This is a genomic window from Pseudomonas sp. MWU318 (assembly GCF_016756945.1).
GTDB lineage: Bacteria > Pseudomonadota > Gammaproteobacteria > Pseudomonadales > Pseudomonadaceae > Aquipseudomonas > Aquipseudomonas putida_A.
The window spans coordinates 57,672-170,761 of record NZ_JAESJL010000004.1; the positions used below are offsets into that span (position 1 = coordinate 57,672).

The 113,090-nt window shown below is 60.1% G+C and carries 113 protein-coding genes and 1 tRNA gene (2 of these 114 cut by a window edge); 54 read left to right on the plus strand and 60 right to left on the minus strand.

All coding sequences use genetic code 11. The features are described 5' to 3' along the window. Positions 1-821, minus strand: partial view of a retention module-containing protein gene (locus tag JN524_RS11190; RefSeq protein WP_202369371.1) — the 5' portion only. Its footprint begins 7,789 nt before the window's first position; only the first 821 of its 8,610 coding nucleotides appear in the window; the start codon lies at positions 819-821; its stop codon lies off the left edge, out of view. 532 nt (positions 822-1,353) lie between these two features. Between JN524_RS11190 and JN524_RS11195 the strand changes: the two genes are divergently transcribed. The 3 genes from JN524_RS11195 (at position 1,354) to JN524_RS11205 (ending at position 6,573) form a co-directional block, all read left to right on the plus strand. Then, positions 1,354-2,712 (plus strand): TolC family outer membrane protein, encoded by a 1,359-nt coding sequence (locus tag JN524_RS11195; protein ID WP_027614579.1) that lies wholly within the window; start codon positions 1,354-1,356, stop codon positions 2,710-2,712. A 141-nt stretch (positions 2,713-2,853) separates the two neighbouring features. Continuing rightward, entirely contained in the window at positions 2,854-5,016 is a 2,163-nt protein-coding gene (locus JN524_RS11200) for a type I secretion system permease/ATPase (protein WP_202369372.1), read from the plus strand. 195 nt (positions 5,017-5,211) lie between these two features. Next, a complete protein-coding gene (locus JN524_RS11205; protein WP_007962568.1) occupies positions 5,212-6,573 on the plus strand; it encodes an HlyD family type I secretion periplasmic adaptor subunit in 1,362 nt (453 codons plus the stop codon). 144 nt (positions 6,574-6,717) lie between these two features. Here the strand turns inward: JN524_RS11205 and JN524_RS11210 are convergent, their stop codons facing one another. Further along, positions 6,718-7,314 (minus strand): tRNA-uridine aminocarboxypropyltransferase, encoded by a 597-nt coding sequence (locus JN524_RS11210; RefSeq protein ID WP_202369373.1) that lies wholly within the window; start codon positions 7,312-7,314, stop codon positions 6,718-6,720. Between the two features lie 5 nt (positions 7,315-7,319). After that, entirely contained in the window at positions 7,320-8,213 is an 894-nt protein-coding gene (locus tag JN524_RS11215) for a LysR family transcriptional regulator (protein ID WP_202369374.1), read from the minus strand. Positions 8,214-8,536: 323 nt separating this feature from the next. Between JN524_RS11215 and speB the strand changes: the two genes are divergently transcribed. From speB to JN524_RS11240, 5 genes are all read left to right on the plus strand, one after another. Further along, a complete protein-coding gene (gene speB / locus JN524_RS11220; RefSeq protein WP_003222717.1) occupies positions 8,537-9,487 on the plus strand; it encodes an agmatinase in 951 nt (316 codons plus the stop codon). Between the two features lie 10 nt (positions 9,488-9,497). Beyond that, the gene (locus JN524_RS11225) at positions 9,498-9,920 is read left to right on the plus strand and encodes a YybH family protein (protein ID WP_027614575.1); all 423 of its coding nucleotides are present in this window, start codon (positions 9,498-9,500) and stop codon (positions 9,918-9,920) included. 56 nt (positions 9,921-9,976) lie between these two features. Beyond that, positions 9,977-11,479, plus strand: a complete 1,503-nt coding sequence (locus JN524_RS11230) for a purine-cytosine permease family protein (protein WP_202369375.1) — start codon at positions 9,977-9,979, stop codon at positions 11,477-11,479. A gap of 162 nt (positions 11,480-11,641) precedes the next feature. After that, entirely contained in the window at positions 11,642-13,021 is a 1,380-nt protein-coding gene (locus JN524_RS11235; RefSeq protein ID WP_047598203.1) for a sodium:solute symporter, read from the plus strand. Positions 13,022-13,105: 84 nt separating this feature from the next. Further along, positions 13,106-13,831 (plus strand): MBL fold metallo-hydrolase, encoded by a 726-nt coding sequence (locus JN524_RS11240; RefSeq protein WP_202369376.1) that lies wholly within the window; start codon positions 13,106-13,108, stop codon positions 13,829-13,831. A 122-nt stretch (positions 13,832-13,953) separates the two neighbouring features. Here JN524_RS11240 and JN524_RS27330 read toward each other — a convergent pair whose 3' ends face one another. Then, entirely contained in the window at positions 13,954-14,082 is a 129-nt protein-coding gene (locus JN524_RS27330) for a PA1414 family protein (RefSeq protein WP_003184145.1), read from the minus strand. A 142-nt stretch (positions 14,083-14,224) separates the two neighbouring features. Then, a complete protein-coding gene (gene ptrR, locus JN524_RS11245; RefSeq protein WP_027614570.1) occupies positions 14,225-15,118 on the minus strand; it encodes a putrescine utilization regulator PtrR in 894 nt (297 codons plus the stop codon). A gap of 104 nt (positions 15,119-15,222) precedes the next feature. Between ptrR and JN524_RS11250 the strand changes: the two genes are divergently transcribed. Next, positions 15,223-16,404 carry an MFS transporter gene (locus tag JN524_RS11250; protein WP_202369377.1) on the plus strand — a complete coding sequence of 394 codons (1,182 nt, stop codon included), beginning with the start codon at positions 15,223-15,225 and terminating at the stop codon, positions 16,402-16,404. Here the strand turns inward: JN524_RS11250 and JN524_RS11255 are convergent. The 3 genes from JN524_RS11255 to JN524_RS11265 form a co-directional block, all read right to left on the minus strand. Continuing rightward, a complete protein-coding gene (locus JN524_RS11255; RefSeq protein ID WP_202369378.1) occupies positions 16,349-17,281 on the minus strand; it encodes an EamA family transporter in 933 nt (310 codons plus the stop codon). The genes JN524_RS11250 and JN524_RS11255 overlap by 56 nt on opposite strands. A 241-nt stretch (positions 17,282-17,522) precedes the next feature. Beyond that, positions 17,523-17,927 carry a DUF2177 family protein gene (locus JN524_RS11260; protein ID WP_202369379.1) on the minus strand — a complete coding sequence of 135 codons (405 nt, stop codon included), beginning with the start codon at positions 17,925-17,927 and terminating at the stop codon, positions 17,523-17,525. Between the two features lie 102 nt (positions 17,928-18,029). Next, entirely contained in the window at positions 18,030-18,866 is an 837-nt protein-coding gene (locus tag JN524_RS11265) for a CvfB family protein (RefSeq protein ID WP_202369380.1), read from the minus strand. 351 nt (positions 18,867-19,217) lie between these two features. On the opposite strand from JN524_RS11265, the gene JN524_RS11270 reads away from it, so the two are divergent. The 3 genes from JN524_RS11270 (at position 19,218) to JN524_RS11280 (ending at position 21,270) form a co-directional block, all read left to right on the plus strand. After that, the gene (locus tag JN524_RS11270; RefSeq protein WP_016985943.1) at positions 19,218-19,406 is read left to right on the plus strand and encodes a hypothetical protein; all 189 of its coding nucleotides are present in this window, start codon (positions 19,218-19,220) and stop codon (positions 19,404-19,406) included. Positions 19,407-19,612: 206 nt separating this feature from the next. After that, positions 19,613-20,329, plus strand: coding sequence for a TorF family putative porin (locus JN524_RS11275; RefSeq protein ID WP_202369381.1), 717 nt, complete (start codon positions 19,613-19,615; stop codon positions 20,327-20,329). A 71-nt stretch (positions 20,330-20,400) separates the two neighbouring features. Beyond that, positions 20,401-21,270, plus strand: a complete 870-nt coding sequence (locus tag JN524_RS11280; protein WP_202369382.1) for a DUF6279 family lipoprotein — start codon at positions 20,401-20,403, stop codon at positions 21,268-21,270. A 78-nt stretch (positions 21,271-21,348) separates the two neighbouring features. Here JN524_RS11280 and JN524_RS11285 read toward each other — a convergent pair whose 3' ends face one another. Then, positions 21,349-21,741, minus strand: a complete 393-nt coding sequence (locus tag JN524_RS11285; RefSeq protein ID WP_123586851.1) for a transcriptional regulator — start codon at positions 21,739-21,741, stop codon at positions 21,349-21,351. A 176-nt stretch (positions 21,742-21,917) separates the two neighbouring features. Between JN524_RS11285 and JN524_RS11290 the strand changes: the two genes are divergently transcribed. The 4 genes from JN524_RS11290 (at position 21,918) to JN524_RS11305 (ending at position 24,491) form a co-directional block, all read left to right on the plus strand. Next, positions 21,918-22,652, plus strand: a complete 735-nt coding sequence (locus tag JN524_RS11290; RefSeq protein WP_202369383.1) for a DUF899 domain-containing protein — start codon at positions 21,918-21,920, stop codon at positions 22,650-22,652. Positions 22,653-22,758: 106 nt separating this feature from the next. Further along, positions 22,759-23,034, plus strand: a complete 276-nt coding sequence (locus JN524_RS11295; protein WP_202369384.1) for a hypothetical protein — start codon at positions 22,759-22,761, stop codon at positions 23,032-23,034. Positions 23,035-23,294: 260 nt separating this feature from the next. After that, positions 23,295-23,879 carry a papain-like cysteine protease family protein gene (locus JN524_RS11300; RefSeq protein WP_202369385.1) on the plus strand — a complete coding sequence of 195 codons (585 nt, stop codon included), beginning with the start codon at positions 23,295-23,297 and terminating at the stop codon, positions 23,877-23,879. A 12-nt stretch (positions 23,880-23,891) separates the two neighbouring features. Beyond that, on the plus strand, positions 23,892-24,491 hold the full coding sequence (locus tag JN524_RS11305) for a hypothetical protein (protein WP_202369386.1): 600 nt from the start codon (positions 23,892-23,894) through the stop codon (positions 24,489-24,491). A 63-nt stretch (positions 24,492-24,554) separates the two neighbouring features. Here the strand turns inward: JN524_RS11305 and JN524_RS11310 are convergent, their stop codons facing one another. Further along, positions 24,555-25,895, minus strand: a complete 1,341-nt coding sequence (locus JN524_RS11310; protein ID WP_041070247.1) for a DEAD/DEAH box helicase — start codon at positions 25,893-25,895, stop codon at positions 24,555-24,557. Between the two features lie 191 nt (positions 25,896-26,086). Here JN524_RS11310 and JN524_RS11315 point away from each other — a divergent pair, with 191 nt between their 5' ends. Then, entirely contained in the window at positions 26,087-27,385 is a 1,299-nt protein-coding gene (locus JN524_RS11315) for a mechanosensitive ion channel family protein (protein WP_095138585.1), read from the plus strand. A 96-nt stretch (positions 27,386-27,481) separates the two neighbouring features. Here JN524_RS11315 and JN524_RS11320 read toward each other — a convergent pair whose 3' ends face one another. From JN524_RS11320 to JN524_RS11330, 3 genes are all read right to left on the minus strand, one after another. Next, positions 27,482-28,339, minus strand: coding sequence for a carboxylate/amino acid/amine transporter (locus tag JN524_RS11320; RefSeq protein ID WP_202369387.1), 858 nt, complete (start codon positions 28,337-28,339; stop codon positions 27,482-27,484). Between the two features lie 325 nt (positions 28,340-28,664). Further along, the gene (locus JN524_RS11325; RefSeq protein WP_096796629.1) at positions 28,665-29,264 is read right to left on the minus strand and encodes an FMN-dependent NADH-azoreductase; all 600 of its coding nucleotides are present in this window, start codon (positions 29,262-29,264) and stop codon (positions 28,665-28,667) included. A 232-nt stretch (positions 29,265-29,496) separates the two neighbouring features. Next, positions 29,497-29,811 (minus strand): 3-phosphoglycerate kinase, encoded by a 315-nt coding sequence (locus tag JN524_RS11330; RefSeq protein WP_202369388.1) that lies wholly within the window; start codon positions 29,809-29,811, stop codon positions 29,497-29,499. 49 nt (positions 29,812-29,860) lie between these two features. Between JN524_RS11330 and JN524_RS11335 the strand changes: the two genes are divergently transcribed. The 7 genes from JN524_RS11335 to JN524_RS11365 all read left to right on the plus strand — a co-directional run bounded on the left by JN524_RS11335 (position 29,861) and on the right by JN524_RS11365 (position 36,095). Then, complete coding sequence (locus JN524_RS11335; protein ID WP_027614550.1) at positions 29,861-30,784, plus strand: LysR family transcriptional regulator; 924 nt, start codon at positions 29,861-29,863, stop codon at positions 30,782-30,784. Positions 30,785-30,798: 14 nt separating this feature from the next. Next, positions 30,799-31,602 carry an alpha/beta fold hydrolase gene (locus tag JN524_RS11340; protein ID WP_202369389.1) on the plus strand — a complete coding sequence of 268 codons (804 nt, stop codon included), beginning with the start codon at positions 30,799-30,801 and terminating at the stop codon, positions 31,600-31,602. Between the two features lie 3 nt (positions 31,603-31,605). Further along, the gene (locus JN524_RS11345; RefSeq protein WP_095138580.1) at positions 31,606-32,169 is read left to right on the plus strand and encodes a peptidylprolyl isomerase; all 564 of its coding nucleotides are present in this window, start codon (positions 31,606-31,608) and stop codon (positions 32,167-32,169) included. 88 nt (positions 32,170-32,257) lie between these two features. Continuing rightward, a complete protein-coding gene (locus JN524_RS11350) occupies positions 32,258-34,090 on the plus strand; it encodes an ABC transporter ATP-binding protein (protein ID WP_202369390.1) in 1,833 nt (610 codons plus the stop codon). Between the two features lie 347 nt (positions 34,091-34,437). Then, positions 34,438-35,133 carry an aquaporin Z gene (aqpZ, locus tag JN524_RS11355; protein WP_202369391.1) on the plus strand — a complete coding sequence of 232 codons (696 nt, stop codon included), beginning with the start codon at positions 34,438-34,440 and terminating at the stop codon, positions 35,131-35,133. A 188-nt stretch (positions 35,134-35,321) separates the two neighbouring features. Continuing rightward, entirely contained in the window at positions 35,322-35,594 is a 273-nt protein-coding gene (locus tag JN524_RS11360) for a hypothetical protein (RefSeq protein ID WP_202369392.1), read from the plus strand. Positions 35,595-35,756: 162 nt separating this feature from the next. Next, a complete protein-coding gene (locus tag JN524_RS11365; protein WP_202369393.1) occupies positions 35,757-36,095 on the plus strand; it encodes a hypothetical protein in 339 nt (112 codons plus the stop codon). A gap of 119 nt (positions 36,096-36,214) precedes the next feature. Here the strand turns inward: JN524_RS11365 and JN524_RS11370 are convergent, their stop codons facing one another. Further along, entirely contained in the window at positions 36,215-37,339 is a 1,125-nt protein-coding gene (locus JN524_RS11370) for a GNAT family N-acetyltransferase (protein ID WP_202369394.1), read from the minus strand. A 279-nt stretch (positions 37,340-37,618) separates the two neighbouring features. Between JN524_RS11370 and JN524_RS11375 the strand changes: the two genes are divergently transcribed. Next, the gene (locus JN524_RS11375) at positions 37,619-38,941 is read left to right on the plus strand and encodes a putative porin (protein ID WP_123586864.1); all 1,323 of its coding nucleotides are present in this window, start codon (positions 37,619-37,621) and stop codon (positions 38,939-38,941) included. A gap of 182 nt (positions 38,942-39,123) precedes the next feature. Here the strand turns inward: JN524_RS11375 and JN524_RS11380 are convergent, their stop codons facing one another. The 5 genes from JN524_RS11380 to aceK form a co-directional block, all read right to left on the minus strand. Next, positions 39,124-39,357, minus strand: a complete 234-nt coding sequence (locus JN524_RS11380; protein WP_202369395.1) for an anti-sigma factor family protein — start codon at positions 39,355-39,357, stop codon at positions 39,124-39,126. Then, complete coding sequence (locus JN524_RS11385) at positions 39,351-39,965, minus strand: RNA polymerase sigma factor (RefSeq protein WP_183781704.1); 615 nt, start codon at positions 39,963-39,965, stop codon at positions 39,351-39,353. Before JN524_RS11385 ends, JN524_RS11380 begins: the two co-directional genes overlap by 7 nt. A 106-nt stretch (positions 39,966-40,071) precedes the next feature. After that, entirely contained in the window at positions 40,072-41,193 is a 1,122-nt protein-coding gene (locus JN524_RS11390) for a beta-ketoacyl-ACP synthase III (RefSeq protein WP_202369396.1), read from the minus strand. 333 nt (positions 41,194-41,526) lie between these two features. Further along, positions 41,527-45,438, minus strand: coding sequence for an ATP-dependent RNA helicase HrpA (hrpA, locus tag JN524_RS11395; protein WP_202369397.1), 3,912 nt, complete (start codon positions 45,436-45,438; stop codon positions 41,527-41,529). Positions 45,439-45,600: 162 nt separating this feature from the next. After that, a complete protein-coding gene (gene aceK, locus JN524_RS11400; protein WP_202369398.1) occupies positions 45,601-47,322 on the minus strand; it encodes a bifunctional isocitrate dehydrogenase kinase/phosphatase in 1,722 nt (573 codons plus the stop codon). A gap of 409 nt (positions 47,323-47,731) precedes the next feature. Between aceK and JN524_RS11405 the strand changes: the two genes are divergently transcribed. Continuing rightward, the gene (locus JN524_RS11405; RefSeq protein ID WP_202369399.1) at positions 47,732-49,357 is read left to right on the plus strand and encodes a methyl-accepting chemotaxis protein; all 1,626 of its coding nucleotides are present in this window, start codon (positions 47,732-47,734) and stop codon (positions 49,355-49,357) included. Between the two features lie 85 nt (positions 49,358-49,442). Next, positions 49,443-50,351 (plus strand): EamA family transporter, encoded by a 909-nt coding sequence (locus JN524_RS11410; RefSeq protein WP_202369400.1) that lies wholly within the window; start codon positions 49,443-49,445, stop codon positions 50,349-50,351. A 120-nt stretch (positions 50,352-50,471) separates the two neighbouring features. Here the strand turns inward: JN524_RS11410 and JN524_RS11415 are convergent, their stop codons facing one another. Next, positions 50,472-51,335 carry a DMT family transporter gene (locus JN524_RS11415; protein WP_202369401.1) on the minus strand — a complete coding sequence of 288 codons (864 nt, stop codon included), beginning with the start codon at positions 51,333-51,335 and terminating at the stop codon, positions 50,472-50,474. 472 nt (positions 51,336-51,807) lie between these two features. On the opposite strand from JN524_RS11415, the gene JN524_RS11420 reads away from it, so the two are divergent. Continuing rightward, positions 51,808-52,332 carry a hypothetical protein gene (locus JN524_RS11420; RefSeq protein ID WP_337248651.1) on the plus strand — a complete coding sequence of 175 codons (525 nt, stop codon included), beginning with the start codon at positions 51,808-51,810 and terminating at the stop codon, positions 52,330-52,332. 260 nt (positions 52,333-52,592) lie between these two features. Here JN524_RS11420 and JN524_RS11425 read toward each other — a convergent pair whose 3' ends face one another. Together JN524_RS11425 and cysK are read right to left on the minus strand one after the other, a co-directional pair. After that, positions 52,593-53,531 carry an aspartyl/asparaginyl beta-hydroxylase domain-containing protein gene (locus JN524_RS11425; RefSeq protein WP_027614536.1) on the minus strand — a complete coding sequence of 313 codons (939 nt, stop codon included), beginning with the start codon at positions 53,529-53,531 and terminating at the stop codon, positions 52,593-52,595. 184 nt (positions 53,532-53,715) lie between these two features. Beyond that, positions 53,716-54,690, minus strand: coding sequence for a cysteine synthase A (gene cysK, locus JN524_RS11430; protein WP_202369403.1), 975 nt, complete (start codon positions 54,688-54,690; stop codon positions 53,716-53,718). 127 nt (positions 54,691-54,817) lie between these two features. Here cysK and JN524_RS11435 point away from each other — a divergent pair, with 127 nt between their 5' ends. From JN524_RS11435 to JN524_RS11445, 3 genes are all read left to right on the plus strand, one after another. Continuing rightward, positions 54,818-55,894: a DUF748 domain-containing protein gene (locus JN524_RS11435; protein ID WP_202369404.1), complete on the plus strand. Its 1,077-nt coding sequence runs from the start codon at positions 54,818-54,820 to the stop codon at positions 55,892-55,894. Between the two features lie 229 nt (positions 55,895-56,123). After that, positions 56,124-56,969: an AAA family ATPase gene (locus tag JN524_RS11440; protein ID WP_098967703.1), complete on the plus strand. Its 846-nt coding sequence runs from the start codon at positions 56,124-56,126 to the stop codon at positions 56,967-56,969. Between the two features lie 12 nt (positions 56,970-56,981). Continuing rightward, positions 56,982-58,160 (plus strand): vWA domain-containing protein, encoded by a 1,179-nt coding sequence (locus tag JN524_RS11445; RefSeq protein ID WP_202369405.1) that lies wholly within the window; start codon positions 56,982-56,984, stop codon positions 58,158-58,160. An 87-nt stretch (positions 58,161-58,247) separates the two neighbouring features. On the opposite strand, the gene JN524_RS11450 is transcribed toward JN524_RS11445, so the two are convergent. The 4 genes from JN524_RS11450 to JN524_RS11465 all read right to left on the minus strand — a co-directional run bounded on the left by JN524_RS11450 (position 58,248) and on the right by JN524_RS11465 (position 61,965). After that, entirely contained in the window at positions 58,248-59,165 is a 918-nt protein-coding gene (locus tag JN524_RS11450; protein ID WP_202369406.1) for a biotin-dependent carboxyltransferase family protein, read from the minus strand. Then, the gene (locus tag JN524_RS11455) at positions 59,162-59,866 is read right to left on the minus strand and encodes a 5-oxoprolinase subunit B family protein (RefSeq protein WP_202369407.1); all 705 of its coding nucleotides are present in this window, start codon (positions 59,864-59,866) and stop codon (positions 59,162-59,164) included. Before JN524_RS11455 ends, JN524_RS11450 begins: the two co-directional genes overlap by 4 nt. Continuing rightward, the gene (locus JN524_RS11460) at positions 59,863-60,615 is read right to left on the minus strand and encodes a 5-oxoprolinase subunit PxpA (RefSeq protein WP_202369408.1); all 753 of its coding nucleotides are present in this window, start codon (positions 60,613-60,615) and stop codon (positions 59,863-59,865) included. The genes JN524_RS11455 and JN524_RS11460 overlap by 4 nt, the downstream gene beginning before the upstream one ends. A 63-nt stretch (positions 60,616-60,678) precedes the next feature. Further along, on the minus strand, positions 60,679-61,965 hold the full coding sequence (locus JN524_RS11465) for an MFS transporter (protein WP_202369409.1): 1,287 nt from the start codon (positions 61,963-61,965) through the stop codon (positions 60,679-60,681). A 158-nt stretch (positions 61,966-62,123) separates the two neighbouring features. Here JN524_RS11465 and JN524_RS11470 point away from each other — a divergent pair, with 158 nt between their 5' ends. Next, positions 62,124-63,038, plus strand: a complete 915-nt coding sequence (locus tag JN524_RS11470) for a LysR family transcriptional regulator (protein ID WP_202369410.1) — start codon at positions 62,124-62,126, stop codon at positions 63,036-63,038. A 95-nt stretch (positions 63,039-63,133) separates the two neighbouring features. Here JN524_RS11470 and JN524_RS11475 read toward each other — a convergent pair whose 3' ends face one another. The 3 genes from JN524_RS11475 to JN524_RS11485 are packed head-to-tail and all read right to left on the minus strand — an operon-like array spanning position 63,134 to position 64,981. Further along, positions 63,134-63,676 (minus strand): DUF2937 family protein, encoded by a 543-nt coding sequence (locus JN524_RS11475; protein WP_007969600.1) that lies wholly within the window; start codon positions 63,674-63,676, stop codon positions 63,134-63,136. 14 nt (positions 63,677-63,690) lie between these two features. Beyond that, positions 63,691-64,467 carry a class II glutamine amidotransferase gene (locus JN524_RS11480; protein ID WP_202369411.1) on the minus strand — a complete coding sequence of 259 codons (777 nt, stop codon included), beginning with the start codon at positions 64,465-64,467 and terminating at the stop codon, positions 63,691-63,693. 16 nt (positions 64,468-64,483) lie between these two features. Next, a complete protein-coding gene (locus JN524_RS11485; protein WP_064586450.1) occupies positions 64,484-64,981 on the minus strand; it encodes a hypothetical protein in 498 nt (165 codons plus the stop codon). 236 nt (positions 64,982-65,217) lie between these two features. Here JN524_RS11485 and JN524_RS11490 point away from each other — a divergent pair, with 236 nt between their 5' ends. Both JN524_RS11490 and JN524_RS11495 read left to right on the plus strand, forming a co-directional pair. Beyond that, positions 65,218-67,272: a S9 family peptidase gene (locus JN524_RS11490; protein WP_202369412.1), complete on the plus strand. Its 2,055-nt coding sequence runs from the start codon at positions 65,218-65,220 to the stop codon at positions 67,270-67,272. Positions 67,273-67,463: 191 nt separating this feature from the next. Next, positions 67,464-67,937 carry a cyclic nucleotide-binding domain-containing protein gene (locus JN524_RS11495; RefSeq protein WP_007969596.1) on the plus strand — a complete coding sequence of 158 codons (474 nt, stop codon included), beginning with the start codon at positions 67,464-67,466 and terminating at the stop codon, positions 67,935-67,937. Here JN524_RS11495 and JN524_RS11500 read toward each other — a convergent pair. Next, positions 67,934-68,218, minus strand: a complete 285-nt coding sequence (locus tag JN524_RS11500; protein WP_003222617.1) for a hypothetical protein — start codon at positions 68,216-68,218, stop codon at positions 67,934-67,936. The genes JN524_RS11495 and JN524_RS11500 overlap by 4 nt on opposite strands. An 80-nt stretch (positions 68,219-68,298) precedes the next feature. Between JN524_RS11500 and JN524_RS11505 the strand changes: the two genes are divergently transcribed. The 4 genes from JN524_RS11505 (at position 68,299) to JN524_RS11520 (ending at position 70,468) form a co-directional block, all read left to right on the plus strand. Next, positions 68,299-68,985 carry a spermidine synthase gene (locus tag JN524_RS11505; protein ID WP_202369413.1) on the plus strand — a complete coding sequence of 229 codons (687 nt, stop codon included), beginning with the start codon at positions 68,299-68,301 and terminating at the stop codon, positions 68,983-68,985. A 49-nt stretch (positions 68,986-69,034) separates the two neighbouring features. Further along, positions 69,035-69,406: a YajD family HNH nuclease gene (locus JN524_RS11510; protein WP_003222612.1), complete on the plus strand. Its 372-nt coding sequence runs from the start codon at positions 69,035-69,037 to the stop codon at positions 69,404-69,406. Positions 69,407-69,537: 131 nt separating this feature from the next. Continuing rightward, positions 69,538-70,008: an RNA methyltransferase gene (locus JN524_RS11515; protein WP_007911337.1), complete on the plus strand. Its 471-nt coding sequence runs from the start codon at positions 69,538-69,540 to the stop codon at positions 70,006-70,008. An 82-nt stretch (positions 70,009-70,090) separates the two neighbouring features. Then, positions 70,091-70,468 (plus strand): YgaP family membrane protein, encoded by a 378-nt coding sequence (locus tag JN524_RS11520; RefSeq protein WP_047598116.1) that lies wholly within the window; start codon positions 70,091-70,093, stop codon positions 70,466-70,468. An 87-nt stretch (positions 70,469-70,555) separates the two neighbouring features. Here JN524_RS11520 and JN524_RS11525 read toward each other — a convergent pair whose 3' ends face one another. Both JN524_RS11525 and JN524_RS11530 read right to left on the minus strand, forming a co-directional pair. Next, positions 70,556-71,785 carry a hypothetical protein gene (locus JN524_RS11525; RefSeq protein WP_202369414.1) on the minus strand — a complete coding sequence of 410 codons (1,230 nt, stop codon included), beginning with the start codon at positions 71,783-71,785 and terminating at the stop codon, positions 70,556-70,558. Positions 71,786-71,821: 36 nt separating this feature from the next. Beyond that, positions 71,822-72,271, minus strand: a complete 450-nt coding sequence (locus JN524_RS11530) for a YcgN family cysteine cluster protein (protein WP_098967686.1) — start codon at positions 72,269-72,271, stop codon at positions 71,822-71,824. Positions 72,272-72,436: 165 nt separating this feature from the next. Between JN524_RS11530 and JN524_RS11535 the strand changes: the two genes are divergently transcribed. After that, positions 72,437-73,030 (plus strand): nitroreductase family protein, encoded by a 594-nt coding sequence (locus JN524_RS11535; RefSeq protein ID WP_202369415.1) that lies wholly within the window; start codon positions 72,437-72,439, stop codon positions 73,028-73,030. A 124-nt stretch (positions 73,031-73,154) separates the two neighbouring features. On the opposite strand, the gene JN524_RS11540 is transcribed toward JN524_RS11535, so the two are convergent. The 3 genes from JN524_RS11540 to rnd all read right to left on the minus strand — a co-directional run bounded on the left by JN524_RS11540 (position 73,155) and on the right by rnd (position 75,629). Then, positions 73,155-74,087: a D-2-hydroxyacid dehydrogenase gene (locus JN524_RS11540; protein ID WP_202369416.1), complete on the minus strand. Its 933-nt coding sequence runs from the start codon at positions 74,085-74,087 to the stop codon at positions 73,155-73,157. Between the two features lie 118 nt (positions 74,088-74,205). Beyond that, positions 74,206-74,499 (minus strand): YcgL domain-containing protein, encoded by a 294-nt coding sequence (locus tag JN524_RS11545; protein WP_097086697.1) that lies wholly within the window; start codon positions 74,497-74,499, stop codon positions 74,206-74,208. Then, positions 74,496-75,629: a ribonuclease D gene (gene rnd, locus JN524_RS11550; protein ID WP_123586883.1), complete on the minus strand. Its 1,134-nt coding sequence runs from the start codon at positions 75,627-75,629 to the stop codon at positions 74,496-74,498. The genes JN524_RS11545 and rnd overlap by 4 nt, the downstream gene beginning before the upstream one ends. 338 nt (positions 75,630-75,967) lie before the next feature. Here rnd and JN524_RS11555 point away from each other — a divergent pair, with 338 nt between their 5' ends. Together JN524_RS11555 and JN524_RS11560 are read left to right on the plus strand one after the other, a co-directional pair. Continuing rightward, complete coding sequence (locus tag JN524_RS11555; protein WP_202369417.1) at positions 75,968-77,149, plus strand: cyanate transporter; 1,182 nt, start codon at positions 75,968-75,970, stop codon at positions 77,147-77,149. A 200-nt stretch (positions 77,150-77,349) separates the two neighbouring features. Further along, positions 77,350-78,285 (plus strand): LysR family transcriptional regulator, encoded by a 936-nt coding sequence (locus tag JN524_RS11560; protein ID WP_202369418.1) that lies wholly within the window; start codon positions 77,350-77,352, stop codon positions 78,283-78,285. 3 nt (positions 78,286-78,288) lie between these two features. On the opposite strand, the gene JN524_RS11565 is transcribed toward JN524_RS11560, so the two are convergent. The 7 genes from JN524_RS11565 to JN524_RS11595 all read right to left on the minus strand — a co-directional run bounded on the left by JN524_RS11565 (position 78,289) and on the right by JN524_RS11595 (position 85,244). Next, a complete protein-coding gene (locus tag JN524_RS11565) occupies positions 78,289-78,654 on the minus strand; it encodes a 5-carboxymethyl-2-hydroxymuconate Delta-isomerase (RefSeq protein ID WP_202369419.1) in 366 nt (121 codons plus the stop codon). A 52-nt stretch (positions 78,655-78,706) separates the two neighbouring features. After that, the gene (locus tag JN524_RS11570; RefSeq protein WP_202369420.1) at positions 78,707-79,915 is read right to left on the minus strand and encodes a low temperature requirement protein A; all 1,209 of its coding nucleotides are present in this window, start codon (positions 79,913-79,915) and stop codon (positions 78,707-78,709) included. 176 nt (positions 79,916-80,091) lie between these two features. Continuing rightward, positions 80,092-81,012: a LysR substrate-binding domain-containing protein gene (locus JN524_RS11575; RefSeq protein WP_027614510.1), complete on the minus strand. Its 921-nt coding sequence runs from the start codon at positions 81,010-81,012 to the stop codon at positions 80,092-80,094. An 88-nt stretch (positions 81,013-81,100) separates the two neighbouring features. Further along, a complete protein-coding gene (locus tag JN524_RS11580; protein WP_202369421.1) occupies positions 81,101-83,185 on the minus strand; it encodes a DUF6311 domain-containing protein in 2,085 nt (694 codons plus the stop codon). Beyond that, positions 83,182-83,568, minus strand: coding sequence for a GtrA family protein (locus JN524_RS11585; protein ID WP_202369422.1), 387 nt, complete (start codon positions 83,566-83,568; stop codon positions 83,182-83,184). The genes JN524_RS11580 and JN524_RS11585 overlap by 4 nt, the downstream gene beginning before the upstream one ends. Then, the gene (locus JN524_RS11590) at positions 83,565-84,275 is read right to left on the minus strand and encodes a class I SAM-dependent methyltransferase (protein WP_047598095.1); all 711 of its coding nucleotides are present in this window, start codon (positions 84,273-84,275) and stop codon (positions 83,565-83,567) included. Before JN524_RS11590 ends, JN524_RS11585 begins: the two co-directional genes overlap by 4 nt. A 3-nt stretch (positions 84,276-84,278) precedes the next feature. After that, the gene (locus JN524_RS11595; RefSeq protein WP_202369423.1) at positions 84,279-85,244 is read right to left on the minus strand and encodes a glycosyltransferase family 2 protein; all 966 of its coding nucleotides are present in this window, start codon (positions 85,242-85,244) and stop codon (positions 84,279-84,281) included. A gap of 276 nt (positions 85,245-85,520) precedes the next feature. Here JN524_RS11595 and JN524_RS11600 point away from each other — a divergent pair, with 276 nt between their 5' ends. Next, positions 85,521-85,712, plus strand: coding sequence for a YegP family protein (locus JN524_RS11600; protein WP_007963291.1), 192 nt, complete (start codon positions 85,521-85,523; stop codon positions 85,710-85,712). 132 nt (positions 85,713-85,844) lie between these two features. Here the strand turns inward: JN524_RS11600 and JN524_RS11605 are convergent, their stop codons facing one another. From JN524_RS11605 to dapA, 7 genes are all read right to left on the minus strand, one after another. Continuing rightward, positions 85,845-86,027, minus strand: a complete 183-nt coding sequence (locus JN524_RS11605; protein WP_007963290.1) for a hypothetical protein — start codon at positions 86,025-86,027, stop codon at positions 85,845-85,847. Continuing rightward, positions 86,024-86,755: a zeta toxin family protein gene (locus tag JN524_RS11610; RefSeq protein ID WP_202369424.1), complete on the minus strand. Its 732-nt coding sequence runs from the start codon at positions 86,753-86,755 to the stop codon at positions 86,024-86,026. The genes JN524_RS11605 and JN524_RS11610 overlap by 4 nt, the downstream gene beginning before the upstream one ends. Positions 86,756-86,958: 203 nt before the next feature. After that, positions 86,959-87,048 (minus strand) — tRNA-Ser (locus JN524_RS11615). Between the two features lie 83 nt (positions 87,049-87,131). Further along, positions 87,132-87,845: a phosphoribosylaminoimidazolesuccinocarboxamide synthase gene (gene purC / locus JN524_RS11620; protein ID WP_007963288.1), complete on the minus strand. Its 714-nt coding sequence runs from the start codon at positions 87,843-87,845 to the stop codon at positions 87,132-87,134. Between the two features lie 28 nt (positions 87,846-87,873). Continuing rightward, complete coding sequence (locus JN524_RS11625; RefSeq protein ID WP_047598088.1) at positions 87,874-88,635, minus strand: MBL fold metallo-hydrolase; 762 nt, start codon at positions 88,633-88,635, stop codon at positions 87,874-87,876. A 4-nt stretch (positions 88,636-88,639) separates the two neighbouring features. Then, positions 88,640-89,755 carry an outer membrane protein assembly factor BamC gene (gene bamC / locus JN524_RS11630; RefSeq protein ID WP_027614466.1) on the minus strand — a complete coding sequence of 372 codons (1,116 nt, stop codon included), beginning with the start codon at positions 89,753-89,755 and terminating at the stop codon, positions 88,640-88,642. A 17-nt stretch (positions 89,756-89,772) separates the two neighbouring features. Next, positions 89,773-90,651 (minus strand): 4-hydroxy-tetrahydrodipicolinate synthase, encoded by an 879-nt coding sequence (gene dapA, locus JN524_RS11635; RefSeq protein WP_202369425.1) that lies wholly within the window; start codon positions 90,649-90,651, stop codon positions 89,773-89,775. 325 nt (positions 90,652-90,976) lie between these two features. Here dapA and JN524_RS11640 point away from each other — a divergent pair, with 325 nt between their 5' ends. Continuing rightward, entirely contained in the window at positions 90,977-91,537 is a 561-nt protein-coding gene (locus tag JN524_RS11640; RefSeq protein ID WP_007963284.1) for a glycine cleavage system protein R, read from the plus strand. A gap of 10 nt (positions 91,538-91,547) precedes the next feature. Continuing rightward, a complete protein-coding gene (locus JN524_RS11645) occupies positions 91,548-92,021 on the plus strand; it encodes a peroxiredoxin (protein WP_202369426.1) in 474 nt (157 codons plus the stop codon). A gap of 103 nt (positions 92,022-92,124) precedes the next feature. On the opposite strand, the gene JN524_RS11650 is transcribed toward JN524_RS11645, so the two are convergent. Both JN524_RS11650 and JN524_RS11655 read right to left on the minus strand, forming a co-directional pair. Next, a complete protein-coding gene (locus JN524_RS11650) occupies positions 92,125-93,195 on the minus strand; it encodes an AI-2E family transporter (protein ID WP_027614463.1) in 1,071 nt (356 codons plus the stop codon). Between the two features lie 32 nt (positions 93,196-93,227). Beyond that, on the minus strand, positions 93,228-93,467 hold the full coding sequence (locus JN524_RS11655) for a sulfurtransferase TusA family protein (protein WP_007963279.1): 240 nt from the start codon (positions 93,465-93,467) through the stop codon (positions 93,228-93,230). Positions 93,468-93,565: 98 nt separating this feature from the next. Between JN524_RS11655 and JN524_RS11660 the strand changes: the two genes are divergently transcribed. Beyond that, positions 93,566-94,999, plus strand: a complete 1,434-nt coding sequence (locus JN524_RS11660; RefSeq protein WP_202369427.1) for a M48 family metalloprotease — start codon at positions 93,566-93,568, stop codon at positions 94,997-94,999. 79 nt (positions 95,000-95,078) lie between these two features. On the opposite strand, the gene JN524_RS11665 is transcribed toward JN524_RS11660, so the two are convergent. The 4 genes from JN524_RS11665 to rpoE form a co-directional block, all read right to left on the minus strand. Continuing rightward, on the minus strand, positions 95,079-96,509 hold the full coding sequence (locus JN524_RS11665; RefSeq protein WP_202369428.1) for a DegQ family serine endoprotease: 1,431 nt from the start codon (positions 96,507-96,509) through the stop codon (positions 95,079-95,081). 210 nt (positions 96,510-96,719) lie between these two features. After that, positions 96,720-97,682, minus strand: a complete 963-nt coding sequence (locus tag JN524_RS11670; protein ID WP_202369429.1) for a MucB/RseB C-terminal domain-containing protein — start codon at positions 97,680-97,682, stop codon at positions 96,720-96,722. Between the two features lie 8 nt (positions 97,683-97,690). Beyond that, complete coding sequence (locus JN524_RS11675) at positions 97,691-98,278, minus strand: sigma-E factor negative regulatory protein (RefSeq protein ID WP_003222558.1); 588 nt, start codon at positions 98,276-98,278, stop codon at positions 97,691-97,693. Positions 98,279-98,308: 30 nt separating this feature from the next. Beyond that, positions 98,309-98,890 (minus strand): RNA polymerase sigma factor RpoE, encoded by a 582-nt coding sequence (rpoE, locus tag JN524_RS11680; protein ID WP_003172477.1) that lies wholly within the window; start codon positions 98,888-98,890, stop codon positions 98,309-98,311. Between the two features lie 558 nt (positions 98,891-99,448). Here rpoE and nadB point away from each other — a divergent pair. After that, positions 99,449-101,065 (plus strand): L-aspartate oxidase, encoded by a 1,617-nt coding sequence (gene nadB / locus JN524_RS11685; protein WP_202369430.1) that lies wholly within the window; start codon positions 99,449-99,451, stop codon positions 101,063-101,065. Here the strand turns inward: nadB and JN524_RS11690 are convergent. Continuing rightward, positions 101,034-101,486 (minus strand): protein YgfX, encoded by a 453-nt coding sequence (locus JN524_RS11690; RefSeq protein WP_202369431.1) that lies wholly within the window; start codon positions 101,484-101,486, stop codon positions 101,034-101,036. The genes nadB and JN524_RS11690 overlap by 32 nt on opposite strands. Then, a complete protein-coding gene (locus tag JN524_RS11695) occupies positions 101,470-101,724 on the minus strand; it encodes an FAD assembly factor SdhE (RefSeq protein ID WP_003222550.1) in 255 nt (84 codons plus the stop codon). Before JN524_RS11695 ends, JN524_RS11690 begins: the two co-directional genes overlap by 17 nt. Before the next feature lie 150 nt (positions 101,725-101,874). Here JN524_RS11695 and ygfZ point away from each other — a divergent pair, with 150 nt between their 5' ends. Together ygfZ and JN524_RS11705 are read left to right on the plus strand one after the other, a co-directional pair. Further along, positions 101,875-102,816 carry a CAF17-like 4Fe-4S cluster assembly/insertion protein YgfZ gene (ygfZ, locus tag JN524_RS11700; RefSeq protein ID WP_202369432.1) on the plus strand — a complete coding sequence of 314 codons (942 nt, stop codon included), beginning with the start codon at positions 101,875-101,877 and terminating at the stop codon, positions 102,814-102,816. Between the two features lie 35 nt (positions 102,817-102,851). Next, positions 102,852-103,673, plus strand: a complete 822-nt coding sequence (locus JN524_RS11705; RefSeq protein ID WP_202369433.1) for an HDOD domain-containing protein — start codon at positions 102,852-102,854, stop codon at positions 103,671-103,673. A gap of 152 nt (positions 103,674-103,825) precedes the next feature. Here the strand turns inward: JN524_RS11705 and JN524_RS11710 are convergent, their stop codons facing one another. Together JN524_RS11710 and JN524_RS11715 are read right to left on the minus strand one after the other, a co-directional pair. Then, on the minus strand, positions 103,826-105,211 hold the full coding sequence (locus JN524_RS11710) for a sensor histidine kinase (protein WP_202369434.1): 1,386 nt from the start codon (positions 105,209-105,211) through the stop codon (positions 103,826-103,828). Further along, complete coding sequence (locus JN524_RS11715) at positions 105,204-105,875, minus strand: response regulator (protein WP_003222545.1); 672 nt, start codon at positions 105,873-105,875, stop codon at positions 105,204-105,206. Before JN524_RS11715 ends, JN524_RS11710 begins: the two co-directional genes overlap by 8 nt. A gap of 236 nt (positions 105,876-106,111) precedes the next feature. On the opposite strand from JN524_RS11715, the gene JN524_RS11720 reads away from it, so the two are divergent. The 5 genes from JN524_RS11720 (at position 106,112) to JN524_RS11740 (ending at position 111,536) form a co-directional block, all read left to right on the plus strand. Then, positions 106,112-107,404: an OprD family porin gene (locus JN524_RS11720; RefSeq protein ID WP_202369435.1), complete on the plus strand. Its 1,293-nt coding sequence runs from the start codon at positions 106,112-106,114 to the stop codon at positions 107,402-107,404. 94 nt (positions 107,405-107,498) lie between these two features. After that, positions 107,499-108,476, plus strand: coding sequence for a Bug family tripartite tricarboxylate transporter substrate binding protein (locus JN524_RS11725; protein ID WP_007963261.1), 978 nt, complete (start codon positions 107,499-107,501; stop codon positions 108,474-108,476). A gap of 58 nt (positions 108,477-108,534) precedes the next feature. Beyond that, a complete protein-coding gene (locus JN524_RS11730) occupies positions 108,535-108,993 on the plus strand; it encodes a tripartite tricarboxylate transporter TctB family protein (RefSeq protein ID WP_027614453.1) in 459 nt (152 codons plus the stop codon). Between the two features lies 1 nt (position 108,994). Then, entirely contained in the window at positions 108,995-110,509 is a 1,515-nt protein-coding gene (locus tag JN524_RS11735; protein ID WP_202369436.1) for a tripartite tricarboxylate transporter permease, read from the plus strand. Then, positions 110,502-111,536, plus strand: a complete 1,035-nt coding sequence (locus tag JN524_RS11740) for an AbrB family transcriptional regulator (RefSeq protein ID WP_202369437.1) — start codon at positions 110,502-110,504, stop codon at positions 111,534-111,536. The genes JN524_RS11735 and JN524_RS11740 overlap by 8 nt, the downstream gene beginning before the upstream one ends. Before the next feature lie 125 nt (positions 111,537-111,661). Here JN524_RS11740 and ung read toward each other — a convergent pair whose 3' ends face one another. Further along, positions 111,662-112,354 carry a uracil-DNA glycosylase gene (ung, locus tag JN524_RS11745; protein WP_202369438.1) on the minus strand — a complete coding sequence of 231 codons (693 nt, stop codon included), beginning with the start codon at positions 112,352-112,354 and terminating at the stop codon, positions 111,662-111,664. Between the two features lie 132 nt (positions 112,355-112,486). Between ung and JN524_RS11750 the strand changes: the two genes are divergently transcribed. Continuing rightward, positions 112,487-113,090: the 5' portion of an enoyl-CoA hydratase/isomerase family protein gene (locus JN524_RS11750; RefSeq protein WP_202369439.1), read on the plus strand. Its footprint extends 509 nt past the window's final position; the window shows 604 of its 1,113 coding nt (coding positions 1-604); its start codon is at positions 112,487-112,489; the stop codon falls past the right edge of the window.

Sequence of the window (113,090 nt, forward strand, 5' to 3'; positions counted from 1 at the left end):
ACGCCGGTGCTGGCGTTATACCCGGTGATGGTCAGGGTGTTGCCCAGTTGTGTGGTGATCGACTGCGGAAAACCCGCCGCCACGCCACCGCTGATCACGTTGATGCCGCCGATGTTCAGGCTGCTCAGGCCATCCGGCGCCGACACCGTAAAGCTGCCGCTCTGGGTCAGCGCGCCGGGGTTGGCCGAGGAGCCGGCAGGCAGGTTGGCTTCATTGAGGGTCAGCTCACCGCCAGGCACGGCGAGGCCACTGAGGGTTACCAGGTTGTTGACCGGCGGCGGCACGATCGGCGTGTTATCGCCATTGTCGATGACTGCGTTATGCCGCTCTTCGGGAAACTCGGGAATGCCATTGAACCCGGCGGTCGGGAAGCCGATCACCGGATCCACGCGCCCACCGACTTCCGTCAGCAGCACAAAACTGTGGCCGCCACCCAACTCACCTGGCGCGCCGCCCGGTGCATTCGGGCCGGCGGCGGTGGCCTCTGCCGCTTTGGTCGGGTCTTCGCCGGCGGCGATGGCTTTCTGAATCTGCTCGACATCGGTCAGTTGCGCTTCGCTCGGCGTCAGCGCTTCAGGGGAATCAATGTGCACCGCCTGATTGGCCAGCAGCTGCCCGGACATGGTCATGCTGCTGTCGCGGCCCAGGGTCAACTCGTGGCCATTTTGCAGATGAATGGCGACGGCACCTTCTGCGCCGGTGATCACTTGATCGCCGGCAAACAAGCGGTCGCCCTCGACCAGGGCGCGGCGCGTGCCGTCGGTGCCCTGCGCAAAAACCTGACCAATGACTTTAGTGACGATCCCGATGAGCGTTGCCATGTGAAATTCCTCCGCTGCCGACCACCGTCGGCACTGGTTCGCGAAGCAGCCCATGGCTCAATCGGGTTGTCGGGGCGACGCTCGCACCTCGACAGTTCGTTTCGCAGGTTGCGCAAACGAGGAAACTTCAGTGCTTTCAAGCACTTCAGAATCCTGATCAATGCAGCGAACCCACTAACGCTACGTAACGGTGGTGAATCACCCGAGTGACAAAAATCTGTCGCTCATCTGCCGCTACGCGTCCCTCCCCTTCAGCAGTACTTCGCCGTATGTCGCAAAGTGAATGGAACTTTCCTCAAGCCTTTTTGTGCTCCCTAAAGCGCATGAAACAAAGGCTTTCGATCTGAACAATGTGCTGGTTTTCGCCTAGCGCATAAGTTTTTTTCGGCATAAGCCTTATGAAAATTTTTTCTTAGCTACGCTTCAGGATGTTCTTAGCTCTGTTGTTACAAGAGTGAAACGCTTACACCTCAAATTATCGTCAAATATTTGGCGACAGTAACGCACCATCAGGACCAGGGAGATGCACCCCATGCGCGTTTTAACCCCCCTCTGCAGCGCGGTTTTGCTGGCCATGGCTTGCACTTCCCAAGCCCAGGCCATGAATCTGACCGAAGCGATTCAAAGCACCATCGCCACCCACCCGGACCTCGCCTCGCGCGTGGACGCCAAACTGTCCGCCGATGAACAGGTGAAAGTGGCCAAGGGTGGCTTCTATCCGTCCGTCGATTTGAATGCCGCCTACGGGCGCGGTTACAGCGACAACACCAATACCCGGGCTTTCGGTAATCACCACACCGAAATTCTCAACTACACCCAGTCAGAGCTACGGCTGCGGCAAATGATCTTCGACGGCTTCAACACCGCCAACGAGGTCGAGCGCACCAAGGGCGTTTCCAACTCGCGCGCTTACTACGCGCAAGGCACCGCTCAGGATCTGGCGCTGCGTACCATCGAGGTCTACCTCGAAGTGCTCAAGCGCCGTGAACTGGTGACGCTGGCCAGGAACAACCTGCAAGCGCACTTGCGCGTCAACGATCAGATCGGCCTGCGCACCCAGCGCGGCATCGGCAGCACCGCCGACTCCGATCAGTCGGTCGCCCGTAAGGCGCTGGCGCAGAACAACCTCGACACCGCCGAAGTCGATCTGGCCGACGCCGAATCGAATTTCTACGCCGTGGTCGGGCGCATGCCCGATGAACTGGAAGCGCCACCGTCGACCCGCGGCGAGGTTCCTGCCAGCCTGCCGGAAGCCCAGCAGAGCATGGTCGAGAACAACCCGTATCTGAAATCCGCGCAGGCGGACGTGCAGTCGGCCGAGAGCCAGTACGAAGTTGCCAAGTCGCCGTTTTACCCACGCTTCGATGCTGAGGCCGCAGTGGGCGCGAATAACAACGTGCAGGGCGATGAAGGCCACGACAACGAATGGCGCGTCGGCGTGATCATGAATTACAACCTGTTCCGTGGCGGCAGCGACAAGGCCCGTCTGGCGTCCGATGCGCATCAGATCAATCAGGCGATGGACATCCGCAACAACGCCCTGCGCCAGTTGAACGAGAACATCCACCTGGCGTGGAACGCCATGGTCAACGCGAACAAACAGACCCCGACCGCCCGCGAATACGCCGAGACCACCAAGCGTGTGCGCGCGGCATATCAGGATCAGTTCGGCCTCGGCCAACGCACTCTGCTCGACTTGCTCGACAGTGAAAACGAGCTCTACAACGCCAACCGTCGCTACACCGAAATTCGCTACACCGAGGAATATTCGATGTACCGCGTGCTGGCGAACATGGGCCAGTTGCTGAGCAAGCAAAGGGTGGTGTTGCCGGCGGATGCCATTGCCGCGACCGAGGTCAAAAACGAGGCGCGCCTGCCCGAACTGAAATGAGGTAACCCCGTGTAGGAGCTGCCGAAGGCTGCGATCTGTTGATCTTGATCTGCAAAAACAAGATCAAAAGATCGCAGCCTTCGGCAGCTCCTACAGGGGAGATGTGTCGAAAGTCGAGTCCGTTCAACAGGGGCGATCAATATGACCAGCATGGCCGAAGGCGGACACACCGGGATCGATCCGCGGCTGAGCTTCGATGACCCGTTACTCGACGGTCTGTTGATCCTCTGCAAACTGCATGGCGCGACGGTAAGCCGCGCCAGCCTGAGTGCCGGGCTGCCCCTGAACAAGCAACGTCTGAGCCTGGATTTGCTGCCCCGTGCAGCGGCCCGGGCCGGTTTGCAGGCGCGCTTGTTACGCCGCGAACTGAAGGATATTTCTGCGCTGAATCTGCCGATCCTGTTGCTGCTCAAGGACGGCCGCACTGCCGTACTGCGGCGTTTCGCCGACGACGGCAAGGCGCTGATCCTGCCCAGCGAAGCCGATGGCGGCGAGCAATGGGTCGAGCGCGAAGAACTTACCGAACACTACAGCGGCCAGGCCTTGTTCGCCCGTCCCCGCCACGAACTCGAAGACTTGCGTTCACCGCTGGTGCCGCGCGTGCATGCCTGGTTTCGCGACACCCTGAAGCTGTCGAAATGGCTGTACAGCGACGCGATCCTCGCCAGTTTCCTGATCAACCTGCTGGGCCTGATGGTGCCGCTGTTCGTCATGCAGACCTACGACCGCGTGGTGCCGAATCAGGCCACGTCGACCCTGTGGGTGTTGGCGATCGGCCTGCTGATCGGTACCGGTTTCGAACTGGTGCTGCGGGTGGTGCGCGCGCACTTGCTCGATACTGCCGGGAAGAAAACCGATGTGATCCTTTCTGCGACTTTATTTGAACGCATCACCGGTATGGCGATGAAGGCGCGGCCGGCGACCATCGGTGGCTTCGCCCAGAGCATTCATGACTTTCAGGGCCTGCGCGAATTCCTCACCGCCGTGACCCTGACCAGCCTGATCGACCTGCCCTTCGTGGTGTTGATGCTGGTAGTAATCGGCCTGCTTGGCGGCTGGCTGGTGGTGATTCCGCTGCTGGCGTTTCCAATCACGATCATTTTTGCCCTGGCGATTCAGGTGCGCCTGCGTGACACCGTGCAGAAAAGCCTGAGCCTGGGTGCCGAACGACAGGCGTTGCTGATCGAAACCCTCGGTGGCCTGGAAACCCTCAAGGCCTGCAGCGCCGAAAGCGAGCGCCAACACAAATGGGAAAGCACCCACGGCGCCCTCACTCGCCTCGACAGCCACGCGCGCAACCTCTCGGCGCTGGCGACCAACGGCACGCTATTCATTCAGCAGTTTTCCGGGATGGCGACGATCGTCGCCGGGGTCTACAGCATCATCGCCGGCAACCTCAGCGTCGGTGCGCTGGTGGCCAGCTACATGCTCGGCAGCCGGGTGCTCGCGCCGCTGGGGCAGATCGCCGGGCTGATCACCCGCTACCAGCAAGCGCAACTGACCATGAAAAGCACCGACGCACTCATGGGCCTGCCCCAGGAACGCGACGGCAAACAGCGACCGCTGGAACGCACGCAACTGCAAGGTGCGCTGGACGTCAGCGGCGTGACCTTTCACTACAACGGCCAGAACGCGCCGGCGCTGAGCAACGTCAGCTTCAGCATGAAACCCGGCGAGCGGATCGGCATCATCGGCCGCAGCGGCTCGGGCAAAAGCACCCTGGCGCGGCTGGTGATGGGCTTCTATGAACCCGAGGAAGGCCAGTTGCTGCTCGACGGTCTCGACCTGCGGCAACTGGATGTCGCCGACCTGCGCCAGCAGATCGGTTACGTCGCGCACGACCTGCCGCTGCTGGCCGGCAGCCTGCGCGACAACCTGACCCTCGGCGCGCGCTACATCAGCGATTCACGCATGCTCGAAGTCGCCGAACTGACCGGCGTCACCGAGCTGGCCCGTCAGCATCCGCAAGGTTTCGACCGCCCCGTGGGCGAACGCGGGCAACTGCTTTCCGGTGGTCAACGCCAGGCCGTATTGCTGGCCCGGGCATTGCTACTCGACCCACCGATCATGCTGCTCGACGAACCCACCAGCGCCATGGACAACAGCAGCGAAGACCTGCTGCGCCAGAAGCTGCACGGTTGGGTGCAAGGCAAGACCCTGCTGCTGGTCACCCACCGCACCTCGATGCTGAGTCTGGTGGACCGGTTGCTGGTACTGGACAACGGCCGGGTCGTCGCCGACGGCCCGAAAGAAGCGGTTATCGATGCACTGCGCAAAGGCCGCGTCGGCTCGGCGCCGGTTTAGATGCGTGCACATAACTTATGGCTCTCACAAAACCTGTGGCGAGGGGATTTATCCCCGATGGGCTGCGCAGCAGCCCCAAAGACTCTGAGGGCGCTTCGCACCCTATCGGGGATAAATCCCCTCACCACAAGTAAGTGTTCCGGGCGACGCATGGGTTGTGCGGTTTGATGTTTCCTAACTGAGGGGTATCGCCCCATGTCTGCATCTTCAGATAGCAAATCACGCGGCTACTTCGACAGTTTCGGCAAAAGCGCCGAAGCCGAGTTCATGCCGGAAACCGCCGGCGCTGCGTTGCAGGATTCGCCGCGCTGGTCGCGGATCACCGTGTGGCTGGCGGCAGCGCTGTTGATCAGTGCGCTGGTCTGGGCCAAGTTCGCCGTGCTGGAAGAAGTGACCATGGGCGAAGGCAAGGCGATTCCGTCGAGCAAGGTTCAGGTGATCCAGAACCTGGAAGGCGGGATCGTCACCGAGATTTTTGTCCGTGAAGGACAAATGGTGAACAAGGGCGACAAGCTGCTGCGCCTGGATGACACACGCTTCCTGTCGAACAAGGGTGAGAGCGAGGCCGATCGTTATGCCCTGACCGCGCAAGTCGAACGCCTTTCCGCCGAAGCCGAGGGCCGTCCGTTCAAGCTGTCTGACGAGGTGATCGCCAAGGCGCCACAGGTCGCCGAAGACGAACGCGCGCTGTACGACCAGCGCCAACGGCGTCTGGCCAGTGAGCAACGCACCCTCACCGAACAGCTGCGACAGAAGACTCAGGAGCTGGCGGAGTTCCGCTCCAAGCAAGGCCAGTACAGCTCCAGCCTGGCGCTGCTGCAGCAAGAGATGAACATGTCGGCGCCGCTGGTCGGCACCGGTGCAGTGTCGCCGGTGGAGATCCTGCGACTGAAACGCAGCGCCGTGGAAATTCGCGGTTCACTGAACGCAACGACCCTCGCCATCCCAAGGGCGGAATCGGCAATCAACGAGATCAAGAGCAAGATCGACGAATCGGAACAGACTTTCCGTTCCGACGCCGCCAAGGACCTCAATCAGAAGCGCACCGATCTGTCGAAAATCACCGCGTCGAGCATCGCCATCGACGACCGGGTCAGCCGTACCACCGTGACTTCGCCGGTGCACGGAGTGATCAAGCAACTCAAGGTCAACACCATCGGCGGCGTGGTCCAGCCGGGCAGCGACATGGTGGAAATCGTGCCGCTGGAAGACAACCTGCTGATCGAAGCCAAGGTCCGTCCGCAAGACGTCGCGTTCCTCCATCCGGGCCAGAAAGCCATGGTCAAGTTCAGTGCCTATGACTACACGATCTACGGCGGGCTGAGCGCAAAACTGGAACTGATCGGCGCCGACACCATCACCGATGACAAGGGCAACAGCTTCTACCTGATTCAGGTGCGCACCGATAAAAACCATTTGGGCGGCGATGTGAAACCGCTGCTGATCATCCCGGGGATGGTGGCGACGGTGGACATTATTACCGGGGAGAAAAGTGTGCTGGATTATCTGCTTAAACCAGTGCTCAAAGCCCGGACCGAGGCGATGCGGGAGCGGTGAAAATGTCTGGATTTTGTGGTGAATTGGCTGGCCTCATCGCTGGCAAGCCAGCTCCCACAGGTTCTGAGGTGTTCACAGATTTTGTGTTCGACACGGACACTGTGGGAGCTGGCTTGCCAGCGATGGGGCCAGGCCAGACAACAACTATTTTTCTCCATGATTGCGCTGAAAAACCTCCGCCCCCATCGCCGCAATCTGCCCCTCGATCAACGCCTCAAACGGCTTCAACAACGGCGCAAACGTCATCGGCGCTTCGAGGGTTTCCAGCGCCTGCACAATCGCCTCGATGGTCGACAACGCCCCCGGCCCCGGGGCCTTGCGCAACCGATAGCGCGACACCCCGCCCTGCGCCAGCGTCACCCGTGGCAACGCCGCCAGCAGCGGATTGAGATGGAGCATCTTGCGCGCCTTGCGCCAAGTGCCGTCCGGCACCACCAGCAACAACGGTTGATCGGATTCGCGGTAAGCCTGCAGCGGCTGCGCATCGTCAGCGGGAAACAGCAACCGCGCCTGATACCCCGGCCGATTGAGCAGCGCCGGCAGATCCTCGAATATCTCACCGACAATCAACTCGGCATTGGCCAAACCCAGCGCCGCCAACCGCGCAGTATTCAACGCATGGTTAACCTCGCTCGGATGCTGCAACAGCAGAACGCGGGTGCGGCTGTCGAGGCTCGGGATCAGCGGGCACAGGCAGTGGCTTTGTGGGCGCAGGCAGCGCGGACATTGGGGTCTGGACATGGTTCTTATGCCTGATTGAGCTGTGCTTTGAGCAAATCACGGAAGGTCTGAATCAACGGTTCGCGGCTGCGACCGCGGCGCATGATCATCGAGAACGGCGCCTGATAACCAAAGGTCGCCGGGAGCAATACGCGCAAGTCGCCCTTGTCGGCCCAGGCCTGGGCATAGTGCTCTGGCAAGTAACCGACGTAGGCGCCGGACAGCACCAGAATCAGCTGCGCCTCCATACTTTCCACGGTCGCCGCGCTGTGCTTGAAACCGTGGCGGGCCAGCTCTGCCTGGCTCCAGTAACCACGGCCGACCATGCGTTGCTGGGTGATGACCTGCTCGGGGATCCGCCGCTCGTTGAACAGCGGATGCCGGCTGCTGCAATACAACCAGTGCTGCTCGCGGTACAGCGGCATGTACACCAGACCGCTCATGCGCGTGGAAAACGCACCGATGGCCAGATCGAGGCGGTTATCCTGCACGCCGAGTTGCAGTTCGTAGGGGCTCATCACCGACAGGTGCAAATGCACCGCCGGGTGTTCCTGACTGTAGGCACCGATGGCTTCGGCGAACGGCAAAGCCTTGTCGCTGACGGTGGAGTCGATCACCCCGAGGTTGAGCGTGCCGCGCAGTTCGCCCTTCAGCGCCGCGGCGTATTGCTCGAAACCTTCGAGTTCGGCGAGCAGGCGCAGGGTTTCCTGATGGAACAGCTCGCCCTTGCTGGTCAGGCTGAACCCACCGCGCCCGCGATGGCACAGCACCAGGCCGAGCGCCGCTTCAAGCTGGCTCATGTAAGTGCTGATCGCCGAGGTCGACAGGTTGAGTTCCTGCTGCGCATTGGCAAAACCCTGATGGCGAACCACGCTGACGAAGATGCGCAATAGTTTCAGGTCGGGTAAAGCGTTGGCCATCAGGTACTCCACAAACCATTTGAACTCACCGATCCCTGTAGGAGCTGCCGCAGGCTGCGATCTTTTGATCTTGATTTCTGGCAGCCTTGAAGGCGCCGAAAATCAAAAGATCGCAGCCTTCGGCAGCTCCTACAGGGGTGTTTCACTTGGCAAGAAGTCTATCCCGGGCCTGACCATTAGTTTAGAAAAATCTGAACTAAGTTTTTGCCCGTAGCGATTCTTCCCCACCACTACATTTCGCAGAATCGGCCCCACAGCGGCGTCCGAACCTGTGCTCAACGGTGCGCCGACATAAATAAAACAAAGACGATGAGGCCCTACCCGTGGACAAGATTCTTCACCAACCACTGGGCGGCAACGAAATGCCGCGCTTCGGCGGCATCGCCACCATGCTCCGACTCCCCCATGTACCGACCGCTGCCGGCCTGGACGCTGCCTTCGTTGGCGTGCCCCTGGACATCGGTACTTCGCTGCGCCCCGGCACTCGCTTCGGGCCGCGCGACATCCGCACCGAATCGGTGATGATCCGCCCGTACAACATGGCCACCGGCGCCGCGCCGTTCGACTCGCTGTCGGTCGCCGACATCGGTGACGTGGCGATCAACACCTTCAACCTGCTCGACGCCGTGCGCATCATCGAAGAAGCCTACGACAACATCCTCGAGCACAACGTGATCCCGATGACCCTGGGTGGCGACCACACCATCACCCTGCCGATCCTGCGTGCCATCCATAAAAAGCACGGCAAGGTCGGTCTGGTGCACATCGATGCCCACGCTGACGTCAACGATCACATGTTCGGCGAGAAAATCGCCCACGGCACGACCTTCCGTCGTGCCGTCGAAGAGGGTCTTCTGGACTGCGACCGCGTGGTGCAGATTGGTCTGCGCGCGCAGGGTTACACCGCTGACGACTTCAACTGGAGCCGCGATCAGGGCTTCCGCGTCGTACAAGCCGAAGAGTGCTGGCACAAGTCGCTGGCGCCGCTGATGGCCGAAGTGCGCGAGAAAGTCGGTGGCGGCCCGGTGTACCTGAGCTTTGACATCGACGGTATCGACCCGGCCTGGGCGCCAGGTACCGGCACCCCGGAAATCGGTGGTCTGACGACCATTCAGGCGATTGAAATCGTTCGCGGCTGCCAGGGCCTCGACCTGATCGGCTGCGATCTGGTAGAAGTCTCGCCGGCCTACGACACCACCGGCAACACCTCGCTGCTGGCCGCCAACCTGCTGTACGAAATGCTCTGCGTACTGCCTGGCGTGGTCCACCGCTGAGGGTTCGGCCATGAACGAACGTGATCAAGTGTTGAAAGCGGCTGCCGATCTGGTGTCCGCCTTTGCTCGTAACGATCGCGAGGCTTATTTCGGCGCGTTCAGCGCCGATGCAAGTTTCGTGTTTTACACCCTCGAACAGCCGCTGCTGTCGCGCGATGCCTATCAGGCCTTGTGGGACAGCTGGCGTGCCGAGGATGGCTTTGAAGTGCTGTCGTGCACTTCGAGCAACGCCTTCGTCAGCCTGCAAGGTGACGTGGCGGTGTTTATCCATGACGTGGCCACCGAGCTGCGCATGCAAGGGGAGCAACATTTCAGCCAGGAGCGCGAGACGATTGTTTTCAAGAAACAAGCGTCGAGCCTAGAACAACAAGGCCATTGGCTGGCCTGCCACGAACATTTGTCCGCAATGCCGGAAGGGCTGCCATCCCCTTAGCCAAACAGGTGACGCCTCACACACGATGAGGCGCGCCTTTATGATCGGAGCAGATCATGAATAACAACAACAACGACCAAAGCCTTACGCAAATTGAAACCCACGGGGTCGAACAGATCCCGGACCACGAACGCACCGCAGGCCCGACGGACTTGTTCCGGATGATCTTCGGTGGTTCCAATACCTTTGCCACCGCCGTGCTCGGCAGTTTCCCGGTGCTGTTCGGTCTGTCGTTTCAGGCTGGTGTCTGGGCGATTGTGTCGGGCGTGCTGCTCGGCTCGCTGATCCTCGCACCGATGGGCCTGTTCGGCCCGCTCAACGGCACCAACAATGCCGTGTCCTCCGGGGCGCACTTCGGCGTGCACGGGCGGATCGTCGGTTCGTTCCTGTCACTGTTGACCGCCATCGCGTTTTTCTCGCTCTCGGTGTGGAGTTCGGGGGATGCGTTGATCGGCGGAGCGAAACGCCTGATCGGTCTGCCGGAAACTGACCTGACCCTGGGTCTGGCCTACGGTCTGTTCGCGATTCTGGTGCTGACCGTGTGCATCTACGGCTTCCGCTTTCTGCTGTGGGTGAACAAGATCGCGGTATGGAGCGCCAGCCTGTTGTTCCTGCTGGGCATCTTCGCCTTCGCCGGTCCTTTCGACGTCAACTACGCCGGCACGGTGAACCTCGGGCAACCGGGCTTCTGGGCGGCGTTCATCGGCGCGGCGCTGGTCGCGATGAGCAACCCGATTTCCTTCGGTGCATTCCTCGGCGACTGGTCGCGCTACATCCCGCGTGACACCTCCAAGCAGCGCATCATGGCCGCTGTGGTGCTGTCGCAGATCGCCACGTTCATCCCGTTCCTGTTCGGCCTGAGTACCGCGACCATCGTCGCGATCAAGGCGCCGGACTACATCGCGGCGAACAACTATGTGGGCGGCCTGCTGGCGGTATCGCCGAGCTGGTTCTTCCTGCCGGTGTGCCTGATTGCGGTGATCGGCGGCATGTCCACCGGCACCACCTCGCTGTATGGCACCGGGCTGGACATGTCCAGCGTGTTCCCGCGAGTGCTGTCACGGGTCAAGGCGACGCTGCTGATCGGCGTGCTGTCGATTGCCTTCATCTTCATCGGGCGCTTTGCGGCGAACCTGGTGCAGAGCGTGTCGACCTTCGCCGTGCTGATCATCACCTGCACCACCCCGTGGATGGTGATCATGATCATCGGCCTCTTGGTGCGCCGCGGCTTCTACTGCCCGGATGACCTGCAGGTGTTCACTCGCGGCGAGCAAGGCGGACGCTACTGGTTCAGCCACGGCTGGAACTGGCGTGGCCTGGGTGCATGGATCCCGAGCGCGGCAGTCGGCCTGTGCTTCGTCAACCTGCCGGGGCAGTTCGTCGGCCCGCTGGGTGAAATGGCCGGTGGTATCGACATCAGCCTGCCGGTGACCCTGGGCCTGGCGTCGGTGGTGTATCTGACGCTGCTGAGCCTGTTCCCGGAACCGCGGGAGGTGTTCGGGCCGCAGGATGCACGCCGCAAAGCTGCAGAAACGCCTGAACTGCGCCAGGCCGCCTGACGCAAATCCCCTGTGGGAGCGAGCCTGCTCGCGAAAGCAATCTGTCAGTCACTTCTTTGTTGAATGTGCCGACGCCTTCGCGAGCAGGCTCGCTCCCACAGTGAGCAGCACCCCGAACCAAATTTGTTTCACCATAAAAAAGACAATCGGAGACACGCCATCATGGCTTTGGATTTATTCGTCGTCCTCATCTACGCCGCCGGCATGCTGTTACTCGGCTACTACGGCATGCGCAAGGCCAAGACCAACGAGGACTTTCTGGTCGCCGGGCGGAACCTGGGCCCAAGCCTGTACATGGGCACCATGGCCGCGACCGTGCTCGGTGGCGCGTCCACCGTCGGCACCGTGCGTCTGGGTTACGTGCATGGCATCTCCGGTTTCTGGCTGTGTGCGGCGCTGGGTTGCGGCATCGTCGCGCTGAACCTGTTCCTCGCCAAACCGCTGCTGAAACTGAAGATCTACACCGTTACCCAGGTTCTGGAAAAACGCTATAACCCGATGGCCCGCTCGGCGAGCGCGGCGATCATGCTGGCCTACGCATTGATGATCGGCGTGACCTCGATCCTCGCCATCGGCACCGTGCTGCAAGTGCTGTTCGGCCTGCCATTCTGGATCTCGGTACTGCTCGGCGGTGGCGTGGTGGTGATCTACTCGGCGATCGGCGGCATGTGGTCGCTGACCCTGACCGACATCGTCCAGTTCATCATCAAGACCGTGGGCCTGATGTTCATCCTGTTGCCGATCTGCCTGTACCGCGTCGGCGGCTGGGACGAACTGGTGCTGAAGCTGCCGGCAGCGGCGTTCAACTTCACCACCATCGGCTGGGACACGATCATCACCTACTTCATGATCTACTTCTTCGGCATCCTGATCGGTCAGGACATCTGGCAACGGGTGTTCACCGTCAAGACCGCCAAAGTCGCCCAGTACGCCGGCAGCATCGCCGGTATCTACTGCATCCTCTACGGCCTGGCCTGCGCGCTGATCGGCATGGCCGCGCACGTACTGATCCCGGATCTGGACAACGTCAACAACGCCTTCGCCGCCATCGTCAAACTGTCGCTGCCGGACGGCATCCGTGGTCTGGTGATCGCTGCTGCTCTGGCGGCGATGATGTCCACCGCCAGCGCCGGCCTGCTGGCTGCTGCCACCACGCTGACTGAAGACCTGCTGCCGAAACTGCGTGGTGGCAAACAGTCGAGCCTGGCGATCAACCGCCTGTTCACCCTGCTCACCGGTGTCGTGGTACTCGGCATCGCGCTGGTGGTGAACGACGTGATCAGCGCCCTGACTCTGGCGTACAACCTGCTGGTGGGCGGCATGCTGATCCCGCTGATCGGTGCGATCTTCTGGAAGCGCGCGACCACTGCCGGCGCCATCGCCAGCATGGGGCTGGGTTTCGCCACCGCGCTGCTGTTCATGTTCAAGGACGGTCTGGATGCGAACACGCCGATCTACTACAGCCTGGCTGTGGGTCTGGTGAGTTTTGTGGTGGTCAGCCTGGTCTCCCCTCGCCCGGCGACGGTGGCAAGTGCGATCTAAGCTTTACGTAACGACTTGATGCTTTCTTCGACGGGTGTGGCGTCGGTTGCCACACCCGTTTTTTTACGTCTGGAGAAATGGTTTATGGAGATCGTTTCGCGCGATCAGTGGTTCGAAGTTCTGAATTTGAGCGATGGCATTCGCCTGATTCACGAGCCGTATATTCGCCCGTTCTACCGCTGCAACCTCTGGCACATCCAGGGCCGCGACAGGGATCTGCTGCTCGACAGCGGTTCGGGACTGGTCAGCCTGCGCGAACAGTTGCCCTGGCTGACTGAACGGCCGCTGGTGGCCGTCGCCAGCCACTGCCATTTCGACCACATCGCCGGGCATCACGAATTCGCCGAGCGCCTGGTGCATCGCGCCGAAGCTGACATCCTCGCCGCGCCGGACGGCGAGAACGATTTGAGCCGGGCCTTCGTCGGCGACGACATGTTCGACGCGCATCCGGACTGCCCGCTGTGTTACGCCGAATACCGGGTCAAGGCTGCGCCTGCCACCGGGTTTGTCGAGGATGGCGACGTGCTGGATCTGGGCAATCGCACCTTGCAGGTGCTGCACACGCCGGGACATTCGCCGGGCGGGATCAGCCTGTATGAGGCCGCCACCGAAACCCTGTTCAGCGGCGACATCATCTATAACGGGCCGTTGATCGAGGACGCCTACCACTCCAATCTGCACGATTACGCCGCCAGCCTGCGGCGCTTGCAGGCGCTACCGATCCGCACGGTGCATGGCGGACATTTCGGCAGTTTTTCCGGCGAGCATCTGCGCTCGATGATTGACGAATGGCTGCGCGGGCACGCTTGAGGCCTGATGTTTGAGCTCCACCACAAAAGCAAAAGATCGCAGCCTTCGGCAACTCCTGCAGGAAACACATTCCCTTGTAGGAGTTGCCAAAGGCTGCGATCTTTTGATCTTTAAATAGAGCACTACCGCCGGCGAGGCTGACGCCGGCGCTGTTCGTCATCGGTGCGGATCGGTACGGGTTGCAGAGGCGGTTCGATCAAGCCGAGGGCAACACCCAAATCGTGCAGCCAGTTCTGAATTTTCTCTTTCATCGTCATGCCCCCTTCAGGGTAGTGCTGAGCGGCCGGAATTCTGAGGCCGCTTCGCACTGATAATAGTCCGAAGTCCTACGCAATGCTCGGCCAAATCCGCAATGATCTGTTACTGAATTGAACAGAATTACGATTGGTTGGTTCACGCCGTCTGCCGGGTTTCACTCGATGCCACGGGATAGAGCGCTTGCTGCTGTTCAATCCAGGCATTGAGGTTGGCCCCGACCATGCCCTTGCGCCACATGAGCCATGTTGTCGCACTGGCAAACGGTTCGGCCAACGGATGCACTGCAACGCTTTCGCGCCCCGGCAGACTGGCCAGCATCGATTCCGACATCAATGCCACACCGCTGCCGGCAATCACGCAGGCCAGCATGCCCTGATAGGACTCGATCTCCATCGCCCGGCCCATCGCCGCCTGATAGTGAACGAACCACGCCTCCAGCCGCGCGCGGTAGGCGCAACCATGACGAAAGGTGAATACCGCCCTGCCCTCGACCTCCTTGGCGCTGCGGATCGGCGGGTGGTCGGCTTCGCTGATCAGCACCAGACGCTCGTCGCACAACGGCACGCCGTCGATCCCGGCGAGTTGCGGTGGGCCGTCCACCAGCGCCGCATCGAGGCGCCCGGAGACCAAGCCTTCGAGCAATTCGCCGCTGGGTCCGGACTGCACTTGCAGGTTCACCGCCGGGTATTGCTTGTGATAGCGCGCCAACAGCGCCGGCAAATGGATCGCCGCCGTGCTGTACAGCGTGCCGAGGACAAAATCCCCGGCCGGTTGCCCGCCCATCACCGCCGCACTGGCCTGATCGCGCAGGGCGAACAGCTTGCCGGTGTAGTCCAGCAGGACTTTTCCCGCAGGTGACAACTGCAAACGCTGACGCTCACGAACGAAAAGTTCGACGCCCAATTGCTCTTCCAGTTGCTTGAGTCGGGTCGACAGGTTGGACGGCACTCGGTGCAGGCGTTCTGCTGCGCGGGTGATCGAACCTTCCTCGGCGACTGCCTGAAAGATCCGCAATTGGCTGAACTCCACGACCCTTCTCCATAACAGAACAAGTTACTCACTATTATTCAATTTTAAAGAAAGTCAATCGCTTCTAGCCTGACGGTCATTGCTCCTTCAAAGGAATCCTGACCATGTCGCCACTGATTCGCTTATCTGCCTGTTTCGTCGCCCTGATGATGGCCATGGGCATCGGGCGCTTCGCCCTCACCCCGCAACTGCCGCACCTGCTCAGCGAAGGTCAGGTCGACCTGACGGCCGCCGGTCTGATTGCTGCGGCCAACTACCTCGGCTACCTGCTGGGCGCGGTGGACGCGATGTTCGCCCACCGTCCGCAGCAAGTGCAGCGCCGGTTGCATGGCGGTTTGTGGCTGTGCGTGCTGCTGACCCTGGCATCGTTCTGGGCCAACGGCTTCTGGGCGCATTTGCTGCTGCGCTTCGGCACCGGAGTGGCGAGTGCCTGGGTGCTGGTGATGATTACGGCGCTGAGTCAACCACTGGCAGCGGCGGCAGGCCGGCCACGGCTGGGGGCACTGGTATTTGCCGGTCCCGGACTGGGAATTTTTCTGACCGGTCTGCTGGCACTGTTCTCACATCTGCTGAACCAGACATCTGCCACCTTGTGGCTGATCTATGCCGCCGTGGCGCTGGTGATGTTGCTGGGGATCGTGCGGATCCTGCCGCAACCGGGCGTGCACACACCGGTCGCCACCCTCAACGTCAGCCATTCGAATCGCGGCATTCCGCGTCTGGCACTGGTCTATGCGTTATATGGCGTGGGTTACATCATTCCGGCCACGTTTCTCTCGCAAATGGCCAACGCGCAGTTTCACGGGCAATGGCAGGCCGACCTGTTCTGGCCGTGCTTCGGTCTTGGTGCGGCGATCGGCGTGCTGTTGGTGAGCCTGCGTCGCCACGATCCGAACACCACGCGGCACTGGCTGACCGCCACGCTGTGGTTGCAGGCGCTCGGGGTGTTCGCCTGTCTGTTGGGCAGTACTTATGGCTTGGCGCTGGGGGTGATGTTGTGCGGCATGCCGTTTCTCGCTTGCATGCAACTGGTGATGCAACGCTCGCGAGAACTGGCGCCGCACGCAACTCAGCGCAACGCCGGGCTACTGACCGCATGCTTCGCCGTCGGCCAGCTCAGCGGGCCGTTGCTGGCGGCGCTGAGCAGCCATTTCAGCGGTGGTCTGCAACCGGCGCTGATCATTGCCGGCAGCGGTCTGCTGATTGCCGGCGGGCTTGCGCTGCAATCGGTCAGCGTTGGCCGAGGGCTTTGCGCAAACGCCGACGCACCCACTGTTCAGCGCTGACAAAGGTGATGCCGAGCAACACCAGCACCGCGCCGATGACGAAGTTCACGCTCAATTCTTCACCGAGCAGCACCACGCCGAACGTGACGCCGAACAACGGCGTCATGAACGAAAACACCGCAAGGTTAGCCGCCAGATAGCGGCGCAGCAGCCAGAACCAGGTCAGGTAACTGAAGAACGACACCACCAGGCCCTGGAACAGCACACTGGCCACCGCCACGGTGGTCAGGCTGACGTGGCTGATCTGGCCGCTGAACAGTGCGATCAACAGCAGACCGACGAAGCCGACGATCAGTTGATAGAACAGGGTCAACGTCACCGGTGCTTCCGACAGCCGTGACGCACGCACCACCACAGTGGTCGCGCCCCAGCAGGCACCGGCAATAACCCCGAACGCATCGCCCAGCAGCATGCGCCGGTCGAGGTTGTCCCACGACACGCCGCCAGCGAAGGCAATGGCGATACCGCCGAATGCGAGCAGAATCCCCAGCCATTGCAAAGGCCGCAGGCGTTCACTGGCCAACAGAAAATGCACGCCGAGCGCGGTGAAAATCGGCGCGGTGTAGAGGAACACCGACATGTGCGCGGCGGTGGTCAGTTGCAGGCCTTCGGCGATGAAGAAGAACTCCAGGCCAAACAGCGCACCGGCCAGCAGGCCGCCGCGCCAGGTGTTGCCCACCTGATCCCAGCCGCCCTTCCAGCACAGCAGCAAACCCACCAGTAACGCGGAAATCCCCGAACGCCCAGCCGCCTGCATCACTGGCGCGATGTCGGGCGCGGCCCACTTGATCATCACTTGCTGCACGCCCCAGATCAGACAGAGGCCGATCATTACCCGCAAGGCAAACCCGTCGGCATTGCGCCGCTCGACACTCACCGCAACACCTCGAACACACACAACATGGCAGCCGTCCAATGGTCAAAAATCTGTGTCGGGGATTATCAATCAGTCAGGCAGAAAAAGCCGTCTGAAAAAGACTTTGGATGCGTCAGTAACGTCACAGGCGAATGGTTGTCGGCTGCGCCGCCATTCGCGAGCAAGCTCGCTCCCACAGTCGACCGCACTTCCCCTGTGGGAGCGAGCTTGCTCGCGAAGGCGTCTGCCCAGACAACCAGGATTATGCAGCTGACCTCACAACTCGCTTCGCAACCAGGAAACCGACCGAGCAGGCAACAGCCGTGGCAAACGTCCCCCACGCCCAATCCAGCAAACTCACCTGCACCGACCACCCGCGCAATGTCGCCCAGTTGGTCAGGTCGTACGTGCCGTACGCCACCAGCCCCAGCAGCGCGCCCATCTTTGCCGCCCACTGCAAACTGGCCGCCGGTAACACCACAAACAGCACACAGCCGAAAACATACAGGCAATAAAAAACCGCTGCCGGAACCAGCAGCGGTTTTTCGAGCATCAGCGAACCGAGCAGTTCGCGATAAATTGGCGCCATCAGCACGCCGAGCCAGATACCGTCGAGCAACAGAAACACCAGCAGTGTGGCGCCATAGGCAATCAACGCTTTCTTCATCTGCAAACCCTCATGTAGGAGCTGCCGCAGGCTGCGATCTTTTGCCTTTGAAGATCAAAAGATCGCAGCCTGCGGCAGCTCCTACATGGGGCCGATGGTGGCTCAGGTTAGTTCAATGCGATCGGCATGAATGACGATCTTGCCTTCCTTGTACAGCGAACCAATGGCTTTCTTGAAGTTGCCCTTGCTGACACCGAACATGCTGCTGATCAGCGCCGGATCGCTCTTGTCACTGATGGCCAGCGTGCCGTTGCTTTCACGCAATTTGGCAAGAATCTTCGAACTCAGGCTGCTTGCCGCTTCCTGGCCAACCGGCTGCAGGCTAAGGCTGATCTTGCCGTCGGCGCGCACTTCCTTGATGAAGCCCTTCTCGCGCATGCCGGAACGCATGAACTTGAAGATCTCATTCTTGTGGATCAAGCCCCAGTGCTTGTTGTTGATGATCGCCTTGAAGCCCATGTCAGTGGCTTCGGCAACCAGCAAATCAACTTCCTGCCCGGCGCTGTAGTTGGCCGGGGTCTTGTCGAGGTAGCGATCCAGACGTGCGGTGGCGGTGATGCGGCGGGTGTGTTTGTCGAGATAGACGTGCACCACGCAGTACTCGCCAGCGGTCATCTGCCGCTTTTCTTCGGAATACGGCAGTAACAGATCTTTCGGCAGCCCCCAATCGAGGAACACGCCAATGCTGTTGACTTCAACTACTTTCAGGCTGGCAAATTCACCCACCTGAACTTTTGGTTTTTCAGTGGTAGCGAGAAGTTTGTCTTCACTGTCCAGATAAATAAAAACGTTGAGCCAGTCTTCATCTTCGCTGGGAATATCTTTAGGGATATAACGGTTGGGCAAAAGAATTTCGCCGTCGGCACCGCCGTCCAGATATAAACCGAAGTTAGTGTGTTTAACCACTTGCAAACTGTTGTAACGCCCGACTAAAGCCATTTTCCAGAACCCTCATTGCGTGGGCGGCATTCTACCCGGTTTTGCCCGTCTCGTTCGCTGGCTGAACGGGCGCCCCGGAAAAATCGGCGGAACGCCTTGATTTTGCTGATTCCGGAGCGACCGGGGCGCCACTCGTCAGACCATCGCAGGCACTGCCACGCCTTTTCACCGCAAACAATTTCACTCGTGGCGAATAAATGTTCGTATTTAAAACAGTAGCTTAGGGGGATATTTCGAATAATTAATCGAGAATAATCCACCCGCGCGCTCAGTTATTCCGGGGGATATTTATCAAGCAATTGTCAAGTTATTCCTGTACGATGCCTGGCCGAGTTACTTTTCTACAGGTTAATGGCCGCCATGCGTGTAAAAGCATCCACCAGCAAAGCAAAGCCAGCTCCAGCCGTTGAAACCAGCGAATCGATCAACGATCAGATCGCAGCGTTCCTCAAGTCCGGCGGCGAAATCCAGCAAATTGCCAAAGGCGTCAGCGGCCAGACGTTCGGTCCGTCCAAGCAGATCAGCCTGGGCAAGAAGTAACACCCGGTAATACACCCGTCCTGAGACGCTTTGAGCTTCGAAGCGTCTGGACTGGCACCCGCGCAATTCCCTCCAATCTGTTTAATCAATCTTTGAAAATCGACGAACGGCCATCATTGCCGCGCATTCGCCGGTATCCTTGCACGCGTCTGGATCAAGCGTTTCAGCAGGCTCAAGCCCTGCCCTCGCTGTTCATGGAGTGACGCATGCTCAAATCTTCCCGTTTATTGCTTGTAGGCCTGCTGGTTTGCTCGTCCGCGCACGCGCAGATTTTCCAGCGTGAACTCGGCGACTTCGACCTCAAACTCGGCACCACGCCCAGCCGCAGCATGGCTCAAGGGCTGGTCAAGCCGGCGGCAGTCGGCTCGTTCCACGGCGGCCTCGATCTGAGCCACGACAGCGGCCTGTATGTCGGCCAGTACGCACCGAGCATGGGCCTCACACCTGGCAAGAACCTCGAAATCGACTCCTACGTCGGCTTCAAACAACCTTTCGATCAGACCCTCGGCTACGAAGTCGGGATGATCCATTACAGCTATCCCAAAGTAGACACCCTCGACAGCCAGGAGCTGTTCGGCGGCCTGACCCTGCTCGGCAGCCGCTTCGGTGTGGCCGTCAGCAACGACCCGGACAAACAGAACAACACGCTGTTCGCCGACCTCGGCGGCAATCAGCCCTTCGGCATCGGGATCAGCATGAAATACACCACCCACCAACTGAACACGCCGGTGTCGGTGGACGGTGGTTATGTCAGCAGTTTTACCGATTGGTCAGTGAAGTTTTCCCGACCGTTCATGGGCGTCGATCTCGATCTGATCTACAGCAATTCCAACCTCAGCGGCAGTGAATGCTCGGCGTACTCGGGACACAACAGTCAGTGTGACGGCCTGGTGACACTGAAGGCCGAGCGCGCATTCTATTGATCGGCTGAACTGCCGGGAGCCTCCTGCGTTCACATGAGAATCAGACGTCAGGCTCTCGCAAGGATTCGCTCATGTCTCGCTGGTTCAAACACCTCGCCACCCTGCTGATCTTCACCCTCGCCCTCGGCGCCTGCAGCCGCGTCGGCCTGGCCTATCGCAATCTCGACGTAATCATTCCATGGACGCTTGGCGACTACCTGGACATGAACGGCGAGCAGAAGGACTGGTTCAACGAACGGCTCAAGGAGCACCTGAACTGGCACTGCACCACGCAATTGCCGGGCTACCTCGACTGGCTGGATCGCTTGCAGGCAATGGTCGAAAGCAATCAGGTAACGGACGCAGCACTGCAAGCGCGAACTCTGGAAGCGAAAAAAGCCATCGCCGAAACCGCACGCCAGATCACACCCTCGGCCATCGAATTGCTGCAAGGGCTGGACGATAAACAGGTCGCGGAAATGAACGACGCGTTCGCCAAGGACCTGCGCAAACGTGAAAAGGAATACGTCAAACCGCCGCTGGCGCAGCAGATTGCTGAACGCGGTGCACGCATGGACAAGCGCCTGACCGACTGGCTTGGCCCGTTGAGCGTTACTCAGGAACAACGAGTGATGGCATGGTCGACGTCACTGGGTGATCAGAATACCCAGTGGATCGCCAACCGCGCCCATTGGCAGCAGCAGTTCATAAACGCCGTTGCCCAGCGTAAGAGTCCGGAATTCCCGCAGCGAATCGAGACGCTTCTGGTCAATCGCGAGCGTTTATGGACAACGGACTACCAAAAAGCCTACGCCAACACCGAGGCACAGGCGCGTTCGCTGGCGGTTGATCTGATGGCCGAGAGTACACCGCAGCAGCGTCAGCGGTTGTTGAAGAAGATCGAGGGTGTGCGCAAGGACTTCAATGATTTGAAGTGTCTGAAGGCTGCAAGGCAAGAATAGAAGATCAGAAGATCGCAGCCTTCGGCAGCTCCTGCACATAACCCTGCAGGAGCTGCCGAAGGCTGCGATTTTTTACTTTCAGGCAATCTGCGCCTTTGACGCCACGACATCAAATGTCGCTTCATCCAGCGCATCCTCCTGCTCATCCAGCACCTGCCGCGGATGATCATTGCCGGGGATGCTGCTGTCGATCAAGCTCAAAAGGCTGGAACCACGCGGGGTCAGAATAAAATTGTTGCCGGTACTGCCCATATGATCCGGGCGCGGTTCGATAAATCCACGGTCAAGCAACAAGCCTTCATATTCGCAGGCCACCGTTTTCAGGTGATCCAGATTCTCGATCGGCTCGCCGGCGCTGGCCTTAGCCGCTGCATAGTCCTCAGCGTATTTTCGCGGCGCGAAACTTTCGCCAGCACTGTTCTGCACTTCATGCAGCAGGCGTTCAATCAAATCCCAGTTATAAGTCGTCATCCTGATTCAACCTCCGGTGCGCGTGATTTGGGGCGCTGTCATAGGTTGTGACCCGAGCGTGCCGCAGCCGTTCAGACGCATTTTTTACGGCGACCGACCGGCGGTCTGTCGAATTGATCGTGGGTTAAACGACTAGTCTGACAGAGACGGTTTCAACCCCCGCAGGAGAAATCATCATGAACGTCGAGAATCATCCGGTGGTATCGCGCGAAGAATGGCTCGCTGCGCGCAAACAGCATCTGGCCGACGAAAAGGCCTTCACCCGTGAGCGCGACCGCTTGAGCGCCAAACGCCGCGCATTGCCCTGGGTCAAAGTCGACAAGGACTACCGCTTCCACGGCCCGCACGGCGAGCTGAAACTGGCCGACCTGTTCGGCCAACACAGTCAATTGATCGTTTATCACTTCATGTTCGCCAAGGACTGGGAAGAAGGGTGTCAGGGCTGCTCGTTCCTGTCCGACCACATCGACGGCGCGAACCAGCATCTGGCGCATCACGATATTGCGGTGGTGGCGGTTTCCCACGCACCGTTCGAGCAGTTCCAGGCCTTCAGGCAGCGCATGGGCTGGAAATTCGACTGGGTGTCGTCAGACGGTTCCGATTTCAACTACGACTTTGGCGTTTGCGCCAGAACCGAAGACGCCGAAGCCGGAAAGGCTACCTACAACTACGAAAAGACTGACAGCGCCGAGGAAGAAATGCCGGGGCTGAGTGTGTTTTATCGCAATGAATCCGGGGAGATTTTCCATACCTATTCAACTTATGCCCGTGGGCTGGATATGTTGGTAGGGGCCTACAACTATCTCGACCTCACGCCCAAGGGCCGCAATGAGGACGAGATCATGGAATGGGTACGACACCACGACCGATATGAGAGAGAAACAAAATCCAGTTGCTGTCATGGCAGTTGATAAACCTGTGGGGGCAAGCCTTGCTGGCAGCCACAACTCTGAACTTTTTATGTCATCCAGCTCTCCACCGGTTAACCCGCCTTAACCGGAACGGAGGCCCGCCCCCATGAAAACCCTGCTCAAACTCACTCTCGCCGCCACCCTCGCCTGCGCCCTGCCCGTCTGGGCCTGCACGCCAGAAGAGGCCACTGCCAAACGTGAACAACTGGCCAAGGAAGTGGCCAAGCTCACCCAACAGAATCCGGCCAAGGCCAAGGAGATCAACGCCGAGTTGCAAAAGATGGACTTGGGCACGGCCAGTGCGGATTTGCCGGACAAATGCCAGTTGATTGATCAGCGCTTGAAGGAATTGGGGACGGCTGAGAAAAAAGCCGAGGGTTAAAAACAAGATCAAAAGATCGCAGCCTTCGGCAGCTCCTACATCGATCCCTGTAGGAGCTGCCGAAGGCTGCGATCTTTTGCCTCTGAAAATGCACCAGTGCATTTATTTTCTTGCACAAACGCATATCCTGACTAAGGTTACATCGAGCAAGGAGATCGGCACCGTTCATCGCAGATGAAAACCGTTAACCACCGATCGCTCGGCAATACCGCAACACAACCACAAGCTGGACGCTTGTTTTCATTCATGGAGGACTGAAAATGTTAACCACTCAAGCAACATCGTTTACCGGCGAGAGCCTGCCAAGGTGCCTTGTTGGCCACCTGCTCGACCCGCAACTGGTCGAGGTTGAAGCCACTGCGCAAACCGCGGCACTGGCCGCTGCCAACCTCAACTTCACGATGCAGAAACAGACTCAGACCAACTGGTGCTGGGCCGCCGTTTCCGCTTCGGTCGGCAACTACTACGGCACCGGGTCATGGACTCAGTGCGGCGTCGCCAGCACCCAACTGGACCGCAATTGCTGCAGCCAGCCGGGGCCGTGCAACGTCTACGGCTATCTGGATTCGGCCCTGCAGACCACCCGCAGCTATAACGGGATGAATCAGGGTTCGCTGCAGATGTCGGCGATTCAGAACCAGATCAACATGGGCCGCCCGGTCGGCCTGCGCTGTGCCTGGTATGGCGGTGGCGCGCACTTCCTGGCGATCTACGGCACCAACGGCAACTACGTGCTGATCGCCGACTCGATCTACGGTTACTCGACCCGCGCGCTGAACTCCTTCCCGGGTTCGTACAACGGCGGCGGCAACTGGACTCACACTTACTTCACCGCGAAAAACTAGGAGGGCGACATCATGCAACTGACTTATCCAAAGGCGCCTTCCAACGGCGTACAGACTTTGCGTCCGGTGCTGCAAGCCGCGCTGCAAAACCAGGGCTTCGGCATCAACCGCCAGTTCGCCAACGCGGCACCGGCCAAAGTCAGCCTCAGCGAAGCCTACCGCGGCTACTCGCTGACACTCGACGATCTGAGCAAGGGCAAGGGTCTGAAAGACGCACGTATCGGCGACTGGCATTACCTGGTGTTTGCCGACGGCGTTAGCATTGCCGATGCGCAACTGGCCGAGGTGCGTGGCCATGTCGAGTTCGCTTCGCTGAACCACGGCACCCGGGCCGCCGACACCGTGGGCGCGTTGAAACTGGCGGAACAGGCGCCGCAATTGCAGGGCAAGAGCGTTGAACTGCGGGTGTTGTTTGTCTCGGCACTGCACGTCGTGGCGATCTGGCTGCACGCTGACGGTGAAGATGTACTGATCCCGATCGAGCCGACGCCGAAAGAGCTCGGGGACTCGCGGTTGTACAGCGAAGCCGCGTTGCTCGCGCTGCTCAAACCGGCGGCAGATCGCGCCAGACAGCGCTTTGACGCAGACACCAGCGGACAGTTGGGGAACTGACAAACCCTGCGCATAAAAAAACCCGGACACTGTCCGGGTTTTTTATTGGCCGCTTGAGACGACTTATTCAGCCGCTGGCTCTGCCGGCTTGCGACGCTTGAGCGGGGCCATGCCGTCGCTGCTCACCAGCGAATCCGGCTTTGGACGGTTGGCACTCTTGCGCTTGGTCGGGGTCTTGGCGGCGGTTTTCTTCTTGTCGCCCTTGGCGTCGGTCTTTTTCTTCTTCACGCCGACGGCTTTGCCCGAGGCCTTGACCTTTTTCGGTCCGCCGTAGGTGCCTTTGACTTCCTTGATGGTGCGGCGCTCGAAGCTCTGCTTCAGGTAGCGCTCGATGCTCGACATCAGGTTCCAGTCGCCATGGCAGATCAGCGAGATCGCCAGACCGTCGTTGCCGGCACGGCCGGTACGACCGATGCGGTGCACGTATTCGTCGCCGCTGCGTGGCATGTCGAAGTTGATCACCAGATCCAGGCCATCAACGTCCAGACCCCGGGCCGCGACGTCGGTCGCTACCAGGATCTTCACACCGCCCTGCTTCAGACGATCGATCGCCAGTTTGCGATCCTTCTGGTCTTTCTCGCCGTGCAGCACGAACGCCTTGTATTCCTGAGCCACGAGGCGGCCGTAGATGCGGTCGGCCATGGCACGAGTGTTGGTGAAGACGATGGCCTTCTGGTAGGTCTCGTTGGCCAGCAGCCAGTTGACGATCTGTTCTTTATGCTGGTTGTGGTCGGCGGTGATGATCTGCTGACGGGTGGTCGAGTTCAGCTGGCTGACCGCGTTGAGTTGCAGGTGCTCTGGGTTGTTCAGCACCTTGGCGATCATCTCGCGCAGGCCGGAACCGCCGGTGGTGGCGGAAAACAGCATGGTCTGCTGACGGTTCGGGCATTCGTCGACCAGACGCTGCACGTCTTCGGCGAAACCCATGTCGAGCATGCGGTCGGCTTCGTCGAGCACCAGCACTTCGACTTCTTTGAGGTCGAGGTTGCCGGCGTTGAGTTGCTCGATCATCCGGCCCGGCGTACCGATCAGGATGTCCGGTACCTTGCGCAGCATCGCCGCTTGCACCTTGAAGTCTTCACCGCCGGTGATCAGGCCGGACTTGATGAATGTGAACTGCGAAAAGCGCTCGACTTCCTTCAGGGTCTGCTGGGCCAGTTCGCGGGTCGGCAGAAGAATCAGCGTCTTGATGCTCACGCGAATCTTCGCCGGGCCGATCAGGCGATTGAGGATCGGCAGGACAAAAGCGGCGGTTTTGCCGCTACCGGTTTGCGCCGTCACCCGCAGGTCACGCCCCTGGAGCGCCAGCGGAATGGCCGCTGCTTGCACAGGCGTTGGCTCGACAAATTTCAGCTCGGCCACGGCTTTGAGCAGGCGTTCGTGCAGGGCGAATTGGGAAAACACGGGTGCTACCTCGAAGATATGCAAAAAAACAGCTGCATAGGTTACCGGTTTCGAGCGCTCAGGCCGAGTTTCTTTATACAAACGGACGTAATCAGTGGCTTTTTTGTTGCTCGATTTGTCTCCAACGGTAATACACAGCGTCTTAAATGCTCTAATCGCCCATCGCGTCTTACAGAAGAATCGTTGCTCACATGGATTTCAAACAGCTCTGGCTCAACGCCCAAGACCTCTGGGGTGCCCTCGAACAGCACCCGTTCCTGCAATCCGGCCTGGCGCTTATGTTGCTATTGGTGATCGCGCTGGTCCTCGGACGAGTGGCGCGCTATCTGATCCTGCACGCCAGCCGCATGCTCGGTCGCCAGCCGGCCCTGCACTGGATCAACGACTTTCGCCACAACAAAGTGTTTCAACGTCTGGCGCAGATGACCCCGTCGCTGGTGATCCAGTTCGGCCTGCACCTGGTGCCGGAACTGAGCAAAACCGCGATGACCTTCCTCGGCAACGTGGCGCTGTCCTTCACCATCCTGTTCCTGCTGCTGTCGGTCAGTGCCCTGCTCAATGCGCTGCTGGACATCTACGCGCGCACCGAACACGCCCGCACCCGCTCGATCAAGGGCTATGTGCAACTGGCGAAAATGGTTCTGTACGTGTTCGGTGCGATCATCATCGTCGCCACGTTGATCGACCGTTCACCGCTGTTGCTGCTCTCTGGTCTGGGTGCGATGTCGGCGGTGATTCTGTTGGTCTACAAGGACACGTTGCTGTCGTTCGTTGCCAGCGTGCAACTGACCAGCAACGACATGCTGCGGGTCGGCGACTGGATCGAAATGCCGCAAGTCGGCGCCGATGGCGACGTGGTCGACATCACTTTGCACACGGTCAAGGTGCAGAACTTCGACAAGACCATCGTTTCGATCCCGACCTGGCGCCTGATGTCCGAGTCGTTCCGCAACTGGCGCGGCATGCAACAGTCCGGCGGGCGACGGATCAAGCGCAGCCTGTTCATCGACGCCAGCGGCGTGCGCTTCATTCGTGACGATGAAGAAGAGAAGTTGAGCCAAGTGCACCTGCTGACCGGCTACATGGGCCGCAAGAAAGCCGAACTCAAGGCGTGGAACGAGGCGCAAGGAAACGTCGCGGCGATGTCGGCCAACCGCCGGCGCATGACCAACATCGGCACCTTCCGCGCTTATGCGCTGGCGTATTTGAAGAGTCACCCGGAGGTGCAGCCGAACATGACCTGCATGGTGCGGCAGATGCAGACCACGGCGCAGGGAATTCCGCTGGAAATCTACTGCTTCACGACCACCACGGTGTGGGCCGATTACGAGCGGATTCAGGGGGATATTTTCGATTATCTGCTGGCGGTGCTGCCGGAGTTTGGCTTGAGCCTGTATCAGCAGCCGAGTGGCGGGGATTTGCGTACCGGGTTGCTGCCGGCGGTGCTCGGTTCGGCGCACATTCCGGAACCGCAAAAACACCTGATGTAACCCACAATTCATGTAGGAGCTGCCGAAGGCTGCGATCTTTTGATCCTCAAAACATCAAAGGCAAAAGATCGCAGCCTGCGGCAGCTCCTACAAGGGTTATGCGGTGCTTTTGATACCTAACCGGCTGATCCATACGGCCGCCAGGATGACACTCCCGCCAAGCAACAGCCTTCCCAACTCCTCATGCTGATTCCAGATCAGCAGGTTCAGCAGCAAGCCCACCGGCACATGCAGGTTGTTCATCACCGCCAGCGTGCCGCCGTTGACCATGCACGCGCCCTTGTTCCACCAGTACATGCCCAACGCGGTCGAGACCAGTCCGAGAAACAGCAACACGCCCCATTGCAGGGGTGCTTCGGGCAGGAAGTTGGCTTTGCCGAACAGCAGAAATGCCGGCAACACCACCGCCAGTGCGCCGAGGTAGAAGAAGCCGAAACGCCGGTAATGCGGCAGATCGCTCGGGTATTTTGCTACCAGATGCTTGTACAGCACCTGCCCTGCCGCGTAGGTGAAGTTGGCCAGTTGCAGCAGCAGGAAGCCCATGAAGAAATCCGGACTGATGCTGTCGAAACGAATCACCGCCGCACCGCCCACCGCTACCAACGCGGCCACCAGCGCCCACGGATTGAAGCGGCGGTTCAGCGCATCTTCGATCAGCGTCACGTGCAGCGGCGTGAGGATGGTGAACAGCAACACCTCCGGCACCGTCAGCACGCGGAAGCTCAGGTACAGGCAGACGTAGGTGATGCCGAACTGCAACGCGCCGATCAGCAGCATGCCGCGCATAAACGCCGGTTCCACCGAGCGCCAGCGGGTCAGCGGAATGAACACCAGCCCGGCCAGCACCACACGCACCAGCACCGCGAAGTAGCTGTCGACGTGCCCGGCAAGGTATTCGCCGATCAGACTGAAGGAAAACGCCTGGATCAGCGTGACAAAAAGTAGATAGCCCATGGTCGCCTCTGTTTCGAATGGCGGCGACGATAGCCGGTTTTACATTCCGCAACCAACACAAAATCCCCTGTAGGAGCTGCCGCAGGCTGCGATCTTTTGATCGTAAAAAACAACATCAAAAGATCGCAGCCTGCGGCAGCTCCTACAGGGATAGCAGTGAATCAGAGAAATCCCAGGCAAAAAAAAGCCCGATCTCGCTAAAGCGTTCAATCGGGCTACAGCACTCAGGAGCAACAAGTGCAAAGGGAGGTTCGATGCGCGTAGAGCCTTGAAGGGGTTGCGCCAGGTCACTTAAACAAGCGGCGATTATCTGGCGATTAACATATCAAGCGACCTGGGACAGTTTGGCGTTGGCCTGATTCAGGCCCTTCTCCTGGAAGTCACCGCCCAGGTTCATGCCTTCGGCGTGAATGAAGGTCACGTCATGGATGCCGATGAAACCCATTACCTGACGCAGGTACGGTTCCTGATGGTCGGCCGGGCCGCCGGCGTAGATCCCGCCGCGAGCAGTGAGCACGTAGGCACGTTTGCCGCTGAGCAGGCCTTGCGGGCCGGTTTCGGTGTACTTGAAGGTCACGCCGGCACGCAGCACGTGGTCGAGCCAGGCCTTGAGGGTGCTCGGGATCGCGAAGTTGTACATCGGCGCAGCCATCACCAGTACGTCGGCGGCGAGCAGCTCGTCGGTCAATTCGTTGGAGCGCTCCAGCGACGATTGTTCGCTGGCATTGCGCTGCTCGGCAGGCTTCATCCAGCCGCCCAGCAGGTTGGCGTCCAGGTGTGGAACGGGATTCACGGCGAGGTCACGCACGGTGATCTGATCGTTGGGATGCGCCGCTTTCCACTGACCGATGAAGGTCTGGGTCAGTTGACGGGAAACCGAGTCTTGCTGGCGGGCGCTGCTTTCAATGATCAGAACGCGGGACATGGTGTGTAGTCTCCATCCGAGAATGTTGTAGGTCGATGGAGTGAAGGTTAAACAGGGTTGTATCGATGAAAAAGCGCAAATAATTGCTGCAAAAGATCGAATAATTCGTTTAGATGCTGACACGTACCCTTGTAGGAGTGAGCCTGCTCGCGATAGCGGTGTGTCAATCGACGCATTCTCTGACTGATACACCGCTATCGCGAGCAGGCTCACTCCTACAAGGGATCGACCGTTATTTCGGGCTGCAGCTCAGGTCGATGCGCAGTCTGATGATTTCGCGGGAAAACTTGGCCGTGGCATTCGTATGCTTGCGGGCCGGGATTTCGATGTTGCGCGTACGCGGTGCTTCCGGGCCATTGTTGAAAACGACTTTGCAGGTCGCGTCGACATCACCGTAGTTGGCGACCCGGATGGAGCCGATGTCTTTGTCGGTGTCGAAGGTCTCGTAGTCGATCTTCAAGCCATTGAGGTTCTTCTGCACATCGATCGGGTAAGCAAACGCAGTCAGCGGCAGCAACGCGAGCACCACACAACAGAATTTTTTCATTCGCCAGTCTCCATGAGGGACGGCCAGCTTAGGACAAGAGGAGCTATTGATGAAAGCGCCCCGCGTGACCCTTGATCAATGGCGAACATTGCAGGCGGTGGTCGACCACGGTGGTTTCGCCCAGGCCGCCGAGGTTCTGCACCGTTCGCAATCGTCGGTGAGTTATACCGTCGCCCGCATGCAGGACCAGCTCGGCGTGCCGTTGCTGCGCATCGACGGACGTAAAGCGGTGCTCACCGAAGCCGGCGGCGTACTGCTGCGCCGCTCGCGGCAACTGGTGAAACAGGCCAGTCAACTGGAAGACCTCGCCCACCACATGGAGCAAGGTTGGGAAGCCGAGGTGCGGCTGGTGGTCGATGCGGCTTACCCGAGCGCACGCATCGTGCGGGCGCTGACCGCATTCATGCCGCAGAGTCGCGGCTGCCGCGTGCGTCTGCGCGAGGAGGTGTTGTCGGGGGTCGAAGAGGTCTTGCTCGAGGGCGTGGCCGATCTGGCGATCACCGGCCTGAGCATCCCCGGCTACCTCGGCGCGGAATTGAGCGACGTCGAATTTGTCGCGGTCGCCCACCCGGATCACGCGCTGCATCGACTCAATCGCGAACTGAGCTTCCAGGACCTGGAAACCCAGATGCAGGTGGTGATTCGCGACTCCGGCCGCCAGCAACCACGCGACGTCGGCTGGCTCGGCGCCGAACAGCGCTGGACCGTCGGCAGCCTCGCCACGGCTGCCACGTTCGTCAGCAGCGGCCTGGGCTTTGCCTGGCTGCCACGACACATGATCGAACGGGAATTGAAGGAAGGCACGCTCAAGCTGCTACCGTTGGATCAGGGCGGCAGCCGCAACCCGAGCTTCTATCTGTATTCGAACAAGGACAAACCGCTGGGCCCGGCCACACAAATCCTCATCGAACTGTTGCGTACCTTCGACACCTTGCCGCTGGACGCACCGTTCGCCGCCCCCGAGCAAGCCTGACACGGAGTTCACCGATGGCCTATTTCGAGCACGAAGGTTGCAACCTGCACTACGAGGAATATGGCCACGGCACACCGTTGCTGCTGGTTCACGGACTCGGTTCGAGCACCCTGGACTGGGAAATGCAGATCCCGGCGCTGGCGGCGCACTACCGGGTGATCGTTCCGGACATACGCGGTCACGGTCGCTCGGACAAACCTCGCGAGCGCTACAGCATCGCCGGGTTCAGCGCCGATCTGCTGGCGTTGATCGAACACCTGAAACTCGGCCCGGTACATTACGTCGGGCTGTCGATGGGCGGGATGATCGGCTTTCAGTTCGGCGTCGATCAGCCGCAAATGCTGAAAAGCCTGACCATCGTCAACAGCGCCCCCGAGGTCAAACTCCGCAGCCGCGACGATTACTGGCAGTGGTTCAAGCGCTGGAGCCTGATGCGCGTGCTGAGTCTGGCGACCATCGGCAAGGCGCTGGGCGGCAAACTTTTTCCCAAGCCTGAACAAGCTGATCTGCGGCAGAAAATGGCCGAACGCTGGGCAAAAAACGACAAACGTGCTTATCTCGCCAGCTTCGATGCGATTGTTGGCTGGGGCGTTCAGGAACGACTTTCCCGGGTGACCTGTCCAACCCTCATCGTCACTGCCGACCGTGACTACACACCGGTGGCACTGAAAGAAACCTATGTAAAACTGCTGCCCGATGCGCGGCTGGTGGTCATCGCCGATTCGCGCCACGCCACCCCGCTCGATCAACCCGAACGCTTTAACCAAACGCTGCTGGCGTTCCTTGCCACAGCCGATACTCAATCTCAGGATCACTGACCCATGCTGAAAAAACTCGCCCTCGCCGCCGGCACCGTGCTGTTTGCTGCCAACCTGATGGCTGCCACGCCTGCAAAAGCACCGCACGTGCTGCTGGACACCACCAACGGCCAGATCGAAATCGAACTGGATCCGGTCAAAGCGCCGATCAGTACCAAAAACTTTCTGGATTACGTCAACAGCGGCTTTTACACCAACACCATTTTCCATCGCGTGATCCCGGGCTTCATGGCTCAGGGCGGCGGTTTCACGCCACAGATGCAACAGAAAGAGACCAAGGCACCGATCAAGAACGAAGCCAGCAATGGCCTGCACAACGTTCGCGGCACCTTGTCGATGGCCCGTACCTCCAACCCGGATTCGGCCACCAGCCAGTTCTTCATCAACGTCGCCGACAACGCCTTCCTCGATCCGGGCCGTGACGCCGGTTACGCAGTATTCGCCAAAGTGGTCAAAGGCATGGACGTGGTCGACATCATCGTCAACTCGCAGACCACCACCAAACAGGGCATGCAAAACGTGCCTGTCGACCCTGTGATCATCAAGTCGGCCAAAGTCATCGACTAAGCTGTACAGGGCGTTTCGAGCGGCGCTGGCCTGAAGCCACGCCGCTCACACCGATAAAAGGAGAGCCCGGCATCCGGGCGGTTATCTGATGCTCTATCGCCGTTTCGAACAACTGATCGACATATTCCGCGACGCCCCCACGGCGTCCCCGCCGGATCGTGTCTGGCCCTTCTATACCTATTACCTCAAGCAGGTCTGGTCGAGTTTTGCCGCCCTGCTGGTGGTCGGCCTGTTTGCCGCGTTGATCGAAGTGGCGCTGTTCAGCTACCTGAGCCGCATCATCGACCTGGCCCAGGGCACGCCCAACCCGAATTTCTTCAGCGACCACGCCCTCGAACTGACGTGGATGGTGGTGGTCGCCCTGGTGCTGCGGCCGATCTTTTTCGGCCTGCACGATCTTCTGGTGCATCAGACCCTGAGCCCGGGGATGACCAGCATGATCCGCTGGCAGAACCACAGTTACGTGCTCAAGCAGAGCCTGAATTTCTTCCAGAACGACTTCGCCGGGCGCATCGCCCAACGCATCATGCAGACCGGCAACTCGCTGCGTGACTCGGCGGTGCAAGCGGTGGATGCGCTGTGGCACGTGGTGATCTACGCGATCAGTTCGCTGGTGCTGTTCGCCGAAGCCGACTGGCGCCTGATGATTCCGCTGCTGACGTGGATCGTCGCCTACATCGGCGCGCTGTATTACTTCGTGCCACGGGTGAAAGAGCGTTCGGTGGAAGCTTCCGACGCGCGCTCGAAACTGATGGGACGAATCGTCGACGGCTACACCAACATCGCCACCCTCAAGTTGTTCGCCCACACCAACTTCGAACAGCATTACGCCAAGGAAGCCATCGAAGAACAGACGGTCAAGGCGCAGATGGCCGGTCGCGTGGTGACCAGCATGGACGTGGCGATCACCACCATGAACGGTCTGCTGATCGTTGGCACCACCGCGCTGGCGCTGTGGCTGTGGACGCAGTCGCTGATCACTGTTGGCGCGATCGCCTTGGCCACCGGGCTGGTGATCCGCATCGTCAACATGTCCGGCTGGATCATGTGGGTGGTCACCGGCATTTTCGAGAACATCGGCATGGTCCAGGACGGTCTGCAGACCATCTCGCAACCGGTCAGCGTCACCGATCGTGAGCAGGCCAAACCGCTAGCCGTGGCTCGCGGCGAAGTGCGCTTCGAGCACGTGGATTTTCACTACGGCAAGAAGAAAGGCATCATCGGCGACCTCAACCTGACGATCAAACCCGGTGAGAAAATCGGCTTGATCGGGCCGTCCGGTGCCGGCAAATCGACCCTGGTCAACCTGCTGCTGCGCCTGTACGACGTCGAGGGCGGACGCATCCTGATCGATGGGCAGAACATCGCTGAAGTCGGCCAGGAAAGCCTGCGCGCACGCATCGGCATGATCACGCAGGACACCTCCCTGCTGCACCGCTCGATCCGCGACAACTTGCTGTACGGCAAGCCTGATGCCACCGACGCCGAACTCTGGGACGCGGTGCACAAGGCCCGCGCCGACGAGTTCATTCCGCTGCTGTCGGACGCTGAGGGCCGCACCGGTTTCGATGCGCACGTCGGCGAACGCGGGGTGAAACTGTCCGGCGGTCAGCGTCAGCGCATCGCGATTGCCCGGGTGCTGCTCAAGGACGCGCCGATCCTGATCATGGACGAAGCGACCTCGGCACTCGACTCGGAAGTCGAAGCGGCGATTCAGGAAAGCCTGGAAACCCTGATGCAGGGCAAAACCGTGATCGCCATTGCTCACCGTCTCTCGACCATCGCTCGCATGGATCGGCTGGTAGTGCTGGAAAACGGCAAGATCGCCGAGAGCGGCACCCACGCCGAACTGCTGGCGCATCGCGGGTTGTATGCGCGGTTGTGGGCGCACCAGACCGGGGGATTTGTCGGAATCGATTGATCACAAAAACCTGATTTTGTGAGCTTTTGTGGCGAGGGAGCTTGCTCCCGCTCGGCTGCGCAGCAGGCGCAAAGCCCGCCAACTGTGCGAGTCTGACACTACCGGTGCAGATAGGTTTGGGACAGCTTGCTGTCCAGCGGGAGCAAGCTCCCTCACCACACAATGCCTGCCCGCCAGAAAACCGCCAGAGCCCGCCAAACACGGGCTCTGGCGGTTTTTTCCTGGCTGCTGGAAATCCATCCAAAGCGTGCTGTACTCAGCCAAGGTTCCAGCACGGAACCTGTCGTAAATTGCAAGGAAGCACAACTCGATACAGTCTCGATAGCACGCCTATCAAGGACTCTCTCATGTCTCTGTTCAAACGTTCAGTTACTGAGTTGTTGGGTACGTTCTGGCTGGTTCTGGGTGGTTGTGGCAGTGCGGTGCTCGCCGCGTCTTCGCCTTTGGGGATTGGAGTGCTGGGGGTGGCCCTGGCGTTTGGTCTGACGGTGCTGACCATGGCGTTCGCCATCGGCCACATCAGCGGCTGTCACCTCAATCCTGCGGTATCAGTCGGGTTGGTGGTCGGCGGGCGGTTTCCGGCCAGGGAGCTACCCGCCTACATCATCGCCCAGGTGCTCGGCGCGATACTCGCCGCCGCGCTGCTCTACTACATCGCCAGCGGCAAGGAAGGCTTCGATATCGCCGCCGGCCTGGCCTCCAACGGTTACGGTGAGCATTCACCAGGCAAATACTCAATGGCGGCCGGGTTTGTGACCGAACTGGTGATGACCGGGATGTTCGTGATCATCATCCTCGGCGCCACTGACAAACGCGCCCCGGCGGGACTCGCACCGATTGCCATCGGTCTGGGTCTGACGCTGATTCACCTGATCTCGATTCCGGTCACCAATACCTCGGTCAACCCGGCGCGCAGCACCGGGCCGGCGCTGATGGTCGGCGGCTGGGCGATTGCACAGTTGTGGATGTTCTGGGTCGCCCCCTTGATGGGTGCAGTAATTGGCGGCGTAATCTATCGCTCGCTGGGTGCTGAAAAGAACTGAATATCGCTCGACTCAAAAGGCGCATCGCTATAACTGGCGATGCGCCTTTTAAACTAACAAGCCAGCAACATCAAACATCCTGAAACAGCGAAATCGCTGACATCCCCGAACATCCGTATTACTTTAAAAGCGTGAACCCCAGCAACTTTCTTCACACACTAAAACATTAGCTTCTCAAGGACTGAGACATGAATACTTTGATCAACAGCATGATTGCCCTTGCACTGGCTACTGGCCTGATGCAAAGCAGTGCGTTCGCCGCCGAAAACGGAACCACCAATGTTTATCGCTGCCAGCAGTACAGCGACGACTTCAAGAATTACATCTGGAAGTTCAAACGCTTTTATCATGAAGCGAACACTGCCGAAGAGTTCATGAATACCGATTCCGCCAAGACATTGGGTTTAAAGAACTGCAAAGTCTGGCTGGACAAAGATAACGCCACCCATTGGGAGTGGTAACAGCCGATCGATATGGGTTGTATCAGGCGCACACTGCCACTTCGAGCAGAGTCGCGCTTTGATGTCGGCAGCTTCCAATAACGGAAACTCTGGCGATCACGCACGTCACGCACTACCAAACCAATTCGCATAGAACAACACTAAAAATCGAGTCAACTGAAAATGAAAAACTACAAAACCATTATCCTGTCCTTATTCATCGCTGCCACTTATTCCGGTTTCGCCTCGGCGATGCTGTCGCCAACCGTGGACAGTGACACTCCTATTGGATTCAACATCGCCGAAGCGTTGTCTGAAGTACGCCCGGAAATAAAGTGCTCGGTAAATGGCGGTACCGGCGTTACGCAATGCGAGCGACCGGCCAACGTATACACTTGCAGAATTGCCAAAAAACCCAGCCTGATGATTTATTATCACTCGTCGATTGCCACTATCGAAGAGTTTGACAAAGTGGCCGCCGAGAAAGGCCTGGCAAATTGCTTTGCCGGTGCAGGTTTCTAACTTCTTGTCTTGGCCTGTTTAATAGCGGGGCACACCTACAGTGAAAAGCACAAGGCCCGAATCATTTCGGGCCTTGTGCTGTCACCTTGCAATTCGTGCCATCACACCCGGTGAATACATCAGGTCTGTTTATAAGGAAGAGCGGTGACCGCCTCTGCTGCATAAGCCAACACCCCCGCACGTTCCTGCTGCAAAAAGTCTTTTACTGCGGCCTTCAGACCCGGATGACGCAGGTAGTGCCACGAGTGGGTGATCACCGGTTCAAAACCGCGAATCAGTTTATGTTCCCCCTGAGCTCCCGCATCAAAGCGCTGATACCCCTGCGCAATCGCATAGTCCATGCCCTGATAGAAACACGTCTCGAAGTGCAGTCGGTCAAACTCGGCCAGACAGCCCCAATAGCGTCCGTAGAAGCTGTCGCCCCCGACCAGACTGAAGGCCATCGCCACCGGCCGTGAACCCTGCCTGGCGAAGACCACCCGAATCGCCTCCGGCATCCGCGCAGCCAGCAGACTGAAAAACTCCCGCGTCAGGTATGGCGCCTGTCGGCGCACGGCATAAGTATTGGCGTAGCAGGCGTAGACAAAATCCCATTGCGATTCGTCCAGTTCGCGCCCCTCCAGCCATTCGAACTCGAAGCCCTGCCCCGCCACTTGCTCGCGCTCTTTACGCATCTGCTTGCGCTTGCGCGAGCTGAGCACGTCGAGAAAATCCTGGAAGTCTCCGTAACCGCGATTCTGCCAGTGATACTGACAGCCGATGCGCTGCAGCCAGCCCGGCTGCTCGATCATCGCGGCATCGGTGAACGGGTCGGTGAAGTTGATGTGCGCGCTGGAAAGCCCTTCGATTTCCAGATAACCCGGCAGGCTCTTGAGCAGCTCGAAACCGTCCTCGACCCGGGCGGCCAGCAAGCGTGGCCCGCTGACCGGACTGAACGGCACCGCCGTCAGCAGCTTGGGATAGTAATCGATGCCGGCCCGGGCACAGGCATCGGCCCAGCCGTGATCGAACACGTACTCGCCGTAGGAATGCCACTTGCGATAACTGGGCAGCGCAGCGATCAACCGACCGCCTTCAACGTGCAGCAGATGCTCGGGCTGCCAGCCGGTATGGGGTCCGACGCTGCCGCTGTCTTCCAGTGCGCTGAGGAACGCATGGCGCAAAAACGGCTGGTTCTCGGGCACCAGCGCGTCCCATGTCGCCGGGACGATTTCTGACAGGTTTTGCAGACGTTGCAACGGCATCAACTGGCTCTCCACATCTTGGCGTCAAAGCCCCGCGAGTATCGCTGATCGGCATCCATTGCACACGCTCATTCGGGCGACAGTGCTCTAGCTCAATAGTTCACGAGGACTTTGTATCGTCATCGACATGACATCACTTAGCCACTGCTCTGTCATAAACCATCGCGATACTCGCTCCTGTTTTTAGAGCGCCGGGTTCTACCCGGACACTGTTTTCCGACGTGCGCGTCGGTGTGCCCAGGATGGTTCAGCCATCCCCTCTCATCTTCGGAGATTGCTATGCGTCTTGCTTCCACGAAAACTGCGGCGGCCCTGTGCGGTGGCCTGTTGCTGGCCATGAGCGTTCCGGCCAGTGCTGCAGTCGACGCCAAACTGCTCGACATGCTCAAGGCCAACGGTTCCATTTCCCAGGCGCAGTACGTCGAACTGCAGACTGAACTGGCCAAGGATCAGAAGGCCCAGCAAATCGCGCAACAGGCGCAGCAAGAGACCAACGAGCAGATCGCGGCAACCGCGAAGAAAACCAACGAGCTGAGCTCCTTCGACCAGAAACTCGCCTGGGCCGCCAAGACCCAGTTCAAGGGTGACGTACGTATTCGTCAGGAGACCGTCAAGATCGACGGCGAATCCAACAACGGTGGCCGTGACAAGGATCGCCAGCGTATCCGCGCACGTCTGGGTGCTTACACCGAGATCAACCCGCAAGTGGACACCGGTATTCGTATCGCCACCGGCGGCGGCGACGATGCCCGCTCGACCAACCAGGACATGGACAACTACTTCGACAAGAAGCAGATCTGGCTCGACCTGGGTTATATCGACTATCACCCGGACGCGATCAAGAACCTGCACGTGATCGGCGGCAAGATGCTGCAACCGTGGGTCAGCATGGGTGACGTGATCTGGGATAGCGACATCAACCCGGAAGGTCTGGCCGTTACCTACAAATACCCACTGGGCAGCAGCGCCGAACTGTTCGGCAGCCTGGGTAACTACACCCTCAAGGACAACGTCGACGGCGAAGGCGTGCAATTTCGCCACGACCTGCGCCTGACCGCTGGCCAGTTGGGCAGCCGCTTCGCGATCACCGACAACCTGAAACTGACCTTGGGCGGCAGCGTCTACGCCTACCAGAACGACGAAGACAGCCGCTGCACCGGGACGTCCACACCGTGCGCGCTGTCGGTCAACGGCAACTCGGCCAACAACGAGTTCCGCCTGTACGAAGGTTTCAGCCAGATCGACATCGGTGGCCTGCCAATGCCGCTGTCGTTCTACGGCCAGTACGTGAAGAACAACGATGCCGTGACCGACGCCGATACCGCGTGGCTGGTCGGCGCCAAGTCGAAAGTCTTCGGTCTGAACCTGGATTACAACTATCGTGACGTACAGCGTGACGCCGTGGTCGGCGCGTTCACCGACTCCGACTTCGCCAACGGCACCACAGGTTCCCGTGGACACAAGTTCAAGGTCGGTTACGACATCGACAAGAACTTCGCCATCGGCGCCACGTACTTCCTGACCAAGGCCGACTTCTCCAGCCGTACCCAGCGTGACGCAGACACCAACACCCTGCAGCTGGATGCGGAAGCGAAGTTCTAAAACGCGTCACCCTCTAGCCTGACGCGGGCGGGACGATCCCCATCATCCGTTCGTTGCGTCCGCGCCGGGCTATTTCTGCAAGATGCAAAAAACCTGTAGGAGCTGCCGAAGGCTGCGATCTTTTGATCTTCAAAAACAAGATCAAAAGATCGCAGCCTTCGGCAGCTCCTACAGGTGAGATTCTATTTTTCCTGACGGCGTTGCTCGGCCAGGCGTTCGGCCAGCGCATCCACACCCTCTTGCGGCTTCTCCGGCAGCGCCTTCAGGGTCGCTTGCATCAAACGCATCTGACGAATGAACCGCCGACAGTTCGGGCAGAACATCAGGTGATGGCGCACCAGCAGTTTCTCGCGAAAGCTCAATTGGCCATCGAGATAATCGCTGGAGCGTGCCACTTGTTCCTTGCAGGTCAGCATTCGCCAGTCTCCTCAAAATGCTCCACCGTGGCGAAGACTTTCAGCCGCGCACGATGCAGCAGCACACGGACATTGGAGAGCGAGATCTCCAGAAGATTACAGATCTCTTCCAACTCCAGGCCCTGGCGTTCGCGCAGCAGCAACACGCTGCTTTGCAGTTCCGACAGACTGAGCAAAGTGTGCTCCAGGCAATCACGCAATTCGCTTTCGGTGAGCAAGGCTTCCGGGGTGTCCTGATGCCAGGCGAACGGCGCCACCAGCCAATGGCCGTCACCGGGAGAAAAACGATCGTCGTCGATGGTGCCGTGGGGTGACGGCAGATCATCCAGCAACACTTCGCGACGGTTCTGTTTGTAGCGGCTCTTGGCCGAGTTGGCGGTGATGGTCAGCAGCCAGGTCTTGAGACTGGAACGTCCTTCGAAGCTACCGATATGGCGCACCACCGAAAGCCAGGCATCTTGTACCACTTCTTCAACATGGCGCTGGCCGACGATGGCATACGCCACGGCGCGCATGGCGCTCTGGTAGGTACTGACCAGTTCCTTGAAGGCCTTTTGCTCACCCGCGAGCAGGCGTTCGAGCAGTTGGGTGTCGTCCGTTGCGGCCATGCATGCCTCGTTTTCAGATGGTCGAAAGCAAAAGATCGCAGCCTGCGGCAGCTCCTACAGAGATCAGTGTAGGAGCTGCCGCAGGCTGCGATCTTTTCAGGCGCACTCAGCGCTTGCGCAGAATCACGCTGCCGATCGAGTAACCGGCGCCGAACGAGCTCAATACCGCCAGCGATCCACTGGCCAGATCGTCCTGATATTTGTGGAAGGCAATCACCGAGCCGGCAGAGCTGGTGTTGGCGTAGGTGTCGAGAATCACCGGCGCCTCTTCTTCGGTGGCTTCACGGCCCAGCAGCTTGCGCACGATCAGGTGGTTCATGCTCAGGTTGGCCTGGTGCAGCCAGAAGCGCTTGACGTCGCCGACGTTGAGCTTGTTCTCTTCCAGGTGCTCACCGATCAGCTCGGCGACCATCGGGCAGACGTCCTTGAACACCTTGCGGCCTTCCTGCACGAATAGCTTGTCGCGGGTACCGATGCCCTCTTCCGCGGCGCGGTTGAGGAAACCGAAGTTGTTGCGGATGTTGTTGGAGAACTTGGTCAGCAGTTTGGTGCTGACCACGTCGAACTGGTACTTGGACGTCGCCAGGTCAGCGCGTTCGATGATCACCGCCGTCGCCGCATCACCGAAGATGAAGTGGCTGTCGCGGTCGCGGAAGTTCAGGTGCCCGGTGCAGACTTCCGGGTTGACCATCAGGATCGCCCGGGCCTGGCCCAGTTGCACGCTGTTGGCGGCGGCCTGAATGCCGAAGGTCGCCGAGGAGCAGGCGACGTTCATGTCGAAACCGAAACCCTGAATGCCCAGTGCTTCCTGGACTTCGATGGCAATCGCAGGGTAAGCGCGTTGCAGATTGGAGCAGGCAACGATCACGCCGTCGATGTCGGCGGCGGCCTTGCCGGCACGTTGCAGCGCCTGTTCAGCGGCGCCGATGGCCATCTGGCACAGCACCGACCATTCGTCGTTGGAGCGCTCCGGCAGACGTGGGGCCATGCGCGCAGGATCGAGAATGCCGTCCTTGTCCATGACAAAGCGGCTCTTGATGCCCGACGCCTTTTCGATGAACGCGGCGCTGGATTCGGTCAGCGCCTGGACTTCACCGCTGGCGATGGCGTCGGCGTTGTCGGCGTTGAACTGCGCGACGTAGGTATTGAAAGACTGCACCAGCTCTTCGTTGGAGATGCTGTTGGCCGGGGTGTACAGGCCGGTGCCGCTGATGACGACGTTATGCATGGTCGTTTCTCTAATCTGTTCAGGCAGAAAGCGCTGGCACCGACGTACCAACACACAAAGGGTCTATTCCCGTCCGGGGACGCTGACCTGGCATCGCTTTATTCCGATCGCGACCTCACCGAAGGCTCTGGGTCGCGAAAACGGCGTTTATGGTCGCGAAGTTTGCCATAAACCTTGGCTTTTGGCGCCTTCTCCCGCAAAACGCACTCCCTGTAGGAGCTGCCGCAGGCTGCGATCTTTTGATCTTGATCTTTTAAAAAGCAAAATCAAAAGATCGTCCGATCGCGGCCCGAGCCTGCGGCAGCTCCTACAGGGGCGATGCGGAGTTGGGGATCAGGCCTCGACCTGACTCCACTGCTTGCTCAGCCGTTTGTCCGAGATCGGCGCTTTCGTCCCCAACTGCTGGGCGAACAGCGACACCCGGTATTCCTCCAGCCACCAGCGGTACAGCTCTAACTGCGGATCGCGTTTGCCTTCCTGGGCATGTTTGGCGGCGCGGGTCTGATATTGCGCCCAAAGGCCGGCCAGTTCACCGCTCCAGACCCGGTCCTTCTGCACCTGCGCACCGAGCTTCTCGAAACGCTGCTCGACCGCCTTCAGATAGCGCGGCAGTTCCTTGAGCCATTGCATCGGCGTTTCCCGGACGAAACCCGGATACACCAGATTGCTGACTTGCTGCTTGATGTCATTCAGCGCCACAGCCTGCGCCAGATCGATCTTGCCCTTGAAGCGTTTTTGCAGGCCGTGCCACAGTTTGAGAATCTCCAGCGTCAGCCGCGCCACGCGCTCGGCGTGTTCGGTCCAGCTGCCGCGTTTGCGTTCAGCCAATGCGGCGAGCCCGGCGCCGTCACGCGGCAACGGGTCTTCGCCTTCCAGAATGCAGCTGTCGAGACTGGCCAGCAGAATGTCTTCGACCAGCGCATCCACTCGGCCCAGCTCGCGATACAGCAGGCCCAACTCGGTGATACCCGGCAGTTTACTGCGCAGGAACTTCGCCGGCTCGGCCAATTGCTGCAGCAGCAGCCGCTGCAAGGCGCGACGATGCTGGAACTCGGCTTCGGCCGGGGTCGAGAACCGCCCTTCCTTGACTGTGCCGCCCTCTTCCACCAGCGCCGGATAGACCGTCATCGACAATCCGGCAATCTTCTGCTGAGTCTTTTCCGCCACCGGGGCGAAGACCTTGGCCTCCACCGGTTGCTGACTTTTCGCACTCTGCGGCACCGCCAAAGCCGCCTGGCTGGCTTCGGCAAAACGCGCGGTGAGCTCGGCCAGATCGCGGCCCTCGCCGAGGAACTTGCCCTGGCCGTCGACGATTTCCAGGTTCATCCGCAGATGGCTTTCGACCTGCTGCGCCGCTTCCGCCCATGCTTCATCGCTGACGCGTGCGCCGGTCATGCGCAGCAACTCGCGACCGAGCGCTTGCGGCAGCGAGCCCTCGGCGAAGGTCATGCGCTGCAACGCCGCCTTGATGAAGTCCGGCACCGGCACGAAGTTCTTGCGCAAGGCTTTCGGCAGATTGCGCACCAGCGCAATGCACTTGGCCTCGATCAGCCCCGGCACCAGCCATTCCAGACGTTCGGGTGGCAGCATCGGCAGCAGCGGTGCCGGCACGCGCAGGGTCACGCCGTCGCGCGGGTGATTGGGTTCGAAGTGATAACTGAGCGCCAGTTCCAGATCACCGATGTGCAGCGTGTCCGGGTAGTCGCGCGCGGTGACCTCACTGGCCTCGCGGGCCAGCACGTCTTCTTCGCGCATGATCAGCAATTGCGGGTCTTTCTGACTGTTGACCCGATACCAGCTGTCGAAGGTCGCGGTCTGATGAATCTCCGCCGGCAAGCGCGCATCGTAGAACGCGTACAGGGTTTCTTCGTCGGCGAGAATGTCGCGGCGCCGAGCCTTGGCTTCCAGCTCGTCGAGCTGTTCGAGCAACTGCTTGTTGGCGGTCAGGCACTTGGCTTTCGACTGAATCTCGCCACGCACCAGACCTTCGCGGATAAACAGCTCACGCGAGACCACCGGATCCACCGGGCCGTAATGCACTGGGCGGCGACCCACCACGATCAGCCCGAACAGGGTGATCTGCTCGTAGGCCACGACCTGGCCGCGCTTCTTCTCCCAGTGCGGTTCGAAATGGTTTTTCTTGATCAGGTGCCCGGCCAGCGGCTCGATCCAGTCGGCATCGATCTTGGCGACCATCCGCGCGTAAAGCTTGGTGGTTTCCACCAGTTCGGCGGTCATCAGCCACTGCGGACGTTTCTTGCCGATGCCCGACGACGGGTGAATCCAGAAGCGCCGCTGCCGGGCGCCGAGGTAATCGCCGTCCTCGGTTTTCTGACCGATCTGGCTGAGCAGGCCGACCAATACTGCTTTGTGCAGTTTCGGGTAATCCGCCGGTTCCTTGTTGAGGCTCAGCTGCATGTCGCGGCAGATCAGGCTCAACTGGCGATGAGAGTCACGCCACTCGCGCAGACGCAGATAATTGAGGAAATTCTTCCGGCACCAGTTACGCAGCGGACTGGCGGTCAGCGCCTGGCGCTGCTCTTCAAAACCGCGCCACAGATTGACCAGTCCGGCGAAGTCCGAATCGCTGTCTTTCCATTGTGCGTGGGCCTGATCGGCTGCTTGCTGACGCTCCGGCGGACGCTCGCGCGGATCCTGAATCGACATGGCGCTGGCGACGATCAGCACCTCTTGCAGGCTGCCGAGTTTCGCCGCTTCCAAGAGCATACGACCCATGCGCGGGTCCACCGGCAGGCGTGCCAGCTGGCGGCCGAGCGGGGTCAGCTGGCTGTTGCGATCCACCGCCGAGAGTTCTTGCAGCAGGTTGAAACCGTCGCTGATCGCCTTGCCGTCCGGCGGCTCGATGAACGGGAACGCGGTGATCTCACCGAGGCGCAGGTGCAGCATCTGCAAGATCACGGCGGCGAGGTTGGTGCGCAGAATTTCCGGATCGGTGAACTCCGGGCGACCGAGGAAATCTTCCTCGCTGTACAGCCGCACGCAGATCCCCGGTTCAACCCGGCCGCAACGACCTTTACGCTGATTGGCGCTGGCCTGGGAAATCGCTTCGATCGGCAGACGCTGGACCTTGGCGCGATAGCTATAGCGACTGATGCGCGCGGTGCCGCTGTCGATCACGTAACGGATGCCCGGCACGGTCAACGAAGTCTCGGCGACGTTGGTTGCCAGCACCACGCGCCGCCCCGGATGCGACTGGAAAATCCGCTGCTGCTCCGCCGGCGACAGGCGCGCGTACAGCGGCAAGATTTCGGTGTGTTTGAGCTGAGCCTTGCGCAGCATGTCGGCAGCGTCGCGAATCTCGCGCTCGCCGGGCAGGAACACCAGCACATCGCCGGGGCTGCGGCGCTCTCTGCGCTCATAGGCGGCGATTTCGTCGAGGGTGGCGAGGATCGCCTGATCCACGGTCAGGTCGTCCTCGACGCGGTTGCCCTCTTCGTCTTGCTCCAGCGTCAGCGGGCGATACCATGTGTCCACCGGAAAAGTCCGCCCGGACACCTCGACAATCGGCGCATCGTCGAAATGCTTGGAGAAACGCTCCAAATCGATGGTCGCCGAGGTGATGATGACTTTCAGATCCGGGCGACGCGGCAGCAGGGTTTTCAGGTAACCGAGCAGGAAATCGATGTTCAGGCTGCGTTCGTGGGCCTCGTCGACGATGATCGTGTCGTAGCGCTCGAGGTAGCGGTCGTTCTGGGTTTCCGCCAGCAAAATACCGTCGGTCATCAGCTTGATCAGGGTGTTGGAATCACTTTGATCCTCGAAGCGCACCTGATAGCCGACCAGCGAACCGAGCGGCGTACCGAGTTCTTCGGCGACCCGGCTGGCGACACTGCGCGCAGCGATTCGGCGTGGCTGGGTGTGACCGATCAAGCCATGCTGGCCGCGACCGATTTCCAGGCAGATTTTCGGCAATTGAGTGGTTTTACCCGAGCCGGTTTCGCCAGCGATGATCAGCACTTGATGCTTCTCCAGCGCTGCCTTGATTTCGTCGCGCTTGGCGGCGATCGGCAGGCTGTCGTCGTAACGAATCACTGGCAGGCTGGCACGGCGCGCCAGCACCTGATCACAGGACGCCTGCATGCGCGCCACCCACTGGGCCAGTTTGACCTCGTCGGGTTTCTTGCGCAGCTCGAGCAACTGCCGTCGCAACCGGTGACGGTCGGCGAGCATGGCGTGATCGAGGTTTTTCAGCAGTTTGTCGATGGAGGGCGATTCGTCGGTCATCGGGTACGCAATTCGGTCGTCTGTTTATGCAGGGGAGCGATTGTCGCAGATTTGCCCTCGATTGACCTGCTTCCCCTGTAGGAGCTGCCGAAGGCTGCGATCTTTTGATCTTGTTTTTAAAAATCAAAAGATCGCAGCCTTCGGCAGCTCCTACAGTGGGAGTTACTCGTTATCGAGGCCTTTGCGACGGTATGGGAAGACGTCGATGACTTTGCCGGCGCGAATCGCCTCTTGCAAACCCTTCCAGTAATCGGCGTTATACAACTCGCCATGCAGTTGATCGAACAGTTTGCGCTGCCCGGCATCGGCGAACAGGAAAGGCGGAAACTCTTCCGGGAACACATCCAGCGGCCCGATCGAGTACCACGGTTCGGAAGCCATTTCGTCCTCGGGGGTGCGCGGCGCGGGGATGTGGCGGAAGTTGGCTTCGGTCAGGAAGCAGATCTCGTCGTAGTCGTAGAACACCACTCGGCCGTGACGAGTGACGCCGAAGTTCTTCAACAGCATGTCGCCGGGAAAGATGTTGGCCGCTGCCAGTTGTTTGATCGCCAGGCCGTAATCCTCCAGTGCCTCGCGCACCTGCGCTTCATTGGCGTTTTCCAGATAGAGGTTGAGCGGGGTCATGCGGCGTTCGGTCCAGCAGTGGCGGATCAGCACCGTATCGCCTTCGACCGAGACCGTCGACGGCGCGACCTCGAGCAGTTCTTCCAGGCACGCCGGATCGAACTTGCTCAGCGGAAAGCGGAAGTCGGCGAACTCCTGGGTATCGGCCATGCGCCCGACCCGGTCGACACTTTTCACCAGACGGTATTTTTCGATCACCGTCGCCCGGTCGACGTTTTTCGACGGTGAGAAACGGTCCTTGATGATCTTGAACACGGTGTTGAAGCCCGGCAGGGTAAACACGCTCATGACCATGCCGCGCACGCCGGGGGCCATGATGAACTGGTCGTCGGTGTTGGCCAGGTGATTGATCAGCGCCCGGTAAAACTCGGATTTACCGTGCTTGTAGAAACCGATCGAGGTGTACAGCTCGGCGATGTGTTTGCCCGGCAGAATGCGCCGCAGGAAACCGATGAACTCCGCCGGCACCGGCACATCGACCATGAAATACGAACGGGTGAAAGAGAAGATGATCGACACATCGGCTTCGTCGGTGATCAGCGCGTCAATCTGAATCCCGCGGCCTTCGCGGTGCAGCAACGGAATCACCAGCGGCCACTGCTCGTCGCGGGTATAGATGCGCCCGACCAGATAGGCGCCCTTGTTGCGGTACAGCACCGAGGAAAACAGCTCGACGCTCAGCTCCGGGTCCTTGCACACCCAGTCCGGCAGGTTCTCGCGCAGTTGCGACTCGAGGCGCTGCAGGTCGCCCGGCAAATCGGCGTAGTCCTCGCTGAAGCGATAGTCGGCAAAGATGCTGGAGAGCATCGATGACAACTGCCCTTGCGGCTTGTAGGTGCGGGTTTGCGCAGCCCGGGCGCGGCGCAGGCTCGGCCGAGTGGTGTGGATGAACATGCAGCCGTCGCTGATCAGGTCGTGACTGAACAGCCCGCAGAAAATCGAGTTGTACCAGGTCTCGGACAGTTCATCGTCGAAACGCAGGTCGATGACACTGATGTAAGCGCTTTTCACCAGCGGCCAACTGCCGACATTCATCAGCGTCTCGTTGTCGAAATGCTCGCGCAGGCGGGCGATGGTTTCGCCGACCTTTTCTTCGTAGAGATTGATCCGCGCTGCCGACGCGGTCTGCGTCTCCTGCCAGCGCGCCTGCTCGAAGCGCTCGCGCGCACCGTCGGTAATGCGCCGGAAATGCTCGCGGTAATCGTCAAAGCCATCGAGGATCATGCGGGCGATGTCGGTGGCTGGCCATTGCTGCGGCATAGATGAGACCTCGGCGTGCAAGTGGAAATCTGTGCCTGAGCTTAGCCACGGATGCACGCGCAGGAGAAGTGCAATTTCTGCCAAAAGCGCGGCAGGGTTGTACAGCGACACAGTTTTTATCAAAGTTTTTTGAGTCGACCGTTCGGTCAATTAACCGCCCTGCCGGTCTCGCCTGACGCACCGCGCCAGCCCGCGAATTCACTGGGATTCGGATCCAATCAATGCCCCGCCGCTCTGGCTCGCGGTTTTACCGCTGCGTTCCTGCCTGCCGATGAAAGAGATGAACTGCTCACAGATTGGTCTTACCAAAATAGTGGCACTTTGATATACAGCCCGCCAGCACCCGCCTCACAACAAGATCCTCGGCCCACGAGGACGACCTCTCCCTCATAGATCAAGGAGCACATTGATGTCTATCCGCAATCTGCGCATCGGTTTGCGCGCCAGTTTGAGTTTTGCCGTATTGGCCGCCCTGCTGGTGGTGGTCGGCCTGTTCGGTCTGGGCCAGATGAAAAATCTGCGTGAGAGCGCAACGGTGATCGAGGAATCGTGGATGCCCAGCATCGAGAGCATTCACGATGCGGCGGCGAACATCGCCAACATCCGCCTCGAATCCCTGCGCCTGATCACCAGCACCCAGCCGGCGGTACGCGACACAAGCAAAGGCATCATCAAGGTGCAGCGCGAAGAATTGTCCAAGCGCCTTAAGGATCACACCGCTCTGCTGGCCAGCGATGCGGAACGGGCGATGCTCGACGGTTTGAATAGCGACGTCGCCAAGTACATGAGCATCCTGGACCAGATCATCGCTCAGATCGACGCCGGGCAAAGTGAACAGGCCTATGCCCGCTTGAACAATGAACTGGCGCCACAGGGCAGGATCCTCGACAAGACGCTGGAGCAGATGATCAGCTTCAACCAGCAAGGCGCCGACAGCGCCGCCGAGGCTGCTGCCGGGGTTTATCAGCAGGCGCTGTGGATTGTCGCGACGATCATCGTTGTCGCCCTGATCGCTACCCTGCTGCTGGCCTGGCTGCTGACCCGCAGCATCACCACACCGATCAATCAGGCCCTGTCCGTCGCGCAAAAAATTGCCGCCGGCGACCTCAGCGGCCAGATTGCCGATCACGGTAGCGATGAGGCGGCGCAGTTGCTCAGCGCCCTCGCCGAGATGCAGAACAACCTGCGCTCGACCATCCGGGGCATCAGCGAATCGGCGCAGCAACTGGCCTCCGCCGCCGAAGAAATGAGCTCGGTGATGGAGCAAAGCACCCGTGGCCTGCAACAGCAGAACGATCAGATCGAACAGGCCGCCACCGCCGTCACCGAGATGAGCACGGCGGTGGATGAAGTTGCGGCCAACGCAGTGTCCAGCGCCGAGGCATCCGAAGCCTCGAACGAGGACAGCAAACACGGGCATGTGCAGGTCAGCGAGACCATCGGCTCGATTCAGGAACTGGTCAGCGCAGTGCTGGGTGCGTCGGAACAGGCCGAAGGCCTCGCCACTCAGGCTCAGGACATCAGCAAGGTGCTGGAGGTGATTCGCGGCATCGCCGGGCAAACCAACCTGCTGGCGCTCAACGCCGCCATCGAAGCGGCGCGCGCCGGTGAGGCCGGACGCGGCTTTGCGGTGGTCGCCGATGAAGTGCGCTCCCTGGCGCAACGCACGCAGAACTCCACCGAAGAAATCGAGCTGATGATCAGCAGCATCCAGCAAGGCACCGGCGCCACCGTCGGCGCCTTGCAAAGCAGTGCCGAGCAGGCCAGCCACACGTTGCGCCGGGCCAACAGTGCCGGTCAGGCGCTGGAGAAAATCACCGCGTCGATTGCGCAGATCAACCAGCGCAACCTGGTGATCGCCAGTGCCGCCGAACAACAGGCGCTGGTGGCGCGCGAGGTTGATCAGAATCTGGTGACCATCCGCGATCTCTCGACCCAGACCGCCGCCGGCGCTACCCAGACCTCCGCTGCCAGTCAGGAACTGTCGCGCCTGGCGATCGACCTCAACGGCCTGGTGACGCGCTTCGTGCTCTGAATGAAAAATTAAATGCCCGATTGACGGTTGCCATCGACAAAGCGCTCGGCAACACTCTCGTCCCGATCAAGGAAGGAGTGCCACCGTGAGCGCTGTCGATATTTTCCGCATGCTGTCGCTGGCAGCCATCTGGGGCGCGAGCTTCCTGTTCATGCGCATTATTGCGCCGGTGATCGGCACCATTCCGACCGCGTTCTTTCGGGTGTCGATCGCTGCCGTCGGTCTGCTGGTGATTCTCGGGCTGATGCGTATCAGCTGGGATTTCAAGGGCAAACTGAAAACGGTGATGTTGCTGGGGGTGATCAACTCGGGGATTCCGGCAACGCTGTATTCAGTGGCAGCGCAGGTGTTGCCGGCCGGTTACTCGGCAATTTTCAACGCCACCACACCGTTGATGGGCGTGTTGATTGGCGGGCTGTTTTTCAGTGAAAAACTCACTGTCGCGAAACTGACCGGGGTGTTTCTCGGCCTGTTCGGTGTCGGCGTGCTGACGCGCGCAGGTCCGGTCGCGTTCGATCTGCAATTGCTGATGGGCGCCCTCGCCTGCCTGCTCGCTACCACTTGCTACGGCTTCGCCGGGTTCCTCACGCGGCGCTGGCTGGATCACAGCGGCGGGCTCGACAGTCGTCTCTCGGCCGTGGGCAGCATGCTCGGCGCCTCGCTGTTTCTGTTGCCGCTGTTCGGCTACAGCATGATCACCGCCCCTCCGGCAAGCTGGGGTGGGTGGAATGTCTGGCTGTCGCTGCTGGGCCTGGGTCTGGGCTGCACGGCGTTCGCCTACATCATCTATTTCCGCCTGCTCAGTTCCATCGGCCCGGTGAAATCGATGACCGTGACCTTCATGATTCCGGCGTTCGGCGTGTTGTGGGGGGCGCTGTTGCTGGATGAGCCGTTGTCGATGGCGCACCTGTATGGCGGGGTGTTGATTGCGCTGGCGTTGTGGTTGGTGTTGAAGCCGGCGGTTGTGAAGCCTGCTGCCGCGACCGCCGGTTAGACTCGTTGCGTTGTTGAGATAGCTATCGCGAGCAGGCTCACTCCTACAGTTGAACGCATTCTCAATGTAGGAGCGAGCCTGCTCGCGATGGCGGCCGAACAGCCGCCATCGGTTTACAGATCAGCTGGATTTACGGAACACAAACGCCAGCCCGACAATGATCAACAGCATCCCCAATACACTCAACGCCGCCAGACGATTGCCGAAAATCAGGTAATCCATCACCGCCGTCACCGCCGGCACCAGATAGAACAGACTGGTGACATTCACCAGATTGCCCCGGGCGATCAGGCGATAGAGCAACAGTGTCGCCAGTACCGACACCACCAGTCCCATCCACAACACCGGCACAATGAAACCCGTGCTCTGTTCAAAGTGGAACGGCTGAAATGGCACAAATATCCCGCACAACAACAGCCCAGCCAGATACTGCACCGGCAATGTGCCGAGGGGATTGTCGGTGATGCGCTTCTGCATGATCGAGCCCACCGTCATGCTCGCCAGCGCCAACAGACCGAACAGCATCCCTGCCCAGGACATCCCCGCCAGTCCGATCCCCTGATAAACCACCATGATCAGCCCGGCCAGCCCCAGCGCCAGACCGAACATCCGGCTCGCCGAGCGCTGGCGCTCCATCAACACCACGGTGAGGATCGGCTGTACGCCCATGATGGTCGCCATCACCCCCGGCGTGACTCTCGTATTCAGGGCCAGCAGATAGAAAATCTGATACGCCCCCAACAACACCACGCCCGTTGCAATCGCAAACAGCATCGGCCGACCGCCCTTGGGCACCTTCAACTTGAGCAGCGGCGTCAACAGCAGCAGCCCGCACAGTGCGATCACAAAGCGAATCAGCAGAAAGGCAAAGGGCGAGGCATGGGCCAGCCCCCATTTGGAGAAGATCGCCCCGCTGCTCCACAGCAGAACGAACAGGCTCGTGGACGTCGCCGCGAGCACGGATTTTTTCGATAGGACAAACATGAATACCACCTGTAGTCAGGCAAACAGCCAACTCAGCCGAGGCTGAAATTCAGTAGGTTTTTCTGGCGGGCGCAGGGGTCGGCAAAGAATGCCGATCAGCCCGAAACGCCAACGCCCGGCGGTGATACGACGGCGCACACCGGCGTGCTACTGACAGGTGGAGGGTAATGACTGATCTGCCCTGGCTGCTGATTCCCGCACGGCACGACGCCAGCGTTGACCGCTGAATCGACTACCGCGTTGATGAGGAATGCAGGCATTGGGGCTGATCTTTTTTGAAGGGTTTGGAGAGTGAATCAGCTGATTCACGAGCGCCGACTATAACCAGCGTGGGACATGGATTGCAACGATTTGGACAAAGGGCCAGCAGGGACAGCTCGATGGCGGGCGCATAGGCTGATGAGCAACGGATAGGCCCATTGATGGGGAGACAGGGAATGCTCGGGATCACATGCCAAGGGAACGGACGAATTTGCGGTATCAGTTGTATCGGTCAGAGGCGAGGAAGCAGGCGGCTATCGTTATCCTTCAACTACAACTTCAGGTGGAACACCATGGTCCGACTGCCATCGATTTGTCGAAAGTACGTTTCGAACCTATCGACCAACAAGCACTACAGGCATCAACTCTCTGGACAGACCAACACTTTTGCTGGAATGAGGTCATTGAGTGGAAAGGTCGAGAGCCCTTATCTCTGGACATCGCTATCTGGTTTGGAGAGGAACTTTGCGGGCTGTGTTTCGCAAATCCGAATGCCAGCAAAAACAGAATACGAATTGTGCGTCTGGAGGGGCGCCCCTACGAATCCCATCCGTTGAAAAGACGTATCGGGGCACTGGCGATGATTGTGATTGAACAATACGCCCAACTCATTGGCAGCAAGGTTCTCGAGATCCAAGAACCTTTGAAGGGCGCGATTTCCCACTATCACGAGCTTGGCTTCGGCTTCGACGCTGGTGGTCGCCTTGTCAAAACCCTGGAGAACCTAGTATGGTGAAAACTGTTCAATTAACGATCAACACTGGTGGAGAAATGAGCAAATCAACAAAAAAGCCTTCCTCCAGAAAAGACACACTTCCTCTCGGCAAAAAATCCGGTGAGGTAATGCTCACTGTGAGTCAGAGGCGTCTGCTGCAGTTACTGATAACAGGCACTGAAAGCGAAGAACCGAATGTACTCGCCGCTGGCCGACTTTAGACTTATCGACAAACAAAAAACCGCTCACTAGGAGCGGTTTTTTTATTTCAGCATCCAGCCTCAACCAAACAGCCAATACCCCAGCAACGTCAGCACCACCACCGCCAGCACCGGGCGCAGGATGCGGTAGGCCTTGGGATTGCGGCGCTTCCACTGTTTGACCACACCGCTGAACCGGTCGCTGAAGTTCTTGCTCCAGGCGTAGGCCTGGTTGATGCCGCCGACACGTTCGTCATCAAGGTTCTGCGGGGCGGTGGCGCGGCCCAGCCAGGCGCTGATGGCGCGGTTGATGCGGGTCATCAGGCGGTTGCTCAGCGGGCGTTCGACATCGCAGAACAGGATGACGCGGGTTTGTTCGGTCTCGTTCTTGACCCAGTGCACGTAGGTCTCGTCGAACATCACGTCTTCACCGTCGCGCCAGGCGTAGACCTGACCATCAACGAAGATCCGGCAATCGTCGGAGTTCGGTGTCGACAGGCCCAGGTGATAACGCAGCGAGCCGGCAAACGGGTCACGGTGCGGGTTCAGATGGCTGCCACCCGGCAACAGCGCGAACATCGCGCCTTTGACGTTAGGGATCGCACTGACCAGCGCCACGGTCTTCGGGCACAGGGTTTCGGCCGACGGCAGCGGTTTGTCGTACCACTTGAGGTAGAAACGCTTCCAGCCTTTCTTGAAGAACGAGCCGAAACCGGCGTCATTGTTCTTCTCGGCGGCGCGGATGTAGCCCTCGTCGAACAGGTGCATGGCCTCGTCGCGAATGGTTTCCCAGTTATCGCGCAGCACATCCAGTTCCGGAAACTTGCTGCGATCCAGATATGGCTTGGACGGCACGCCGGAGAACAGGTACATCAGCGCGTTGTACGGGGCGAACAGCGCCGAGTGGTTGACGAACTGGCGCAGAACCGGCAAACGCGCCTTGCCGCGCAAATGCACATAGAGGATGCTGCCCACAAACAGCAGCAGCACCAATACCTTGGCGGCTAACGAAAAGGTCATCAACGACTCCTTGAATAAAGACAACGCTGCGCAATGCCCATTACCCGGCATGGCAGCCGGCCATGATAAACACTACCGGCCTCGGGAAAAACCCGCTGAACCCAAGATTCAGTGTTAAGAATTGCGCAACAAAGCATTTATTAGCATAACGATCCTGAACCCCGGCTGATCTGAGTCAATTCGACTACTGCTGATTCTCCTGCTCGGTGAACAAATCGCTGAACAGCATGCTCGACAAATAGCGCTCACCGGAGTCCGGCAGAATCACCACGATGGTCTTGCCCTGCATTTCCGGCTTCTCGGCCAGGCGCACCGCTACGGCCATGGCCGCGCCGCAAGAGATACCGCACAAAATTCCTTCTTCCTGCATCAGACGCAGCGCCATGGCCTTGGACTCGTCGTCAGTGACCTGCTCCACCCGGTCGACCATCGACAGATCGAGGTTCTTCGGCACGAAACCCGCGCCAATCCCCTGAATCTTGTGTGGGCTCGGCTTGATCTCTTCACCCGCCAGCGCCTGGCTGATCACCGGTGAAGACACGGGCTCCACCGCCACCGACAGAATCGGTTTGCCCTGGGTATTCTTGATATACCGCGAAACGCCGGTGATGGTTCCGCCGGTTCCGACGCCAGCCACCAGCACATCGACGGCGCCATCGGTGTCATTCCAGATTTCCGGGCCGGTGGTTTTTTCGTGGATCGCCGGGTTGGCCGGGTTATCGAACTGCGACGGCATGAAGTATTTGCCGGTGTCGCTGGCAACAATTTCGGCAGCCTTCTCGATCGCGCCTTTCATGCCCTTGGCCGGTTCGGTCAGGATCAGCTCTGCGCCGAGGGCCTTGAGCACCTTGCGCCGCTCGATGCTCATTGATGCCGGCATGGTTAGCATCAATTTGTAACCACGGGCGGCGGCAACGAAGGCCAGACCGATGCCGGTATTGCCCGACGTCGGCTCGACGATGGTCATGCCCGGCTTGAGTTTGCCGCTGCTTTCGGCGTCCCAGATCATATTCGCGCCGATCCGGCACTTGACCGAATAACCGGGGTTGCGCCCCTCGATCTTGGCCAGAATGGTCACGCCACGCGGCGCGATGCGGTTGATCTGCACCAGCGGCGTGTTGCCGATGGAATGGGCGTTGTCAGCGAAAATACGGCTCATGGCTGGGTCCTTATGCAGCGTTGAATTCAGCGTTCCAAGGTATGCCTGTTGCCTGGCGCAGTCCAGTCGGGTCGAACGTCTGCGCCGCGCCACAGTCAATCGCTTACACCGTTCGGGAATTGTTGCCATGAAGCGTCGTTATAGCTGGCCAATAGGGATTGTTGCCGTCGTGGTTGTGCTGCTGATCGCCCTGCACATCGCCCTGCCCTACGTGGTGCGCGATTACCTGAACGGCAAACTGGCCGACATGGGTGACTACCGCGGCCAGGTCACCGACGTCGATCTGGCCCTGTGGCGCGGCGCCTACCGGATCAACGGCCTGAAGATCGTCAAGGTCGACGGCAAGGTGCCGGTGCCGTTCGTCAACGCGCCCGTGATCGATCTGGCGGTCAGCTGGCATTCGCTGTGGTACGACCATGCCGTGGTGGCGCAGGTGCAATTCTTCAATCCCGAGATCAACTTCGTCGATGGCGGCCCCAACAAGCAGAACTCGCAGACTGGTAAAGGCACCGACTGGCGGGCGCAACTGGGCAAGTTGCTGCCGATCACTCTCGACGAGGTGCAGATCCACGACGGCAAGATCACTTTCCGCAATTTCAACTCCAAACCGCCGGTCAACATGAACGCCAGCAACGTCGAGGCGAGCATCTACAACCTGACCAACGTGGTCGACAAACAGGGCAAGCGCGATGCCCGCTTCGAAGGCAAGGCCAAGCTGCTCGGCCACGCACCACTGGAAACCACGGCCACTTTCGATCCGCTGAGCAATTTTGAGGACTTCCAGTTCCGCCTGCGCGCCCGCGACATCGAACTCAAGAGCATGAACGACTTCGCCTCGGCCTACGGCAAGTTCGACTTCAACGCCGGGCACGGCGACGTGGTCATCGAAGCCCAGGCGAAAAAAGCCCAGGTCACTGGCTACATCAAACCGCTGCTGCGCGACGTCGAAGTGTTCAACTGGCAGCAGGACGTGGAGAACAAGGACAAGAGCATCTTCCGCTCAGTCTGGGAGGCCATCGTCGGCGGCACGGAAACCGTGCTGAAGAACCAGGCGAAAAACCAGTTCGCCACCAAGGTCGAACTCAGTGGCAACGTGCATCAGCAAAACATCAGCGCGTTCGAAGCGTTTTTGCAGATTTTGCGCAATGGCTTCATTCAGGCTTTCAATGCGCGGTATGAGCGGCCTAAGCCGGATGCGGGGTAGTTCTTGAAAATCCGCGCTGCTTTGCAGCTATCGGGGGATGAATCCCCTCGCCACAGGGGCGTTGTCTGGCGTCAGACCGAAACCGAGTCAACATGTGACGCCCCATTCAGAGACTGAATAAGCCGTCTGCGTTCACAGTCGACCGGGCTGCGCGTTATAGTCGGGGCATCCGATTTTTTCGCCACCGCCCTGCCCGTGCAGGTCGGCGTTACCGTTCGAGGATTAGCAGATGAAGTTCGAAGGCACCCAGGCCTACGTCGCCACCGATGACCTGAAGCTGGCGGTCAATGCCGCCATCACCCTGGAGCGGCCACTGCTGGTCAAGGGCGAACCCGGCACCGGCAAGACCATGCTCGCCGAGCAACTGGCCGAATCGTTCGGCGCCAAGCTGATCACCTGGCACATCAAGTCCACCACCAAGGCCCATCAGGGCCTGTACGAGTACGATGCGGTCAGCCGTCTGCGCGACTCGCAACTGGGCAACGAAAAAGTCCACGACGTGCGCAACTACCTGAAGAAGGGCAAGCTCTGGGAGGCTTTCGAGTCCGAAGAACGGGTGATTCTGCTGATCGACGAAATCGACAAGGCCGACATCGAGTTCCCCAACGACTTGCTGCAAGAACTCGACAAGATGGAGTTCTACGTTTACGAGATCGACGAGACCATCAAGGCCAAGAAGCGCCCGATCATCATCATTACCTCGAACAACGAGAAAGAGCTGCCGGACGCCTTCCTGCGCCGTTGCTTCTTCCACTACATCGCCTTCCCCGACCGTAACACTCTGCAGAAAATCGTCGACGTGCACTACCCGGACATCAAGAAGGATCTGGTCAGCGAAGCGCTGGACGTGTTCTTCGACGTGCGCAAGGTGCCGGGCCTGAAGAAGAAGCCGTCGACCTCGGAACTGGTCGACTGGCTGAAGCTGCTGATGGCCGACAACATCGGCGAAGCAGTGCTGCGCGAGCGCGATCCGACCAAGGCCATTCCGCCATTGGCCGGTGCGCTGGTGAAGAACGAGCAGGATGTGCAGTTGCTTGAGCGCCTGGCGTTCATGAGCCGTCGCGGTTCTCGCTAAGAGGCTGATGCCATGTTGCTCAACCTGTTCAATGAAATGCGTGCAGCCAAGGTGCCAGTATCGGTGCGCGAGCTGCTCGACCTGATCAACGCGCTGAAGCAGCGCGTGACCTTCGCCGACATGGACGAGTTCTACTACTTGTCGCGGGCGATTCTGGTCAAGGACGAACGGCATTTCGACAAGTTCGACCGTGCGTTCGGCGCCTACTTCAATGGCCTGGAAAAGCTCGACGATCACTTGCAGGCGCTGATTCCCGAAGATTGGTTGCGCAAGGAATTCGAGCGTTCGCTGACTGATGAGGAACGCGCGCAGATCCAGTCCCTCGGCGGTCTGGACAAACTGATCGAGGAATTCAAGAAACGTCTGGAAGAACAGAATGAACGCCACGCCGGCGGCAACAAATGGATCGGCACCGGCGGCACCAGCCCGTTCGGCTCCGGCGGCTTCAACCCGGAAGGCATTCGGGTCGGCGATGCCGGCAAGCGTCAGGGCAAAGCGGTCAAGGTCTGGGATCAGCGCGAGTACAAGAACCTCGACGATTCGGTGGAACTGGGCACGCGCAACATCAAGGTCGCCCTGCGTCGTCTGCGTAAATTCGCCCGTCAGGGTGCGGCGGAAGAGCTGGACATCGACGGCACCATCGACCACACCGCCAAGGACGCCGGTCTGCTGAATATCCAGATGCGCCCGGAACGGCGCAACACGGTGAAGCTGTTGTTGCTGTTCGACATCGGCGGCTCGATGGATGCGCACGTGAAGATCTGCGAGGAACTGTTCTCGGCCTGCAAGACCGAGTTCAAGCATCTGGAGTACTTCTACTTCCATAACTTCATTTATGAGTCGGTGTGGAAGAACAACATGCGCCGCACGTCCGAGCGTTTCTCGACCCAGGATTTGCTGCACAAGTACGGCGCCGACTACAAAGTGATCTTCATCGGTGACGCCGCCATGGCGCCCTACGAAATTACCCAGGCCGGCGGCAGCGTCGAGCACTGGAACGAAGAGCCGGGCTACCTGTGGATGCAGCGCTTCATGGAGAAGTACAAGAAGCTCATCTGGATCAATCCTTATCCGAAGGACACCTGGGGCTACACCTCGTCGACCAATATCGTGCGCGATTTGATCGAGGATCAGATGTATCCGCTGACCCTGCGCGGGTTGGAAGAAGGGATGCGGTTTTTATCCAAATAAAAGCCAAAGATCGCAGCGTGCCGCAGCTCCTACAGGGAAATTCGCGTTTCCATGTAGGAGCTGCCGCAGGCTGCGATCTTTTGCTCTTCAACCAAAGCGCTGCAAATACTCGACATGCTCCCGGTGCGCCACTTCCTGCACCACCGGCCTTAACCGCACCTGCGCCCCAGGCAGACACTGCGCCAGTCGCGCCAGCGCCAACGGCGTCAACGCTCCCAACCTTGGATAGCCACCAATCGTCTGCCGATCATTGAGCAGCACAATCGGCTGTCCATCCGGCGGCACCTGCACCGCACCCAGCGGAATGGCTTCGGAAATCATCGGCCGGCCCTGATACTGCAACGCCTTGCCCAACAGCCGAATGCCCATGCGGTCGGCGCGACTGTCGAGCGTCCACGGACTGTTGAACACATCGAACAGACTCTGCCCGCTGAACTGGCCGATCTGTGCACCGAGCACCAGATCCAAAGGCGTATTCAGGCGCAAATCAGGTCGATGCGCCTGCGGTACTTCACGCGCCTGCAGAGCCGCACCGCGATAACTCAATGTCGCGCCCTTGGTCAGCGGTAACCCCATGCCATCCAACCCGCCAAGTTCTTCGCGCACCACCGTGGCACTGCTGCCCAGCACCTGCGGCGCGTCGAAACCACCCGGCGCCGCCAGATAAGCCCGGGCACCGAGCAGCGGTTGGATAAACTTCAATGTTTGCCCTTTGCCCAGTTTGAAACTGCGCCACGGCGCCAGCGCCTGCCCGTCGATCTGCGCGCCAAGATCCGCCCCGGCCAGCGCCAGCAGGCAATCTTGCTGCGCCACTACAGCAAACCCGCCGAGGGTGATTTCGATCACCGGCACACCCAATCCGTTACCCAATAACCAGTTGGCCCAGCTCATCGAGCACCAGTCCGCCGCACCGCCCTGGGTCACGCCCAAATGGCGCACGCCAAAGCGCCCGGCGTCCTGCAACAAACACAGCGGCGTGCTGGCTTCAATCGTCAGTCGGCTCATGCCAGCGCCTCCAGTGGCGTGTCATCGCCGCCCAGGTTAATGAACTCGGCGTGGCTCACCGCTTCGAAACGCACGGTGTCGCCGGGTTGCATCAGGCTGTAGCCGTCGCGATGGCGGTCGAACAGTTTCGCCGGGGTGCGACCGATCAGGTTCCAGCCGCCGGGGGACACCACCGGATAAGCCGCCGTCTGCCGCTCGGCGATACCGACGCTGCCGGCCGCAACTTTTTTGCGCGGGGTGTCCAGACGTGGCGCTGCCAGCACCTCTTCCACCAGCCCCATAAAGGCAAACCCCGGCGCAAAGCCAAGGGCGAACACCTGATATTCACGCGCGCTGTGCCGACGAATCACCTCCTCCACCGCCAACCCGCTGCGCTGCGCCAACAGGCTCAGTTCGGGACCGACACTCAGGTCGTACCAGACCGGCAACACATGGCACTGGCCGCCGGTGCGCGCATTTGGCGACAGGTCGATCAAGGCTTCAGCGATCAATTCACGCGCCTGACTGGGGCTCAACGCAGTCAGGTCGTAATGCACCATCAACGTGGTGTAGGACGGCACCAGGTCGATCAACTGCGCGCCAAACACCCCGCGCAAGCGCTCACTGGCGGCGAGCATCCACGGCATGTTGGTTTCGGCGATGTCATCGAACAGGCGCAGCATCAGGCAGTCGAGGGCCACCACTTCAATCCGTGGGCTCATGGCGCGCTCTGCTGATTCAGGGCCTCGCGAATGCGCTGCACGGCGGCCACCGAACTGGCGTTGTCGCCATGCACGCACAAGGTGTTGGCCTGCAGGTGCAGCGTGCTGCCGTCACTGGCGACGAGGTCACCGCCACGGGCGATGGTCAGCGCCTGTTCGATGATTTTTTCTGCTTCGTGATGCACCGCACCCGGCAGTTGCCGCGAAACCAGTCGACCTGCACTGTCGTAGGCGCGGTCGGCGAAGGCTTCGAACCACAGGGTCACGCCGTATTCGTCACCGAGTTGCTGCGCCGCTGAATTGTCGCGGGTGGCCATCAGCATCAACGGCAAGCTGCGATCGTAGGCGGCAACGGCCTGAATCACCGCCCGCAACTGCGCCGGGTTGGCCATCATGTCGTTGTACATCGCGCCGTGGGGTTTGACGTAACTGACTCGCCCGCCCTGCGCCTTGCAGATGCCGTCGAGGGCGCCAATCTGGTAATGCAGGATGTCTTGCAGTTCCTGGGCGGAATAGGCCATGGAACGGCGGCCGAAACCGACCAGATCCTGATAGGCCGGGTGCGCGCCGATCTGCACGCCGTGGCTCAGGGCCAGGCTGACGGTCTTGCGCATGATGCTCGGGTCGCCGGCATGGAAGCCGCAAGCCACGTTGGCGCAGTCGATGAAGGGCATGACCTCGGCGTCCAGACCCATGGTCCAGCTGCCGAAACTCTCGCCGATGTCGCAATTCAATAGCAGGCGGCTCACGGTGAACACTCCTGTAGCTTCTTGTCTTTTTGTCTGTAGGACGCTTGCCCGGCAGGTTATCAGTTACTGCGCATCCAGTTGCTTGCCACGGGTCTCCGGCAGGCTCAGTGCGGCGAGAATCACCACGCCGTAGGACACCGCAGCGAACGCACCGATACCCACGCTCAACGGGACTTTCTGACTCAGCAAACCAATCAACAGCGGAAACAATGCCGCCAGCGCCCGACCGATGTTGTAGCAGAAGCCCTGCCCCGAGCCGCGAATTCGCGTTGGAAACAGCTCGGTGAGAAACGCGCCCATGCCGCTGAAAATTCCCGAAGCGAAGAAGCCCAGCGGAAAGCCCAGCCACAGCATCACCCCGTTGCTGACCGGCATCTGCGTGTACAGCAGAACGATGGTGAACGAGCCGACCGCGAACAGGATGAAATTCTTTTTACGTCCCAGCAGATCGGTCAGATAAGCGCTGATCACATAGCCGACGTAGGAGCCGACAATTACCATCGCCAGATACCCGCCGGTGCCGAGCACACTCAAGCCGCGTTCGTTCTTCAGGAAGGTCGGCAGCCACGAGGTGATCGCGTAGTAACCGCCGAGCGCACCGGTAGTCAGTAGCGACGCACGGAACGTGGTGAACAGCATGCCTGGGGCAAAGATCTCGTAGAACTTCGCCGGATTCTGCGGAGTTTGCGCCGCCTTGGCTTCGCGATAGATCTCCGGGTCTTTCACCAGCCGCCGCACGAAGATCACGAAAATCGCCGGGACGATGCCGAGGATGAACAGCGCTCGCCAGGCATCTTCCGGCGGCAACACCGAGAACAGCAACGCATACAGAATCGCCGTCAGCCCCCACCCCAGCGCCCAGCCGGATTGCACCATGCCCACCGCTTTGCCGCGATCCTTGGCGCGGATCACTTCACCGATCAACACCGCGCCGGCGGTCCATTCGCCGCCGAAACCGAAGCCCATCAGGGTGCGGGCGATCAGCAGCTGTTCGTAGTTCTGCGCAAAACCGCAGAGGAACGTGAAGAAGGCGAACCACAGCACCGTCAGTTGCAGAGAGCGCACGCGGCCGATGCGGTCGGAGAGAATCCCCGCCACCCAGCCACCAATGGCCGAAGCGATCAGGGTGCTGGTGTGAATCAGCCCGGCCTGTCCGGTGGTGATGCCCCACATGGCGATCAGGGTCGGTACCACGAAGCTGAGCATCTGCGTGTCCATGCCATCCAGGCCATAGCCGATCTTGCAGCTCCAGAAGGTGCGACGCTCTTGCTGATTGATGTTGCGATACCAGTCGAACGGGCCGGGGCGGGCCGTGTTCTTGGGGAGGTCGAGGGTGTCAGGCGCACGCATGGCAAGTCTCCGCAGGCTTTTATTGGTCTTGTTCGAAGTTCCGACGACGCCTATCGTGGGAACCGGATGCGCCGATTTTTCGTCGCCCGGCCCTGCTGCGTCCAACGAATAAAAACCCGCCTTAGGCATAAGAAAAATTTGTCACCCGAGCCGTTGCCATGAACTTGAAGTTTCTCGAGACCTTTGTCTGGGTCGCCCGGCTGAAGAGTTTTCGCCTGACCGCCGACAAGCTGTTCACCACCCAAGCGTCGATTTCCAGCCGCATCGCGGTGCTCGAAGGCGAACTGGGGGTGAAGCTGTTTCTGCGTGACTCACGCGGCGTCAGCCTGACGCCCGAAGGCCTGAAGGTGCTGGATTATGCCGAGCAGATGCTCGATACGATGTCGGCGTTGAAGCAATCGATCGAGACCCGTTCGAGCAAGGTCGGGCGGGTGCGCATCGGCGTAATGGACACGGTGATCCACACCTGGCTCAGCCCGTTGGTGGCGCAGATGACCGATCTGTATCCGCGGGTGGAAATCGAGCTGGTGGCGGATACCTCGCTGAACCTCTGCGATCAGCTGCAAAAAGGCTTTCTCGACATCGTTCTGCAAACCGATCTGGTGCGCCACGAAAGCGTGCGCAGCCTCGAGCTGGCCAGCCATCCGCTGGGCTGGATCGTTGCGAGCAATTCGATCTACAACCGCGAGTACGCTGACCTCGGCGAACTCGCGCAGGAGCGGATCATCACCTACTCGAAGAACTCCCGACCGCATCAGGATCTGCTGGCATTGATGCAGGCCAACGGTGTATTGGCGCCGCGGCTGAACTGCGTGAATTCGGTGTCGGCGATTACCCGACTGTTGCGTGATGGTTTTGGGATTGGCGTGCTGCCACCGGTGCTGGTGGCCGAGGAACTGGCGCGGGGTGAACTGACCTTGCTCGACATCGACCAGCGACCGCCGAATCTGCAGGTGGTGGTGTCGTGGCGAGTTGGCGTGGAGTGGGTCGAGGAGATGGTGACGTTGTGTCAGCAGGTGCTGGAGGGGTATGCGCGCAAGGTCGGTGAAAAGTACATCACCTTGAGTTCCTGAAAAACAAAAGATCGCAGCCTGCGGCAGCTCCTACAGGGAAACGCATATTCCCGTGTAGGAGCTGCCGCAGGCTGCGATCTTTTGCTCTTGACCTTTTACAAGCCGCGCACGTCGCGGTCTTCAATGGGCCGGCTCTGGCGCAAACGCCGGCCGCCGAGCACCACCCAGTCAATCAGACGAATCAGGCACTCGATGCCGAACGACAGCAGCAACGCGCCGCTCATGCCCCAGATCATCGCTTCTGGAGTCAGCAGGATCTGGTAGCTGTAGCCGTTCCAGGTTTCCTTGCGAATGTCCGGGTCGGCGGCCAGCACCACTTGCAGAAAGCGGATGTACCACGGGCCCTGCATCGCCTGGAACTGTTTATCCAGCGCTGTCTGGCGGTTGAGCAAGGTGCTCAGGCTGTCGGCATCGCTGCGAAATACCGGGTCATCACTGGCGCGGTAATGCGCGACCAGCGCCTGCAAGTCGCCCTTGAAGAACTGCTCGGCGGTGCCCTGAAAACCGCGCAGACCGGTCTGCGCTTCGATCAGATGGGCTTCGACGCGTTTGGCGTAATCGTTGATGAAACCCGGCACCTGGACACCGATCAACAGGCCCGCCGCAAACAACACCAGCCGTAGATAACTGAGCAACATCGAGGAAAGATCCTTTATTCGGTCGTGCCCTGGCTGACGCATTCGCCGCGTCGCCACAGGCTCCATTGGCCCGGTTGGTAACGGGTCCAGGTTTCGTTTTCGGTCAAAGGCTCGGTAGCGATCACCGTGACCACGTCGTTAGGCGTGGTTTCCGCCTGGAAATCGACGATCACATCGACATCCTTGAGCCGCGCCGGGCCGAACGGTGCGCGCCGGGTGATCTGTGCCAGTTTGGTCGAGCAATAGCAGAACAGCCAGTCGCCGTCGCTGAGCAGGCAGTTGAACACGCCTTTGCTGCGGTATTCGGCACATGCAGCGACCAGTTCCGGCAGCAGCACTTCTATATCGACCGGTTCCGGGAATGCTGCACGCACGCGGTTGAGCAAATCGCAGAACGCCGCTTCGCTGTCGGTATCGCCCACCGGGCGGTAGAAACTCTTGATCGGGGTGAAATCGGCGAGCTGGCCGTTGTGCGCGAAACACCAGTTGCGCCCCCACAGTTCGCGGACGAACGGGTGGGTGTTGGACAGGCAGACCTTGCCGACGTTGGCCTGACGGATGTGACCGATGACCACTTCACTCTTGATCGGATAGCGCTGCACCAGGTTGGCGACTTCCGATTCGCTGCTGGCGGCCGGGTCCTGAAACAGACGCAAGCCGCGACCTTCATAGAAGGCGATGCCCCAACCGTCGCGGTGCGGGCCGGTACGCCCGCCGCGCTGCATCAGGCCGGTGAAGCTGAACACGATATCGGTCGGCACGTTGGCACTCATGCCCAGTAGTTCACACATGTGCTGACTCTCGTGGTTACAGACGCGGCTCGACGCGCATGCGCTGCGGATTGTTCGGCACCGGCGGGCGACCGTAGCGGTCATCACCGGCAGCGCCGAACGGCTGATCGTCGTCGCGATCATCGGCACGCGCCGCCGCTTTGGCGGCCTCGGCCTGCTCGCGTCGGGCGCGCGAGGCGCGTTCGATCGGGAAGCGGATCAGCACGAAAATCAGGTAGATGCCGAACGCAATCATGCCGTACATGAACAGATCGGAAATCGCCCGCCAGGCGTTGTTGCCGACCTTGAAGGCCAGATCCAGCGCGGTAATGGCGATCGACGGTGCAACCTTGGCTTTCACCGGGTCAATGATGGTCGGGCTGAACAGCAACACTGCCATCAACACCCGCAGCGGCTCGCGCAGCCAGCGCCACATCCAGCGGGTCAGGCGCATCCATACCAACAGGCAGCCCACAGCAGCAAAGGCGTAGAGGCCCCAGGCGATCAGATAGTCGTTCTCGGTCATGGTGTCCATGGCAAGGCAGGCAAAGAGGCGCTTATAGTAACGACTTTTCGCCCGTCAGGCTTGTCCCAATGCCAGACGGCCCGCCGCATACCCTGTGGGAGCGAGCTTGCTCGCGAAAGCGATGGGTCAGTGAAACAAATGTCATCTGACAGAACGCCTTCACGAGCAAGCTCGCTCCCACAGGGGCTGAGGCGGTTTCAACAACCGCGAACACCATTATTCCGAATACTGTCCGAGAGCCTTCCATGCCCGAATCCGCCCACGTCATCCGCGCCCCGATCGCCCGCAAGGCAGCCGGTGCCGACCCGTATGCCTGGCTGCAGGAACGCAACACCGACGCGGTGCTCGACTACCTCAAGGCCGAAAATGCCTATCAGGAAGCGCAAACCGCCGATCAGGCCGGCCTGCGCGAGAGCCTGTTCGAAGAGATCAAGGGCCGGATCCTCGAAACCGACCTGTCCCTGCCCTCGCCATGGGGCCCGTATCTGTATTACACGCGCACCACGGCGGGTGACGAATACGCCCGCCATTACCGTTGCCCACGTCCGGCCGACGACAGCCTGACCCTCGACGAAAGCCGCGAGCAACTGCTGCTCGACCCGAACGTGCTGGCCAACGGCGGTTTCTTCTCGCTCGGCGCGTTCAGCATCAGCCCCGATCACCAGCGTCTGGCCTACAGCGTCGACGCATCGGGCGACGAGATCTACACGCTGTTCGTCAAGGAGCTGGCCAATGACAAGGTCAGTGAACTGGAATTTCAGGACTGCGACGGCAGCATGACCTGGGCCAACGACAGCCTGACGCTGTTCTTCGGTGTGCTCGACGACACCCATCGCCCGCACAAACTGTTTCGCTATCGCCTCGACGGCACCGCCGCCGAAGAGGTGTTCCACGAGCCGGACGGGCGTTTCTTCCTGCATTGCTACCGCTCCAGTTCCGAGCAGCAATTGCTGCTGACCCTGGGCAGCAAGACCACCAGCGAAGTCTGGGCACTGGACGCGCATCAGCCGCACCTGCCCTTCACTTGCATGGCGCCACGGGTCGAGGATCACGAATACGATGTCGACCACGGCGCGCTGGATGGCGTGTGGACCTGGTTCATCCGTACCAATCGCGACGGCATCAACTTCGCCCTTTATCAGGCGCCGGATACCGGCGTGGTGCCGGGCGAGGCCGATTGGCAGAACCTCATCCCGCACAGCGACACAGTGATGCTCGACGGCGTGACGCTGAACACGGCGGCCATGACCCTGAGTCTGCGCGAAGGCGGTTTGCCGGTCATCGAAGTTCATCCGCAAGGACAGACGCCGTATCGCGTGCAATTGCCGGACGCGGCTTACAGCCTCTATGTGCAGAACAGCCTGGAGTTCGAGAGCGACCGCATCCGTCTGCGTTACGAGGCGCTGAATCGTCCGGCGCAGGTACGACAGTTACTGCTGGCCAGCGGCGAGCAAACCGTCCTGAAAGAAACCCCGGTGCTCGGCCCGTTCGACGCCGACGCCTACGTCAGCCAACGCCTGTGGGCCACCGCGCCGGACGGCACGCAGGTGCCGATCAGTCTGGTGATGAAACGCGAGATGGTCGGTAAACCGGTGCCGCTGTATCTGTACGGTTACGGCGCCTACGGCTCCAGCCTCGACCCGTGGTTCTCCCACGCGCGCCTGAGCCTGCTGGATCGCGGCATGGCCTTCGCCATCGCCCACGTGCGTGGCGGTGGTGAGCTGGGCGAGGCGTGGTATCGCGCCGGCAAACAGGAACACAAGCACAACACCTTCAGCGACTTCATTGCCTGCGCCGAATTCCTGATCCTCAACGGCATCACCACCGCCGAGAAACTGGCGATCAGCGGCGGCAGCGCTGGCGGCCTGTTGATTGGCGCGGTGCTCAATCAGCGCCCGGACCTGTTCGGCGTGGCGATTGCCGAAGTGCCGTTCGTTGACGTGCTCAACACTATGCTCGACCCGGACTTGCCGTTGACCGTCACCGAATACGACGAGTGGGGCAACCCGGAAGAGCCGGACGTCTACGAGCGGATCAAAGCGTACGCGCCGTACGAAAATGTCACCGCGCAGGATTACCCGGCAACCCTGGTCATCGCCGGCTACAACGACAGCCGCGTGCAGTACTGGGAAGCGGCCAAGTGGGTGGCGAAACTGCGCGCGACCAAGACCGACGACAACCTGCTGCTGCTCAAGACCGAACTCGGCGCCGGGCACGGCGGCATGAGCGGGCGTTATCAGGGATTACGTGACGTAGCGCTCGAATATGCATTTGTGTTCAAGGTTTTGGGCCTGGCCTGAGGAACTCCGTCGGTCACTTGGGTCTTAATTCCAGACCCAAGGGGCCGATACCTATGAACACCTGTAGGAGCTGCCGCAGGCTGCGATCTTTTGATCTTGTCTTTCAAAATCAAAAGATCGCAGCCTTCGGCAGCTCCTACAGGGGATCGTGAAGTGCCTTGAAATGTGAAAACAATAAAGACCGCAACGACATGTCAGAACCGACCTTACTGAACAACGAAATTCGCGACTGGCTGATGGACTGTGGCCTGTTCGATCAATTGCAACTGGCGGACTTTGCCGCGGCATCAGGCTACTTCAGCATCAGCACTGTAGCCGAGGGCGAAGCAATCTTCCGTGAGGGCGATGCCGGCAGTTTCATGTGCATCCTCCACACCGGTCAGGTCGCCGTGCAAAAGACTGGCCCCGACGGCCAGGTCATCACCATGGCCACCCTGCGCAGCGGGCGGGCGTTTGGCGAAATGGCGGTGCTCGATGGTGAGCGCCGTTCGGCCACCTGCATCGCCGCGAGCAACTGCCAACTGCTGAACCTGGGCAAGGACTCGCTGGAAAAAATGCTCAACGACGCGCCGAAGATCGCCGCCAAGATCATCCGCGCCCTTGCCGTGTCACTCTCCAAACGTTTGCGCATGGCCGACGGCCAACTGGCGGCGCAACAGGTTTAACCGCCGGGGGATTTGACCTTGGTGCCGCTCGGCTCGATGCCCGGCACCGGTTGATCCTTGCTCGGCGGGCTGGGCATTTCGATCGGCACCAGCGGCGGGCTGCCACTGCCGGCACCGGCCTTCGGTGCGCTGATCGGGGTGATTTGCGGATACGGCGTCGGCGTGGCGGTTCCCGGCGAGCCGGGTTGCGGCGTCGGGCTGACCGGAATGGTCTGCTGCGCCTGCACTGCAGTAATCGAGAGCGCGGCCAGGGCAATGACCGTTAGAATGGTGCGCTTCATCAAGGGCTCCGTTTGGCCTTTAGTCTGCGCTCAGGCTACTCCCAACGGGCCTGCTTGCCTTCCCCCTTGTAGAGATTTCCATGAAACGTTTCGTTCTGCTCGACACCACGCCGATCCCTGACAACGGCGGTGCCCTGTGCCTGTTCGAGTATGGCGAGGATTTCGTCATCAAGATCCAGGGCGGCGACGGCGGGCAATTGATGAACACGCGCATGCACGGTTCCGAAGATGCGCTGGCCGAGATCCCTTGCCGCAAGGTCGCCGGCCGGCCGAATTCGCGGGTGCTGATTGGCGGTCTGGGCATGGGTTTCACTCTCGCCTCGGCGCTCAAGCACCTGGGCAAGGGTGCCGAAGTGGTGGTCGCCGAACTGGTGCCCGGCGTGGTCGAGTGGAATCGCGGGCCGCTCGGTGAAAAGTCCGGACGACCATTGCTCGACCCGCGCACGGTGATCCGTCAAGACGACGTGGCCAAGGTCCTGCAAAGCGAGCCGAGCGGCTTCGACGCGATCATGCTCGATGTCGACAACGGCCCCGAAGGCCTGACCCAGAAGGCCAACAGCTGGCTGTACTCGGCCGCCGGTCTGAACGCCTGCGCCAAGGCCCTGCGGCCCAAAGGTGTGCTGGCGGTGTGGTCGGCCAGTGCTGACCGGCAGTTTTCCGACAAATTGAAGAAGGCCGGGTTCAAGGCCGAAGAAGTCCAGGTCTTCGCCCACGGCAACAAGGGCACCCGCCACACGATCTGGATTGCCGAGAAGCTCAAGGGCTGAGCTAAACTCTGCACATAACCGTCATTAGTCCTTTTACAAAGGTGAACCCATGAGTTCGTCCACCCCGACCAACACGTCGAAGCTCGATCGCATCCTTGCCGACAACCAGCGCGACAAGGAAATGGGCTACCGCGACAAGGCCCTGAAGATGTATCCGCACGTCTGCGGCCGCTGCGCCCGTGAGTTTTCCGGCAAGCGTCTGAGCGAACTGACCGTGCACCACCGCGATCACAACCACGACAACAACCCGCAGGATGGCTCGAACTGGGAACTGTTGTGCCTGTATTGCCACGACAACGAACACTCGCGCTACACCGACCAGCAATATTTCGGCGACGGCTCGCTGAGCACGCCGAAAATCGCCAAGGCCACGCATAACCCGTTCGCCGCCCTCGCAGGGCTGATGAAAAAAGAAGATTAAAAGCAAAAGATCGCAGCCTTCGGCAGCTCCTACAGGGTGTACGCCATTCAATTGTAGGAGCTGCCGAAGGCTGCGATCTTTTGATCTTATCCCCGTATAATCGCCCTCTTTTTCCCGAAGGCACCCCGCTCGTGGCAGACAAACGTTACAGCTGCATTGGTTTGTACAACCCCAAATCACCGGAGAACGTCGGTTCGGTGATGCGCGCCGCAGGCTGTTACGGCGTGGCGTCGGTGTTTTACACCGGCAAGCGTTATGAACGCGCCGCCGATTTCGTCACCGACACCAAGCGCGTGCACTACGACATCCCGCTGATCGGCATCGACGACCTGAAAAAAATCCTCCCGCTCAACTGCGTCCCGGTCGCCGTGGAACTGGTCGAGGGCGCCCGCCCGCTACCGGAATACACCCACCCGGACCGCGCGCTGTACATCTTCGGCCCGGAAGACGGCTCGCTGGATAAAGAGATCCGCGACTGGTGTGAAGACGTGGTGTACATCCCGACCACCGGCTGCATGAACCTGGCGGCGACGGTCAACGTGGTGCTTTACGACCGCATGGCCAAGGGCCTGAATACTCGCTCCGGGCCGAAATTCCGCTGAAACGTCGCACATTCGATGGAACGAGCCGGCCGCTGCGGCAGTCAGCTTATCTATCTATTGCACATTGCCTGGGAGACAGATCATGACCGAACTCAAACGCGTCCAACGTATCGATTCCACCCCGTTCCAGAGCCCGACCGAGCAGAACGTCCAGGGCTGGGAGCGCATCGGCTCGCTGGCCGGTGGCGTGATCATGGTCGGCAAGGGCCTGCGCCGTGGCGGCGTGTTCGGTCTGATTCAGGTGGCAATTGGCGGCGTGGCGATGGCCCGTGGCATCACTGGGCACAGCTCGGTGAAAAGCTTGCTGGAGAAAAGCCGTCAGGACATAAACAACGTGCGGGCGAAGATCGAGCGCGCCGGTGAAGAACTGAGCCAGCTCAAGGCCAACGCGGAGGCGGCAACCAGCACCGCGACGGTGACCGGCAATGATTCGGTGAAATCGCCGAAGGCCGGGGTTTAAAAGCAAAAGATCGCAGCCTGCGGCAGCTCCTACATGTGGAATGCGTTTCCCCTGTAGGAGCTGCCGCAGCCTGCGATCCTTTGATCTTTACTGCAACAATGCGCTATCGAGGACTTTGGAAGACTCGCCCAGAACACTCTCGGCCAGTTGCACAAACTCCTTGGTACTCACCGTCCCCAGATGCATCGCCCCGCGCAACACATCATCCAGCGAACGTTTGTTGCGCGTCTTCAAGCGAATCTCGCGATCCAGTTCCTGCAAGACAATCACCGCTTTTGCAAGCTGCGCCGCACTGATCTGTTCGCCGCGCAGGGTCGTGACTTTCTGACTGTCCCGGGTCAACTTCGCCTGCAACGCCTGATAGCGCTCATCGCTCATGCCCCCGGCACGCCGCAGCAGTTCGATCGCGTAGTACTCGGCAAAGCCTTCGCTGATCCAGTCGCTGCGCTGTTCGTCATTGATGCGCCCGAACACCTGCGCCAGCTCACGTACCAGCGCACTGCTGCCGCTCTCGCTGACCAGCGGCAAACGTGTGTTCAGGTAAATGGACTCATGCGCACCGAGGCTGCCGCGCCACATCGGGTCGTTGGCACCGACGATTAGCAGTTTTTTCGGATGCCGGGGATAGACCGCTTGCACCTGCGGCCAGACGAACGTCAGCAAGGTCAGCACATCCATGCGGCGCATGCCCTGCCCTTGCGGTGAGGCCACGGTGACTTCGGTTTCGCCCAGGCGCGTGCGGCGGCTGCCGAGGTGACCGGCGAGCATCCAGCCGGTCGGGCGGTCGAACAGGCGTGACGGGTTGTCGATGCGGAATTTGTTCTTGCCGATGCGCGGCCAGGCGGTTTCAACGCTTTGCCAGCCATTGGGCAGTTCGAATTGCAGACGCGACACCAGCTCGACGCCATCCTGCTGATCGAGCCTGGCCGGCGGCACCAGATCATCACCACGCAGCAGCGCCCAGCTCGGGGTCATGCGTGTGTCGAAGCTGCCGCTCTTGCGGCCGTGGCTGATGGTGACGCGATAAGTCAGGCTGGGCTTGTCGCCGATCGGGCGCCAGAGGCCCCGGGTCTGTTTGCCCGGGGTCAGTTGCCACTGGCCGTCGGCCTTGAAGTCGCTGTAATGGCTGCCGTCACCGAGGTCAAAGTCGAGGCTGCGCACCGCTTCGCCTTTGGCCAGGGTCAGGCGTACTTCGGCCTGATCGCTTTGCGGCAACAGGCGTACGTGGTAATCGAGGTCGACTTTTTTCGCCGCCCACACTGGTGCGCTTAGCGCCATCAGAGCGATCAGCGATGCCCGCAGCAATCCCCCAGCCATACACACTCCTTGTTGAATCCTGGAAAACCTTGGTGCTTAACCAGCCCGAAAAATCAGGTGATCTTCCCAGTCGTCCTCCGGCACGCTGCCTTCGGCGAGCATGCGCCCGGACTGGGAAATCCGTTCGTGGTGCACGGCGTCACGATCGCCGCACACCAGGTGGTGCCACAGCGGCAGATCCTTGCCTTCGCTGACCAGACGATAACCGCAGGTCGGCGGTAGCCATTTGAATTCTTCGGCCTGGCCCGGAGTGAGCTGGATACAGTCCGGGACAAACTTGATGCGATTCGGGTAGTCGCTGCACTGGCAGGTTTTCAGGTCCAGCAGTTTGCAGGCGATGCGCGTGTAATAGACGCTGTTGTCTTCTTCATCTTCGAGTTTCTGCAGGCAGCACAGACCGCAGCCGTCGCACAGCGATTCCCATTCCTCGTGATCCAGTTGCTCGAGGGTTTTGCGTTTCCAGAACGGTTCGACTATGGCGGCCATGGTTCAAGCATCAACATCAGGTGGTGAAAAGGCCGCCAGTCTAGTGCCCAAGGCCTTGCGGGCCAAGCGCTGGCGACTGTCGGTAAATCGCGCTTGTCAGCCGAATCGCCGCCCAGTAGGGTTTTGCCACGAATTCATGACTCAAACACAGCAAGGAATCTTTTGATGAGTGCCAACCCTCGCGTCGCCGATTACGCCATTCACCCGCAGTTCACCGACCGCTGGTCGCCCCGCGCCTTCACCGGTGAAGCGATCCCGGAAGAAACCCTGCTGAGCTTTTTCGAAGCCGCACGCTGGGCGCCGTCGGCCTACAACTCGCAGCCATGGCGCTTTCTGTATGCGCGCCGTGACACGCCGAACTGGGAGCGCTTCCTGGGCCTGCTGAATGAATTCAACCGCAGCTGGGCGCAACACGCTTCGGCGCTGGTGATCGTGATTTCGAAAACCACCTTCACCGCCCCCGGCGCCAGCGAAGAGTCCCCGGCGCTGTGGCACACCTTCGACACCGGTTCGGCCTGGGGCCACCTGGCGCTGCAAGCGAGCATCAGCGGCTGGCACACCCACGGCATGGCCGGTTTCGATCAGGAGCTGACCCGCAAGGAGCTGAACATTCCGCAAGGTTATGCGCTGCATGCGGCGGTGGCTGTCGGCAAGCTGGGTGACAAGGCAACTCTGGCCGAGTACCTGCAGGCCCGTGAAGAGCCGAGCCCGCGTCGTCCGCTGAGCGAGCTGGTGGCGGAAGGCGACTTCACCCTCTAAGCCACCATGCAAAAACCACTGTAGGAGTGAGCCTGCTCGCGATGGCGTAGTGTCAGACAACATCAATGTCGACTGACACACCCTCATCGCGAGCAGGCTCACTCCTACAGGTATCGCGGTGGATTTAATATCCGCGGTTGAAATCCACTTCCCCGCGCAACGCTTCTCCCGCCTGATACGCCTTCAGGTTCTCGACGAACAACTGCACCATCAACGCTGGCGACGTCGGTGCCGAGCTGTGTCCGGTCAGCAACAAGCCCCACGCCGTCCAGAACGGATGGCGTTGCGGCAACGGCTCCTGACGGCAGACGTCGATCACCGCACCGGCCAGATGCCCTTCCTTCAGGGCTTCCACCAGATCCGCATCAACCACCGCCACGCCGCGTCCGACGTTGATGAACAACCCGGTCGGCTTGAATTGCTTGAACAGCGCCGCGTCATAAATGTCGTGGGTGTGCTCGGTATTCGGCAGCAGATTGACCACGTAATCGACCACGCCCACCAGCCGTGGCAGATCCGCCATCGAGCCGACTTCGACGAACGGCGCCTGCTCGCGCGCGCTGCTGGCGATGCCGTACAGCTCGACGCCAAACGGCAGCAGAAACTGCGCCACGCTCTGGCCGATATCGCCGGTGCCGACGATCAGCACCTTGCGCCCGACCAGACTCTGGCCGGTGCGGTTGTCCCACTTGCGCTCGACCTGGCTGACCAGACGCGCCAGCACTTCCCGCTCGTGGCCGAGCATGTAGGTCAGCACGTATTCGGCCATCACCTGACCGAAGATCCCCACTGCGCGGGTCAGGCGGTAATCGCGGCGCAAGCCGTCAGCGAGCAACGGCGTGATGCCGGCCCAGGTCGATTGCAGCCATTGCGGCTGATGGCCCTGACGCAGCAGGGTCGCCAGCAGATCCGGCTGCCCCAGCCACACCGGGCAATCGGCAGCCTGACGGGCCAGTTCGGCAGAGTCGCCACTGGTCAGTACTTCGAGTTCGGGGGCCGCCTGACGCAGCAGCCGGGCGTACACCGCGTGGTCGTGTTCAGCAATCAGAACGCGCATCTTCAAACCTTTCGCAAACCGTGCAGGCAACCGCCGAAAGAGCCGTGCTCCTTCGTGGCGGTCGTCGCCGTAAAATCAGTTCCAGGGTGGCAAGAGGCCCAGAACAGGGCCTCGCAGATCAGACCGGGTCGTTGCGTCGCAGCAATTCTTCGGGCAGGTGTTCGATATACTCGTCCTCGGCCGGTGGCATCTGCAGGTGATAGCCCTGCTTGTCGAGGTTTTCCAGGACCACGACGATGTCCTCGCTAGCCAGCTTGCGCTCAGGCGACAGCACCAGATCGAAGGCATGTTTCGGCTTGCCGAACGCCAGCATCAGGGGTTCCGGCACACGCTCCAGAGCATCGCTCTTGAGCACATAAAGGTACATCCCGCTTCGCTTGGAGCTTTGATAAATGGAGCAAATACGTTTCAAGGCTGTTCTCCGGCGGTGGCCAGGCTGTCGAGCAGCTTCTGGCCCATGAGTTCGCGGCGCCAGCCACGCAGCGACTCAGGCAATTGATATGGGCCCTCGGGGAAGCCGCTTTTGACCAGCGCTTCGAGGGTTTTCTTGCGCAGCATCAGTTCCGGGGCGATGCCCAGGCGTTCGGCTTCGACCTGGCCGAGGGCGCGCAGTTGCTTGATCAGCGCAGCGGCTTCGACCGGCAATGGTTCCGGCACCGCCGGCGGCCATTGATCAGGCCCCACACTGCCAGAGCGCTTGATCAGATCAAGCAGAAATTGGCCGTCCTGACGCACGGTACGCGGGTGCATGTCTTCGATCTTGCCCAGCGCGGCGAGGTTGTCCGGTTGCGTGCGGGCCAGCGGCCACAGCGAGTGTTCACGGATGATGCGGTTGCGCGGCAGATCACGGGCACGCGCTTCTTTTTCACGCCAGGCGCACAGTTCACGCAGCACCGCCAGTTGCGCGCGGGACAGTTTCCACGCCAGTTTGGCTTCGCGGTAGACCTCGTACGGGTCGGTCTCGCGGCGCAGGTTGGCGACCAGTTCGGCGCCGTCCTCCAGCACCCAGGCGAACTTGTCGTCGGACAGTTTCGGCCGCAGCTGTACGAAAACTTCCGCAAGATGCACCGCGTCTTCGGCGGCATAGCTGATTTGTGTGTCGGAAAGTGGACGCTGCAACCAGTCGGAACGGGTTTCGCCCTTCGGCAACTCAATGCCCAGCACTTCCTGCACCAGCCGCGAATAGCCCATCGAGAACCCAAGGTTCAGGTAGGCCGCTGCCAATTGTGTGTCGAACAGCGGCGCCGGCAGGCTGCCGGTCAGGCGCAGCAACACTTCGAGATCTTCGCTGCAGGCATGCAGGACTTTGAGCACCGCCGGGTTTTCCAGCAACGCCGCCAGCGGTTGCCAGGCGTCAATGGTCAGCGGATCGATCAGGTAGGCGCGTTTGCCGTCACCGACCTGCAGCAAGCCGGCAATCGGGTAGAAGGTGTCGACCCGCATGAATTCGGTGTCGAGGGCAACGAACGGCAGTTGCTGCCACTCGGCGCAAAACTGCGCGAGGCTTTCGTTGTCGCGAATCCAGTGAATATCGATGGCCACACGGCTCTCCCTTGAAGAATGGCGCGCAGTATATATCGCCGCCGACGTTTTACGCGCCTGCGCTGGGCCAGAGCTGTAACGAAATGTCCTGCCAGAGAGAAAGAATAGTCTTACAGCGAGATTGACAAAATTAATCGGAGCGCCCCGTGTAGGAGCTGCCGCAGGCTGCGATCTTTTGATCTTGTTTTTAAAAACCAACGTCAAAAGATCGCAGCCTGCGGCAGCTCCTACAGTGGGGAGAGTCATATTTAGTTTTTAAATAATGCTCGGGAAATCTGATTTGCCGATACGTGTGCTGCGTCGCCTAATCGACAGCCTCCGCAATCCAGAGTCTGCCGATGCAAAATGTCCGCGCCACCACCCGCCCCGCTGCCTGGCTGATGTTCGGGATCATTCTCGTCGCACTCAATCTGCGCCCATCCATGGCCGCCGTCGGGCCGTTGCTGTCGGCAATTCGTGGCGATATCCCGCTGAGTTTCAGCGTGGCATCGCTGCTGACCATGCTGCCGGTGATGGCGATGGGGGTGGCGATGTTTTTCGGTATCGGCATCAGCCGGCGCCTGGGCGAGCAACGCACGGTGATCCTGTCGTTGTTGATCATCGGCCTGGCGACGCTGTCGCGGCTGGTGCTCGATTCGGCACCGCAGTTGATTGGCAGCGCGGTGCTGGCCGGGATGGGTATCGCCCTGATTCAGGCGCTGATGCCGGTGCTGATCAAGTCACGCTTCCCCGACCATGTGGCGCTGTGCATGGGCCTGTATGTCACATCGATCATGGGCGGCGCCGCGCTGGCCGCCTCATTGTCGCCGCTGGTGCTGGTGCTGACCGGCAGCTGGCGCATCGGGCTGGCGATCTGGGCGGCACTTTCCTTGCTCGCGTTGCTGGTCTGGTGGACACAGTCGACCTCGTCATCCCTCCAGATCACGCCTGTAGGAAAAGAGTTCTTCACGCGTAATTCCCGCGCCTGGCTGCTCGCCCTTTTCTTCGGGCTCGGCACGGCGTCCTACACCTGCGTACTCGCCTGGCTGGCGCCGTACTACGTGGAACAAGGCTGGAGCGAACAGCAGGCCGGGCTGCTGCTGGGTTTTCTGACCGCCATGGAGGTGATTTCCGGGTTGGTGACTCCGGCCATCGCCAACCGTAGCCGTGATCGCCGTATCGTCCTCGCAGGGTTGCTGCTGCTGATCATCGGCGGCTTCTGCGGACTGATCCTCAGCCCGCAACACCTCAGCCTGCTGTGGCCGTGCCTGTTGGGGCTGGGGATTGGCGGCTTGTTCCCGATGAGTTTGATCGTCTCCCTCGATCACCTCGACAACCCGCAGCGCGCCGGCAGCCTGACCGCGTTTGTGCAAGGCATCGGCTACTTGATCGCCGGGCTTTCGCCGCTGCTGGCCGGAGTGATCCGCGACCGGCTCGGCAGCTTCGAATGGGCCTGGTGGTCGCTGACCGCAGTGATGGTGGTGATGCTGCTGATAGTGCTGCGCTTCGACCCTCGGCAGTACGCCCGACACATCTGTTGAAGCCGAATGCCGCCGCCGGGCTAGAGGCCTGTTGCCATCTTTTTGCGGTTTATTTGCCGACGTCGTGTTGCTAAAAGTTTCTGTCCCACTGGCGACATTGAAACGTCCTACAGGGCTTTGTCCTGGCACCATCGTTCCGCTACGATCATGCGCACACGTTTGCGCGGATTCAGCGCAAGGAGCACAGCGGGACGGAACGGATGCTGAACAGTAACTTGCTTCGAAAGCTCGACATGCAGGACCTCATGGTGTTTATCGCCGTGTATGAGCAAAGCAGCGTCACGGATGTCTCGGAGACGCTGTGCGTCAGCCAGTCCACTGTCAGCTACTGCCTGAAAAAATTGCGCACCAGTTTCGAAGACGAGTTGTTCATCAACACCCGCACGGGCATGCGCCCCACCTACAAGGCCGGCACCATGTACGGCCATGTGCAGAAGATCCTCGAAAGCATCAACCTGTGCCACGCCGGCGCCCCGGCCTTTGACCCGACCCGGCAAGCGGTGACCTTCAATATCTGCGCCCCGGAATATTTCGAGCAACTGGTATTGCCGCGCCTGTTGAAGCGCTTCGACTTCGACGATTTGCCGGTGGTGGTCAACGTGCACAAGTTCGAGACTGACGTACCCGCCGACGAACTGCGCGACGGCAGTCTTGACCTGGTGATCTGCTTCGGCCCCAACTTCCACCGCAGCCACACCGACCTAAAATCGCGAATGCTCCTGGAGGACGATCTGGTCTGCGTCTTCGACAAACGTGCCACGCCGCTGGAACCGCGCCTGAGCCTGCAGGCCTTCACCGAGCGGCGCCATGTGTTCCCGACACCGTGGACGTCCACCACCAACATGGTCGATGGCTGGCTGGCACGTCAGGCGCAGAAACGGCAGATCGTCGCGCGCTCCAACAGCTACAGCGCGGCATTGAAGATGATCACCGGCACCGACTTCATTCTCACCCTGCCCCGACGCATCCAGCGCCTGCTGACCAACGACGCGGTGTTCAATCACTGCGAAGCGCCGAACGGCCTGCCGGGATTCACCCTCGACATGCAATGGAGCCAGAGCGCCGACCAGGACAGCGCCAACGTCTGGCTGCGCGAGCAGGTGATCAAAGTGTGCAGTGAGCTGGAAGCGGCCTGAGTCCTACACGCCGATGGCAGTCTTGGTGTAGGAATCGCGGTCGATATCGAGCAACTCCACACACAACTGCACTTCGACCCCGGCCGGCCATTCGCACAGATCCTGCAACACCGCCAGCAGGCTGTCCGAGAGCTGCTTCTTGATCTGCGGCGAACGACCGCTGAGCAGCGCCAGCTTCACATGGATGAAAGCACGCTCACCCATGCCGGTACCGACCTTGAAGGTCTCGACCTTCACCGCCCGGCTCTTGATATCGAACTCCGCAGCGAACTGACCGGAACCCACCAGGGCGTTGTTGAGCCGGATCAACGCCACATCAGCGTTCAACTGCGGCAGGTTGGCGGTGTATTCCATGTGCAGGTGTGGCATGGGGTGCTCCAGTCAGTCGGCAGAAAGGTCGTACATATACCACAGCGCTGCCCTACTCTCCTGCGGCTTTTTCCGAGGTTATCGAGGCCGACGCCTGACGCAATGCCAGGCTTTCCCACAGAGCCACCAGCACCACGATCGCCGTGGTCAGCGCCCCGAGCACCAGCGCCGAAAACCAGTGGTTCAACGTCAGCGGCAGCGCCAGCGTAAGCAACACCAGCCCCGCCAGATGCGACAACGGCGGCAGCGGTCGGTCGGACATGACCCACTTGAACAGCGCATTGCCCAACAGAAACAGCCATGGCCCGCCAATGATCACCAGGATCCCGGCGTCACCGGCGTGATCCGGATGCACCAGCACCAGTTCGTCGGCCACCGCACTGACGATCACCCCGGCAACGATCAGCACGTGCAGGTAGGTGTAGGCGATGCGCGCCTGGCGCCCGGGATCGCTCGAATGCGCGATGCGATGATGCGCGCGCTCGGCGCCGCTGTCGAAGTACACCCACCACATGCCGATGCTGCCCAGCACCGCCACCAGAAACGCCATGACTCCGGTGGCGCTCAGCGTCAGTTCGGCGAACGTCGCGCCGGTCACCAGCAACGATTCGCCCAGGGCGATGATCACGAACAGCGCGCAACGCTCGGCCATGTGATTGCCTTCGACGTTCCAGTCACTCAACGACGACCGCCCCAGCCCCGGCACCCAGAAATACAGCGAAGGCGAGATCAGCTCGATCAACAGCGCCAGCGCCCAACACAGCAGACGTTGCTGCCCGTCAAGAAAGGCCCCGGCGATCCAGAACACGCCTGAGAACATCAACCACGCCAGAATCCGCTGGAAGTTGCGGGTCATGCTCAGCGATTCGCCACGCACCGCCCAGATCGCAAACAACGTGCGCCCGACCTGCATGAACACGAACGCCGAGGCAAACATCAGCCCGCGCTCGGTGAAAGCCTTGGGGATCGAGGACGACAGCAACAGACCGGCGATCATCAGCCCGAACAGTCCGAGGCGGATCGGCAGTTTTTCCGGGTCGAGCCAGTTGGTAATCCACGAAGTGAAAATCCACACCCACCACACCGCGACCATCAACAGCGCCACCTGCACCGCGCCCAGAATCGAAAGATGCGCGAGCAGCGAATGCGAGAGCTGAGTCACGGCAAACACGAACACCAGATCGAAAAACAGTTCGACCATGCCGACCTTGCCACTGTCGAGACTGCCGCGCCCACGCAGCAACGAACGGGAAATGCTCATGGGTCAGGTCTCCGCCGAGGACTTTGCCATTGAGCAAAGCAGCCCGACCAGACGAACGCAAACCCTTGTAGGAGTGAGCCTGCTCGCGATGGAGACGTGTCAGACAACATCAATGTCGACTGACACACTCTCATCGCGAGCAGGCTCACTCCTACAGGGGAGATTTGTGGTGGGATTCAGGGCGCGGTCAGTGGCCGTTCGCTCATGAACGCTTCAAGCCGCGAACGCAGCCAGCGCTCGGCCGGATCGCTATCGACGTGGCTGAGCCAGACCATCGACAGATCCAGCATCGGCGTCTTGAACGGAAACGGTTCCTTGAACAACAGCCCGGAGGCAGCCATGGCTTCGGCGGTGTAGTCCGGCAGGCTGGCGATCAGGTCGGTGCCGGCCAGCAATGCCGGCAGCGCACTGTATTGCGGCACCGACAACACCACATGCCGGGTGCGGCCGATCTCCGCCAGCCACTCATCGGCATAGCCGCTGATGTTGGCGGTGTGCGACACCAGCACGTGCGGGCGTGAACAGTATTCATCAAGGGTCAGCGGCGAATCCGAGGCATCGGCGCGCAGGATGCTCGGCTGGATATGCCGCAGCAGTTTGCGCTTGGCATTGGCCGGCAGGCCCCGGGTCTGGCTGATACCGACGGTGATGTCGCCGGCGGCCAGCAGATCGGGGATCCGCCAGTAGTCGACGTGTTGCACCACGAACACCACGCTCGGTGCCTCTTGGCGCAATGCCCGCAGCAGCGGAGGCAGCAGGCCGAATTCGACGTCATCGGACAGGCCGATCCGGAACGTCATGTTGCTCACGGCCGGGTCGAAATCGTGAGTCAGGCTCAGCGCCACCGACAGCGAGTCAAGGGCCGGCGACAGGTACTTGAACAGCTCTTCGGCCCGGGCAGTCGGCTCCATGCGATGGCCGACGCGAATGAACAGCGGATCGTTGAACATCGCGCGCAAGCGATTGAGCGCCGAACTGATGGTCGGCTGGCCGAGAAACAGCTTCTCCGCCGCCCGGGTCACGTTGCGTTCGAGCATCAAGGTCTCGAACACCACCATCAGGTTGATGTCGGCCTTGCGTAATTCATTTCGATTCATCCATTGTCCCCGCTCCCCAGACTGCCGGCAGTGTATGAAGTCCTTGGGACTGACGTCTATCCGACGATTGGCGGTTTGTTCGACAATTTCACTGCACCGTCAGGGTTTTCAACCCCAGCCCCATGACTCGCGCATCGTCGTTGAAGCCCAGCTTTTGCGGACTGACTGCATCGGGCAGATGCAATCGAACATTCAGATATTCCCCGGCGACCTGCGCTGCGCTGAGCGGTATTTCCAGCCGATTGCCCTGCACCTCAGTCAGACGCGTCGACAATGCCTCGACGCCATTGATGCTGACGATCACTCGCTGGCTGAGGTTCGGCGGCATGGCAAAGGCCAGGGCATCAATCACCAGTGCATGCGACCCGGGAGCGACGCGCAGTCGCAGTTCTGCATCCTGTCCATCACTCCAGGTGCCCCAGGCTTCCGGCGTGGACCAGCCTTTGACCAGTTGCCGAGTGCTGCGGTTGAACGTCTGCACCAGTCCCGGCTGGCTCAAGGGTATCGAGGACAGCGCTCGCCCCTGATCGACCATCGCCAGACAGTCATTACAGTGTTTCCAGCCCGGGGCCAGCACGACAAAGTCGTCGACCCGGGTCAACAGATCGGTGTCGCTGCGGATGCTCTTGACCGCCAACTCCAGCGCGTCGTCATCGAGGATGTACAGCGAATCGCTGTCGTACTGGCCGCTGGCGAGCTGGCTTTGCGTCGTGCGCAGCAGCTTGTCCAGCGCCTTGGGGCTCGTACGCCCCAGGTAAGCTGCGTCGGTTTTCAACCCATGGGAGCCGGCAAAATCGGCAATCGCCTGCCACTGGTCCGGCTGATTTTTCGGTGTCACGGCACGGACGTTCTTGTAGTGCGCCGCCGCACTGGCCCAGAACGGATCATGCATCGGACTGGCCCAGGCCGAGGCTTCGGGCAGCATTTTCGTTGCTCTCAAACCTGCCCAGGCAATCCGGGTGTCGGCGACTTGCACCACCAACGCCAGCGCCAGCAACCCCATGGCGATACGCGGCCGATAACCGCGCACCACCAGATAAGTGAGCAATATCACGATGGCGTAAAACACCGGCCAGAACATCCGGCCCGAAGCGCGAAAAATACTCGCTGCACGCAGCACGAATTCTGGCAGCGGATAGCTGAACGTCTGCAGGCCGAATCCGATCTGGTTCGACAGGGCGAACAGCGTCAATCCGATCAACGCCAACAACAAGAACGGGCGACTGCACAACAAAGCCTTCAACGAGATACCACTTTTGTACCAGCCGATAGCGGCCAGCGGCAGCAGCAACAGGACACCCAGCCCCAGGTAGTTGAAACCTTCGTAATCGCCTGCGCCCTTGGGGATACCTGGCAAGACAAATGACCAACCGTCTGGATCCACCAGCGACAACAGGTTCATTCGATAAAAGCCGAAACCGCCGCCCGCCGCGCCATCGGTAATACTGAAATAACCCGCCTGCCAGCAGCACACGCTCACCAACGCGAACAAGCCGCCCAGCTCGATAAAGACCTGACGGCGCGTCAGCTTGCCGACCCACAACTTGCCAAACAGATCCGCGACCCAGATCAGCGCCACCATGCCTAACAGGTAAGCGTGAACCAGTGCCGTCACGGCGAGCAATGCCCCCCACGCCAAACGTCTACGCTCGAGTGCCGGGTGGAGTGCCAGATACAACGCCGCGAGAATCAGGAAGTGCCCGACCAGCGAAAGATGTCCACCGGTACGCAGAAACATCGGCGGCGAAAACACCAGGAGCCCGGCGCCAAGCAGGCGCAACACGGGGTTGTCGGTGATCAAGCCGAGCAGCTTCCAGGCAAACCAGGCCTGCATAATGAAACACGCCAGCAGCCATAAACCGAAATACTGGAACGTCTCCGGCAACCAGCCATTGAACGGTTTGAACAGCAGCGCCAGCAGCGGATTGGAATCGGAAAAAATGATCGAGCTGCCCAGTTCCATCCCATAGGACGGATTCAGCCCGAGGGGAAAAGTCCAGGGAGAATGGCGAAAAAATACCCAGCCCAGGTAATGCGTCGCCGGATCACCGTCCTTGAGCCAGGCGATGTTTTGCGGGTCGAGGGCACGCGGGCCGATCACCAGAAAAAACGCCAGCGCGCCCAGCAGGACTGGCAACAGCGCCAAGGCTGGATGCTTGTTCAAGCCCCTCATCGATACGTCCAGAAGTTATGCAGCACGAAGGTGAATGCCGGAATGATCAGGGCTACGGCGCCGATGCCCAGCAAATAGTGCAGTCCGGCAATCTGCGCCGCCCACGCGACGGACATCGCCAGGAAAAAGCCGCCGCAGGACACCAGCATGAAGCGCAGCAGGGTTTTGCCATGCAAACGGGCCGAAAAACTCCAGGTGGTGTTGATCACGTAGGACACCACCGTCGCCACGGCAAACGCCACACCGTTGGCGAGTGGCGGGTGCGGCGCGACGAAATGGATGAACAGCACCGCCACCAGTGCGTGCAGCGCGGTGACGAACAGACCGGTCACGGCAAACCGCAAGCCGCGCTGGATCAACGCCGATCTGTCGGCTGAGGTCACGGTTTGCGCGCCAGCACAAACACGCTCAGACCGGCCAGACGATTGATGCCCATCAGCGGCAGTTCAAGGCTGCAGAGGGTCTTGAGTACGCCGTTGACCAGCGGATGATGACGCTTGAGCTGCGACTGCGGTGCTGCAGCCTGCGGCCCTTTGGGCAACAAACGCAACGCTGCCGCGATCGGAAACACCGCTCCGAAATAGTAGGCACCGCGCTGAACAGTCAAACCGGCGTCACGAGCCAGGGTTTCAAACTGCGGCAGGGTGTAGCGGCGCTTGTGTTCGAGGAAGTCGTCGTGACCGCTCCACAGAAACTGAAACGCCGGTACGGTCATCAGGAAACGGCTGCCGGACGGTACCTTGTCGACATAAGCCTTGAGCAGGCCGAGGTCGTCGTCGACATGCTCCAGCACGTCCATGAGCAGCACCAGATCCGCGTCGATGGCGTCGATATCGCGGCGGTAATGCACCGGTTTGCCCGCAGTGCTCGCATCGGAGTCGGCGGGGTAGCTGATATCGACGCACCACGCCTCCTGCGCCGAGGTTTGGGTCAGCAGATGGTGCGAGAAAAACCCCGACCCGGCGCCCACGTCGAGAATCCGTGTGATCGGCGCATCACCGAGCAGACGCCGAGTCGCCGCCGCTTTGGAGCAGTAATACCAATGCTCGCCGATGCTGTCGCCGAGGATGTCGGTTTCCTTGAGATCCATGTTTCAGTCCTTGGGATCGTAGACGCGACGCACCAGAAAAACCGGCCGGCGTTTGGATTCGATATAAGTGCGGCCGAGGTACTCGCCGAGTACGCCGATGCCAATCAATTGCAGGCCACCGAGGAACGTCACGGCCACCATCAGCGAGGCATAACCGGGCATGTCGATACCATAGATCAATGTGCGCACCACAATAAACATGGCAAAGGCAAAGGACACCAGCGACACCGCGGCGCCGATGTAAGTCCAGATCCGCAACGGTTCGGTACTGAAACTGGTGATGCCTTCCAGGGCAAAGTTCCACAGCCGCCAACCGTTGAACTTGCTCTGCCCTGCCACACGCTCGGGTCGCTCGTAATCGACATGGGTGGTACGAAATCCGACCCAGGCGAACAGGCCCTTCATGAAGCGCCGGGACTCGGGCAAGGTCAGCAAGGCATCGACCACACAACGGTCCATCAAGCGGAAATCGCCGACGTTTTCCGGCAGCGGTTGCTCGGCGATCTTGTTGTGCAGACGGTAGAACCAATGCGCCGAAGTCTGCTTGGCCCAGGTGTCGCTGCGGCGGCTGATGCGGTGACCGAGCACCACTTCGTACCCTTCGCGCCAACGCTCGATCATATGCAGAATGACTTCGGGCGGATCCTGCAGATCTGCATCGATAGGCACCACAATCTGCCCGGTGGCGATCTGCAGACCGGCGGATAACGCCGCCTCTTTGCCGAAGTTACGACTCAGATCGACGATGCGCAGCCGCGAATCGTGCCGCTGGCGATCCAGCAACCGCTCAAGTGTGGCATCAGTGCTGCCGTCATTGATGAACACCAGTTCCAGAACAATCGACGCCTGGTGCTGGAAGACTTCATCGATGCGCTGAATGAACGCGTCGAGACTGTCCTCCTCGTTAAAAACCGGGACAACCAGCGATAACGTGACCCGTGTGGCCTGTGCCGTTCCATGCTCAGTCAAGGGAATGCTCTTTTTATAGTGTTTGTCGGTCGTCGAAGCATTTTCAACGCCATGAGCCGTCCCGTATTAAGCAGTAGCGTCGATAGCCTTGCAAGACGCAAATGACGCCATTTTGGCCAATCCAGACGCCAATGCGTGCGCTCTAGCCCGCGCTCTTCAGAAACATCTGCCAACGATTGGAAACAAATGCCCGATAGCGAAAAAAACTCGCTCCGCTAGGCTTGCGACGATGCGCCACACAGGTAGGCGCAAACACTATCGCAAGGAGCGAACTGAATGTATTTCGAGATCTACAGGCAATCCCGAGGCACCCCGAGCACCGGCAAAGGCCAATGGCGCTGGAGGCTGCGGGCGGGAAACCACGAGACGATTGCCAGTGGCGAATCCTATGTAAACAAGGCCGATTGTTTACATGTGATCGAGTTGATCAAGGGTGTGCAGGGGGAGACGCCGGTGAAGGAAATTTAAGCGGTGCGGTCCGTTCTCTCGAGCGGGCCGGCTTCAGAGCGACGCAAATCAGAGGCCGATCAGGTATTTTTTTCCTGAAAATGAAAAAGCCCAGCAATAACGCTGGGCTTTTAGACCGGAAGTCTTACGACTTTACTTGGAAGACTCTAATTTAATCTTTTTGGCAGTCCGAATTATCGCTTTTTGCATCTCAATCGCTTCATTTGCTGCAACAAGATACGCTTCACGTCTTTCTTCTATGGACCCAGTATGGAAAAAAGCCGACATCGGGGTCGATAATGCTTTTTCCTTGATTTCGTCGCTTTCGCCTTTCATAAGGCTACTCCGTTCAAAATACATTCAAGTTCGTTCTGATCATAGGGCTGGTTAACGAACCGGTCAATTTCATCAGCTGAAAGGTTGATACCAATGTCAGCATTCCCGCCATCCGTGTTTTTGAGGATCACATCCACCTGCAACGAATCGCCTAACTCTCGCTTCAACTCACAGACAGATGCCTTTGCAGCATAAAACTGCCTGACGAATTCGCGGCATGGAATGTTTCGCCCCTCCGTTTCCTCACGCGCAAGGACAAATTCCCACGCTAACTCGGGCCGTTGATAAACGTAAATGATCTGTACAGATCTATTTTTTCTTTCAACGGAGCGCAGAATATTTCTTCTCGCGACCTCTGCATTAGCTAGCGTCCCATCCAGCAAAAATGACTGGTCTTGCTGATAGACCAAATCAAGAGTCCGCTCGACTATGGCAGTTACCGCTCGCTGAAAAAGGCTGGAGTTATTTCCACTGTATTCAGCAAAGACCCCTCTGAAGTCATCCGGGTCGATCCTCAGTGCCCGTGAGCCGCCAGCCCCGATCACATTGATAAATGCTTTGGATACTTCTGTTTTCCCCGCTCCCGGAGAACCAGCCATGAAAACTGACACAGGGTGATCCTCTCGTGGATGCCTGGTCAAACACGCGACTTCACGCGCGATGCGGGTGCGATTGGCTTTGGCAAAGGCTAATGCGCGTTCAGATATGCCCTGCTCCAGTGATGTCATCGGTTTCTCCCTAAAGTGAACTGAATCTACCACCCCTCAAGAACACGAACACATCCAGCATAAAAACAAAAAAGTATCCTTCCGTGACAACAATTGACTCAGTTACCAGAGGGCACGCACAACTCGTCGCCCTGCTATCGCATTTTTTCAACAGAAACAAAAAAGCCCCGTAGCTCTTCAGCTACGGGGCTTTTTCTATGTAATGGCGGAGAGATAGGGATTCGAACCCTAGGTACCGGTGAAGGTACAACGGATTTCGAATCCGTCCCATTCGGCCACTCTGGCATCTCTCCAACGGCGCGCATCATAACAACACTTCTGCCGAAAGCAAACCCTCTTTCGAAAATTTCTTCGTGCTATCAGATGCTTGCGTCGATTAAAGCGGTACACCCAGACGATTGGCGACTTCTTCGTAGGCTTCGATGACGTCACCGAGGCCCTGGCGGAAGCGGTCTTTGTCCATCTTCTTCTTGGTGTCCTTGTCCCACAGGCGGCAGCCGTCCGGGCTGAACTCGTCGCCGAGGACGATCGAGCCGTCGCTGAACACGCCGAATTCAAGCTTGAAGTCGACCAGCAGCAGGCCTGCGTCGTCGAACAGTTTGCTCAGGACTTCGTTGACCTTGAGCGACAGTTCTTTCATGCGCGCCAGTTGCTCGGCGGTGCCCCAGCCGAATGCCACGACGTGGGATTCGTTGATGAACGGGTCGCCCTTGGCATCGTCCTTGAGGAACAGTTCGAAGGTGTACGGGTTGAGCTTCATGCCCTCTTCGACGCCCAGACGTTTTACCAGGCTGCCGGCGGCGTAGTTACGCACGACGCACTCGACCGGGATCATGTCCAGCTTCTTCACCAGGCACTCGTTGTCGCCCAGCAGTTTGTCGAATTGGGTCGGAATGCCGGCCGCTTCGAGTTTCTGCATGATGAAGGCGTTGAACTTGTTGTTCACCATGCCTTTGCGGTCGAGCTGCTCGATGCGCTTGCCGTCGAACGCCGAGGTGTCGTTGCGAAACAGCAGGATCAAGCGGTCAGCGTCGTCGGTCTTGTAAACCGATTTGGCTTTGCCGCGGTAGAGTTCTTCACGTTTTTCCATGATGGGCTCCGCTTGCTAAGTAGATGGGCTAGGCGATATGGCGCCAGTCGAGCCCTGAATCTTGATCGGCCAGTTGCAGCCAGTCCGGGTCGCACCCGAGGGTGTCGACAAAACATTGCCGGGCCAGCTGCGGCAGGTTGTTCTTGCTGCTCAGGTGGGCGAGAACCAGATGCTGCAAGCCCTGCCACCCCAACTCGGCCACCAGGAATGCCGCCTGATGGTTGTTCAAATGTCCCAGCTCGCCGCCCACCCGTTGCTTGAGAAAGTACGGGTAATGACCACGGGCCAGCATGTCGCGGCAGTGGTTGGACTCGATCATCAACGCATCAAGATCCCGATAGCCGTCCAGCACCCGCTCGCAGTAGGAACCCAGGTCGGTCAGCAGGCCGAAGCGCCGCTGCTCGTTATCACTGAATACGTACTGGGTCGGCTCCTGCGCATCATGGGCCACGGCAATGACCCCGATGTTCAGTGCGCCGATCTGCAGCTGCTCGCCGCCGGCCAGAAAACCTGCGGGTTCGATCGGTTTGCGCATCCCGCGCAGTGTGCCGCGACTGAGGTAGACCGGCAGATTGTAGCGCCGAGACAGCAAACCCACGCCATGCACGTGGTCGGCATGTTCGTGGGTTACGAGTATCGCGCTCAGTTGCGCCGGGTGAACCCCCAGACGCAACAGGCGTTTTTCGGTTTCCCGCAGGGAAAAACCACAATCCACCAGCACATAGGTATCAGCACTGGCAATCAGCGTGCCGTTCCCTTGGCTACCGCTGCCGAGAACGGCAAAGCGCATGTGATCAGCCCAGGTTGTCCTGAATCACGCTCAACACTTTGCGCGCCACATCGGCCGGCGCAACGGTGTTGATGTTCTTCTCGACAGTCACCTGAACGTTCTCACCGACCTTGCTCAGGCGAACCTGATAACGCTCGGCGCGGGCTTCAACTTCTTCCTTGGTCGGCGCACTGCCGAACAAGCTGCTGAAGAAACCAGGCTTGTCGTCTTTCTTCTCGGCTTTCTCGGCCAGGTTGATGTAGTACAGGCCCAGGCTGCGGTTGATGTCTTCAACGCGCCACTGACCTTGCTCCAGCGCACGACCGACGCTCGACCAGGCACGATCCAGGTCAGGACCGACGTTCAGCACCGGGTTGCCGCTGCCGTCTTCGCTGAGGCTGACACGGCTCGGGGTATCGAAGTCACGCGAAGCCAGCATCGACACCGAACCACCCTTCTCGGAGATCCGGCTCATGCTCGCAAGCATGTCGTCGACCAGCGCTGCGTCCAGGCCAGTGTTGACCGAACGGTTGGTGAAATCGACGTCGGCGGTGCTGCCGGCAGGACGCTCGGCGCTGACCACGTAGATTTCACTGGTGTTGCGCTGCACGCCTGGCTCGATACGCACCCGCACGCGGGTTTCGCTGTCGGCACCGACACCGGCGGCGCTCAGGCGCTTGGCCATGGCGGCGGACAGTTCGTCGGAATGCTGCCAGGTGGTGGTGAACTCACCGGTTTGCGGACGCTGTTCATCCAGACGGAAACCGTTGTCCTGGAAGAACTGCACCGCCACTGGCCAGACTTCGGCCGGAGGGTGCTGGGCCACAACCCAACGCGAGTCACCGCTCTTCTGCAGCGAGTAGTCGGTCGCCTCGGCAACCGCCGTCAGCGGTTGCGGACGCGGCACCACGTACTCGCCCTTCGCCGTGTCATCAGCCACGTTGCGCGGAATCGGCAACAGAGGATCCAGACGCTTGGAAGTGCTGACATTCGGTGGCAGTTGCATCGGTGCAGTCTGTTGCGCTTCCAGGTAATCGCTACCACGGTCACGGAAATAACCTTCCGGGCCCCAGACCCATCCGCAGCCACTGGTGCTGGAGATAATCAAGGCAAGTGCGGAAAGTCCGGCCATTCGCTTCATGCGTTGTACTTCCTCAATTAAACCAGGACGCTGCACTGGCGCAGGGCCGTGCGAAGCGTTTCATGACAAGGAGCGCTCAGCCAGGTCAACGGCAGGCGGATGCCTTCGTGCATCAGGCCCATTTCAACCAAAGCCCACTTCACCGGAATCGGGTTGGCTTCGATGAACAGGTCCTTGTGCAGCGGCATCAATTTATCGTTGATCGCCCGTGCGGTCTCGGCGTCGCCTTTCAGCGCGGCCTCGCACAGGTCAGCCATTTCGCGCGGGGCGACGTTGGCCGTTACGGAGATGTTGCCTTTGCCGCCCAGCAGGATCAGCTCGACCGCGGTCGGATCATCGCCGGACAGCACGATGAAGTCCTTGCTCACGCCGTCGATGATGGCTTTGGCGCGTTTCAGGTCGCCGGTGGCTTCCTTGATGCCGATGATGTTCGGCACGCTGGACAGGCGAATCACGGTCTCGGCCTGCATGTCGCAGGAGGTGCGGCCGGGAACGTTGTAGAGAATCTGTGGAATGTCGACGGCTTCGGCAATGTGCTTGAAGTGCTGGTACAGGCCTTCCTGGGTCGGCTTGTTGTAGTACGGAACTACCAGCAGGCAGGCGTCGGCGCCGGCTTCCTTGGCGTTGCGGGTCAGCTCGACGGCTTCGCGGGTCGAGTTGGCGCCGGTACCGGCGATCACCGGAATGCGCCCGGCTACCTGTTTGACCACGGCTTTGATGACGGCGATGTGTTCTTCTACATCAAGGGTCGCCGACTCGCCGGTAGTACCGACCGCGACAATGGCATGGGTGCCGTTCTTGAGATGGAAGTCCACGAGTTTGCTGAGGCTGTCCCAGTCAAGACGCCCTTGTGCATCCATGGGAGTGACCAGTGCCACCATACTGCCCGCAATCATGAAACCGCTCCTGCCGGAAAAAGAGAGCGGTAATGGTACTGGCGCCAAGATGCTTGCACAAGCGAAGTACTGCGCCGCCATTCCCCTTGGCGTCGGTTTTCGCTACCCTTCAGACTTTGATCGGTACAGATCAGCTTGTACGCCGGGTTCCAGCCTCCCCTTTCGGCCTCCCAGGCCCCGTTCCAGTGTCGCTGCTGCACGCTCCGCCTTTATTGGAGCGAATTGCGAGCCACGGCCCGGGGCTTTCTGAACGGGCACGCGCAGACGCTTCCCGACGGCCAATGCCCATCGACCTACCGACCGCTCATCGCTTTAGGAATGCTGCATGTCCACCCCCACAGTTCGCGAACAATTCCTTGTCATCAGTGCCCTTGGCGCCAACCCCATGGAGCTGACTAACGTCCTGTGCCGCGCCAGCCATGAAAATCGCTGCGCCGTCGTCACCTCCCGCCTGACTCGCCATGGCGAATGCAGCGCCCTGGTGCTGGAAATCTCCGGCAGCTGGGACGCGCTGGCCCGCCTCGAAGGCAGCCTGCCGACCCTGGCCAAGCGCCACGCATTTACCGTCAACGTGGTGCGCAGTGCGGCCCTGGAAAATCGTCCACAGGCCCTGCCGTACGTGGCTTATGTCAGCTCGGCGTATCGCCCGGACATCATCAATGAGCTGTGCCAGTTCTTCATGGATCACAACGTCGAGCTGGAAAACCTGACCTGCGATACCTATCAGGCTCCGCAGACTGGCGGCACCATGCTCAACGCCACGTTCACCGTGACCCTGCCCGCCGGCACCCAGATCAGCTGGCTGCGCGACCAGTTCCTGGACTTCGCCGACGCAATGAACCTGGACGCGCTGATCGAACCTTGGCGCCCACAAAACCCAATGTAAGGAAGCTTTCATGGCCGTTGTCATCGACCAACCGGTTGCGGATTTCGAAGCACCTGCCACCAGCGGGCAGACCGTCAGCTTGTCCGCCCTGAAGGGCAAGCAAGTGGTGATCTACTTCTATCCGAAGGACAGCACCCCGGGCTGCACCACCGAAGGCCAGGGTTTTCGTGACCAGTACGCGGCGTTCCAGGCCGCTAATACCGAGATTTTCGGTATCTCCCGCGATAGCCTGAAGTCTCACGAGAACTTCAAGTGCAAGCAGGAGTTTCCGTTCGAGCTGATCAGCGACAAGGACGAAGCCGTCTGCCAGCTGTTCGACGTGATCAAGCTGAAAAAACTGTACGGCAAGGAGTACCTGGGCGTTGATCGCAGCACATTCCTGATCGACAAGGACGGTGTACTGCGTCAGGAATGGCGCGGCGTGAAAGTGCCGGGGCATGTGGATGCGGTGCTGGCTGCGGCTCAGGCGCTGAACAAGGCCTGAAGATCAAAAGATCAAAAGATCAAAAGATCGCAGCCTGCGGCAGCTCCTACAATTGGAATGCGTTTCCCTGTAGGAGCTGCCGCAGGCTGCGATCTTTTTGCTTTTATAGCAATGGAGCCACCACAGGCTCCTTGCGCGGCCACGCATCCAGCACGGCCTTGAACAACGTCGCCAGCGGAATCGCAAAAAACACGCCCCAAAACCCCCAAAGCCCGCCGAACAGCAGCACCGCGCAGATGATGGCCACCGGGTGCAGGTTGACCGCCTCGGAAAACAGCAGCGGCACCAGCACGTTGCCATCCAGGGTCTGAATGATCCCGTAGACCGCCATCAGATAAATGAACTGATCGCTCCAGCCCCACTGGAACAACGCAATCAGCAACACCGGCACGGTCACCACCACCGCGCCGACGTACGGTACCACCACCGACACCCCGACCAGCAACGCCAACAGCGCCGCATAGTTGAGCCCGAGAGCGACGAACGCGATGTAGGTCACGCCGCCACAGATCACGATCTCGATGACCTTGCCGCGAATGTAGTTGGCGATCTGCCGGTTCATTTCCTGCGCCACGCGGGTGATCAGCGCTCGCTCACGGGGCAGATAGCCACGCACCCACTCGCCGATCATGGCCCGATCCTTGAGGAAGAAGAACACCAGAATCGGCACCAGCACCAGATAGATCATGATGTTGACCAGCAGCGGCAGACTCGAGAGGGAAAAGGTCAGCGCCCATTGCCCGAACTTGCCGATTTCGCCACGCGCCGCTTCGATGGCCTGCAGCACCTGCTCGTCAGAAACCAGATGCGGATAACGCTCGGGCAGCAACAGCAGCAGCGACTGCCATTTGGCGAGCATCCCCGGCAACTCGTTGAACAGCGTGATCAACTGATGCCACAGCAGCGGCAACACCACCACGATGAACACCAGCAACACGCCCATGAACAGCGCAAACACCAGCCCCACCGCCGCCGCGCCAGGCACGCGCATACGCTCCAGTGCGAGTACCAGCCCCTGCATCAGATACGCCAACACCATCCCGGCCAATACCGGCGCGAGCATGCCACCGAGCGTGAGCACCGCGGTGAAGGCGAGAAACAGCAGCACCGCCAGCACCACCGCTTCTTCGTCGGAAAAGTAGCGCTGAATCCAGTCGCGTAACACTTTGAACATCAATAATCCTTAGGTCTTTTACGCTGTCGGCTTCAGGCTTTTTTCAACCAGTAACGGTAGACGCCTGCTTCGTCTTCTTCGCGCAGCAGCGTATGACCGGCCAGACGGGCAAAGGTGCGGAAGTCGCGCTGCGAGCCTGCATCCGTGGCGATCACCTTGAGCACCGCGCCGCTGGGCAACTTGTTGAGTTCCATCTTGGCCTTGAGCAACGGCAACGGGCAATTCAGGCCACTGGCGTCCAATTCACAGTCATGGGCTACAGCGTCGGTCATTGCGTCACTCCGGTTCAGGTGGTTAAGGCGCCTAGAATATCTGGTCGCAAGCCCGGTGTCCGGCTACAGTAAGGTCTTTGTCTTCTAAGGCTTTGTGCATGACATTTCTGCGCCCTACCCTGCTGACGCTCGCTTGCCTGCTCGCCTCACCGGGCTTTGCCGACGATCTGCCGTCACTTGGCGACGCCAGTTCTGCCATTGTCTCTCCGCAACAGGAATATCAGCTGGGCCGCGCCTGGCTGGCGATGTTGCGCAGCCAGGTTGCGCAGCTCAACGATCCGCAACTCAAAGACTACGTCGAATCCAGTGTTTACAAACTGGTGGAGACCAGCCAGGTCACCGACCGCCGTCTGGAATTCATTCTGATCAACAGCCCGCAGCTCAACGCCTTCGCGGCGCCGGGTGGCGTGGTCGGAGTCAACGGCGGCCTGTTCCTCAACGCGCAGACCGAAGGTGAATACGCCTCGGTACTGGCCCACGAACTGGCTCACTTGTCACAACGCCACTTCGCGCGCGGTGTAGAAGCTTCGCAGCGGATGCAGGTGCCGATGATGGCGGCGCTGCTGGCCGGGATCGTGATTGCCGCCGCCGGTGGTGGTGATGCCGGGATCGCGACCATCGCCGGCAGTCAGGCCGCAGCCATTCAATCGCAGCGTACCTTCTCGCGCCAGAACGAACAGGAAGCCGACCGCATCGGCATCCTCAACCTGGAAAAGGCCGGATACGACCCGCGCTCGATGCCGACCATGTTCGAACGCCTGATGCGCCAGTATCGCTTCGACGCCAAGCCGCCAGAGTTTCTGCTGACTCACCCGGTCACCGAATCGCGTATCGCCGACACCCGTAACCGCGCAGAACAAGCACCGGCGGGCGGCATCGAAGACAGCATGCGCTATCAACTGATCCGCGCCCGCGTTCAACTGATCTACGAAGAAACCCCGGGACTGGGCGCCAAGCGCTTCCGTGCACAACTGGATGAAAATCCGAAAAACGACGTGGCGCGCTACGGCCTGGCGATCGCTCAGATCAAGGGTGGCCAGCTCAATGAAGCCAGGGAGAATCTCAAACAGCTGCTGGCCAAGTCACCCAACGAGATCATCTACAACCTCGCGCAGATCGACCTGGATATTACCAACAACCGCCTGCCGGATGCGCAAACGCGGGTTGACCGCATGCTCACCCAGTATCCGGGCAATTACCCGCTGAATCAGGTTCGGGTCGATCTATTGCTGAAACAGAATCGCACCGCCGACGCCGAGAAAGCCCTCGACAGCCTGCTCAAATCCCGCCCGAATGATCCGGACGTGTGGTATCAGGTCGCCGAAACCCGTGGTCTCTCTGGCAACATCATCGGTCTGCATCAGGCTCGCGCCGAGTACTTCTCGCTGGTCGGCGATTATCGTCAGGCGATCCAGCAGCTCGACTTTGCCAAGCGCAAGGCGGGCAGCAACTTCCCGCTGTCCTCGCGGATCGATGCGCGCCAGCGCGAGCTGATGGAGCAGGAGCGCATGATCAAGGACATGATGGGCTGAGTTTTCATCAGCGACATAAAAGTTCCAGGCATAAAAAAACCGCCTCTTTCGAGGCGGTTTTTATTTTACCGCTAGCGGATTATTCCGCCAGTTTGAAGGTGATGAAGCTCGCGCGACCTTCACGCAGAACGCGCATCGACACCGAACGATTCTTCGGCAGCGCCTTGGCGATCTCGGCGAACTCCTTGGTGGAGCCGATGGCCTGGTTATTCAGGTGAGTGATCACGTCACCCGGCTGCAGACCGATCAGTGCCGCAGGACCATCCTGAACATCCTTGATGACCACACCGCCCTTGAGGTCGTAGGTTTTCTTCTGCTCGGCGGTCAGCTCGATCACCGAAACACCGAGGCGGTTGCTGCTGCTTTCTGCGCCGGATTTCGGCAGTGCTGCCAGCTCTTTGTCCTCGTCCGGAATCGCGCCGACGGTCAGCTCGACATTCTTGCGCTTGCCGTCACGGATCACTTCGAGGTTGGCCTTGGCGCCCGCTTTCAGCGCACCCACCAGATGTGGCAGGTCGGCGGACATGACGATCGGCTGACCGTTCATGCTCAGGATCACGTCGCCCACTTGCAGACCACCCTTGGCTGCCGGACCGTCATCCTGAATCTGTGCAACCAGCGCACCGGCCGGCTTATCAAGACCGAACGACTCGGCCAGATCCTTGTTCACTTCCTGGATGACCACACCCAGCCAGCCGCGGCTGACTTTGCCACCGCTTTTCAGCTGATTGGAAACGTCCATCGCCACATCGATCGGGATGGCGAACGACACGCCCATGAAGCCACCGGAGCGGGTGTAGATCTGCGAGTTGATCCCGACCACTTCACCGTTCAGGTTGAACAGCGGGCCACCGGAGTTACCCGGGTTGATCGGCACGTCGGTCTGGATGAACGGCACGTAGTTTTCGTTCGGCAGGCTACGGCCGACGGCGCTGACAATACCTTGGGTCACGGTGTGGTCAAAGCCGAACGGCGAACCGATCGCCACGACCCACTGACCCGCCTTCAGGTCCTGGGACTTGCCGAGCTTGAGCACCGGCAGATCCTTGCCATCGATTTTCAGCAGGGCCACGTCGGAACGTGGGTCGGTACCGATAAGCTTGGCTTTCATTTCACTGCGATCAGCCAGACGCACGAGGATTTCGTCGGCATCGGCAATCACATGGTTATTGGTGAGGATGTAGCCATCCGAGGAAATGATGAAGCCCGAACCCAGCGATTGCGCTTCACGCTGACGGTCGCCGCGCGGCGAACGCTGCTGAGGCGGCATGCCACGCTCGAAGAACTCGCGCAACATCGGCGGCAAGCCTTCCAGGTCAGGCATCTGCTGGTTCACCTTGCGGTCCGGCAGCTTCTGCGTGGTACTGATGTTCACCACTGCAGGCGAGGCCTGTTCAACCAGTTGGGTGAAATCCGGCAGGTCGGCCGCCTGGGCAGCGGGGACAGCCTGACCCAGCACCAGCACGGTGGCGAAAATGGAGAGATAAGACTTCAAGCTAAGTATCGACATACAGCTCCCGTTACGACGAGCAGGGTTAAGCGATATGGAGCAAGGAACACCGGGAACCGCGGGCCGGTATTTTTGTTCCGGGAACAACAGACAAGGCCAGAGCCGTGAGGCTCTGACCTATAAAAAACTTTCGGGTGATTTGCAAATGAAAATGCTGAGCAAACATTTCATCTACGTCTCGAAGAAGAAGTGGAAATGACTGAAATCAGCTCACTGCTTGCTGGTTGCAGCGCCATCGTTACGCATCGAAAGGGCAATCCTCTCGGCCGTGCCGATTGGAATTTCGCCGACCACCGTCACCATCATCTCACCCTCAGGCGTAGTGAGGCGACGGGAAACAGCGACAGTCGGCCCCAACTGCGTGCGGGTATCGGTCACTGTTGCACCGTTCAACGGCTCAAGAAATACCGAAAACCGCGCCAGCCCGTCGTCATACATCAGGCTGCTGACTTGAGTCTTGGTTTCCGAATCTTTGCGTGAAGTACTGCTGGTCAGCACAAACCCCGGAGGCAGCCAGTCGGAATGCCAGACCTGAGCTGTCTTCACGGCAGACGCCTTGTCACTATCAATAGTAACGGCCTTGCACTCGGCGCCAGCTTGCAGGTCTTTGTCCGACGGGACATCAGCGGTATCGAGGCTGGTGAACTGGAAACGCTCGAGTAGCTGCCCTTTGTCGTTGAGCAATAACGACTTCAATGGCAAACCGGTCTGTTTATCCAGATGCAGTTCGAAACCATAACGATGCTGGTCGCGAGGCGTCAGCGATACGATGACCGCATCACGCCCGGCCACGCGCGACTTGCCGATGACGGCAAGCTCATACCAGTTTTTCAGCTTTTGGGGGTCAAGCGAACGAGCGGTCGAGTTGGGAGAATCTCCCAACCCCGCAATCAGAGTGCCGCTGACGCATTGAGTATGCCCATCAACACGCACGACTTCCTGAGCCGAGCCGTCGAGCTGAAGCAAACGCTCGCGGACCTGACCGTTCTGGACACGATGCCAGATATTGTGGGTAGAAAAACTACCGTTACGCTCGTATACGAAAGTACCTTGGAAGCTTTGCTGCTGCTCGGCCTGACCCAGGCGGATCAGCCAGTCCTGGGCCTCGTCGGCATGGGCTGGAACAATGAACCAGCCGCTAAGCAGAAGCGTAAGTAGAGGTATGGCGCGCATGATCCTCCTTAACGGTTTTCCATGCTTGCTGCACGCGCATAAGGCAGAGCGCTTTCAGTACCTTTCAATGCAGCCTGCTGAGCATGCTGACGCAGATAGCCTGGCAGACGCTGATCGTGCCAGCCTGGCTGACCTTGCAGGACGCCATTGGCCATCGGACCGGTGGTTTCCGAGCTTTCCTTGTAGCCAGCCAATACAGCCGGGCCTTTGACCTGCGGCGCAACCAGCGAAGGCTGATTGGACTGCTGGGCCAGTTCGACTCCAGCGATTTCGTCCTGGTTGTACAGGCGCACACCGGCCAGTACTGCAACGGTCACCGAAGCCGCAACGGCCAGACGACCGAGATTGCGCCAAGGGCCGCGGGATACTTTGGCTGGAGCCGTTTCGTCTTCCAGCGCAGCAGAAACTGCCGCAGCAATGTCCAGACGCGGAAGCAGCAGATCCTTGTGCATGGCCGCCCGAGCGATCTGATAACGAGCCCAGGTCTCACGGGTTTCAACATCGTCCAGTGCATTGATCACTCGACGCAATTCCAGTTCGTCCGCTTCGTTATCCATCACTGCGGACAGCGATTCCTGCAGGGCTTCACGACTCATGGCGTTCCTCTCTTGGCTGTCGCCGCTGTCTCAGTTTTCCTGCAACAACGGCTGCAGGGCTTTATCGATGGCCTCCCGGGCGCGGAAAATCCGGGAGCGCACGGTACCCACCGGACACTGCATGACGCTCGCAATGTCCTCGTAACTCAGACCATCGAATTCACGTAAAGTTAAAGCCGTACGTAAATCCTCTGGCAGTTGCTGAATGGTTCGATGGACGGTGCCTTCGATCTCATCCCGCAGCAATGCGCGTTCCGGTGACTCGAGATCCTTCAGGCCGTGATCGCCATCGTAGAACTCTGCATCTTCAGAACTTACATCGCTATCCGGCGGCCGGCGGCCGCGTGAAACCAGATAGTTCTTTGCCGTGTTGATGGCAATGCGGTAAAGCCACGTATAGAACGCGCTGTCTCCGCGAAAGTTTCCTAGCGCTCGGTAGGCCTTGATAAAGGCTTCCTGAGCCACATCCTGGGCTTCATGGGTGTCGTGCACGAAACGCACGATCAACCCGAGAATTTTGTGCTGATATTTCAGCACCAGCAGATCGAAAGCTCGCTTGTCGCCACGCTGAACGCGCTCGACCAGCTGCTGATCCTCTTCCTGGGTTAGCATGAACACTCCTCGATAAGCATGGAGGAGGCTTGCATAACTAAACGACCAGACTTGCAAACATAGACTCGGGCTTTTCGCAAAAGTTCTCCCCCTCCAGGCAAGTTTCCTGCGGGCTCTGATTTGGCACGCACGAAAAACGCAGCGCGGGATAAACCGGCTGCGCGAATAATCTTGTCATCGGTTCGCCGGCAAAAACCCAATCGCAGGTTCTGCATTGAAGCCGACACTGTCCCGTGCTTCTGGCAACTGACTATTGATCTTGGGCCTCTGGCAAAAGTTCCAATTATTTATAGCCGCGCTGAAGCGACACCGAGCAACCGTGTGCTGAAAAAGCCTGTTTCATCCTCGATACAGTCGCCTTTTCCCAAAACGACAGAAAAAAACGTCCGACGAAGCGTCAAGCTTTTGTCGTCACAGTAGTTTCACAATGCCATACGAGCCCGGCTATTGTGCCGCTCCACCCCTCTATATACTAGTGGGCTGTGTGGCTGTCTTGACTCGCCGATCCAGCTGTCTTGCGCCAACCCCGATCCGGGTCGCTTTGAGCGGAATCCTGAAATGAGCCAACAGTTTCAACACGATGTTCTGGTGATTGGCAGCGGCGCTGCCGGTTTGAGTCTCGCGCTGACCTTGCCGGGTCATTTGCGCATTGCCGTATTGAGCAAAGGTGATCTGGCCAACGGCTCGACTTTTTGGGCCCAGGGCGGCGTCGCGGCCGTGCTGGACGATACCGATACTGTCGAATCCCACGTCGACGACACCCTGAACGCCGGCGGCGGTCTGTGCCATGAAGACGCGGTGCGTTTTACCGTCGAGCACAGCCGCGAAGCCATCCAGTGGCTGATCGACCAGGGCGTGCCGTTCACCCGCGACGAACAGTCCGGCACCGAAGACGGCGGTTTCGAATTCCACCTGACCCGCGAAGGCGGCCACAGCCATCGGCGCATCATCCACGCCGCTGACGCGACCGGCGCAGCGATTTTCACCACCCTCCTCGCCCAAGCCAAAGAACGCAGCAACATCGAACTGCTGGAGCAGCGAGTTGCCGTTGATCTGATCACCGAACGCCGTCTGGGCATGAATGGCGAGCGTTGCCTCGGCGCCTATGTGCTGAATCGCGCTACCGGCGAAGTCGACACCTACGGCGCACGCTTCGTGATCCTCGCGTCTGGCGGCGCGGCCAAGGTCTACCTCTATACCAGCAACCCCGACGGTGCCTGCGGTGACGGCATCGCCATGGCCTGGCGCTCGGGCTGCCGGGTGGCGAACCTGGAATTCAACCAGTTCCACCCCACTTGCCTGTATCACCCGCAGGCCAAGAGCTTCCTGATCACAGAAGCCCTGCGTGGTGAAGGCGCGCACCTGAAGCTGCCCAACGGCGAGCGGTTCATGCCGCGCTTCGACAAACGTGCCGAACTGGCGCCACGCGACATCGTCGCCCGCGCCATCGACCATGAAATGAAGCGGCTGGGCGTCGACTGCGTGTATCTCGACATCAGCCACAAACCTGAAGCCTTCATCAAAAGCCACTTTCCGACGGTTTACGAACGCTGCCTGGGTTTCGGCATCGACATCACCAAGCAGCCGATCCCGGTCGTACCGGCGGCGCACTACACCTGTGGCGGGGTGATGGTTGACCAGCACGGTCGCACCGACGTGCCGGGGCTGTACGCCATCGGCGAAACCAGCTTCACCGGCCTGCACGGCGCCAACCGCATGGCCAGCAACTCGCTGCTCGAATGCTTCGTCTATGCCCGCTCGGCGGCAGCGGACATTCTTGCGCAACTGGATGACGTCACCGCGCCAACCGCCCTGCCCGAGTGGGACGCCAGCCAGGTCACCGATTCCGACGAAGACGTGATCATCGCCCACAACTGGGACGAGCTGCGCCGCTTCATGTGGGACTACGTCGGCATCGTTCGCACCAACAAGCGCCTGCAACGAGCGCAGCACCGCGTGCGTCTGTTGCTGGACGAGATCGACGAGTTCTACAGCAACTATAAAGTCAGCCGCGACCTGATCGAGCTGCGTAATCTGGCGCAAGTCGCCGAACTGATGATCTGCTCAGCCATGGAGCGCAAGGAAAGTCGCGGTCTGCATTACACCCTCGACTACCCGAACCTGCTGCCCGAGGCGCTCGACACTATTCTGGTGCCGCCCACCTACGCCGGCTGAACTTGAGCCGCACTCGCAGGCGTCGGTGTACATCCGCTGCCTGCGAGTCTCGCGGCACACAGATCGAGCGCACCCGCCGCTCCCCGCGCAGACGAAAGCGCAACACCACGATCAACGGCAACGCCAGGCTGTCCGGGCGCAGTTGCACCGCTTGCCAGCCGCCCGCCTGATTCCACAACTGCCAGCCATCGGCGTCGCGGCGCAATCGGCAAAAAGCCTGCGGATGCTTCAGCAGAATCTGCCGTGGCAACACCCACGCGGCGTGCAGCAGACAGGCGAAAGCCCCGAGCAGACTGGCCCAGAGTGGAATCGACAGGAGAAACAAAACACCCAGCGCGAATGCCTGGGTCAACAGATACGCCGCCAGCAACTGCCGTGAGGCATGCCAGCGGCATTCGAACGTGTTACTTGGGCTGAACACGGTCCAGGATCATCCGGACCATGCGCTGCAACTCAGGGTCTTCGGACTCACTGCGCTCCATGAACCAGCCGAACATGTCCTGATCCTCACAGGTCAGCAGACGGACATACAAGTCGCGATCGACCTGGTTGAGGTGCGGATACACCTCTTTCACGAACGGCACCAGCAGCACGTCAAGTTCCAGCATGCCGCGGCGGCTGTGCCAGAAGAGGCGATTGAGTTCAACTTGTTCGACCATGGAGCCCTCCTCAAATAGGCGCGCAGTATACAGCCCCGGCGCGGGTCGCACAGTCGGCTTTGGTCGGGCACCACCGATCCTTTATCAACTACCCATTTCAACAACGCGCCCTTATGATGTGCCCCAGACTTTTTTACCCTGCGATGACCCATGGCCGATTCTGCTTTTTTCTGCACCCTGTCTCATGAAGGCGTACTCGCGGTTCGCGGCGTGGATGCCGGCAAATTCCTGCAAGGCCAATTGACCTGCAACATCAATTACCTCAGCGACAGCCAGGCCAGCCTGGGCGCGCGCTGCACGCAAAAAGGCCGGATGCAGTCGAGCTTCCGCATTCTGCTCGAAGGTGACGGCGTGCTGCTGGCAATGGCCAGTGAACTGCTGGAGCCGCAACTGGCGGACCTGAAAAAGTACGCGGTGTTCTCCAAATCCAAACTGACCGACGAAAGCGCCGCCTGGGTGCGTTTTGGCCTGGAGCACGGCGACGCCGCGTTGGCCAGCCTGGAGCTGAACCTGCCAAGCGAAACCGACAGCGTGGTACGCAGCGCAGGCCTGATCGCGATTCGCGTCTCGCCGGAACGCGCCGAACTCTGGGTACCGGCCGATCAAGCCGACGCCATCAAAGCCAAGTTGGCCACCGCCCTGCCTGAAGGCGAATTGAACCAATGGCTGCTGGGGCAGATTCGCGCCGGTATCGGTCAGGTCATGCCGACCACCCGCGAGCTGTTCATCCCGCAGATGCTCAACCTGCAGGCAGTCGGTGGCGTGAGTTTCAAGAAAGGTTGCTACACCGGCCAGGAAATCGTCGCGCGCATGCAGTACCTGGGCAAGCTCAAGCGTCGCCTCTATCGCGTAGAACTTGATGCGACTGAACTGCCAGAGCCGGGCACCCCGCTGTTCGCCCCAAGCCACAGCAGCGCCATCGGCGAAGTGGTGATTGCCGCCCGCGCCGCAGAAAAGATTGAACTGTTGGCGGTGTTGCAGGCCGAAGCTGCCGAAGCGGGTGATCTGCACCTGGGCGCCCTCGAAGGGCCAGCCCTGCATTTGCTCGACCTGCCCTACGAACTGGATCGCGACCGCGAAATCCAGCGCTGATCGCAGCTTTTGTTGCAACACCCTAGAGAATCTACATGAGCGAGCTGGCGGATAAGGTCCAACAGGATTTGGTTGAGGCCATCGATAACGATGACCTGGTTCTGCCAACGTTACCGGAAGTGGCCCTGCAAATTCGCAAGGCCGCCGAAGACCCGGAGATCAGTGTCAGCGACCTGAGCAAAGTGATTGGCCGCGACACGGCGCTGTCGGCACGCCTGATCAAAGTGGTCAACAGCCCGTTGCTGCGCGCGACCCAGGAAGTCACCGACCTGCACACCGCGATCACCCGACTGGGGGTGAACTACAGCAGCAACCTGGCGATCGGCCTGGTGATGGAACAGATCTTCCACGCCCGCTCCGAGGTGGTCGAACAGAAGATGCGCGAAGTCTGGCGCAAGAGCCTGGAGATCGCCGGCGTCAGCTACGCCCTGTGCCGTCGGCACACCCAACTCAAACCTGATCAGGCGGCGTTGGGCGGGCTGGTGCATCAGATCGGCGTACTGCCGATTCTGACCTACGCCGAAGATCACTACGAACTGCTGTCTGACCCGGTCAGCCTCAACCATGTGATCGACCACATTCACCCGCTGCTGGGCGACAAGCTGTTGCGGGTCTGGGAATTTCCCGAGCAACTGGTGGCGTTGCCGGGGCTGTATCTGGATTTCAAACGCGACTCGGCGCACCTCGATTACGTCGATCTGGTGCAGGTGGCGAGCCTGTATTGCCACAAGGACAGCGATCATCCGATTGCGCGGATTGATCCGCTCAGCGTGCCGGCGTTCAGGAAGCTTGGGATCGATCCCGATAACAAAGAATTGTGCGCGGATCTGGAAGAATCGCGGACGATGTTTTACTGATCTGTGGTGAGGGAGCTTGCTCCCGCTGGGCTGCGAAGCGGTCCCAAAACCAGGCGGCCTCCCTTCATCAGGCAAACCTTGCACTCAAGGATCACGACTGCTGCGCAGCCGAGCGGGAGCAAGCTCCCTCGCCACAAAAGCCCTCTCGACTGCTATCCGGCAATAAAACTCACCCGAACCTTCAAACCCGCCTGCTCGCCATCGTGCAAGGTAATCTGCGCCAGATGCGCCCGGCAGATCTCTCCGACAATCGCCAGACCCAACCCTGACCCCGCGACCTGCTGATTGCGCCGATAGAAGCGTTCAAACACCCGATCACGCTCTTCCAGCGGAATGCCCGGCCCGTCATCTTCAACCTCAAGCACCGCGGGCGCCGCGACCCGCAGAATCACGTTGCCGCCCGGTGGGGTATGCGCCAGTGCGTTGTCCACCAGATTGCTCAGTAGTTCATTGAGCAACGTCGGCTCACCGCGCAGCCACACCGGTTCATCCGCCTCCAGCGCCAGCGCAACCCCGCGTGCATGAGCCAACGGCGCCATGGCCATGCCCAGCTCGCGGGCCAACTGACTCAGATCCAGTAATTGCGCGCCGCCCTCGGCAATCGCCCGGGCACCGTTTTCCACCCGCGCCAGCGACAGCAGTTGATTGGCCAGATGGGTCAGGCGATCAGTGCTTTGCGCAGAGGATTCCAGGGTTGTGCGCCAGGTTTTCGCTTCAGACGAACGCAGCCCCAGTTCCAGCCGCGCCTTCAACGCCGCCAGTGGCGTGCGCAGTTCGTGGGCGGCATCGGCAATGAACTGCGCCTGCCGCTCGAACTGCCCGCGCAAGCGTTCGGTGAAGTGATTGAGCGCGCGCACCAGCGGCCACAATTCATGTTGCACTTCCACCAGCGGCAGCGGCCGCAAATCATCGGGCTGACGCTCCTCCACCGCCGTGCGCAAACGCTCCAGCGGGCGCAGCGCGGCACTCACCGCAAACCACACCAGCAACAAGGCGCCGATGGCGAGCATGCCCAGACGCAGCAGCGTATCGGCCGCCAGACTGCGGGCCATGCTGACCCGCGCCTCATCGGTTTCCGCGACGCGGATTTCCGCCATGCCGTTCATGTTCGGTTCGGTGACCGCTTTGAGCAGGCTGACCACGCGCACGTTCTGCCCGCGATAGGTCGCGTTATAGAAGCGCGCGAGCGCTGGATAATCGTCAGTTCTTGGCGTACCGGGTGGTGGTCCGGGCAGGTTTTCGTAGCCGGAAATCAGCTTCTGGTGGATGTCGTTCACCTGGTAGTAAATCCGCCCGGCGCTGTCGTAAGCGAAGGTGTCCAGCGCCACGTAGGGCACGTCGGCGCTGAGCGTGCCGTCGCGCTGCGACAGGCCGGCGGCAATGGTTCGCGCCGAGGCCAACAGGGTTCGGTCATAAGCCGTGTCGGCAGCTTCGCGCCCGTTCCAGTACGCGCTCAGGCCACTGGCGAGCATCAACACCACCAGCAACAACGCGAGGTTCCACAGCAACCGCCAGCGCAGGCTGCTGGGCTTATGCATCGCGGCTTTCCAGCAGGTAACCAAGGCCACGGAAGGTCACGATCGCCACCGGTTGGCCGTCGAGTTTCTTGCGCAGACGATGCACGTAGATTTCGATGGCATCGGGGCTGGCTTCTTCGTCGAGACCGAATACCTGAGCCGCAAGTTGTTCCTTGCTCATCACCCGGCCCGGGCGGGCGATCAACGCTTCGAGCACGGCTTGTTCGCGGGAGGTCAGAGTCAGCAGTTCTTCGCCGAGACTGAAGCGTCGGGTGTCGAGATCGTAGGCCAGCACGCCGCAGCGCTGCTGACGCTCGCCACCGAGCACACTGCGCCGCAACAGGGCTTTGACCCGGGCTTCGAGTTCGGTCAGTTCGAACGGTTTGGCCAGGTAATCGTCGGCGCCGAGGTTCAAGCCGTGAACTCGATCCTTCACGTCGCTGCGTGCGGTCAGCATTAACACCGGCAGATTTTTACCCCGCGCGCGCAGGCGCGCCAGCACCTCGAACCCGTCCATGCGCGGCAGGCCGACATCGAGGATCGCCATCGCGTATTCCTCGCTGCCCAGCGCCAGGTCGGCGGCCACGCCATCGTGCAACACGTCCACGGTCAGACCGGTGCTCTTGAGCGCCTGGGCAACGCTTTCGGCCAGTTGCAGATGGTCTTCGACGAGCAGAACACGCATGGATCTCTACCTCATTCAGGGATGGCCGACGCCACTCTTTGCCGCGGAGTTTACAGCCGCAACCGCCGCTGTGAAGCCCGAAAACCGCGAAATCCAGCTGAAAGGTTAGTGAAAGGTTAGCCCGTTAGAGTCCGGTCACGGACAGTTTCGACTGCCGTCGCTGCTGCCACACAGCGATACGAAAAACGCCTCGAAGCGTTTTCGACCAATAAGAACAATAAACGGAGTACACCCGCATGCCGTCCTTGCAGACCAAGGCTTCTACGCCTGTTCGTCCTTCTCGTTTGCGCCACGCCACCCTCGCCAGCACCGCTGCACTCGCCGGTTTCTCACCGTTGAGCTACGCCGACTTCATCAAAGACAGTTCCGCCACCTTCGAAACCCGCAACATGTACTTCAACCGCGACTTTCGCGACGGCACCAGTGCCCAGCAAAGCAAGCGTGATGAATGGGCGCAGGGTTTCATGCTCAATCTGCAATCGGGTTACACCGACGGCACCGTGGGCTTCGGTCTCGATGCGCTGGGCATGCTCGGGGTCAAACTTGATTCGAGCCCGGATCGTACCGGCACCGGCCTGTTGCCGACCCACGATGACGGGCGCGCGGCGAACGAATACTCGAAAGTCGGCCTGACCGGCAAAGTGAAAATCTCCGCCACCGAACTGAAAATCGGCAGCCTGATTCCCGAACTGCCGATCCTCAAACCGAATGACGGGCGTATCCTGCCGCAGACCTTTGAAGGCGGTTTGCTGACCTCCAAGGAGATCAAGAACCTGACCTTCACCGGTGGGCGTCTGGAGAAAGCCAAGGATCGCGACAGCACCGATTTCGAGGACATCGCCCTCAACAACAAGAACAGCCGCTTCGCGGGCACCGTGGCCGGCAAGCATTTCGATTTTGCCGGCGTGGACTACAAGTTCACCGACAAGATCACCGGCAGTTACCACTTCGCCCAGCTCGACGAAGTCTATAACCAGCACTTCTTCGGTCTGGTCGCCTCGCGGCCGATGGGCCCGGGCACCTTCGCCACCGACCTGCGCTTTGCCGTCAGTGACGATCAGGGCGCGGCCCGTGGTGGCGAGATCGACAACCGCTCGCTCAACGGTCTGGTCAGCTACGCCCTGAGCGGCCACAAGTTCACCGCCGGTTATCAGCACATGTCCGGCGACAGCGCCTTCCCGTATGTCGATGGCAGCGACCCGTACCTGGTCAACTTCGTGCAGATCAACGACTTCGCCGGCGCCGAAGAGCGCTCATGGCAGGCGCGTTACGATTTCGACTTTGCGCGTCTCGGCATTCCAGGCCTGTCGTTCATGAGCCGTTACCTGAGCGGGGACAACATCAAGCTCAAGAATGGCGAAGAAGGCAAAGAGTGGGAGCGCAACACCGAGATCAAATATGTAGTACAAAGCGGCGCCCTGAAGGACGTTGCCGTACGCCTGCGTAATGCCACCTACCGTTCCAACTACTCCGCTCGCGATGCCGATGAAGTGCGTCTGCTGGTGAGCTATAGCGTTGCCCTTTGGTAATTGATTGAAATGCTGCGGGTTGGAAGATCAAAAGATCGCAGCCTGCGGCAGCTCCTACAAAAAGCCCTACAACAACAAGACTGTGGAGAAACCAATGAATTTGTCACTGCGTAAAGTTGCTCTGGCCGCTGGCGTCATGCTGTTCGCCGGCCAATTGATGGCCGAACCGAAACGTCCGGAATGCATCGCCCCGGCCTCCCCCGGCGGCGGTTTCGACCTGACCTGCAAACTGGCGCAAAGCGCGCTGGTCAATGAAAAACTGCTGACCAAACCGATGCGCGTGACCTACATGCCCGGCGGTGTCGGCGCGGTGGCGTACAACGCGGTCGTCGCCCAGCGCCCGGCCGATGCCGGCACGCTGGTGGCGTGGTCCAGCGGTTCGTTGCTGAACCTGGCGCAAGGCAAGTTCGGTCGTTTCGACGAGACCAACGTGCGCTGGCTGGCCGCCGTCGGCACCAGTTACGGCGCCATCGCGGTGAAGAGCGATTCGCCCTACAAGACCCTCGACGATCTGGTCAAAGCCCTGAAGAAAGATCCGAGCTCCGTGGTCATCGGTTCCGGCGGCACCGTCGGCAGCCAGGACTGGATGCAGACCGCACTGATCGCCAAGGCTGCCGGGATCAACCCGCGTGACCTGCGTTACGTCGCCCTCGAAGGCGGCGGCGAAATCGCTACTGCACTGCTCGGCGGTCACATCCAGGTGGGTAGTACCGACATCTCCGACTCCATGCCGCATATCCAGAGCGGTGACATGCGGCTGCTCGCGGTGTTCGCCGATAAACGCATCGACGAACCGGAAATGAAAGACATCCCGACCGCGCGCGAGCAGGGCTACGACATCGTCTGGCCGGTGGTGCGCGGTTTCTACCTCGGGCCAAAAGTCAGCGACGAAGACTACGCCTGGTGGAAAGACGCCTTCGACAAACTGCTGGCCTCGGACGACTTCGCCAAGCTGCGCGATCAACGTGAACTGTTCCCGTTCGCCATGACCGGCCCGGAGCTGGACACCTACGTGAAGAAGCAGGTCGCGGACTACAAAGTGCTGGCCAAAGAGTTCGGCCTGATTCAGTGATCGTCTCTGTCTAGCGGCTGCGGCCTCGCGCATCGAGGCCTCGGCACAGGAGTTTCCCATGCTCTTACAACGCATTTTCGCCTCGGTGCTGTTGCTGGCCTGCGTTGGCCTGGCGCTGATGGCGTGGCCGTATCAAGCGGCTTTTTCTTATGAACCGGTCGGCCCGCGCGCCTTTCCTCTGCTGATGCTCGGCCTGATGGGCGTGGCGCTGCTGTACATGGTGTTCCGCCCGGCACCGATCAAACACAGCGAAGACGAGCCACCGCTGGATCGCGAAACCCTGACCAAGATCGGCATCTGCGTGCTGTTGCTGCTGGTCTTCGCCGGCCTGTTCGAACCGCTGGGCTTCATCCTCAGCAGCATCCTGATCGGCATCCCGATGGCGCGCCTGTATGGCGGTCGCTGGCTGCCGAGCATCGTGGTGACAACGTTGATGGCCATCGGTCTATACCTGCTGTTCGACCGTCTGATGGACGTTCCACTGCCTCTGGGCCTGCTCGACGTTCTGGAGAACTGATATGGATACTCTCGGTTATTTGGGTCAGGGCTTCGGCGTCGCGCTGAGCCCGTACAACCTGGTCACGGCCTTGACCGGCACGCTGATCGGCACCGTGGTCGGGCTGTTGCCGGGCCTGGGTCCGATCAATGGCGTGGCCCTGCTGATCCCGATCGCCTTCGCCCTTGGCCTGCCGCCGGAGTCGGCGCTGATTCTGCTGGCGGCGGTGTATCTGGGCTGCGAATACGGCGGGCGGATCAGCTCGATCCTGCTGAACATTCCGGGCGAAGCCTCCACCGTGATGACCACCCTCGACGGCTATCCGATGGCGCGTCAGGGTCTGGCCGGTGTCGCGCTGTCGCTGTCGGCATGGAGTTCGTTCATCGGTGCGTTCATCGCCACCTGCGGCATGGTGCTGTTCGCCCCGCTGCTGGCGAAATGGGCGATTGCCTTCGGTCCGGCGGAATACTTCGTGTTGATGGTGTTCGCGATTGTCTGCCTTGGCGGCATGGCCGGCGATCGTCCGTTGAAGACGTTTATTGCGGCGTTGATCGGGCTGTTTCTGTCGACCGTTGGCATCGACGCCAACAGCGGCGTATACCGCTTCACCGGCGACAACATTCACCTGACCGACGGCATCCAGTTCGTGGTGCTGGTACTGGGCCTGTTCTCGGTCAGTGAAATCCTCCTGCTGCTGGAAAAAACCCATCGCGGTCAGGAAGCGGTGAAAGCCACCGGACGCATGATGTTCAACTTCAAGGAAGCGGCGTCGGTGTTCGTGGTGAACATCCGTTGCGGCCTGCTGGGTTTCATCATGGGCGTGTTGCCGGGTGCCGGCGCGACGCTGGCCAGTGCCGTGGCCTACATGACCGAAAAACGCATCGCCGGTGCCGGCGGCAAATTCGGTCAGGGTGACGCCCGTGGCCTCGCCGCTCCTGAGACCGCGATCGGCGCTTCGGCCTGCGGTGCACTGGTGCCGATGCTGACCCTCGGCGTACCCGGTTCGGGCACCACCGCCGTGATGATCGGCGCGCTGTCGCTGTACAACATCACCCCGGGGCCGCTGCTGTTCCAACAGCAACCGGACATCGTCTGGGGCCTGATCGCGTCGTTGTTCATCGCCAACATCATGCTGGTGATCCTCAACATCCCGATGATCCGCATCTTCACCCGCATCCTCGCCGTGCCGAACTGGGCACTGGTGCCGGTGATCGCGATCATCACCGGAATCGGTGTGTACGCCGTGCATGCAACCACCTTCGACCTGTTCCTGATGGTCGGCATCGGCATCTTCGGTTACATCCTGCGCAAACTGGATTTCCCGTTGTCGCCGGTGCTTCTGGGGTTCATTCTCGGCGGGCTGATGGAGCAGAACCTGCGTCGTGCGCTGTCGATTTCCAACGGTGCGCTGGAAATCCTCTGGTCGAGCCCGATCACTTTCGGCGTGTGGATCCTGACCGCGATCATGTTGCTGCTGCCGCTGCTGCGCATCTGGCGCAAGCGTTCGGCGGCGCAACGCGCCATCGCCGATGTCTGATCGCTCCTCCCTCAGAAGCTGGTGGGCGACCCCGCTGGTCGGTCTGCTTGGCGGTTTTATCGCCAGCCTGATCGGCTGGCCACTGCCGTGGATGGTCGGCTCGTTGCTGGCGATCATCCTCGTGCGCTGCCTGACCCCGTGGCAACTCACGGAAATCCCCGGCGGGCGTAAATGCGGCCAATGGATTGTCGGCATCGGCATTGGCCTGCACTTCACCCCGCTGGTGATGGAGCAGGTGCTGAGTCACTTCGGTCTGATCTTCTTCGGCGCACTGGTCACCAGCCTGTCGGCGGTGGTCGGGGTGTGGTTGATGCGCCGCACCGGCGAAGATCGCGCCACGGCGTTTTTCTCAAGCATGCCCGGCGGCTCCGGGGAGATGGTCAACCTCGGCGCGCGCAATGGCGCGCTGCTCAGCCATGTCGCGGCGGGGCAGAGTCTGCGGGTGCTGGTGGTGGTGTTGTGCGTGCCGGCCGCGTTCAAGTATCTGCTGGGCGACGGCACACCGATTTCCCACGCCGGCAACGTCGATTGGCGCTGGCTGGCGATTCTGTTTCCTACGGGCGCCCTGCTCGCCTGGCTCTGGCAGCGTTTGCGTCAGCCCAATCCGTGGCTGTTCGGGCCGCTGCTGGTCAGTGCCACGGTGAGCATTGCCTGGGATTTGCACATCGGCCTGCCGGACGGTGGAAGCCAGATCGGCCAGTGGCTGATCGGCAGCGGGCTGGGCTGTCACTTCAATCGACAGTTCTTCCGCCGCGCGCCGTCATTCATGGGGCGTACATTGATCGGCACGGCGCTGACCATGTTGATCGCGACCTTGGCGGCTTTAGGTTTGAGTGCACTGACCCATCTGGATCTGCGTTCGCTGACGTTGGGCATGATGCCCGGGGGGATTGCCGAGATGAGCCTGACGGCGGAGACCCTGCAACTGTCGGTGCCGCTGGTGACGGCGATGCAGGTGATGCGGCTGCTGTTTGTGCTGTTTCTGGCGGAGCCGTTGTTCAAGTATTGGAACCGTAATCCCGAGTAACACCGAGTCGACTTCATCGCTGGCAAGCCAGCTCCCACCGGATCGAGGCTGCCACGAATCTTGTGTGCACCCCGAAACTCTGTGGGAGCTGGCTTGCCAGCGATAGGGCCGGCCCGGTCATCCAGTCAAACCGGCGGCAGACGCCACTCGATCGGCGCTTCGCCATTCTGCTCGAGAAACTTGTTGGTCCGGCTGAAATGCCCGCAGCCGAGGAATCCACGATAAGCCGACAACGGCGACGGATGCACCGACGTCAGCACCAGGTGCTTGGTCGCATCGATCAGTTTCTGCTTACTCTGCGCGTGCGCCCCCCACAGCATGAACACCAGATGCGGCTGGCGTTCGCTGACCACCTCAATGATCCGGTCGGTGAAGAACTGCCAGCCCTTATCCTTGTGCGCGTTGGCATTGGCGCGCTCGACAGTCATGGTGGTGTTGAGCATCAACACGCCCTGATCGGCCCAGCTCTGCAGGTAGCCGTGGTCGGGAATGTCGATGTTCAAGTCGCGCTTCAACTCTTTGTAGATGTTGACCAGCGACGGCGGCGCCGGCACGCCCGGTTGCACCGAGAAGCACAAGCCATGGGCCTGGCCCGGACCGTGGTACGGGTCCTGGCCGAGGATCACCACTTTGACTTTATCCAGCGGCGTCGAATTCAGCGCGTTGAAAATCAGCGGCCCCGGCGGATAGATTTCCTTGCCGGCCGCCCGCTCCTGCTGCAGAAAATTGCGCAACTCTGCCATGTAAGGCTGGTCGAATTCAGCACGCAGTGCCTCCTTCCAGCTCGGTTCGAGTTTGATACGGTCGTCAGCAGTCATGGTCATACCCGGCAAAAACAATGGGGCGAACCCTAGGAAAGCCGACCACGCTTGTCAATTGATCTGACACAGATCCGGCACTTTCCCACACAGCGATCATACTGAACGCTCAATTTCCCGATCGAGGTCACGATGAATCTGCACTTCGAAGAACTCACCGGCACCGACGGCGCCCGCCTCGGGATCGCCAGCCTGGATGCTGAAAAGTCGCTCAACGCGCTGTCCTTGCCGATGATCAACGCCCTGAGCGACAAACTGAACGCCTGGGCCAAGGATCCCCAAATCGTCTGCGTATTGCTGCGCGGCAATGGTGCCAAAGCATTCTGCGCCGGCGGTGAAGTGCGCAGTCTGGTGGAGGCCTGCCGGGCCCACCCCGGTGAAGTCCCGCCACTGGCGGCGCAGTTTTTCGCCGCCGAGTATCGCTTGGACTACAGCCTGCACACCTACCCCAAACCGCTGATTTGCTGGGGCCACGGTTACGTGCTCGGCGGCGGCATGGGCCTGTTGCAAGGCGCCAGTACGCGGATTGTCACGCCGAGCAGTCGCCTGGCGATGCCCGAGATCACCATCGGTCTGTATCCGGACGTCGGCGCCAGTTGGTTTCTCTCACGGTTGCCGGGCAAGCTCGGCTTGTTTCTTGGACTGACCGGCGCGCACATGAACGGTCGTGATGCCATCGATCTGGATCTGGCCGACCGCTTTCTGCTTGAAGAGCAGCAACCGCAACTGATCGAAG

Excerpts from the sequence above, each read along its gene's own strand:
- JN524_RS11200 (WP_202369372.1), top strand. The coding sequence starts at position 2,854 with ATGACCAGCATGGCCGAAGGCGGACACACCGGGATCGATCCGCGGCTG.
- dapA (WP_202369425.1), bottom strand. The coding sequence starts at position 90,651 with ATGATTGCGGGCAGTATGGTGGCACTGGTCACTCCCATGGATGCACAA.
- JN524_RS11435 (WP_202369404.1), top strand. The coding sequence starts at position 54,818 with ATGAAGCGTCGTTATAGCTGGCCAATAGGGATTGTTGCCGTCGTGGTT.
- JN524_RS11580 (WP_202369421.1), bottom strand. The coding sequence starts at position 83,185 with ATGAGGGGCTTGAACAAGCATCCAGCCTTGGCGCTGTTGCCAGTCCTG.
- aceK (WP_202369398.1), bottom strand. The coding sequence starts at position 47,322 with ATGCCGCAGCAATGGCCAGCCACCGACATCGCCCGCATGATCCTCGAT.
- JN524_RS11670 (WP_202369429.1), bottom strand. The coding sequence starts at position 97,682 with ATGCGCGCCATACCTCTACTTACGCTTCTGCTTAGCGGCTGGTTCATT.
- JN524_RS11275 (WP_202369381.1), top strand. The coding sequence starts at position 19,613 with ATGCTCAAATCTTCCCGTTTATTGCTTGTAGGCCTGCTGGTTTGCTCG.
- JN524_RS11230 (WP_202369375.1), top strand. The coding sequence starts at position 9,977 with ATGAATAACAACAACAACGACCAAAGCCTTACGCAAATTGAAACCCAC.
- JN524_RS11535 (WP_202369415.1), top strand. The coding sequence starts at position 72,437 with ATGAGTGCCAACCCTCGCGTCGCCGATTACGCCATTCACCCGCAGTTC.
- purC (WP_007963288.1), bottom strand. The coding sequence starts at position 87,845 with ATGGAAAAACGTGAAGAACTCTACCGCGGCAAAGCCAAATCGGTTTAC.
- JN524_RS11485 (WP_064586450.1), bottom strand. The coding sequence starts at position 64,981 with ATGGACACCATGACCGAGAACGACTATCTGATCGCCTGGGGCCTCTAC.
- JN524_RS11345 (WP_095138580.1), top strand. The coding sequence starts at position 31,606 with ATGCTGAAAAAACTCGCCCTCGCCGCCGGCACCGTGCTGTTTGCTGCC.
- JN524_RS11340 (WP_202369389.1), top strand. The coding sequence starts at position 30,799 with ATGGCCTATTTCGAGCACGAAGGTTGCAACCTGCACTACGAGGAATAT.
- JN524_RS11445 (WP_202369405.1), top strand. The coding sequence starts at position 56,982 with ATGTTGCTCAACCTGTTCAATGAAATGCGTGCAGCCAAGGTGCCAGTA.
- JN524_RS11295 (WP_202369384.1), top strand. The coding sequence starts at position 22,759 with ATGAAAACCCTGCTCAAACTCACTCTCGCCGCCACCCTCGCCTGCGCC.
- aqpZ (WP_202369391.1), top strand. The coding sequence starts at position 34,438 with ATGTCTCTGTTCAAACGTTCAGTTACTGAGTTGTTGGGTACGTTCTGG.
- JN524_RS11520 (WP_047598116.1), top strand. The coding sequence starts at position 70,091 with ATGACCGAACTCAAACGCGTCCAACGTATCGATTCCACCCCGTTCCAG.
- JN524_RS11195 (WP_027614579.1), top strand. The coding sequence starts at position 1,354 with ATGCGCGTTTTAACCCCCCTCTGCAGCGCGGTTTTGCTGGCCATGGCT.
- JN524_RS11380 (WP_202369395.1), bottom strand. The coding sequence starts at position 39,357 with ATGCTGACCTGCAAGGAACAAGTGGCACGCTCCAGCGATTATCTCGAT.
- JN524_RS11570 (WP_202369420.1), bottom strand. The coding sequence starts at position 79,915 with ATGAGCATTTCCCGTTCGTTGCTGCGTGGGCGCGGCAGTCTCGACAGT.
- JN524_RS11425 (WP_027614536.1), bottom strand. The coding sequence starts at position 53,531 with ATGACCTTTTCGTTAGCCGCCAAGGTATTGGTGCTGCTGCTGTTTGTG.
- JN524_RS11730 (WP_027614453.1), top strand. The coding sequence starts at position 108,535 with ATGCTCTTACAACGCATTTTCGCCTCGGTGCTGTTGCTGGCCTGCGTT.
- JN524_RS11540 (WP_202369416.1), bottom strand. The coding sequence starts at position 74,087 with ATGCGCGTTCTGATTGCTGAACACGACCACGCGGTGTACGCCCGGCTG.
- JN524_RS11265 (WP_202369380.1), bottom strand. The coding sequence starts at position 18,866 with ATGGCTTTAGTCGGGCGTTACAACAGTTTGCAAGTGGTTAAACACACT.
- JN524_RS11470 (WP_202369410.1), top strand. The coding sequence starts at position 62,124 with ATGAACTTGAAGTTTCTCGAGACCTTTGTCTGGGTCGCCCGGCTGAAG.
- JN524_RS11645 (WP_202369426.1), top strand. The coding sequence starts at position 91,548 with ATGGCCGTTGTCATCGACCAACCGGTTGCGGATTTCGAAGCACCTGCC.
- JN524_RS11235 (WP_047598203.1), top strand. The coding sequence starts at position 11,642 with ATGGCTTTGGATTTATTCGTCGTCCTCATCTACGCCGCCGGCATGCTG.
- JN524_RS11560 (WP_202369418.1), top strand. The coding sequence starts at position 77,350 with ATGCTGAACAGTAACTTGCTTCGAAAGCTCGACATGCAGGACCTCATG.
- JN524_RS11315 (WP_095138585.1), top strand. The coding sequence starts at position 26,087 with ATGGATTTCAAACAGCTCTGGCTCAACGCCCAAGACCTCTGGGGTGCC.
- JN524_RS11375 (WP_123586864.1), top strand. The coding sequence starts at position 37,619 with ATGCGTCTTGCTTCCACGAAAACTGCGGCGGCCCTGTGCGGTGGCCTG.
- JN524_RS11500 (WP_003222617.1), bottom strand. The coding sequence starts at position 68,218 with ATGAAGCGCACCATTCTAACGGTCATTGCCCTGGCCGCGCTCTCGATT.
- JN524_RS11325 (WP_096796629.1), bottom strand. The coding sequence starts at position 29,264 with ATGTCCCGCGTTCTGATCATTGAAAGCAGCGCCCGCCAGCAAGACTCG.
- JN524_RS11605 (WP_007963290.1), bottom strand. The coding sequence starts at position 86,027 with ATGAAAGGCGAAAGCGACGAAATCAAGGAAAAAGCATTATCGACCCCG.
- rpoE (WP_003172477.1), bottom strand. The coding sequence starts at position 98,890 with ATGCTAACCCAGGAAGAGGATCAGCAGCTGGTCGAGCGCGTTCAGCGT.
- JN524_RS11735 (WP_202369436.1), top strand. The coding sequence starts at position 108,995 with ATGGATACTCTCGGTTATTTGGGTCAGGGCTTCGGCGTCGCGCTGAGC.
- JN524_RS11215 (WP_202369374.1), bottom strand. The coding sequence starts at position 8,213 with ATGGCCAACGCTTTACCCGACCTGAAACTATTGCGCATCTTCGTCAGC.
- ygfZ (WP_202369432.1), top strand. The coding sequence starts at position 101,875 with ATGGCCGATTCTGCTTTTTTCTGCACCCTGTCTCATGAAGGCGTACTC.
- hrpA (WP_202369397.1), bottom strand. The coding sequence starts at position 45,438 with ATGACCGACGAATCGCCCTCCATCGACAAACTGCTGAAAAACCTCGAT.
- JN524_RS11290 (WP_202369383.1), top strand. The coding sequence starts at position 21,918 with ATGAACGTCGAGAATCATCCGGTGGTATCGCGCGAAGAATGGCTCGCT.
- JN524_RS11525 (WP_202369414.1), bottom strand. The coding sequence starts at position 71,785 with ATGGCTGGGGGATTGCTGCGGGCATCGCTGATCGCTCTGATGGCGCTA.
- JN524_RS11495 (WP_007969596.1), top strand. The coding sequence starts at position 67,464 with ATGTCAGAACCGACCTTACTGAACAACGAAATTCGCGACTGGCTGATG.
- JN524_RS11205 (WP_007962568.1), top strand. The coding sequence starts at position 5,212 with ATGTCTGCATCTTCAGATAGCAAATCACGCGGCTACTTCGACAGTTTC.
- JN524_RS11280 (WP_202369382.1), top strand. The coding sequence starts at position 20,401 with ATGTCTCGCTGGTTCAAACACCTCGCCACCCTGCTGATCTTCACCCTC.
- JN524_RS11590 (WP_047598095.1), bottom strand. The coding sequence starts at position 84,275 with ATGGATCTCAAGGAAACCGACATCCTCGGCGACAGCATCGGCGAGCAT.
- JN524_RS11565 (WP_202369419.1), bottom strand. The coding sequence starts at position 78,654 with ATGCCACACCTGCACATGGAATACACCGCCAACCTGCCGCAGTTGAAC.
- JN524_RS11335 (WP_027614550.1), top strand. The coding sequence starts at position 29,861 with ATGAAAGCGCCCCGCGTGACCCTTGATCAATGGCGAACATTGCAGGCG.
- JN524_RS11675 (WP_003222558.1), bottom strand. The coding sequence starts at position 98,278 with ATGAGTCGTGAAGCCCTGCAGGAATCGCTGTCCGCAGTGATGGATAAC.
- JN524_RS11530 (WP_098967686.1), bottom strand. The coding sequence starts at position 72,271 with ATGGCCGCCATAGTCGAACCGTTCTGGAAACGCAAAACCCTCGAGCAA.
- JN524_RS11320 (WP_202369387.1), bottom strand. The coding sequence starts at position 28,339 with ATGGGCTATCTACTTTTTGTCACGCTGATCCAGGCGTTTTCCTTCAGT.
- JN524_RS11705 (WP_202369433.1), top strand. The coding sequence starts at position 102,852 with ATGAGCGAGCTGGCGGATAAGGTCCAACAGGATTTGGTTGAGGCCATC.
- JN524_RS11710 (WP_202369434.1), bottom strand. The coding sequence starts at position 105,211 with ATGCATAAGCCCAGCAGCCTGCGCTGGCGGTTGCTGTGGAACCTCGCG.
- JN524_RS11715 (WP_003222545.1), bottom strand. The coding sequence starts at position 105,875 with ATGCGTGTTCTGCTCGTCGAAGACCATCTGCAACTGGCCGAAAGCGTT.
- JN524_RS11240 (WP_202369376.1), top strand. The coding sequence starts at position 13,106 with ATGGAGATCGTTTCGCGCGATCAGTGGTTCGAAGTTCTGAATTTGAGC.
- JN524_RS11260 (WP_202369379.1), bottom strand. The coding sequence starts at position 17,927 with ATGAAGAAAGCGTTGATTGCCTATGGCGCCACACTGCTGGTGTTTCTG.
- JN524_RS11720 (WP_202369435.1), top strand. The coding sequence starts at position 106,112 with ATGCCGTCCTTGCAGACCAAGGCTTCTACGCCTGTTCGTCCTTCTCGT.
- JN524_RS11450 (WP_202369406.1), bottom strand. The coding sequence starts at position 59,165 with ATGAGCCGACTGACGATTGAAGCCAGCACGCCGCTGTGTTTGTTGCAG.
- JN524_RS11350 (WP_202369390.1), top strand. The coding sequence starts at position 32,258 with ATGCTCTATCGCCGTTTCGAACAACTGATCGACATATTCCGCGACGCC.
- JN524_RS11475 (WP_007969600.1), bottom strand. The coding sequence starts at position 63,676 with ATGTTGCTCAGTTATCTACGGCTGGTGTTGTTTGCGGCGGGCCTGTTG.
- JN524_RS11300 (WP_202369385.1), top strand. The coding sequence starts at position 23,295 with ATGTTAACCACTCAAGCAACATCGTTTACCGGCGAGAGCCTGCCAAGG.
- JN524_RS11360 (WP_202369392.1), top strand. The coding sequence starts at position 35,322 with ATGAATACTTTGATCAACAGCATGATTGCCCTTGCACTGGCTACTGGC.
- JN524_RS11660 (WP_202369427.1), top strand. The coding sequence starts at position 93,566 with ATGACATTTCTGCGCCCTACCCTGCTGACGCTCGCTTGCCTGCTCGCC.
- JN524_RS11415 (WP_202369401.1), bottom strand. The coding sequence starts at position 51,335 with ATGTTTGTCCTATCGAAAAAATCCGTGCTCGCGGCGACGTCCACGAGC.
- JN524_RS11640 (WP_007963284.1), top strand. The coding sequence starts at position 90,977 with ATGTCCACCCCCACAGTTCGCGAACAATTCCTTGTCATCAGTGCCCTT.
- JN524_RS11600 (WP_007963291.1), top strand. The coding sequence starts at position 85,521 with ATGTATTTCGAGATCTACAGGCAATCCCGAGGCACCCCGAGCACCGGC.
- JN524_RS11490 (WP_202369412.1), top strand. The coding sequence starts at position 65,218 with ATGCCCGAATCCGCCCACGTCATCCGCGCCCCGATCGCCCGCAAGGCA.
- JN524_RS11555 (WP_202369417.1), top strand. The coding sequence starts at position 75,968 with ATGCAAAATGTCCGCGCCACCACCCGCCCCGCTGCCTGGCTGATGTTC.
- JN524_RS11695 (WP_003222550.1), bottom strand. The coding sequence starts at position 101,724 with ATGGTCGAACAAGTTGAACTCAATCGCCTCTTCTGGCACAGCCGCCGC.
- JN524_RS11455 (WP_202369407.1), bottom strand. The coding sequence starts at position 59,866 with ATGAGCCCACGGATTGAAGTGGTGGCCCTCGACTGCCTGATGCTGCGC.
- JN524_RS11285 (WP_123586851.1), bottom strand. The coding sequence starts at position 21,741 with ATGACGACTTATAACTGGGATTTGATTGAACGCCTGCTGCATGAAGTG.
- JN524_RS11370 (WP_202369394.1), bottom strand. The coding sequence starts at position 37,339 with ATGCCGTTGCAACGTCTGCAAAACCTGTCAGAAATCGTCCCGGCGACA.
- JN524_RS11575 (WP_027614510.1), bottom strand. The coding sequence starts at position 81,012 with ATGAATCGAAATGAATTACGCAAGGCCGACATCAACCTGATGGTGGTG.
- JN524_RS11725 (WP_007963261.1), top strand. The coding sequence starts at position 107,499 with ATGAATTTGTCACTGCGTAAAGTTGCTCTGGCCGCTGGCGTCATGCTG.
- JN524_RS11625 (WP_047598088.1), bottom strand. The coding sequence starts at position 88,635 with ATGCGCTTTGCCGTTCTCGGCAGCGGTAGCCAAGGGAACGGCACGCTG.
- JN524_RS11390 (WP_202369396.1), bottom strand. The coding sequence starts at position 41,193 with ATGCATAACGTCGTCATCAGCGGCACCGGCCTGTACACCCCGGCCAAC.
- JN524_RS11465 (WP_202369409.1), bottom strand. The coding sequence starts at position 61,965 with ATGCGTGCGCCTGACACCCTCGACCTCCCCAAGAACACGGCCCGCCCC.
- JN524_RS11250 (WP_202369377.1), top strand. The coding sequence starts at position 15,223 with ATGTCGCCACTGATTCGCTTATCTGCCTGTTTCGTCGCCCTGATGATG.
- JN524_RS11505 (WP_202369413.1), top strand. The coding sequence starts at position 68,299 with ATGAAACGTTTCGTTCTGCTCGACACCACGCCGATCCCTGACAACGGC.
- nadB (WP_202369430.1), top strand. The coding sequence starts at position 99,449 with ATGAGCCAACAGTTTCAACACGATGTTCTGGTGATTGGCAGCGGCGCT.
- JN524_RS11225 (WP_027614575.1), top strand. The coding sequence starts at position 9,498 with ATGAACGAACGTGATCAAGTGTTGAAAGCGGCTGCCGATCTGGTGTCC.
- JN524_RS11740 (WP_202369437.1), top strand. The coding sequence starts at position 110,502 with ATGTCTGATCGCTCCTCCCTCAGAAGCTGGTGGGCGACCCCGCTGGTC.
- JN524_RS11270 (WP_016985943.1), top strand. The coding sequence starts at position 19,218 with ATGGCCGCCATGCGTGTAAAAGCATCCACCAGCAAAGCAAAGCCAGCT.
- JN524_RS11385 (WP_183781704.1), bottom strand. The coding sequence starts at position 39,965 with ATGGCCGCAACGGACGACACCCAACTGCTCGAACGCCTGCTCGCGGGT.
- cysK (WP_202369403.1), bottom strand. The coding sequence starts at position 54,690 with ATGAGCCGTATTTTCGCTGACAACGCCCATTCCATCGGCAACACGCCG.
- JN524_RS11610 (WP_202369424.1), bottom strand. The coding sequence starts at position 86,755 with ATGACATCACTGGAGCAGGGCATATCTGAACGCGCATTAGCCTTTGCC.
- JN524_RS11330 (WP_202369388.1), bottom strand. The coding sequence starts at position 29,811 with ATGAAAAAATTCTGTTGTGTGGTGCTCGCGTTGCTGCCGCTGACTGCG.
- JN524_RS11305 (WP_202369386.1), top strand. The coding sequence starts at position 23,892 with ATGCAACTGACTTATCCAAAGGCGCCTTCCAACGGCGTACAGACTTTG.
- JN524_RS11405 (WP_202369399.1), top strand. The coding sequence starts at position 47,732 with ATGTCTATCCGCAATCTGCGCATCGGTTTGCGCGCCAGTTTGAGTTTT.
- JN524_RS11210 (WP_202369373.1), bottom strand. The coding sequence starts at position 7,314 with ATGTCCAGACCCCAATGTCCGCGCTGCCTGCGCCCACAAAGCCACTGC.
- JN524_RS11665 (WP_202369428.1), bottom strand. The coding sequence starts at position 96,509 with ATGTCGATACTTAGCTTGAAGTCTTATCTCTCCATTTTCGCCACCGTG.
- JN524_RS11365 (WP_202369393.1), top strand. The coding sequence starts at position 35,757 with ATGAAAAACTACAAAACCATTATCCTGTCCTTATTCATCGCTGCCACT.
- JN524_RS11480 (WP_202369411.1), bottom strand. The coding sequence starts at position 64,467 with ATGTGTGAACTACTGGGCATGAGTGCCAACGTGCCGACCGATATCGTG.
- JN524_RS27330 (WP_003184145.1), bottom strand. The coding sequence starts at position 14,082 with ATGAAAGAGAAAATTCAGAACTGGCTGCACGATTTGGGTGTTGCCCTC.
- ung (WP_202369438.1), bottom strand. The coding sequence starts at position 112,354 with ATGACTGCTGACGACCGTATCAAACTCGAACCGAGCTGGAAGGAGGCA.
- JN524_RS11655 (WP_007963279.1), bottom strand. The coding sequence starts at position 93,467 with ATGACCGACGCTGTAGCCCATGACTGTGAATTGGACGCCAGTGGCCTG.
- JN524_RS11650 (WP_027614463.1), bottom strand. The coding sequence starts at position 93,195 with ATGTTCAAAGTGTTACGCGACTGGATTCAGCGCTACTTTTCCGACGAA.
- JN524_RS11510 (WP_003222612.1), top strand. The coding sequence starts at position 69,035 with ATGAGTTCGTCCACCCCGACCAACACGTCGAAGCTCGATCGCATCCTT.
- JN524_RS11440 (WP_098967703.1), top strand. The coding sequence starts at position 56,124 with ATGAAGTTCGAAGGCACCCAGGCCTACGTCGCCACCGATGACCTGAAG.
- bamC (WP_027614466.1), bottom strand. The coding sequence starts at position 89,755 with ATGAAGCGAATGGCCGGACTTTCCGCACTTGCCTTGATTATCTCCAGC.